99 protein-coding genes and 2 tRNA genes are annotated in these 109,826 nt (G+C 64.1%); 45 read left to right on the forward strand and 56 right to left on the reverse strand.

Features of this window, described 5'->3' with window-relative positions; genetic code table 11:
• Positions 1-264: 264 nt before the first annotated feature.
• The 15 genes from IE083_RS04210 to IE083_RS04280 all read right to left on the reverse strand — a co-directional run bounded on the left by IE083_RS04210 (position 265) and on the right by IE083_RS04280 (position 19,876).
• Positions 265-1,329, reverse strand: a complete 1,065-nt coding sequence (locus IE083_RS04210) for a GTP pyrophosphokinase (protein WP_189352383.1) — start codon at positions 1,327-1,329, stop codon at positions 265-267.
• Positions 1,330-1,385: 56 nt separating this feature from the next.
• Entirely contained in the window at positions 1,386-4,208 is a 2,823-nt protein-coding gene (locus tag IE083_RS04215) for a valine--tRNA ligase (protein ID WP_189352384.1), read from the reverse strand.
• A 272-nt stretch (positions 4,209-4,480) separates the two neighbouring features.
• On the reverse strand, positions 4,481-5,683 hold the full coding sequence (locus tag IE083_RS04220) for an acetyl-CoA C-acyltransferase (protein ID WP_189352385.1): 1,203 nt from the start codon (positions 5,681-5,683) through the stop codon (positions 4,481-4,483).
• 67 nt (positions 5,684-5,750) lie between these two features.
• Entirely contained in the window at positions 5,751-8,126 is a 2,376-nt protein-coding gene (locus IE083_RS04225) for a 3-hydroxyacyl-CoA dehydrogenase/enoyl-CoA hydratase family protein (protein WP_189352386.1), read from the reverse strand.
• 198 nt (positions 8,127-8,324) lie between these two features.
• Positions 8,325-9,710 carry an OmpP1/FadL family transporter gene (locus tag IE083_RS04230; RefSeq protein WP_189352387.1) on the reverse strand — a complete coding sequence of 462 codons (1,386 nt, stop codon included), beginning with the start codon at positions 9,708-9,710 and terminating at the stop codon, positions 8,325-8,327.
• Between the two features lie 155 nt (positions 9,711-9,865).
• Positions 9,866-10,255 carry an acyl-CoA thioesterase gene (locus IE083_RS04235; protein WP_189352388.1) on the reverse strand — a complete coding sequence of 130 codons (390 nt, stop codon included), beginning with the start codon at positions 10,253-10,255 and terminating at the stop codon, positions 9,866-9,868.
• Positions 10,256-10,339: 84 nt separating this feature from the next.
• Positions 10,340-12,793, reverse strand: coding sequence for an acyl-CoA dehydrogenase (locus IE083_RS04240; protein ID WP_189352389.1), 2,454 nt, complete (start codon positions 12,791-12,793; stop codon positions 10,340-10,342).
• 34 nt (positions 12,794-12,827) lie between these two features.
• On the reverse strand, positions 12,828-13,463 hold the full coding sequence (locus IE083_RS04245; RefSeq protein WP_189352475.1) for a TetR/AcrR family transcriptional regulator: 636 nt from the start codon (positions 13,461-13,463) through the stop codon (positions 12,828-12,830).
• A gap of 191 nt (positions 13,464-13,654) precedes the next feature.
• Positions 13,655-14,836 (reverse strand): O-succinylhomoserine sulfhydrylase, encoded by a 1,182-nt coding sequence (locus IE083_RS04250; protein ID WP_189352390.1) that lies wholly within the window; start codon positions 14,834-14,836, stop codon positions 13,655-13,657.
• Positions 14,837-14,925: 89 nt separating this feature from the next.
• Positions 14,926-16,470 carry an amidophosphoribosyltransferase gene (purF, locus tag IE083_RS04255; RefSeq protein ID WP_189352391.1) on the reverse strand — a complete coding sequence of 515 codons (1,545 nt, stop codon included), beginning with the start codon at positions 16,468-16,470 and terminating at the stop codon, positions 14,926-14,928.
• A gap of 72 nt (positions 16,471-16,542) precedes the next feature.
• Positions 16,543-17,034, reverse strand: coding sequence for a CvpA family protein (locus IE083_RS04260; protein WP_229799599.1), 492 nt, complete (start codon positions 17,032-17,034; stop codon positions 16,543-16,545).
• Positions 17,031-17,768, reverse strand: a complete 738-nt coding sequence (locus IE083_RS04265) for an SPOR domain-containing protein (RefSeq protein ID WP_189352392.1) — start codon at positions 17,766-17,768, stop codon at positions 17,031-17,033. The genes IE083_RS04260 and IE083_RS04265 overlap by 4 nt, the downstream gene beginning before the upstream one ends.
• Before the next feature lie 9 nt (positions 17,769-17,777).
• The gene (gene folC, locus IE083_RS04270; RefSeq protein WP_189352393.1) at positions 17,778-19,046 is read right to left on the reverse strand and encodes a bifunctional tetrahydrofolate synthase/dihydrofolate synthase; all 1,269 of its coding nucleotides are present in this window, start codon (positions 19,044-19,046) and stop codon (positions 17,778-17,780) included.
• Positions 19,047-19,052: 6 nt separating this feature from the next.
• Entirely contained in the window at positions 19,053-19,502 is a 450-nt protein-coding gene (locus IE083_RS04275; protein WP_189352394.1) for a protein YgfX, read from the reverse strand.
• An 11-nt stretch (positions 19,503-19,513) separates the two neighbouring features.
• Positions 19,514-19,876: a hypothetical protein gene (locus tag IE083_RS04280; protein WP_189352395.1), complete on the reverse strand. Its 363-nt coding sequence runs from the start codon at positions 19,874-19,876 to the stop codon at positions 19,514-19,516.
• Between the two features lie 144 nt (positions 19,877-20,020).
• On the opposite strand from IE083_RS04280, the gene IE083_RS04285 reads away from it, so the two are divergent.
• From IE083_RS04285 to IE083_RS04325, 9 genes are all read left to right on the forward strand, one after another.
• A complete protein-coding gene (locus IE083_RS04285) occupies positions 20,021-21,937 on the forward strand; it encodes an ATP-binding cassette domain-containing protein (protein ID WP_189352396.1) in 1,917 nt (638 codons plus the stop codon).
• Positions 21,934-22,443, forward strand: a complete 510-nt coding sequence (locus tag IE083_RS04290) for a C40 family peptidase (protein WP_189352397.1) — start codon at positions 21,934-21,936, stop codon at positions 22,441-22,443. Before IE083_RS04285 ends, IE083_RS04290 begins: the two co-directional genes overlap by 4 nt.
• A gap of 5 nt (positions 22,444-22,448) precedes the next feature.
• The gene (locus tag IE083_RS04295; protein WP_189352398.1) at positions 22,449-23,021 is read left to right on the forward strand and encodes a hypothetical protein; all 573 of its coding nucleotides are present in this window, start codon (positions 22,449-22,451) and stop codon (positions 23,019-23,021) included.
• A 134-nt stretch (positions 23,022-23,155) separates the two neighbouring features.
• Positions 23,156-23,707, forward strand: a complete 552-nt coding sequence (locus tag IE083_RS04300) for a TRAP transporter small permease subunit (protein ID WP_189352399.1) — start codon at positions 23,156-23,158, stop codon at positions 23,705-23,707.
• Positions 23,704-25,194, forward strand: a complete 1,491-nt coding sequence (locus IE083_RS04305; RefSeq protein WP_189352400.1) for a TRAP transporter large permease — start codon at positions 23,704-23,706, stop codon at positions 25,192-25,194. Before IE083_RS04300 ends, IE083_RS04305 begins: the two co-directional genes overlap by 4 nt.
• 129 nt (positions 25,195-25,323) lie before the next feature.
• Complete coding sequence (locus IE083_RS04310) at positions 25,324-26,412, forward strand: TRAP transporter substrate-binding protein (RefSeq protein WP_189352401.1); 1,089 nt, start codon at positions 25,324-25,326, stop codon at positions 26,410-26,412.
• Positions 26,413-26,571: 159 nt separating this feature from the next.
• Positions 26,572-30,006: a DNA polymerase III subunit alpha gene (dnaE, locus tag IE083_RS04315; protein ID WP_189352402.1), complete on the forward strand. Its 3,435-nt coding sequence runs from the start codon at positions 26,572-26,574 to the stop codon at positions 30,004-30,006.
• A gap of 243 nt (positions 30,007-30,249) precedes the next feature.
• On the forward strand, positions 30,250-30,987 hold the full coding sequence (locus IE083_RS04320; protein WP_189352403.1) for a peptidylprolyl isomerase: 738 nt from the start codon (positions 30,250-30,252) through the stop codon (positions 30,985-30,987).
• Between the two features lie 396 nt (positions 30,988-31,383).
• Positions 31,384-31,641 (forward strand): acyl-CoA-binding protein, encoded by a 258-nt coding sequence (locus IE083_RS04325; RefSeq protein WP_189352404.1) that lies wholly within the window; start codon positions 31,384-31,386, stop codon positions 31,639-31,641.
• 73 nt (positions 31,642-31,714) lie between these two features.
• Here IE083_RS04325 and IE083_RS04330 read toward each other — a convergent pair whose 3' ends face one another.
• Positions 31,715-32,188: an Lrp/AsnC family transcriptional regulator gene (locus tag IE083_RS04330; RefSeq protein ID WP_189352405.1), complete on the reverse strand. Its 474-nt coding sequence runs from the start codon at positions 32,186-32,188 to the stop codon at positions 31,715-31,717.
• 465 nt (positions 32,189-32,653) lie between these two features.
• On the opposite strand from IE083_RS04330, the gene IE083_RS15995 reads away from it, so the two are divergent.
• From IE083_RS15995 to IE083_RS04345, 3 genes are all read left to right on the forward strand, one after another.
• Positions 32,654-33,178, forward strand: coding sequence for a methylated-DNA--[protein]-cysteine S-methyltransferase (locus IE083_RS15995; protein ID WP_189352406.1), 525 nt, complete (start codon positions 32,654-32,656; stop codon positions 33,176-33,178).
• Positions 33,179-33,302: 124 nt separating this feature from the next.
• The gene (locus IE083_RS04340) at positions 33,303-33,659 is read left to right on the forward strand and encodes a YMGG-like glycine zipper-containing protein (RefSeq protein ID WP_189352407.1); all 357 of its coding nucleotides are present in this window, start codon (positions 33,303-33,305) and stop codon (positions 33,657-33,659) included.
• A 191-nt stretch (positions 33,660-33,850) separates the two neighbouring features.
• Positions 33,851-34,264 carry a cytidine deaminase gene (locus tag IE083_RS04345; RefSeq protein WP_189352408.1) on the forward strand — a complete coding sequence of 138 codons (414 nt, stop codon included), beginning with the start codon at positions 33,851-33,853 and terminating at the stop codon, positions 34,262-34,264.
• Positions 34,265-34,317: 53 nt separating this feature from the next.
• On the opposite strand, the gene tilS is transcribed toward IE083_RS04345, so the two are convergent.
• Together tilS and IE083_RS04355 are read right to left on the reverse strand one after the other, a co-directional pair.
• Positions 34,318-35,664 carry a tRNA lysidine(34) synthetase TilS gene (gene tilS, locus IE083_RS04350; RefSeq protein ID WP_189352409.1) on the reverse strand — a complete coding sequence of 449 codons (1,347 nt, stop codon included), beginning with the start codon at positions 35,662-35,664 and terminating at the stop codon, positions 34,318-34,320.
• Positions 35,636-36,601 carry an acetyl-CoA carboxylase carboxyltransferase subunit alpha gene (locus IE083_RS04355; RefSeq protein WP_189352410.1) on the reverse strand — a complete coding sequence of 322 codons (966 nt, stop codon included), beginning with the start codon at positions 36,599-36,601 and terminating at the stop codon, positions 35,636-35,638. The genes tilS and IE083_RS04355 overlap by 29 nt, the downstream gene beginning before the upstream one ends.
• 217 nt (positions 36,602-36,818) lie before the next feature.
• Here IE083_RS04355 and IE083_RS04360 point away from each other — a divergent pair.
• Both IE083_RS04360 and IE083_RS04365 read left to right on the forward strand, forming a co-directional pair.
• Positions 36,819-36,894 (forward strand) — tRNA-Val (locus IE083_RS04360).
• Between the two features lie 5 nt (positions 36,895-36,899).
• Positions 36,900-36,976 (forward strand) — tRNA-Asp (locus IE083_RS04365).
• A gap of 86 nt (positions 36,977-37,062) precedes the next feature.
• On the opposite strand, the gene IE083_RS04370 is transcribed toward IE083_RS04365, so the two are convergent.
• Entirely contained in the window at positions 37,063-37,605 is a 543-nt protein-coding gene (locus IE083_RS04370) for a MarR family winged helix-turn-helix transcriptional regulator (RefSeq protein WP_229799605.1), read from the reverse strand.
• Between IE083_RS04370 and IE083_RS04375 the strand changes: the two genes are divergently transcribed.
• On the forward strand, positions 37,604-38,734 hold the full coding sequence (locus IE083_RS04375) for a YbdK family carboxylate-amine ligase (RefSeq protein ID WP_189352411.1): 1,131 nt from the start codon (positions 37,604-37,606) through the stop codon (positions 38,732-38,734). The two genes, IE083_RS04370 and IE083_RS04375, sit on opposite strands and share 2 nt — an antisense overlap.
• 37 nt (positions 38,735-38,771) lie before the next feature.
• Here the strand turns inward: IE083_RS04375 and IE083_RS04380 are convergent, their stop codons facing one another.
• The 3 genes from IE083_RS04380 to IE083_RS04390 form a co-directional block, all read right to left on the reverse strand.
• Positions 38,772-39,122 (reverse strand): VanZ family protein, encoded by a 351-nt coding sequence (locus IE083_RS04380; RefSeq protein WP_229799600.1) that lies wholly within the window; start codon positions 39,120-39,122, stop codon positions 38,772-38,774.
• A gap of 92 nt (positions 39,123-39,214) precedes the next feature.
• Positions 39,215-40,165, reverse strand: a complete 951-nt coding sequence (locus IE083_RS04385) for a GMP reductase (protein WP_189352412.1) — start codon at positions 40,163-40,165, stop codon at positions 39,215-39,217.
• A 205-nt stretch (positions 40,166-40,370) separates the two neighbouring features.
• The gene (locus IE083_RS04390) at positions 40,371-40,994 is read right to left on the reverse strand and encodes a nucleotide-binding protein (protein WP_189352413.1); all 624 of its coding nucleotides are present in this window, start codon (positions 40,992-40,994) and stop codon (positions 40,371-40,373) included.
• A gap of 124 nt (positions 40,995-41,118) precedes the next feature.
• On the opposite strand from IE083_RS04390, the gene IE083_RS04395 reads away from it, so the two are divergent.
• Positions 41,119-41,781 carry an HAD family hydrolase gene (locus tag IE083_RS04395; protein ID WP_189352414.1) on the forward strand — a complete coding sequence of 221 codons (663 nt, stop codon included), beginning with the start codon at positions 41,119-41,121 and terminating at the stop codon, positions 41,779-41,781.
• A gap of 140 nt (positions 41,782-41,921) precedes the next feature.
• On the opposite strand, the gene IE083_RS04400 is transcribed toward IE083_RS04395, so the two are convergent.
• Positions 41,922-42,857: a DHH family phosphoesterase gene (locus IE083_RS04400; RefSeq protein ID WP_189352415.1), complete on the reverse strand. Its 936-nt coding sequence runs from the start codon at positions 42,855-42,857 to the stop codon at positions 41,922-41,924.
• Positions 42,858-43,180: 323 nt separating this feature from the next.
• Between IE083_RS04400 and IE083_RS04405 the strand changes: the two genes are divergently transcribed.
• From IE083_RS04405 to IE083_RS04420, 4 genes are read left to right on the forward strand one after another with little or no spacing between them, the layout of a single operon-like run.
• Positions 43,181-43,483: a YciI family protein gene (locus IE083_RS04405; RefSeq protein ID WP_189352416.1), complete on the forward strand. Its 303-nt coding sequence runs from the start codon at positions 43,181-43,183 to the stop codon at positions 43,481-43,483.
• Entirely contained in the window at positions 43,480-43,743 is a 264-nt protein-coding gene (locus tag IE083_RS04410; RefSeq protein WP_189352417.1) for a BolA family protein, read from the forward strand. Before IE083_RS04405 ends, IE083_RS04410 begins: the two co-directional genes overlap by 4 nt.
• A 10-nt stretch (positions 43,744-43,753) precedes the next feature.
• Positions 43,754-44,545, forward strand: a complete 792-nt coding sequence (locus tag IE083_RS04415) for a peptidylprolyl isomerase (RefSeq protein ID WP_189352418.1) — start codon at positions 43,754-43,756, stop codon at positions 44,543-44,545.
• A gap of 15 nt (positions 44,546-44,560) precedes the next feature.
• Positions 44,561-45,337, forward strand: a complete 777-nt coding sequence (locus tag IE083_RS04420; protein WP_189352419.1) for a peptidylprolyl isomerase — start codon at positions 44,561-44,563, stop codon at positions 45,335-45,337.
• Between the two features lie 69 nt (positions 45,338-45,406).
• Here the strand turns inward: IE083_RS04420 and IE083_RS04425 are convergent, their stop codons facing one another.
• A complete protein-coding gene (locus IE083_RS04425; RefSeq protein WP_189352420.1) occupies positions 45,407-46,189 on the reverse strand; it encodes an enoyl-CoA hydratase in 783 nt (260 codons plus the stop codon).
• A gap of 295 nt (positions 46,190-46,484) precedes the next feature.
• On the opposite strand from IE083_RS04425, the gene IE083_RS04430 reads away from it, so the two are divergent.
• The gene (locus IE083_RS04430) at positions 46,485-47,156 is read left to right on the forward strand and encodes a sulfite exporter TauE/SafE family protein (protein ID WP_189352421.1); all 672 of its coding nucleotides are present in this window, start codon (positions 46,485-46,487) and stop codon (positions 47,154-47,156) included.
• Here IE083_RS04430 and IE083_RS04435 read toward each other — a convergent pair.
• From IE083_RS04435 to IE083_RS04460, 6 genes are read right to left on the reverse strand one after another with little or no spacing between them, the layout of a single operon-like run.
• Entirely contained in the window at positions 47,140-48,027 is an 888-nt protein-coding gene (locus IE083_RS04435) for a metal ABC transporter solute-binding protein, Zn/Mn family (protein ID WP_229799601.1), read from the reverse strand. The genes IE083_RS04430 and IE083_RS04435 overlap by 17 nt on opposite strands.
• 25 nt (positions 48,028-48,052) lie before the next feature.
• Complete coding sequence (locus IE083_RS04440) at positions 48,053-48,877, reverse strand: metal ABC transporter permease (RefSeq protein WP_047966538.1); 825 nt, start codon at positions 48,875-48,877, stop codon at positions 48,053-48,055.
• Positions 48,878-48,927: 50 nt separating this feature from the next.
• On the reverse strand, positions 48,928-49,668 hold the full coding sequence (locus IE083_RS04445) for a metal ABC transporter ATP-binding protein (protein WP_189352422.1): 741 nt from the start codon (positions 49,666-49,668) through the stop codon (positions 48,928-48,930).
• Complete coding sequence (locus tag IE083_RS04450) at positions 49,665-49,883, reverse strand: hypothetical protein (protein WP_189352423.1); 219 nt, start codon at positions 49,881-49,883, stop codon at positions 49,665-49,667. The genes IE083_RS04445 and IE083_RS04450 overlap by 4 nt, the downstream gene beginning before the upstream one ends.
• Before the next feature lie 5 nt (positions 49,884-49,888).
• On the reverse strand, positions 49,889-50,839 hold the full coding sequence (locus IE083_RS04455; protein WP_189352424.1) for a CobW family GTP-binding protein: 951 nt from the start codon (positions 50,837-50,839) through the stop codon (positions 49,889-49,891).
• Positions 50,827-51,261 (reverse strand): Fur family transcriptional regulator, encoded by a 435-nt coding sequence (locus tag IE083_RS04460; RefSeq protein WP_189352425.1) that lies wholly within the window; start codon positions 51,259-51,261, stop codon positions 50,827-50,829. The genes IE083_RS04455 and IE083_RS04460 overlap by 13 nt, the downstream gene beginning before the upstream one ends.
• A 164-nt stretch (positions 51,262-51,425) precedes the next feature.
• Between IE083_RS04460 and IE083_RS04465 the strand changes: the two genes are divergently transcribed.
• Both IE083_RS04465 and IE083_RS04470 read left to right on the forward strand, forming a co-directional pair.
• Positions 51,426-51,857 carry a c-type cytochrome gene (locus tag IE083_RS04465; protein WP_189352426.1) on the forward strand — a complete coding sequence of 144 codons (432 nt, stop codon included), beginning with the start codon at positions 51,426-51,428 and terminating at the stop codon, positions 51,855-51,857.
• Positions 51,858-51,950: 93 nt separating this feature from the next.
• On the forward strand, positions 51,951-52,379 hold the full coding sequence (locus tag IE083_RS04470) for a c-type cytochrome (RefSeq protein WP_229799602.1): 429 nt from the start codon (positions 51,951-51,953) through the stop codon (positions 52,377-52,379).
• Between the two features lie 67 nt (positions 52,380-52,446).
• On the opposite strand, the gene IE083_RS04475 is transcribed toward IE083_RS04470, so the two are convergent.
• Positions 52,447-53,127: a cytochrome b/b6 domain-containing protein gene (locus IE083_RS04475; protein ID WP_189352427.1), complete on the reverse strand. Its 681-nt coding sequence runs from the start codon at positions 53,125-53,127 to the stop codon at positions 52,447-52,449.
• Between the two features lie 196 nt (positions 53,128-53,323).
• Here IE083_RS04475 and tyrS point away from each other — a divergent pair, with 196 nt between their 5' ends.
• Positions 53,324-54,598, forward strand: a complete 1,275-nt coding sequence (gene tyrS, locus IE083_RS04480; protein WP_189352428.1) for a tyrosine--tRNA ligase — start codon at positions 53,324-53,326, stop codon at positions 54,596-54,598.
• A gap of 181 nt (positions 54,599-54,779) precedes the next feature.
• Here tyrS and IE083_RS04485 read toward each other — a convergent pair whose 3' ends face one another.
• The 5 genes from IE083_RS04485 to IE083_RS04505 all read right to left on the reverse strand — a co-directional run bounded on the left by IE083_RS04485 (position 54,780) and on the right by IE083_RS04505 (position 58,714).
• Positions 54,780-55,427 carry a hypothetical protein gene (locus IE083_RS04485; protein ID WP_189352429.1) on the reverse strand — a complete coding sequence of 216 codons (648 nt, stop codon included), beginning with the start codon at positions 55,425-55,427 and terminating at the stop codon, positions 54,780-54,782.
• A gap of 234 nt (positions 55,428-55,661) precedes the next feature.
• A complete protein-coding gene (lipA, locus tag IE083_RS04490) occupies positions 55,662-56,609 on the reverse strand; it encodes a lipoyl synthase (protein ID WP_189352430.1) in 948 nt (315 codons plus the stop codon).
• Positions 56,606-57,229, reverse strand: coding sequence for a lipoyl(octanoyl) transferase LipB (gene lipB / locus IE083_RS04495; protein ID WP_189352431.1), 624 nt, complete (start codon positions 57,227-57,229; stop codon positions 56,606-56,608). Before lipB ends, lipA begins: the two co-directional genes overlap by 4 nt.
• A 3-nt stretch (positions 57,230-57,232) precedes the next feature.
• Entirely contained in the window at positions 57,233-57,502 is a 270-nt protein-coding gene (locus IE083_RS04500) for an HP0495 family protein (RefSeq protein ID WP_189352432.1), read from the reverse strand.
• A gap of 69 nt (positions 57,503-57,571) precedes the next feature.
• The gene (locus IE083_RS04505; protein WP_189352433.1) at positions 57,572-58,714 is read right to left on the reverse strand and encodes a D-alanyl-D-alanine carboxypeptidase family protein; all 1,143 of its coding nucleotides are present in this window, start codon (positions 58,712-58,714) and stop codon (positions 57,572-57,574) included.
• Positions 58,715-58,950: 236 nt separating this feature from the next.
• On the opposite strand from IE083_RS04505, the gene ilvA reads away from it, so the two are divergent.
• Entirely contained in the window at positions 58,951-60,480 is a 1,530-nt protein-coding gene (gene ilvA / locus IE083_RS04510) for a threonine ammonia-lyase, biosynthetic (protein WP_189352434.1), read from the forward strand.
• 72 nt (positions 60,481-60,552) lie between these two features.
• Entirely contained in the window at positions 60,553-61,203 is a 651-nt protein-coding gene (locus IE083_RS04515; RefSeq protein WP_189352435.1) for an HAD family hydrolase, read from the forward strand.
• A gap of 78 nt (positions 61,204-61,281) precedes the next feature.
• Here IE083_RS04515 and IE083_RS04520 read toward each other — a convergent pair whose 3' ends face one another.
• The 6 genes from IE083_RS04520 to IE083_RS04545 form a co-directional block, all read right to left on the reverse strand.
• Positions 61,282-61,782, reverse strand: coding sequence for a hypothetical protein (locus IE083_RS04520; RefSeq protein WP_189352436.1), 501 nt, complete (start codon positions 61,780-61,782; stop codon positions 61,282-61,284).
• A 2-nt stretch (positions 61,783-61,784) separates the two neighbouring features.
• Entirely contained in the window at positions 61,785-62,921 is a 1,137-nt protein-coding gene (locus IE083_RS04525; protein WP_189352437.1) for a DUF1513 domain-containing protein, read from the reverse strand.
• A 257-nt stretch (positions 62,922-63,178) separates the two neighbouring features.
• The gene (locus IE083_RS04530) at positions 63,179-64,675 is read right to left on the reverse strand and encodes a CoA-acylating methylmalonate-semialdehyde dehydrogenase (RefSeq protein ID WP_189352438.1); all 1,497 of its coding nucleotides are present in this window, start codon (positions 64,673-64,675) and stop codon (positions 63,179-63,181) included.
• A gap of 92 nt (positions 64,676-64,767) precedes the next feature.
• Positions 64,768-65,565, reverse strand: coding sequence for a 5-deoxy-glucuronate isomerase (iolB, locus tag IE083_RS04535; protein ID WP_189352439.1), 798 nt, complete (start codon positions 65,563-65,565; stop codon positions 64,768-64,770).
• Entirely contained in the window at positions 65,562-66,476 is a 915-nt protein-coding gene (iolE, locus tag IE083_RS04540; RefSeq protein WP_189352440.1) for a myo-inosose-2 dehydratase, read from the reverse strand. Before iolE ends, iolB begins: the two co-directional genes overlap by 4 nt.
• Before the next feature lie 41 nt (positions 66,477-66,517).
• Entirely contained in the window at positions 66,518-68,461 is a 1,944-nt protein-coding gene (locus tag IE083_RS04545; RefSeq protein ID WP_189352441.1) for a bifunctional 5-dehydro-2-deoxygluconokinase/5-dehydro-2-deoxyphosphogluconate aldolase, read from the reverse strand.
• Between the two features lie 258 nt (positions 68,462-68,719).
• On the opposite strand from IE083_RS04545, the gene IE083_RS04550 reads away from it, so the two are divergent.
• Entirely contained in the window at positions 68,720-69,556 is an 837-nt protein-coding gene (locus IE083_RS04550) for a MurR/RpiR family transcriptional regulator (protein WP_229799603.1), read from the forward strand.
• On the opposite strand, the gene IE083_RS04555 is transcribed toward IE083_RS04550, so the two are convergent.
• From IE083_RS04555 to IE083_RS04580, 6 genes are all read right to left on the reverse strand, one after another.
• Positions 69,486-70,400, reverse strand: coding sequence for a DMT family transporter (locus IE083_RS04555; RefSeq protein ID WP_189352443.1), 915 nt, complete (start codon positions 70,398-70,400; stop codon positions 69,486-69,488). The genes IE083_RS04550 and IE083_RS04555 overlap by 71 nt on opposite strands.
• Before the next feature lie 112 nt (positions 70,401-70,512).
• Positions 70,513-71,538, reverse strand: a complete 1,026-nt coding sequence (locus tag IE083_RS04560; RefSeq protein ID WP_189352444.1) for an ABC transporter permease — start codon at positions 71,536-71,538, stop codon at positions 70,513-70,515.
• A gap of 79 nt (positions 71,539-71,617) precedes the next feature.
• Positions 71,618-73,165, reverse strand: coding sequence for a sugar ABC transporter ATP-binding protein (locus IE083_RS04565; protein WP_189352445.1), 1,548 nt, complete (start codon positions 73,163-73,165; stop codon positions 71,618-71,620).
• A 58-nt stretch (positions 73,166-73,223) separates the two neighbouring features.
• The gene (locus tag IE083_RS04570; protein ID WP_189352446.1) at positions 73,224-74,162 is read right to left on the reverse strand and encodes a sugar ABC transporter substrate-binding protein; all 939 of its coding nucleotides are present in this window, start codon (positions 74,160-74,162) and stop codon (positions 73,224-73,226) included.
• Positions 74,163-74,503: 341 nt separating this feature from the next.
• Positions 74,504-76,360: a 3D-(3,5/4)-trihydroxycyclohexane-1,2-dione acylhydrolase (decyclizing) gene (iolD, locus tag IE083_RS04575; RefSeq protein ID WP_229799604.1), complete on the reverse strand. Its 1,857-nt coding sequence runs from the start codon at positions 76,358-76,360 to the stop codon at positions 74,504-74,506.
• A gap of 162 nt (positions 76,361-76,522) precedes the next feature.
• The gene (locus IE083_RS04580) at positions 76,523-77,575 is read right to left on the reverse strand and encodes a LacI family DNA-binding transcriptional regulator (protein ID WP_189352448.1); all 1,053 of its coding nucleotides are present in this window, start codon (positions 77,573-77,575) and stop codon (positions 76,523-76,525) included.
• A gap of 217 nt (positions 77,576-77,792) precedes the next feature.
• Between IE083_RS04580 and IE083_RS04585 the strand changes: the two genes are divergently transcribed.
• The 5 genes from IE083_RS04585 to IE083_RS04605 all read left to right on the forward strand — a co-directional run bounded on the left by IE083_RS04585 (position 77,793) and on the right by IE083_RS04605 (position 83,133).
• On the forward strand, positions 77,793-78,692 hold the full coding sequence (locus IE083_RS04585; RefSeq protein WP_189352449.1) for a sugar phosphate isomerase/epimerase family protein: 900 nt from the start codon (positions 77,793-77,795) through the stop codon (positions 78,690-78,692).
• 153 nt (positions 78,693-78,845) lie between these two features.
• On the forward strand, positions 78,846-79,664 hold the full coding sequence (locus IE083_RS04590; RefSeq protein WP_189352450.1) for a TIM barrel protein: 819 nt from the start codon (positions 78,846-78,848) through the stop codon (positions 79,662-79,664).
• Positions 79,665-79,753: 89 nt separating this feature from the next.
• The gene (gene iolG / locus IE083_RS04595) at positions 79,754-80,767 is read left to right on the forward strand and encodes a bifunctional inositol 2-dehydrogenase/D-chiro-inositol 1-dehydrogenase (protein ID WP_189352451.1); all 1,014 of its coding nucleotides are present in this window, start codon (positions 79,754-79,756) and stop codon (positions 80,765-80,767) included.
• Between the two features lie 224 nt (positions 80,768-80,991).
• Positions 80,992-81,978, forward strand: coding sequence for an inositol 2-dehydrogenase (gene iolG, locus IE083_RS04600; protein ID WP_189352452.1), 987 nt, complete (start codon positions 80,992-80,994; stop codon positions 81,976-81,978).
• A 141-nt stretch (positions 81,979-82,119) separates the two neighbouring features.
• Complete coding sequence (locus tag IE083_RS04605; RefSeq protein WP_189352453.1) at positions 82,120-83,133, forward strand: Gfo/Idh/MocA family oxidoreductase; 1,014 nt, start codon at positions 82,120-82,122, stop codon at positions 83,131-83,133.
• Positions 83,134-83,205: 72 nt separating this feature from the next.
• On the opposite strand, the gene IE083_RS04610 is transcribed toward IE083_RS04605, so the two are convergent.
• The 5 genes from IE083_RS04610 to IE083_RS04630 are packed head-to-tail and all read right to left on the reverse strand — an operon-like array spanning position 83,206 to position 88,509.
• Positions 83,206-83,490, reverse strand: a complete 285-nt coding sequence (locus IE083_RS04610) for a DUF2218 domain-containing protein (protein ID WP_189352454.1) — start codon at positions 83,488-83,490, stop codon at positions 83,206-83,208.
• Positions 83,487-84,284 (reverse strand): ABC transporter ATP-binding protein, encoded by a 798-nt coding sequence (locus tag IE083_RS04615; RefSeq protein WP_189352455.1) that lies wholly within the window; start codon positions 84,282-84,284, stop codon positions 83,487-83,489. Before IE083_RS04615 ends, IE083_RS04610 begins: the two co-directional genes overlap by 4 nt.
• Positions 84,281-85,345, reverse strand: a complete 1,065-nt coding sequence (locus IE083_RS04620) for a FecCD family ABC transporter permease (protein WP_189352456.1) — start codon at positions 85,343-85,345, stop codon at positions 84,281-84,283. Before IE083_RS04620 ends, IE083_RS04615 begins: the two co-directional genes overlap by 4 nt.
• On the reverse strand, positions 85,342-86,451 hold the full coding sequence (locus IE083_RS04625) for an ABC transporter substrate-binding protein (protein WP_189352457.1): 1,110 nt from the start codon (positions 86,449-86,451) through the stop codon (positions 85,342-85,344). Before IE083_RS04625 ends, IE083_RS04620 begins: the two co-directional genes overlap by 4 nt.
• A 60-nt stretch (positions 86,452-86,511) precedes the next feature.
• The gene (locus IE083_RS04630; protein WP_189352458.1) at positions 86,512-88,509 is read right to left on the reverse strand and encodes a TonB-dependent receptor domain-containing protein; all 1,998 of its coding nucleotides are present in this window, start codon (positions 88,507-88,509) and stop codon (positions 86,512-86,514) included.
• Positions 88,510-88,727: 218 nt separating this feature from the next.
• Here IE083_RS04630 and IE083_RS04635 point away from each other — a divergent pair, with 218 nt between their 5' ends.
• Complete coding sequence (locus IE083_RS04635; RefSeq protein WP_189352459.1) at positions 88,728-89,618, forward strand: helix-turn-helix domain-containing protein; 891 nt, start codon at positions 88,728-88,730, stop codon at positions 89,616-89,618.
• Between the two features lie 7 nt (positions 89,619-89,625).
• Here the strand turns inward: IE083_RS04635 and IE083_RS04640 are convergent, their stop codons facing one another.
• Positions 89,626-90,540 carry a LysR family transcriptional regulator gene (locus tag IE083_RS04640; protein WP_189352460.1) on the reverse strand — a complete coding sequence of 305 codons (915 nt, stop codon included), beginning with the start codon at positions 90,538-90,540 and terminating at the stop codon, positions 89,626-89,628.
• Positions 90,541-90,910: 370 nt separating this feature from the next.
• On the opposite strand from IE083_RS04640, the gene aptA reads away from it, so the two are divergent.
• Both aptA and IE083_RS04650 read left to right on the forward strand, forming a co-directional pair.
• Positions 90,911-92,251, forward strand: coding sequence for an omega-aminotransferase AptA (gene aptA / locus IE083_RS04645; RefSeq protein WP_189352461.1), 1,341 nt, complete (start codon positions 90,911-90,913; stop codon positions 92,249-92,251).
• A 68-nt stretch (positions 92,252-92,319) separates the two neighbouring features.
• On the forward strand, positions 92,320-93,813 hold the full coding sequence (locus IE083_RS04650) for a CoA-acylating methylmalonate-semialdehyde dehydrogenase (protein WP_189352462.1): 1,494 nt from the start codon (positions 92,320-92,322) through the stop codon (positions 93,811-93,813).
• 129 nt (positions 93,814-93,942) lie between these two features.
• Here the strand turns inward: IE083_RS04650 and IE083_RS04655 are convergent, their stop codons facing one another.
• Positions 93,943-94,635, reverse strand: a complete 693-nt coding sequence (locus IE083_RS04655; protein ID WP_189352463.1) for a TetR/AcrR family transcriptional regulator — start codon at positions 94,633-94,635, stop codon at positions 93,943-93,945.
• A 167-nt stretch (positions 94,636-94,802) separates the two neighbouring features.
• Here IE083_RS04655 and IE083_RS04660 point away from each other — a divergent pair, with 167 nt between their 5' ends.
• From IE083_RS04660 to IE083_RS04680, 5 genes are all read left to right on the forward strand, one after another.
• Positions 94,803-96,722, forward strand: a complete 1,920-nt coding sequence (locus IE083_RS04660; RefSeq protein ID WP_189352464.1) for an amidohydrolase — start codon at positions 94,803-94,805, stop codon at positions 96,720-96,722.
• An 80-nt stretch (positions 96,723-96,802) separates the two neighbouring features.
• A complete protein-coding gene (locus IE083_RS04665; protein WP_189352465.1) occupies positions 96,803-97,888 on the forward strand; it encodes a polyamine ABC transporter substrate-binding protein in 1,086 nt (361 codons plus the stop codon).
• Between the two features lie 506 nt (positions 97,889-98,394).
• Positions 98,395-99,798, forward strand: coding sequence for an NAD(P)/FAD-dependent oxidoreductase (locus tag IE083_RS04670; protein WP_189352466.1), 1,404 nt, complete (start codon positions 98,395-98,397; stop codon positions 99,796-99,798).
• Positions 99,799-99,862: 64 nt separating this feature from the next.
• Positions 99,863-100,237 carry a cupin domain-containing protein gene (locus tag IE083_RS04675; protein WP_189352467.1) on the forward strand — a complete coding sequence of 125 codons (375 nt, stop codon included), beginning with the start codon at positions 99,863-99,865 and terminating at the stop codon, positions 100,235-100,237.
• Positions 100,238-100,284: 47 nt separating this feature from the next.
• Positions 100,285-101,763: an aldehyde dehydrogenase family protein gene (locus IE083_RS04680; RefSeq protein WP_189352468.1), complete on the forward strand. Its 1,479-nt coding sequence runs from the start codon at positions 100,285-100,287 to the stop codon at positions 101,761-101,763.
• A gap of 337 nt (positions 101,764-102,100) precedes the next feature.
• On the opposite strand, the gene IE083_RS04685 is transcribed toward IE083_RS04680, so the two are convergent.
• Positions 102,101-102,961, reverse strand: a complete 861-nt coding sequence (locus IE083_RS04685; RefSeq protein ID WP_189352469.1) for a MurR/RpiR family transcriptional regulator — start codon at positions 102,959-102,961, stop codon at positions 102,101-102,103.
• A gap of 176 nt (positions 102,962-103,137) precedes the next feature.
• On the opposite strand from IE083_RS04685, the gene IE083_RS04690 reads away from it, so the two are divergent.
• From IE083_RS04690 to eat, 5 genes are all read left to right on the forward strand, one after another.
• Positions 103,138-104,505 carry a glutamine synthetase family protein gene (locus IE083_RS04690; protein ID WP_189352470.1) on the forward strand — a complete coding sequence of 456 codons (1,368 nt, stop codon included), beginning with the start codon at positions 103,138-103,140 and terminating at the stop codon, positions 104,503-104,505.
• Position 104,506: 1 nt separating this feature from the next.
• A complete protein-coding gene (locus IE083_RS04695) occupies positions 104,507-105,892 on the forward strand; it encodes an aldehyde dehydrogenase family protein (RefSeq protein ID WP_189352471.1) in 1,386 nt (461 codons plus the stop codon).
• A gap of 118 nt (positions 105,893-106,010) precedes the next feature.
• Positions 106,011-107,177, forward strand: coding sequence for an iron-containing alcohol dehydrogenase (locus tag IE083_RS04700; RefSeq protein ID WP_189352472.1), 1,167 nt, complete (start codon positions 106,011-106,013; stop codon positions 107,175-107,177).
• Positions 107,170-107,871 carry a gamma-glutamyl-gamma-aminobutyrate hydrolase family protein gene (locus IE083_RS04705; protein WP_189352473.1) on the forward strand — a complete coding sequence of 234 codons (702 nt, stop codon included), beginning with the start codon at positions 107,170-107,172 and terminating at the stop codon, positions 107,869-107,871. Before IE083_RS04700 ends, IE083_RS04705 begins: the two co-directional genes overlap by 8 nt.
• 157 nt (positions 107,872-108,028) lie before the next feature.
• On the forward strand, positions 108,029-109,462 hold the full coding sequence (gene eat / locus IE083_RS04710; RefSeq protein WP_189352474.1) for an ethanolamine permease: 1,434 nt from the start codon (positions 108,029-108,031) through the stop codon (positions 109,460-109,462).
• Positions 109,463-109,826 lie beyond the last annotated feature (364 nt).

Below are 109,826 nucleotides of genomic sequence, written 5' to 3' on the forward strand. Positions count from 1 at the left end.
GTCACTGAATTGATTTACCTATTGACTGTTGCACTTACTTTTTGAACTCGCGCTCTCTTTTTGGCGAAGCAAAAGAAAGTAAGCCGCCGCCGCGCGGAAAGCGGCATTTAAATAATCTGCGCAGCGGCACTACAAACAAAACATAATTGGCCGAAATACCATAGTGACATACGGTCAACCTTGAGGTTACGCAGTAAACGTTGGGCCTCATTTCATTCAGTCCAACCTACGAACTGCAAAATCAAACCCAGTAAAGTAATCCAACTATCCAGCCGCAGCCACAGAAATTATTTCTTTAAAATCAACAACATCCTCTTCTGACCAGTGAGACTCCATATAATACTCACCAATACCCGACTCACCGTCAGAGTCATATATTTTCAACAAATGTAAAGCCTGAATAGAAGCACCATCATTCCAATTAAGTTTCTTATTGCTTCGTGCCAAATTCCATTCATCAAAACCTTTAATCAACCTAAGTACTCTTTTTTTATTGATAACAACATCAGCCAATAAATCTCCAAAATTCTGAAATCCCATATGTATAACCTTGCTCACCAAAAGTCCGACATACTCACTCGGCTCATGTTTATCAATGCTCAACCCCAACTCGTTGACAATTTCTTTTTCAACCTCAAGTAATTTTTTCTCAAGAAACAACTGCATTGATTCATTATCAATAGGAATATTGTCCAGCAACTCAGAATCTTTCATTCGGATACTATCCCGATATGAATTAACACCATTCTTCAGCAACACAAATGACTCATCCACATCCTCCAATATCGATGCAATTCTAGAAAATTTTCGCCTAAATTGTCGCGGTATTTCATAATCGCTTTTGTAGCCCAAGTCATGCTCAATTTCAGCCCAAACATGCTGCAAAAGAGTTCTAATTTGTAACTCGAATCGTATTCCAACAAAATCCTTATATTCAGCAAGCTGAGCACGATCCGCACTTAGAGAAATGACGTAATGAAGAGACAGATACCCAAATCTATCCGGCTCATGCGCCTTTCTTTTATCAATAGAATTATCTAAATCAACATTGAAATTATCTTCAATTACTTTTGCAACCGAATCAACATCACTTTCATAGTATGTTATCACTCTCAATCCAACAATATCTGTTATATCCTCTACATTTTTATATTTATCTTGCTTTGTTAAAATTTTGCCTGACAAGCTTTTTTCAGACTTAACACGATAACTTGTATTATGAATTGAAATTCCATGAGAATAGACAAGCTCCTTCACTAATGAGTGCATTTTCTCAGCACACCGTTCATAAACAGGCTTTTTGCTCAAATATTCATCTACAATTGTCATATTTAATAGTCCAAAAAAAGGGGACACTGTCCCCTCTTTGATTTAGCCCACTGAAATTAAAGCAGTTTCGCCAACTGCACCTTGATCTTGTCCAGCTTGTCATTCAGCTCCACCAGCTGAGCACGATCCCGCTCCACCAGATGCGCCGGCGCCTTGTCGGTATAACCCGGCTTCTCCAGCTTGGCCGTCAGCTTGGCCAGCTCGGCCTCGACCTTGCCCATTTCCTTGCTCAGGCGTGCGGTTTCCGCTGCCTTGTCCACTTCCACCTTCAGCATCAGGCGGGCGTCGCCGCTGATGGCCACCGGGGAGTCGTCTTCCGGCAGCTTGGCCACGATGCTGCCTTCGGTCAGGCGGGCCAGCAGCTTCAGGTAGGGGATGAACTCGGCGATGGAGGCGTCGGCGGTTTCGATGAACAGCGGGGCCTTCACGGCCGGGCCGATGCCCATTTCACCGCGCAGGTTGCGCACCGCGTTGACCAGGTCCTTGAAGGCGTCCATGCGCGCGTTGGCGGCGGCGTCGATCTTCTCGGGCACGGCCACCGGCCAGGCGGCGACCATGATGGAGTCGGTGTGCTTGGCGTTGGCCAGCGGGGCGACGGTCTGCCACAGCTCTTCGGTGATGAACGGCATCAGCGGATGGGTGAGGCGCAGCGCCACTTCCAGCACGCGCACGATGGTGCGACGGGTGGCGCGTTGCTGCGCCTCGTTGCCGGTCTGCAGCTGCACCTTGGCCAGCTCGACGTACCAGTCGCAGTACTCGTTCCAGATGAACTCGTACACGGTCTGCGCGGCGAGGTCGAAGCGGTAGGTTTCCAGCGCCTCGGTGACGTCCAGCTCGGCCTGTTGCAGGCGGCCGATGATCCACTTGTCGACGAAAGAGAATTCCAGCGGCAGGCTTTCGTCCTGGCCGCAGTCCTTGCCTTCCACGTTCATCATCACGAAGCGGGTGGCGTTCCACAGCTTGTTGCAGAAGTTGCGGTAGCCTTCGGCGCGCTTGAAGTCGAAGTTGACCGAGCGGCCCAGCGTCGCGTAGCTGGCCATGGTGAAACGCAGCGCATCGGTGCCGTAGGCCGGGATGCCGTCCGGGAACAGCTTCTCGGTGGCCTTGGCGATCTGCGGGGCCTTTTCCGGGCGACGCAGGCCGGTGGTGCGCTTGTCGACCAGCGGCGCCAGCGCGATGCCGTCGATCAGGTCGACCGGGTCGATGACGTTGCCTTCCGACTTCGACATCTTCTTGCCTTCGTGGTCGCGCACCATGCCGTGGATGTACACGTCCTTGAACGGCACCTTGCCGGTGAAGTGGGTGGTCATCATGATCATCCGGGCAACCCAGAAGAAGATGATCTCGTAACCGGTGACCAGTACCTGCGATGGTACGAAGGCACGCAGTTCCGGGGTGTCTTCCGGCCAGCCCATGGTGGAGAACGGCACCAGCGCGGAGCTGAACCAGGTGTCGAGCACGTCCTGCTCGCGACGCAGCGTCTTGCCCGGTGCCTTGGCCTGGGCCTCGGCTTCGGTGCGGCCAACGTAGATGTTGCCGTCTTCGTCGTACCAGGCCGGGATCTGGTGGCCCCACCACAGCTGGCGGCTGATGCACCAGTCCTGGATGTTGTTCATCCACTGGTTGTAGGTGTTGACCCAGTTTTCCGGGATGAAGCGCACTTCGCCGGATTCGACGGCGTCGATGGCTTTCTGGGCGATGGATTTGCCGGTGGCGTCGTCGTCGCCGACCTTGCTCATCGCCACGAACCACTGGTCGGTCAACAGCGGCTCGATCACCGAACCTGTACGGTCGCCGCGCGGCACCATCAGCTTGTGCGGCTTGGCTTCCAGCAGCAGACCCTGCGCGGTGAGGTCGGCCAGCATCGCCTTGCGGGCGTCGCTGGTGGACAGACCGGCGTAGGCGGCCGGCAGGTCGATGGTGCCCTGCGCGGTGCCGTCGAAGCCAAAGATCTGCGCCTTGGCGAGGATGGTGGCCTGCAGCGACATCACGTTGATCAGCTGGGTGTCGTGGCGCTTGCCGACCTGGTAGTCGTTGAAATCGTGCGCCGGGGTGATCTTGACGAAGCCGGTGCCGAAGGCGGCATCGACGTAGTCGTCGGCGATCACCGGGATCTGGCGGCCGGTGAGCGGCAGCTCCAGCATCTTGCCCAGCAGGTGCTGATAGCGCTCGTCGGTCGGGTTGATGGCCACGGCCACGTCGCCAAGCAGGGTTTCCGGACGGGTGGTGGCGACGGTCACGAATTCGTCGCTACCGACTACCGGGTACTTGATGTGCCACATGAAGCCGTCTTCTTCCTCGGAGACCACTTCGAGGTCGGAGATGGCGGTGCCCAGTTTCGGGTCCCAGTTGGACAGGCGCTTGCCGCGGTAGATCAGGCCCTGTTCGAACAGGCGCACGAATACTTCGGTGACGGTATCGGCGCGCACGTCGTCCATGGTGAAGTATTCACGGTCCCAGTCCACCGAGCAGCCGACGCGGCGCATCTGGCTGGTGATGGTGCCGCCGGACTGTTCTTTCCACTCCCACACCTTGCTGGTGAACGCGTCGCGGCCGAGGTCGTGGCGGTTAATGCCCTGCTCGGCCAGCTGGCGCTCGACCACGATCTGGGTGGCGATACCGGCGTGGTCGGTGCCCGGAATCCACACCGTGTTGTCGCCCTTCATGCGGTAGTAGCGCGTCAGGCCATCCATGATGGTCTGGTTGAAGGCGTGGCCCATGTGCAGAGTGCCGGTCACGTTGGGCGGCGGCAGCTGGATGCAGAAGGCGGGTTTGCTGGTGTCCATGTGCGGCTTGAAGTAGCCGGACTGTTCCCATTGATCGTACCAGCGACGTTCGATGTCGCCCGGCTCGTAGCTTTTGGCAAGTTCAGTGGTCATGGTGTGAATTCGGTCTTTATCGATGCAGAAAAATGTCGTCGATTATAAACCGAATCGGCTACAGCGTCGTCAGCATCCGTTATCGCGGCTAGGTGACAATCAAACGGCAAGCGCCAGCCAACGACCAGCGCTAGCAGGCCATGCAGCACGCCGGACATGTGGGCGCAGCGAGGCACTGGCGACTATCGCCACCCACGCGACCATGAAAAATGCCCCGCCAGGGGCGGGGCATTCGCGGCGGTCTGCGGCCAACGTTGGCCGCAACGCTACGCTTACAGCACTTCGATGATGCCGGCGGCACCCATGCCGGTACCGATGCACATCGTCACCATACCGTAGCCCTGCATGCCGGCATTGCGCATGCCGTGCACCAGCGTGGCGGTACGGATGGCGCCGGTGGCGCCCAGCGGGTGGCCCAGCGCGATGGCGCCGCCGTGCGGGTTGACCAAGTTCAGGTCCAGCTCCAGGTCACGTGCCACCGCCAGACCCTGCGCAGCGAAGGCTTCGTTCAGCTCGATCCACTTCAGCTGCTCCTGGGTGATGCCGGCGTTGCGGCAGGCTTCCGGAATCGCTTCCTTCGGGCCGATACCCATGATTTCCGGCGGCACGCCCTTCACCGCGAAGGTCACGTAGCGGGCCAGCGGCGTCAGGTTGAACTGCTTCAGGATCTTCTCGGACACCAGGATCACGGCACCGGCGCCGTCGGACATCTGCGACGAGTTGCCGGCGGTGACGCTGCCCTTGGCATCGAACACCGTCTTCAGCTTGGCGAGGCCTTCCAGCGTGGTCTCGCGGCGCGGGCCTTCGTCGGTGTCCAGCACGCGGGTGGTGCTGACCACTTCACCGGTTTCCAGGTTCGGCGTGCGGTAGGTCACTTCCAGCGGCGTGATCTCGCTCTTGAACTTGCCGCCGTCGATGGCGGCGATGGCGCGGCGGTGCGACTCGACCGCGAACGCGTCCTGGTCTTCACGCGACACATTCCACTGCTGCGCCACCTTCTCGGCGGTCAGGCCCATGCCGTAGGCGATGGCGTAGTTCTCGTCCTTGGCGAAGATCGCCGGGTTCAGCGACACCTTGTTGCCCATCATCGGCACCATGGACATCGATTCGGAACCGGCGGCGATCACCACGTCGGCCTCGCCCAGGCGGATGCGGTCGGCGGCCATCTGCACCGCGTTGATGCCGGAGGAGCAGTAGCGGTTGATGGTGATGCCGCTGACGGTGTTCGGCAGCCCGGCCAGCAGCACGCCGATACGCGCCATGTTCAGGCCCTGCTCCGCCTCGGGGAAGGCGCAGCCGACCACGCAGTCGGAAATCAGTTTCGGGTCCAGCGTCGGCACCTGTGCCAGCGCGCCGCTGATCACGTGCGCCAGCATGTCGTCCGGACGCACGTTGCGCATCATGCCGCGCGGCGCCTTGCCTACCGGCGTGCGGGTCACGGCGACGATGTAAGCTTCCTGTACTTGTTTAACCATTTTTTGCAATCTCCTTCAGGCCGGAGCGGCAGCGCGCACGCCACCCTCCGGCCGCTGTTCGGCGGTATCAGTTACGCAGCGGCTTGCCGGTAGTGAGCATGTTGGCGATACGGTCCTGGGTCTTGCTGGACTTGAGCAGGGTCATGAACGCCTTGCGTTCCAGATCCAGAATCCACTGCTCGTTGACCAGCGTGCCCTGCTCCACGTCGCCACCTGTCATCACGTCGGCGATCAGCGCGGCGATGGTGAAGTCGTGCTGGCTGATGAAGTGGCCTTCCAGCATGTTGACCAGCTGACCCTTGATCGAGGCGGCACCGGCGCGGCCGGCCACCGGGAAGCCGGCGACCTTGAGCGGCGGACGGTAGCCGGTTTCATACAGCGCCAGCGCTTGCTGCTTGGCGACGTACAGCAGCTCGTAGGCGTTGAACACCACGCTGTCACTGTTGCGGAAGAAGCCGATTTCCTGCGCCTCGTGCCCGCTGGTGGCGACCTTGGCGGTGGCGATGGCCATGAAGGAGTCCTTCAGTGCCGCCAGCACGTCGCCCTGCGCGTTCTGCGCCGCACGCAGCGCAAATTCCTTACAACCGCCGCCGCCCGGCAGCAGGCCGACACCGACCTCGACCAGACCGACGTAGGATTCCAGCGCGGCCACGACCTTGTCGCAGTGCATCGCGAACTCGCAGCCACCGCCGAACACATAACCCTGCGTGGCAGCGACGGTCGGGATGTGGCTGTAGCGCAGGCGCATCGACGTGGTCTGGAAGCGGCGCACCATGGTGTCGATCGCGTCCCAGTCGCCCATCATGAACGCCGGCAGCATCGACTGCAGGTCGGCGCCGACCGAGAACGGCTCTTCGGTCTGCCAGATCACCAGGCCCTTGAAGCGGGCTTCGGCGATGTCGATGGCGGTGTTGACGCCGTCGATCACATCCGGGCCGATGGCGTGGGCCTTGGACTTGAACGACACCACCAGCACGTCGTCACCGGTGGTGAAGGCGCGCACGCCCTCGTTCTCGAACACGGTCTCGCCGAGCAGGCCGGCGGTTTCGCCCAGCACCTTGGCCGGTGCCAGCTGGCGCTGGTACACGTCCAGCGTGGAGCGGCCGACCAGTTTACCGGCGGTGGCATCGAAGGAGCCATCGGCAAAGTGCACACCGGCACGGTCGGCTTCCAGCGCCCAGGCCGGCAGCGCGGCTGCGGCCAACGTTTTGCCGGCCTTGATGTCTTCATCGATCCAGCCGGCGACCTGCTGCCAGCCGGCAGCCTGCCAGGTCTCGAACGGGCCGACCGTCCAGCCGAAGCCCCAGCGGATGGCGAAGTCGACATCGCGCGCGCAGTTGGCGATGTCGCCGAGATGGTAGGAAATGTAGTGGAACACGTCACGGAAGCAGGCCCACAGGAACTGTGCCTGCGGATGGCTGCTGGCGCGCAGCTGCTTGAACTTCTCGGCCGGGTTCTCGATCTTGAGGATGGCCTTGACCGCGTCGTCACCCTTCTCGCCGGCGCCAACGTACTCGCCCTTGGCAGCGTCGAAGACAAACATCTGCTTGCCTTCCTTCTTGTAGATGCCGCGCTTGGTCTTGGCGCCCAGGCTACCATCGGCGATCAGCTGCTGCAGCCACTGAGGCGACTTGAAGTAGGCGTGCCACGGGTCGTTAGGCAGCGTGTCGTCCATGGTTTTCACCACGTGGGCGAAGGTATCCAGCCCAACCACGTCGGCGGTGCGGAAAGTGGCGGACTTCGGACGACCGAGGCGCGGGCCGGTCAGGTCGTCGACCACGTCGAAGCGGATGCCGAATTTTTCGGCGTTGGCGATGGTGGCCAGCATCGAGAACACGCCGATGCGGTTGGCGACGAAGTTCGGGGTGTCCTTGGCACGGATCACGCCCTTGCCCAGCGTGGTCACCAGGAAGCGTTCCAGGTTGTCCAGCATGGCGGCATCGGAGCCGGTGCATGGGATGATCTCGACCAGGTGCATGTAGCGCGGCGGGTTGAAGAAGTGTACGCCGCAGAAGCGTGGCGCCAGCTCGGCCGGTACGCCGGCGGCCAGCTGGTTGATCGACAGCCCGGAGGTATTGGTCGCGAAGATGGTGTGCTCGCCCAGATGCGGCGCCACCTTGGCGTAGAGGTCGGTTTTCCAGTCCATGCGCTCGGCGATGGCCTCGATCACCAGATCGCACTCTTTCAGCAGGTGCAGGTGGTCTTCGTAGTTGGCCGGCTGGATGTAGTTGACCGCATCCTTGTTGGACAGTGGCGACGGCTTCAGCTTTTTCAGGCCGTCGATGGCTTTCAGTGCGATGCCGTTCTTGTTGCCGTCTTTTGCCGGCAGGTCGAACAGCACGGTCGGCACCTTGGCATTAACCAGATGGGCGGCGATCTGCGCCCCCATCACGCCGGCGCCGAGAACGGCGACCTTGCGTACGATAAACTTGGTCTGAGACATGGTTTCCTCGGTTGTCTTAACGAACAAACATGGTTGCGGCTTCACGGATTATAGATTCCGGGTAAGCCATCCTGCGGGAAAGATCGGCTGAATCACAGTATCTGAATAATGGTTCAGCACTTCCCGAAAAAAACACGGCAACAAGGTCGCCGTGCCTGTTACGGCCAACGTCAAACGTTGGCCGCAAAGCCTCGCGGCTTAGAAACGGTGGTTGTACTGCACACCCAGGATCTGGGCGCTGGATTTGTAGTTGACGGTGCCCTTGGTCTGGCTGGAGACGCAGATAGTCTGCCCCTGAGCCGCGCAGGTGCCGTTCACATTGGCCTTGGCATCCTTGATCTTGATGTAGCTGTAGGCAAAATCGATCGAGGACTGCTTGTTCAGGTCGTACTTGCCACCGAAGGACAACCAGATACGGTCGTTATCCGGGATGGTCGCCAGACGACGGTCATCGTTCGGCACCGGCGACTTGTCATAGGCAATACCGGCGCGCAGCTGCAGCGGCTCGGTGTACTGATAGGAACCACCCAGCGAAAGCTTGTAGGTGTCTTTCCAGGCCGGGGTCAGGTAAGTCGTGTTGCCCTGCCCGGTTTTTGCGTTCCCGTACACCAGCAACGCTTTATCAAAGCGGGAGTGCTTGGTCCAGGTCACATCGGCGAACAGGTTGGTTTTGCTGTTCAGCTTGTGCATGCCGTGCACGGACAAGGCTTCCGGAGTGGTGATATCGACCTTGGCATCTTCACTATCCGCATAACCGGCACCAGCAATGCCTGCCGCTGCACCAGCACCGTAAACGGACGCTACCTTGCTCTTGTCCCATTTGGCAGTGCCGGTCAGGGTGTGTTCCACCTTGGAGCGGTAATTGACACCGACACGGGTACTGTCATTGACGTCCCACAGCCAAGCCAGGTTATATCCGAAACCCCAGTCATCACCCTCGACATCCGCATAGCCATCGGCAGTGCCGTTGCCGACAGGGTTAGGACGTGTAATCAGGTAGCCAAAGTTTGCGTACTGGCGCAGTTTGGCTTCGGCATGCTGGGCAATAACACCGACCGCAACCGAATGCTGGTCATTGAGCTTGAAGGCCACGGTTGGATTGATATCGAGCGTGGTCAGCTCGGTGGCGTTCAGGTTGTAACGCAGTACCGAATCACGCTGATATTCGGTGGAAGAGGCAAACGGCACATAAACACCCAAGCCGACCGTCACCTTGTTGTTCAGTTGGTGTGTCAGGTACATCTGAGGCACCACCACCAGATCGTCTGTGATCTTGCCGCTAGTCGAGCCTTTGACTGTCGAGTTGACCGGTGTTGCCGCCAGCGTCGGATAGGTGGCGCTGGCATCGCTGTATTTGGCATTCGGCGCTACCAGGTTCAATGCACCGGAAAAGTTGGTCCCCTCCAGCTTGGTCATGCCCGCCGCGTTGTAGAAGATAGTGGATGCATTGGCGGCTTCGGCGGCGCTGGCATTGGCGGTGGATTGGGCGCTGACCGACTGGGTACCGAAGTGGTAGCCGGAAGCCATGGCAACAGTGGTTGCACCCATCATCATGACGGACAAGCTGACGTGTTTCAGTTTCATGTGTTATTCCCTCTGTGCATTGTTATTCATGCTGCTCCGAACGTCCGTTTGATTGACGATCCGATCCGATACTACCTAGAGACGAAGCTGTTATCCAGCTTTTTCGAGCATTCGTTCCAAACAATCGTTTCAACGAAACAACACAGCAAATGCACTCAGGAAATGATGCGGGATTTGCCTTCAGCATCAATTGCGACATAGGTGGCAATCACCTCGGTAATCGGCACCACTTCGCCGCCGAGGCGCTCCGCCTCCACCGTTACCTTCAAGGTGACCGATTTCTGCCCGAGCCGGAAACACTCGGCATACAGTGACACCACGTCACCGACATGGATGGGGCTGGTGAGCTGGAAGGCATTGACCGCGACTGTCGTCACCGGCCCCCTGGCCAGCCTTTCGGCGCAGATGGCGCCGGCGGTATCGATCTGGAACATCAGCCAGCCGGCGTGGACGCGACCGTGGGCATTGGTGCTGCGTGGCTCGGCACGCAGGCGCAGCACCGGCTCGTGGCAGATTTCGGGGTGTTGCTGTGGGGATGGGGTCATGTTGTCTCTCTCGGTGGCACTCTGTCGATAGAGTACCATCGACAGAGCCGGACGTTACCGCCCGGCTCCTTATTGTTTAGCCGATCAGAAGATCAGCCGCTGCAGCAGTGTGTCATCATGCTGCCCAAGCTCCATGTCGAAATCATCGACCATGATCACGTCGCGCTTCAGCTTGCGTGCGCGCGTCACGGCGTCGAACTCCTGCTGCGTAATCTGGCCGGACTGCCATGCTTCTGCCAACCGCTCACGCGCGGTGACAGCCTTGAACTTGCCATCGCGACCCAGCTTGCGCAGCTTCTGCTCCACCGGCTCGGTCTCCAGCATCGCGCGCAACGCCGGCTCCAGCACGCCCACCGGATCGGCCTCATCCTTCGACACGAACATGCCGCGGGTCAGCCGGGTACGGGTCGGCCCCAGTTCCATGAGCAGGCGGGCGACCTGAGTACCGGTGCGGTCACTGGCCGGTTTCAGGGTCAGCCCCCACGGGAAGATCACCTTGCGCAGGATTACGGCCAAGGTGCGGCTGGGCAGGTTGGCAAGGAAGCCGTCCATCGCCTGCTGCAAGTCGTACAGCGCATTCTCCACCGCCCACTGCAGCACCGGCAGATCTTCTTTCGGTGCGCCGTCGCGCTCGAAGCGCTTCAGGCAGGCAGAGGCGATATACAGGTTGGACAGCATATCACCCAGGCGCGCCGACAGCTTCTCGCGGAATTTCAGCGAGCCGCCCAGGCTGAACATCGCCATGTCGGACAGCAGCGCAAAGGCGCTGGAGAAACGGGTCAGCTGCTTGTAGTAGGCGGCCACTTCGCCGCCTTTCGGGCTGCCGACCAGCCTGGCGCCGGTCAGGCCCATCCACAGCGAACGGAACACGTTGCTGATCACGAAGTTGATGTGGCCGGTGATGGCCTTGTCGAACTCGGCGGCGTCGTTGCTCATCGCCGCCTTCATCTCGCGCAGCACGAAGGGATGGCAACGGATCGCGCCCTGGCCGTAGATGATCATCGAACGGGTCAGGATGTTGGCGCCTTCCACCGTGATCGCGATCGGGATCGCTTGGTAGGCACGCGCCAGATAGTTGCGCGGCCCCAGCACCACCGCTTTACCGCCGTGGATGTCCATCGCGTCGTTCAGCGTTTTGCGCATGCGCTCGGTGTTGTGATACTTCAGCACCGCGGACAGCACCGACGGCTTCTCGCCGATATCGAGGCCGGTCAAGGCCAGATCCTGCGACGCTTCCATCTGGTAGGTAAAGCCCCCGATGCGCGCCATCGCCTCGTCCACGCCCTCGAACTTGCCGATGGACAGGCCGAACTGGTCACGGATGCGGGCGTAGGCGCCGGTGGTGTAGGACGCCACCTTGCCGGAGGCCACCGACATCGCCGGCAGCGAGATGCAGCGGCCGACCGACAGGCACTCGACCAGCATGCGCCAGCCCTGGCCCGCAAAATCACGACCACCGATGATCCACTCCAGCGGAATGAACACATCGCGGCCCCAGGTCGGGCCGTTCATGAACACGGCACCACCCGGATAGTGGCGGCGGCCGATGCACACGCCGTCATGCTCGGTCGGCACCAGTGCGCAGGTGATGCCGATGTCTTCCTTGTCGCCCAGCAGGTGATCCGGGTCGTACATCTTGAATGCGAGGCCAAGAATGGTGGCCACCGGTGCCAGCGTGATCCAGCGCTTCTCCCAGCTCACGCGCAGGCCGAGCACGTCGTCAAAACGTTGGCCGCTGCGCGGGTCGGTGTAGCTGCCGCGGCACACCACGCCGTAGTCCGGGATGGCGCCGGCGTCGGAGCCGGCGTACGGGCTGGTCAGCGCGAAGCACGGCACCTCGATGCCCTTGGACAGGCGCGGCAGGTAGTAGTCCTTCTGCGCCTCGGTGCCGTAGTGCTGCAGCAGTTCGCCGGGGCCCAGCGAATTGGGCACCATCACCGACACCGCCGCGGTGCCGCCGCGGGTGGCGATCTTGGTGACCACCTTGGCATGCGCGTAGTTGGAGAACTCCAGACCGCCGTACTTCTTCTTGACGATCATGCCGAGGAAGCCATTGTCCTTGATGAACTGCCACACGTCCGGCGGCAGGTCCTTCAGCTCGTGCGTGATTTTCCAGTCGTCGACCATCCTGCATAGCTGTTCGGTCGGACCATCCAGAAACGCCTGCTCTTCGGCAGTCAGTTTCGGGTCCGGGAAGGACAGCAGGCGCTTCCAGTCCGGCTTGCCGGAGAACAGGTCGCGATCCCACCACACGGTACCGGCGTTGATCGCTTCCTGCTCGGTCTGCGACATGGCAGGGGTGATTTTCTTGAAGATGGTGAACACCGGACTGGTGAACACGGCACGGCGCAGCGGCACGATGTTGAGCACGGCAGCGATCACGCCGGCCACGCCCCAGACCCCGACGGGGACCTGGCAGCCCCAGACTGGCTGCAGGCTGGCAAGCCAGCCCGCGATTACGACAGTCCACGCCAGAACGGGAGCGCGGAAATACGCGAGCGCCCCGAGCAGCAGGATCAGAACAATAGCAGATGTCATTATGGTTACCCTCGTGTTGACCTCGTGGAGTCAATCAGACGGGCGCCGTCAACCCCGCTACGACGAAAGGCACCAGGTGCTTGACGACCATGTCCGGGTCACGGGCGGAAACCACCTGACTGCGGACAAAGATCTTCAGCACATCATTACCGGCGAAGGCATTGAACATCACGCCAAAGGCAAAATGCATGCGCCAGGCAATATCTTCGGTTTCAAACTGCGGCAAAGCTGCCTGGAAGGCACTGCTATAGCGCTGTACAAACACGCTGTACTGCTGGTTCAGTGCCTCGCGCAGCAGGCGGTGGTTTTCCACCAGCGTGCGCGACATCAAGCGGACAAACAGCGCCCCGCCCTTGGTCGGGTCTTTCGACAACATCAGACAGGGCTTGATGAAAGTCAGTACCAGCGCCTCGGCGGTCAACGCTTGTCCGGATTGTTCCAGCGCATCGAGTTCGGCCAGACAGGCGGCCACAAACGGGCCGATCCTGCGCATGAACACCGATTCGAACAGCGCATCCTTTGAACCGAAGTGGTAGTTCACAGCGGCCAGGTTGACTTCAGCCTGCTGTGTGATCATGCGAAGTGAGGTGGCCTCGAAGCCATGCTCGACAAACAGCCGCTCGGCAACATCGAGAATCCGAGTTGCGGTATCGGGTTTGTTCACTTCCATGTCGTCTTGCACTTTCATCGGATTGAGTAATTGCGTCGCCTTGTCCATCATGATTTTAGAACAAGCGTTTTAAACTTACGTTTTAATTTGATGCCTGTCAAGAAATGCATTCCTGAAGCCTCCCGCGGTAAACACAAGTAAAACGGCAGTCCTTAGTCTAGACTGCCGCTTGATTGAAACAAACGTTTTTATTACAAGCCTCTAGCGAGATCCGCCTTCAGGTCGTCGACGTGCTCCAGGCCGATGGCAAGCCGCAGCAGGCCTTCGCTGATGCCGGCACGTGCCCGCGCTTCCGGCGTGATGCGCGCATGGGTGGTCGATGCCGGATGGGTGATGGTGGTCTTGACATCACCCAGGTTGGCGGTGCGGGAAATGATCTGCACTGCGTCCACCACCCGCCAGGCTGCCTCGCGCCCGCCCGTGATCTCGAACGACACCACCGCCCCGCCGCTGCGCTGCTGCTGTTGCGCCAGCGCAAATTGCGGATGGCTTTCCAGTCCCGGGTAGAACACGCGCGCCACCGACGGCTGTTGCTCCAGCCAGCGTGCCAGTTGCAGCGCATTGGCGGAATGCTTTTCCATACGCAGGTGCAGCGTTTCCAGACCGGACAGCAGCACCCAGGCATTGAAGGCAGCCAGGGTCGGGCCGGCGGTACGCACGTGCAGGTAGATCTGCTCGATCAGCTTGTCGTTGCCGACCACCGCCCCGCCCAGCACCCGGCCGTGGCCGTCGAGGTACTTGGTGGCGGAGTGCACCACCAGATCGGCGCCCAGTTGCAGCGGCTGCTGCAGCGCCGGCGAACAGAAACAGTTGTCGACCACCAGCAGGGCACCGGCTTCATGCGCGATGTCGGCGACGGCGGCGATGTCGGCCAGCTCGGTGAGCGGGTTGGACGGCGTTTCCAGGAAGAACAGCTTGGTATTGGGCTTCACCGCCGCCCGCCACGCCTCAGGATCGGAGGCGTCGACATAGCTGGTCTCGATATTGAACTTGCCGAGAATGCTGTTGAACAGGTTGATGGTGGAGCCGAACAGGCTCTGCGACGACACCACGTGATCACCGGCCTTGAGCAGGGTCAGCATGGTGGCCTGGATCGCGGCCATGCCGCTGGCGGTGGCAATCGCGCGCTCACCGCCTTCCATTGCGGCCAACCTTTGCTGGAAGGCGCTGACGGTCGGATTGGTAAAACGGGAATAGGTGTAGCCTTCGATCTCGCCCATGAACATGGCGGCGGCCTGTGCGGCCGTATCAAAGGTAAAGCTGGAGGTCAGGTGCAGGCTCTGGCTGTGTTCGCGGTATTCGCTGGTTTCGCGGCCGGCGCGGATGGCCAGCGTCTCGGGGTGCAAGGAGGGACAGGTGTCTTCGCGCGACATGGTGGGCTCTCGTACGGCGTATGGCTGAAAGACTTTCAACAATAACAAGGGTTGGCCGCAACAGCCAACCCTTGTCGTTATAAAGAAATTCAGATCAGGTTTTGTTCGGCAACATTCAGGTTGAGATCGACCATCTGGTTGCTGCTGTCTTCCTCTTTCTGCTCGCCTGCCGCCTTGCCCTTCTTGCGCGCCGATTCGATGGCATCCAGATATGCCTCGTTGATGTCGCCGGTGATGTAGCAACCACTGAAGCAGGACGCCTCGAACACGTTCAACTCGCGGTTGATGCCTTTGACCGCCTGCTCCAGCGCTTCCAGCTCCTGGTAGATCACCGCATCGGCGCCGATCTCGGCGGCGATCTGCGCGTCGTTGCGGCCGGTGGCCAGCAGCTCGGCACGGGTCGGCATGTCGATGCCGTACACGTTGGGGAAGCGCACCGCCGGTGCCGCCGAGGCGAAGTACACCTTATTGGCACCGGAGTCGCGCGCCATCTGCACGATTTCCTTGGAGGTGGTGCCGCGCACGATGGAGTCGTCCACCAGCAGCACGTTGCGACCGGCAAACTCCAGCGGCACCGGGTTCAGCTTCTGGCGCACCGACTTCTTGCGCACCGCCTGCCCCGGCATGATGAAGGTACGGCCGATGTAGCGGTTCTTGATGAAGCCTTCACGGTACGGCAGGCCCAGCACGCTGGCCAACTGCATCGCACTCTGGCGGCTGGAATCCGGAATCGGGATCACCACGTCGATGTCGATGTCCGCGTACTGGCGGCGGATTTTTTCGGCCAGCATCTCGCCCATCACCAGGCGCGACTGGTAGACCGACACGCCGTCGATCACCGAATCCGGACGCGCAAAGTACACGTATTCGAACAGGCACGGTGCCAGCTGGGTGTTCTCGGCACAGACGCGCGCCTGCATGTCGCCGTCGAAGGTGACATACACACACTCGCCCGGCTGTACGTCGCGCAGCACCTTGAAGCCGGAGCAATCCAGCGCCACCGATTCGGAGGCGAACATGTATTCGGCCTTGCCGTCGACCTCGGTGGCACCCATCACCATCGGACGGATGCCGTGCGGATCACGGAACGCCACCAGGCCGTAACCGGCGATCATCGCCACTACGGCATAGGCGCCCTTGACGCGGCGATGCACTGCTTCCACCGCCCCGAACACCGCATCTGCGGTCAGCATCGCATTTTCGACGCGGGCGGCAATCTCGTGCGCAAACACATTAAGCAGCACTTCCGAGTCGGAGTTGGTGTTGATATGGCGCAGGTCATTGCGGTACATGTCCTGCTTCAATTCGTCGGTATTGGTCAGGTTGCCGTTGTGCGCCAGCACGATACCGAACGGCGAGTTGACATAGAACGGCTGCGCCTCGGCCAGGCTGGATGCCGAGCCGGCTGTGGGGTAACGCACATGACCAATGCCTGCATTACCGAACAGCGAGCGCATGTTGCGGGTGCGGAACACGTCCCGCACCAGGCCGCTGCCCTTGTGCATGTGAAAGGTCTTGCCATTGGCCGTAACGATCCCGGCTGCGTCCTGACCACGGTGCTGCAACAATTGCAAACCGTCATACAACAGCTGGTTTACGGGTGACTGACCCACCACCCCCAAAATTCCACACATAGCTCATCCCCAGACTACACGAGTAAAAACAAGGGGTGACAGCGGATCGCGCCATCACCCCTCTTGGTACTGCTAAAAAAAGCGCACCGCCTGTGCCAGCGTATCTGGCAGCCACGGCCTGGCTGCTATCGCCACCGCCTCGAACGGCGGCACCAGCAAGGCGTCGCGCCAGAAATTCTGTTGCGGCATGGCACTCATCCCACCCAGCATCACCAGCACCGTGACCAGCAGCAAGCCGCGGGCCAAACCGAACACGACGCCAAGAAAACGGTTGACGCCTCCCAGGCCGACCGCATCGATCAGCGCGGTCAGGGTCACGCGAAACAGCGCCGTTGCCAGCCACGTCAGCAGCAACAGCACAACAAACGCGGCAATCAGCTGCAGGCCCTGGCCGGCTAGCGGCATGAAACCGGCCACTTCCGGGGCGAAACTGCGCGCCACCCAGAAGGCCAGCAGCCACGAACACAGCGACAGCAGCTCGGCGGCCAGGCCGCGGAACAGCGCCACGGTCATGGAACCTAAGATGATGGCAAGAATCAGCCAGTCAAGAGCCGTCAGCATCATTGGGTGACGATAATGCCCGACACGCCGGCACGCTCCAGCTTACGCAACGCGGCATCGGCCTCGGCACGGCTGCCGAACGGGCCGACACGTACCCGCGTCACCTCGCCCTTGCTGGTCTGCACCTTGCTGAAACGGGCAGTAATGCCGACTGCGGACAGGCGTTGCTTCAGCGTGCTGATCTTGTCCGCATCGGACAGCGCGGCCAACTGTACCTGGTATTTTTCGACAGCCGCCGCGCGCAGCGCTTCCGCCTCGCGCCCTTCCAGAATTGCCATCGGGTCCGGTGCCGCCTTCTTCTCCGCGACGACCGGCTCGACTTTCCTGTCGGCCGGCCTCGGTGCCGCCGGTTTCGGCTCGGCCGGCTTCGGTTCAGCCGCTTTCGGCACTGCGGGTGGCATCACCGCTACGACCGGAGCCACGACCTGCGGGCGACTGGCTTCGGCGGCGGGCGGAGGCACCAGCACGCTGTCTTCCGGCGGCAGTGTGGCGAGGATGTCGGTTTCCTGCGGCGCCGAGGCTGTTACCGGCGGCTGCACCACGGGTGCCGGTGTCGGCGCCGAGGTCGGCAGGCCGGAGATCTCGACCTGTTCCGGCTTCATTTCCTGCTCCGGCAGCGCGTCCAGCACATTCCACAGCACGCTGGTGGCTACCAGTACCAGCACGATGGCGCCGACCAGGCGGCGACGCGCCCGCTTGCGCAGCATCAGCAGTTCATCGTGGGCGGAAAGAGACATCTGGCGTCCTCAGGCGTGAGCGGATTTTGCGGCCATCACTTCGGCAACGGCATGGAAGGATCCGAAGACCACGATTCTATCATTTTCCCCTGCCGCCGATAAAGCCGCGCGCCACGCCTCGGCGACGCCGGCAAACGGTTTCACCCTGGCCACGCCCTGCGCATGCAGCTGGCTTGTCAATGCTGCGGCGGTTTGGCCGCGCGGCATATCCAGGCCGCCGACAAACCACTCGTCGAACTCGTCTTTCAGCGCCGTCACCACCGCCGGCAGGTCCTTGTCGGACAGCATCGAGAACACCGCAAAGCGGTTCTGCGCGTAGGCCATGCGCTTCAGGCTGTCGGCCAGCGCGCGGGCGGCGTGCGGATTATGGCCAACGTCGAGAATGACCAGCGGCCGCCCCGGCAGCACCTGGAAACGACCCGGCCAATCGACCTCCAGCAGGCCGCGCTTGATGGCGCCGATGCCGACCGGCAGCAGCGGGCGCAGCCCTTCCAGTGCCGCCAGCGCCGCTGCGGCATTGATCATCTGGTACTCGCCGCGCAGCGCCGGCACCGGCAAGGCGTGGCGGTGCACATCACCCATGTGGAACGACCACTGGTGGTCGAGACGGGTGATGCCGAAATCCTTGCCCACCAGCTTGAGATCGGCGCCAAGGTTGGCCGCATGCTGCAGCAGGCTTTGCGGCGGATTGGGGTCGGCGCAGATCGCCAGCTTGCCGGCGCGGAAGATACCGGCCTTCTCGAAGCCGACCAGCTCACGGGTGTCGCCGAGATAGCTCTGGTGGTCGAGATCGACGCTGACCACCACCGACACTTCCGGCTCGAAGATGTTGACCGCGTCGAGACGGCCGCCGAGGCCGACTTCCAGCACCGCGACATCGACCTGCTCGTCGATGAAGGTGTGCATCGCCGCCAGGGTGCCGAACTCGAAATAGGTCAGCGTGGCATCGCCACGCGCCGCCTCGATGGCGGCAAAGCTTTGCACGATGCGCTCGTCGCTGACCGGCTGCATGTTGATGGCGACACGCTCGTTGTAGCGCAGGATGTGCGGCGAGGAGTAGGTGCCGACCTTGAAGCCGGCACGCTCCAGCATGGTGGACAGCATGGCGCAGACCGAGCCCTTGCCGTTGGTACCGCCGACCAGCACCACTGGAAACGTTGGCCGCAAGCCCATCGCGTCGCGCACCGCGCTGACCCGCGCCAGGCCCATGTCGATGGTGGCGGGGTGGATCGATTCCAGATGGGAAAGCCAGTCGTTCAGGGTGTCAAAACTTGCCATGCTTGATTACATCCGTTCGGTTTCAGGGTTGCCGGCGTCGCGGCACCAGCGCACATAGACGCGCAAGGCGCGATGGGTGTCGGCCGGCACCGCATCCGGCCACACCAGCAGCCGGTGGCGGCGGCCGCTGTCATCGCTCACGCACAGCACCACCAGCAGCGGCAAGGCGATACTGGCCGGCAGCAGGCTGACGCGACAGCTCCGGCCGCCCTGCTGCAGTTGCAGTACGCCGCGCATGTCGACGGCAAAGCCGTCGAAGGTTGGCCGCAGCATGCCGCTCTGGCGCAGCACCTGCCAGGCACAGCCCGCGGCCGCCAGCGACACCAGCAGTGCAAGGTCGCGTTCCAGAAAGGACAGTGCCGCCAGCAGTAACAGCAGCGCCACGCTCACTAGTGCGACGGCGATGCGCGACGGCGCCAGCGTGGCGGCAATGGGGCTGATGCGGCTAGCGTGCATCGCGGCGATGGTCAGTCTTCGTCAATGTCGACCGGGGAGTTCATGATGTCGGCGTCAACGGTGTCCAGCAGTGTGGAGTGCACTTCGACGTCAAACCATTCCCAGAAGGTTTTCAGCGAGCGGTCCTGCGGCCACAGCGCCTCGTCCTCATACCAAGACGACAGCTCGATGCGGAACAGCTTGTCGTACATCTCGTCGATGTGGCTGATCGCCTCTTCCGGCTCGTCGAATTCAGGCAAAAGGATCACCGTGCAGTCGGCACGCAGCGCGTCCAGCGACAGTTCGATCATGTCGTTGTCCGGCACGGCATTCAGCCACGCCAGAAACGGGGCCTTGGGCTTGATAACGGCAACAGAGCGATCAACAAAGTACATGGCAAATCCTTTCGCATTGACCTGCAGCGCAGGTCTTCGGTTGGCGCGCATTGTAACAGCGACCGCCCCCGAGGCGAAGGGCGATGCAGCCACATGCTACAATCCGTGTCATTGCAATAAGAAGACAGCCTCCTGCATACCATTATGGCCCTGATTACCGTAGAAAAAGCCTGCCTCGCCTTTGGTCACCACGCCCTGCTCGACAAAGTGGATTTCTCGCTGGAACCCGGCGAAGTCGTCGGCCTGATCGGCCGCAACGGCGCCGGCAAGTCGTCGCTGCTGAAGGCGATTGCCGGCAGCATCAAGCTCGACGATGGCCGCATCAACCAGCAGGGCGACCTCAAGGTCGCCAACGTACCGCAGGAGCCGCTGTTCAGCGAGGGCCACACCGTGTTCGAGGCGGTGGCCGAGGGGCTGGGCGAATTGCAGCAGCTGCTCACCGACTACCACCACATCACCCAGCAGCTGTCCGATCCTGCGGCCAACCATGAGCAGGTGATGGCGCGCATGACCCACATCCAGCAGGAGCTGGAAGCGCGGGACGGCTGGCAGTTCGACGCGCTGATCAGCACCACACTGTCGCATCTCGACCTCAACCCGGACACACTGGTCAGCGACCTGTCCGGCGGCTGGAAAAAACGCGTGGCGCTTGCCCGTGCCCTGGCCTCGCGCCCGGACGTGCTGCTGCTGGACGAACCGACCAACCACCTCGACATGAGCGCCATCGAGTGGCTGGAAGGGCTGATGAAGAACTTCAGCGGCAGCGTGCTGTTGATCACCCACGACCGCCGCTTCCTCGACAACGTCGCCACCCGCATCATCGAGCTGGATCGCGGCATCCTGCGCAGCTATCCCGGCAGCTTCAGCGCCTATCAGGTGCGCAAGGCGGAAGAACTGGCGATCGAGGAAGAACAGAACCGCCTGTTCGACAAGTTTCACGCGCAGGAAGAGGTGTGGATCCGCAAGGGCATCGAGGCGCGCCGCACCCGCAACGAGGGCCGCGTGCGCCGTCTGGAACAGATCCGCCGCGAACGCGCCTCGCGCCGCGAACGGGTCGGCCAGGTCAACTTCCAGCTCGACGCCGGCGAACGCTCCGGCAAGCTGGTGGCCGAGCTGGAGCACGTCAGCAAGGGTTTTGACGGCAAGCAGCTGATCCGCGACTTCACCACCCGCATCCTGCGCGGTGACAAGATCGGCCTGATCGGCCCCAACGGCGCCGGCAAGACCACGCTGCTGAAGCTGATCCTGGGCGAACTGGAGGCCGACAGCGGCAGCATCAAGCGCGGCACCAAGCTGGAAGTCGCCTACTTCGACCAGTTCCGCACCCAGCTGGACGAAGAGACCAGCGTCGCCGACATCATCAGCCAGGGTAACGACTTCGTCGAAATCGGCGGCCAGAAGAAGCACGTGATGAGCTATCTGGAAGACTTCCTGTTCTCGCCGCAGCGCGCGCGCAGCCCGGTGAAGTCGCTGTCCGGCGGCGAGCGCAACCGCCTGCTGCTGGCGCGCCTGTTCACCCGCCCGGCCAACGTGCTGGTGCTGGACGAACCGACCAACGACCTCGACATCGACACGCTGGAGCTGCTGGAAGAGCTGATCGAGCAGTACAACGGCACCGTGTTCCTGGTCAGCCACGACCGCGCCTTCCTCGACAACGTGGTGACGCAGGTGATCGCCTTCGAGGGCAACGGCAGGCTGGAAGAGTATCCGGGCGGCTACCAGGACTGGCTCGATACCAAGGCACGCATGGCGGCGCTGAAGCAGGAAGCGCCGCGCAAGGAGGCTGCGGCCAACGTCGAGGCCGCCAAGAACGAGCGCGACCGCAGCAACCGCACGCAAAAACTGAGCTTTAATGAAAAGCGCGAGCTGGAACGGCTACCGGCGGAAATCGCGGCACTGGAAGGCGAGCAGGCCGAGCTGAACCAGAAGCTGCTGGACCCGAACGTGTACCGTGACGTGCCGCAGGACGCGCGCCAGTGGCAGGCGCGCATCGAGGAAATCGAACTGCTGCTGCTGGAAAAACTCGAACGCTGGGAAACCCTGGAGAGCAAACAGTCATGACCCGCCGCTGGCCCGCCCTCTTGCTACTCGTCCTGCTGGCGGGCTGCGCCAGCGCTCCCTCGAAAACCGCCGTCAAGTCCAAGCCGCGCCCACCGGCAGCGGCCAACCTGTCGGCGCTCAAGGCCGACGGCGTCAGCCGCGAAATCCTGCTCTACACCCTGAGCCTGCTCGACATCGACTACCAGTTCGGCGGCAGCAACCCGGAGGCCGGCCTCGACTGCAGCGGCATGGTGGCCTACATCTACCAGCACGCCGCCGGTATCAGGCTGCCGCACAATGCGGCGCAGATCGCGGCGCTGGCGCGGCCGATCGGCAACCACCAGCTGCAGGTCGGCGATCTGGTGTTCTTCAACACCATGAACCGGCCGTTCTCGCACATGGGGCTCTATATCGGCGACGGCAAGTTCGTGCACGCGCCGCGCAGCAACAGCGTGATCCGCGTCGACCGGCTGGACAACCGCTACTTCGCCAGCCGCTTCGAGGGTGCGCGCACCCTGTTCGGCTGAACCTGATGCGCACCGCGCCCTGGCGGCAGCGCTGGCAGCAGTGGCAGTCGCTGCGCCCGAAACTGCACCGCGACGGCGCCTCGCTACCGGCCGCACTGCTGTTGGCCAGCCTGCAACGGCAGCTCGACGGTGAGCAACTTCAGGTCATTTCCCTGCAGTTGCAGCCAGAGGAAAGCGTGCTGGAGCTGGATATACAACAGCCGCTGCGTGCCCGCCTGCAATTATTCTTCTACTTCGGCGAGCTCGACTGGCCCAAACGCACCCTGCTGATCCACTACCGGCTGCAGGGCACACCACACGACAACGGCCTGATCCGGCGCGCGCTCGGCGCCCTGCTGCTGACGGCGCTGGACGCCGGCCTCGGCAGCCACCTGCTGCAAAGGTTGGCCGCAGAGCTGGCTTTCCTCGACATCCAGCCACAATACATCGTCGTCCACCTCGACCAACTACCACCGTTTACCCGCTGGCAGGAACAGTCTTTTCCGGGCAAATCCCTCGCCCGCCACCTGCAACTGAAGTCCATCACCACCCCGCCCGGCCACCTGCGCCTGACCCTGGGCTGGCACAGGCAAGGGTAATCCCCTATGTCATGCCGCTTTGCAAGGGCAAATGACTATGCTCTTATAGGCACACACCGCTAGACGGTGGCGGCGTTGGAGAGCGCCGCAAAAGAACAAGGCCACAGAGCCTCACAACACATTAGGAGAAAACAGTGCAATTGCTGCTTGCCTTGTCGCGTCTTATCGACGCGATCAACGCACGCATCGGTCAGGCTGCGTCTTGGCTTGTCCTGGTGGTCGTGCTTATCAGCGCGGGTAACGCTGTGGTGCGCAAACTGTTCAACATCAGTTCGAACGGCTTGCTGGAAATCCAGTGGTACCTGTTTTCTGCCATCTTCCTGCTGGCAGCCGCCTACACCCTGCAAAAGAATGAACACATCCGTATCGACCTGCTGGTCGGCAAGCTGTCCGCGCGCGGCCAGGCCGTGGTCGACATTGTCGGTACCCTGCTGTTCCTGATGCCGGTCTGCTACCTGCTGATCAGCTTCGGGTGGCCGATGTTCCTCGACGCCTGGCATAGCGGCGAGATGTCGTCTGACGCCGGCGGCCTGGTGCGCTGGCCGGTATTCCTGCTGATTCCGACCGGTTTTGTACTGCTGATGGCACAAGGCCTGTCCGAGCTGATCAAGCGCGTTGCCTTCCTGCAGGGCCTGATTCCGAATCCGGCCATCAAGTCTAACGACCCGCACAAGGAGCCGGTATGAGCCTGGATCTGATGGCCCCGATCATGTTCGTGTCGCTGATCTTCTTCCTGCTGATCGGCTACCCGGTTGCCTTTGCCCTGTCCGCCGTCGGCCTGCTGTTCAGCTGGATCGGCATCCACTTCGATCTGTTGCGCCCCGAGCTGTTGCAGGCCCTGCCCAACCAGGTCTACGACATCATGCGCAACGACACGCTGCTGGCGATCCCGTTCTTCACCTTTATGGGGCTGATCCTGGAACGCTCCGGGCTGGCGGAAGACATGCTGGACACCATCGGCCAGCTGTTCGGCACCATGCGCGGCGGCATCGCCTACGCTGTGGTCTTCGTCGGCGCGCTCTTGGCCGCCACCACCGGCGTGGTGGCCGCCTCGGTGATCTCGATGGGGCTGATCTCGCTGCCGATCATGCTGCGCTACGGCTACGACACCCGCATCGCAACCGGCGTGATCGCCGCCTCCGGCACACTGGCACAGATCATTCCGCCGTCGCTGGTGCTGATCGTGCTGGCCGACCAGCTGGGCACCTCGGTCGGCGACATGTACGCCGGCGCCATGCTGCCCGGCCTGCTGCTGTGCGCGTTCTACGCCGTGTTCGTCTTCATGGTGTCGATGGTGAAACCGCAGTGGGTACCGGCGCTGCCTCCGGAGGCCCGCACCCTGCGTGGTGCGGCACTGGGCAAGCGCGTGGTGCTGGTGATGATTCCGCCGCTGCTGCTGATTTTCCTGGTGCTGGGCACCATCTTCCTCGGCATTGCCACCCCGACCGAGGGCGGCGCCATGGGCGCGGTCGGCGCCATCATCCTGGCGATGATGAACCGCCGCCTGGACATCCCGCTGCTGAAGCAGGCGATGGACTCCACCGTCAAGCTGTCCACCTTCGTGGTGTTCATCCTGATCGGCGCCCGCGTGTTCCGCATCGCCTTCCTCGGCGTTGACGGCGACAAGTGGGTCGAGCACCTGCTCACCAGCCTGCCCGGCGGTGCCACCGGCTTCCTGATTGCCGTCAACTTCATGGTGTTCTTCCTGGCCTTCTTCCTCGATTTCTTCGAGATCGCCTTCATCCTGGTGCCGTTGCTGGCGCCGGTGGCTCAGAGCCTGGACATCAACCTGGTATGGTTCGGCGTCATCCTGGCGGTGAACATGCAGACCTCCTTCATGCACCCGCCGTTCGGCTTCGCGCTGTTCTACCTGCGCAGCGTGGCACCGAAGGAAGTGAAGAGCACGCAGATCTACTGGGGCGCAGTACCTTACGTGGTGATGCAGCTGATCATGGTCGGCGCGCTGATCGCCTTCCCGGCGCTGGTCACCGGCTCGCTGCACGCCGAGGTGAAGACCAACGCCGACGATGCGGCATCGATCATGCAGCAGATGGAGGCAACACCGGGCAGCGACCTGCCGCAGGATATCGAAATTCCGACCGGAGAAGCCTCGTCAGCCGAAAGCGACAGCCAGCAGTCAGACGCACTGCTCAAGGAACTGACTGGCCAATAAGCGGCAAGCGAGGCATCATGCCAATGGCAACACGCCTCGCGCCAAACCCGTAACCGCATTACCGATAACATCCTCAGGCGGCATGTATCGCCCGGGACACACAGCAAGCACAACACAAAGGAGATTACGGTGGAAAGACGTTCGTTTCTGAAAAAAGCCGGTGCAGCCGGCCTGGTAGGTGCCGGGGTATCGGCATCGGCACTGGCTGCAGACAGCCCGGCCATCCGCTGGCGTCTGGCATCCAGCTTCCCGAAAAGCCTGGAGACCATCTACGGCGGCGGCGAGCAGCTATCCAAGCGCGTGGCCGAGCTGACCGGCGGCAAGTTCCAGATCCGCGTATTCCCGGGTGGCGAGATCGTGCCGGGTACCCAGGTGCTGGATGCGGTACAAAACGGTACCGTCGAATGTGGCCATACCTGCGGCTATTACTATGTCGGCAAGAACAAGACCTTCGCCTTCGACACCACCATGCCGTTCGGCCTGACCTCGCGCCAGCAGAATGCCTGGCTGTACTACGGTGGCGGCATGAAGTTGCTGCGCGAATTCTACGCCAAGTACAACATCGTCAACTTCCCGGGCGGCAATACCGGTACCCAGATGGGCGGCTGGTTCCGCAAGGAAGTGAAATCGCTGGCCGATCTCAAGGGCCTGAAGATGCGCATTCCGGGCTTCGGCGGCGAGATCATGGCCAAGCTGGGCGCGGTACCGCAAACCCTGGCTGGTGGCGACATCTACCCGGCACTGGAAAAAGGCACCATCGATGCCACCGAGTGGGTCGGCCCCTATGATGACGAGAAGCTCGGCTTCTACAAGGTCGCCAAGCACTACTACTATCCGGGCTTCTGGGAACCCGGTCCCAACATCTCTTTCTACGTTTCCAAGAAAGAATGGGACAAGCTGCCTGCCGAATACAAAGCCGCTTTCGAGGCTGCGGCCGCCGAAGCCAACATCAGCATGCAGGCCGAGTACGATGCCAAAAACCCGGTGGCGCTGGTCAGCCTGCTGCAAAAAGGCACCAAGCTGCACCAGTATCCGGCCGACGTGATGAAAGCCGCACAAAAAACCGCCTTTGAACTGTACGAACAGGAAGCGGCAAGGAATCCGGATTTCAAGAAAATTTACATCGAATGGAAGAAATTCCGCACCCTGCAACACGGCTGGTTCAACCTGGCCGAGAGCAAGATGGAGAACTTCATGTACGCCAACCGCGTCAAGTAAGCCCGCCATCTGTCACGGAAACCGCGCCACGGGCGCGGTTTCTGCCATGCAAAACCACCTTGGTCTCTCCCCGGTGCATGCCAGTGCAGTGGCCCTGCGTTTCCATCATCGCCGGCAACTGGGCATGACGCCCGAGCCCTGCCCCGCTACAATGGCGCGATGAACTCACCGCGCTTTGTCCACCTACGTCTCCACTCCGAATTTTCCATCACCGACGGCATCGTACGCCTTGATGATGCCGTAAAGCGCGCCGTCAAGGACGGCATGCCGGCACTGGGCATGTCCGACCTGATGAACATCTTCGGCATGGTCAAGTTTTACAAGGCCTGCCGCGGCAAGGGCATCAAGCCTATCGTCTCCTGCGACATCTGGCTGGAAAACGAGGACGACCGCGACCAGCCGTACCGGCTGCTGCTGACGGCGAAAAACCGCGAGGGCTACCGCCGCCTGTGCGAGCTGCTGACCCGCGCCTTCACCTATAACCAGTACCGTGGCCGCGCCGAGATCAAGCGCGCCTGGCTGGAAGAAGGCGACAACAGCAACCTGCTGTGCCTGTCCGGCGCCCACCTCGGCGACGTGGGCGTGGCGTTCGCCAACGGCAACGCCGATGAGGCGCGCAGCCGCGCCGAATACTGGATGCGGCTGTTCCCCGGCGCCTTCTATCTGGAACTGCAGCGGCTGGACAACCCGCAGGTGGAAAACATCGTGCAGTCCACCTTGTGGCTGGCCGGCGAGACCGGTCTGCCGGTGGTGGCCACCCATCCCATCCAATTCATGGCCCCGGACGACTTCAAGGCGCACGAGGCCCGGGTGTGCATTGCCGAAGGCTACACCCTGGGCGACAAACGCCGCCCGCGCGACTTCCGCGACTGCCAGTACTTCCTGTCCGGCGATGAGATGGTTGCGCGCTTCGCCGACATCCCCGAAGCGCTGGAAAACACGGTGCAGATCGCCCGCCGCTGCAACATCAACGTGGTGCTGGGCAAAAACTACCTGCCGGACTTCCCCACCCCGGACGGCATGACGCTGAACGACTTCCTGGTATACGAAGCCAAGCGCGGGCTGGATGCGCGGCTGGCGCAGCTGTACCCGGACCCGGCCGAGCGCGAACGCCGCCGCCCGGAATACGACACGCGGCTGAAGTTCGAGTGCGACACCATCATCCAGATGGGCTTCCCCGGCTACTTCCTGATCGTGGCCGACTTCATCCAGTGGGGCAAGGCCAACGGCTGCCCGGTAGGCCCGGGCCGCGGCTCCGGCGCCGGCTCGCTGGTGGCCTACAGCCTCAGCATTACCGACCTCGACCCGCTGAAGTACGCGCTGCTGTTCGAGCGCTTCCTCAACCCGGAGCGGGTATCGATGCCCGACTTCGACGTGGACTTCTGTCAGGAAAACCGCTGGCGCGTGATCGAATACACCCGCCGCAAGTACGGCGAGGAGGCCGTCAGCCAGATCGCCACCTTCGGCACCATGTCGTCCAAGTCGGTGATCCGCGACGTTGGCCGCGTGCTCGACCTGCCGTTCGGCCTGTGCGACAAGCTGTCCAAGCTGATCCCGCTGGAGGCCAACAAGCCCTTGAGCCTCGAAAAGGCGATGGCCGCCGAGCCGCAGATTGCCGAAACCATCGAAAGCGAAGGTGCAGGCGAGCTGATCGAGCTGGCGATGAAGCTGGAAGACCTCACCCGCGGCATCGGCATGCACGCCGGCGGCGTGCTGATTGCCCCCGGCAAGCTCACCGACTTCTGCCCGCTGTACATCGCCAGCGGCGACGGTGCCGCGCCGGTATCGATGTACGACAAGGACGACGTAGAACAAATCGGCCTGGTGAAGTTCGACTTTCTGGGCCTGCGCAACCTCACCATCATCGAGTTGGCGCAGAGGTACATCAAGGATCTGAGCGGCGAAGACGTAGACGTGGCCAAGCTGCCACTCGACGACCAACTGGCGTACAAGGTGTTTGCCAGCGGCAACACCACCGGCGTGTTCCAGTTTGAATCCACCGGTATGAAAAAGATGCTGGTGGAGGCCAAACCCAGCCAGTTCGAGGAAATCATCGCCTTCGTCGCGCTGTACCGCCCCGGCCCGATGGACCTGATCCCGGACTTCATCCAGCGCATGCACGGCGCCAGGTTCGAGTACCTGCATCCGCTGCTGGAGCCGGTGCTGGCACCGACCTACGGCATCATGGTGTACCAGGAGCAGGTGATGCAGGCGGCGCAGGTGTGCGGCGGCTACAGCCTGGGCGGCGCCGACCTGTTGCGCCGCGCCATGGGCAAAAAGAAGGTCGAGGAGATGGTGGCGCAACGCGCCATGTTCGTGAACGGCGCCGCCGGCAAGGGCCTGAGCGAGGAGAAGGCCAACGAGATCTTCGACTACATGGAGAAGTTCGCCGGCTACGGCTTCAACAAGTCGCACGCCGCGGCCTATGCGCTGGTGGCCTACCACACCGCCTGGCTCAAAGCACACCATGCGGCCGCCTACATGGCCGCCACCATGTCTACCGAACTGGACAACACCGACCAGTTGAAGGTGTTCTACGACGACGCCAGTGACAACAAGAACGGCCTTGCCTTCCTGCCACCGGACGTCAACCACGGCTTCTACCGTTTCGTGCCGATGGACCGCAAGCACATCCGCTATGCGCTGGGTGCCATCAAGGGTACCGGCGAAGCCGCGGTCAACCATATCGTCGCGGTGCGCAATGCAGGCGGCAAGTTCAACAGCCTTTTCGACTTCTGCAACCGCACCGACAAGAAGCTGGTGAACAAACGGGTGATCGAGGCACTGATCCGCGCCGGCGCCTTCGACAGCATCGAGCCCAACCGCGCGCTGCTGTTCAACAACGTGGCACTGGCGATGACCGCCGCCGAACAGCAGGCGGCCAACGCCAACCAGGGCGGCCTGTTCGACATGTTCGACGACGGCAGCGCCCCCGGTGTCGACATGGTGGCGTGCAAGCCGTGGCCGGCCGCCATCCAGCTGGCCGAAGAGAAGATCGCCATCGGCTTCTACCTGTCCGGCCACCCGTTCTCGGCCTACGAGAAGGAAGTGCGCGGCTTCATCAAGACCCCGCTGGCACGCCTCGCACCCAAGCGCGAACCACAGCTGCTGGCCGGTTTCGTCACCGGCATCCGCACCAAGGTCGGCAACCGCGGCAAGATGGCCTTCATCACGCTTGACGACGGCAGCGCCAAGCTGGAAGTCAGCCTGTTCGCCGAGGCCTTCGACGCCAACCGCAACAAGCTGAAAGACGATATGGTGCTGGTGGTGGAAGGCAAGGTCAGCGAGGACCGCTTCAGCGGCGGCATGCGCATCATCGCCGACAGCCTGTACGAACTGGGCGAGGCACGCAGCCGCTATGCACGCAGCCTGGCCGTGCGGATGGACCGGCGCCACGACGTGACCACGCTGCGCAACATCCTGACACCGTACCGTAGCGAGGATGCCGGCTGCCCGGTACGCATCAGCTATAACAACGGCCAGGCCTGCGGCGACCTAATGCTGCCGCCGGAATGGGGTGTACGTCTCGATGACGGCCTGTTGCTGACACTGCAGGACTGGCTGGGCGAAGAGACGGTCAGGGTTCTCTGGTAAGCCCGGCATGCGGCCAACGTTGGCCGCATGCCGGCACGTACCCGCTGTGCTAACATGGCGCGCAGTTTTCAGGAACCGCCAGCCTGCACACGGCAGGCATGCGAACCATCCCCCAAGGCTGGCCGCAAACCATGGCAGGAAAACCGGCGGCGCAGGATTGAGATTCCCGCCGTCAGCCCCACCTGCATTGCACTGAATTTTTCAAAACCGGCACCACGCTGCCACCATCAGACAGGACACCTCATGGCCATCATCGTTAACGGCGTTGAAATTACCGACGCAATGGTACAAGCCGAGCTGGAAAACCACACCGACACCCCCAGCCCGCGTGACGCCGCAATCCAGCAACTGGTACTACACCAGTTGCTGCTGCAACAGGCCCGGGAAAGCGGTTTCGACACCGCCAACGAAGGCCAGGCCATTGGCACCCTGCTCGACAAGGAACTGCAATTCGTTCCAGCCGACGAAGCCGCCTGCATCGCCTTCTATGAGGCCAACCCGCAGCAATTCAAGCAAGGCGACAGCGCCCGGGCCAGCCACATCCTGTTCCCGCTGGGTAGCGGCGATGAGCTGTCCGCCACCCTGGCACGCGCCAAGGCAGAAGGTGTACTAGCCGAAGTACAGGCCAACCCGTCGCGCTTTGCCGATCTGGCACGCGAACACTCCACCTGCCCGTCCGGCAAGCAGGGCGGCGACCTCGGCCAGTTCGGCCGTGGCCAGATGGTGCCGGAATTCGAACAGGCAGTATTCGGTACCGACACCGGCCACATCACCCCGCACCTGGTAGAGACCCAGTTCGGCTACCACATCATCCAGGTCAACGCACGCAACGAAGGCGGCCAGCTCGCCTTTGACGACATCAAGGACCGCCTGGGACAGTACCTGAACGAAATGGCCGGCCGTCAGGCAATGCACGACTACCTGACCAAACTGGTCAGCGCCGCCAAGATCGAAGGCTACACCATGCCCGGCCTGAACTAGGGCTTGTTAATACTTGCTTTGTCGCGGCCAACACCCTGGACCGCACCACGCACCCGGCAACCCTGCCGGGTGCGGCTTTTCGGCACTCCCCCCCCTCCCGGCGGCAAACCATACCGCACGATGGCACGGCCACCAGTCCGCAAGACAGGAAAACGAAACCGGCCATCGCCCTGCCCGTCTCAGAGCCTGTTCAAAGTCTTTTTGCAGCCGCAAAAAGACCTTGAACAGGTTCTCAGGCAAAACCATGCCGACACCTGCGATCAAGCCGTTTTCAAACAATCGTTTCATGGTAAATTATGCAGGGCTGGCAACCTGACACAGCTGCCTTGCCGGGCAAACAACACACCAATCAAGCCGGCACGCCATGCGTGCCGGCCACTTTCGCAAGGAGTCAACATGTCCGATCTGAAAACCCAGTTTGAACAAGCACAAAAAGATGTCACCACCCTGGCCGAACGCCCGGACAACCAGACCATGCTGCAGCTGTACTCCCTGTTCAAGCAAGCCACGGCTGGCGATGTCAGCGGCGAACGTCCGGGCATGATGGATTTCATCAACCGCGCCAAGTACGACGCATGGGAAAAACTGAAAGGCCAAAGCAGCGAAGAAGCCATGCAAAACTACGTCAATGTCGTCAAGTCGCTGATGGCCTGACGCAGCTGCCCGCCGACAACCCGACAAGGCCGGCCTGACACCGCACCGTTGCGGCCAGGGTTGGCCGCAACGCTCACACCTGCACCGACGGCACACTCTTCATGCAGCGCAGCGTGAAGTGCGAGCGGCTGTGGCGGATGCCGGAAATCCTGTACAGCTTTTCGCGCAGAAAACGCTCATAGCCGGCAGTGCCATCGACGGCGACCTTGATCAGGTAGTCGTATTCACCCGATACCAGATGCGCCTCCAGCACCTCCGGCAGCGCCGCCAACTCCTCACCGAAACGCGCCAGGGTGTCTTCCTCGTGCGCATTGAGGGTAACCTCGATCATGACCGTATCCGGCAATCCCATCTTCTGCTGGTTGATCAGCGCGACATAGCCCTGGATGTAGCCATCGTTTTCCAGCTGCCGGGTATGGTTCCAGCATGCCGACGGAGACATGCCGACACGCTCGGCCAGCTCGGCATTGCTGAGGCGTGCATTGCGCTGTAACTCGCGCAGAATCTTCCGGTCCTGCGCACTGATGGCGTGATTGTTTTCCGACATTTTCATTTCCGTGAAATATTTTCCAGAAAAATGAAAATAACAAAAATATCCTGCACAAGATAGCACTTTGCGATAGCGCATTAGAAAGCCTGTTCCGCGGTGCACGGGTTACAGTCTGTTCATGGTTCAAACCAGTGCAGCCTGGCAGCTACCAGCCGTCAGCCACGCCGGCAACACCTCCCTGCCGGTACTGCAGACAGGCCGCCCATCCGGCGACAAGCGCCACAAGACGGACACAATCCGCCAGCCGGCGATAACTGGCACCAGCGACCGGGGGCCATGCCCGGGGACAATAAATGCTGCCGGCGCGGAATCTGGCAGCAGGCTGCGGCCAACCTTTCACGCCAAAGGTTGGCCGCATGTCCTTTGGCAAGCGCAGCGGGAAACAATGCCAAGAGCGGCTGGACAAGATGCACCGGCTTGGCGACACTGGCGTCTCATCATCACGCCCTCCGGGAGCCCTCCATGCCACACCACTGCTACGGCATTATCCAAACCCGCTTCGGTACGGTGGTGGCATGGCGAAATACCGCCGGTGCACTGCAGCGGCTGGAATTCCATGTCGAACGGGAGCTGGAACGCGCGGCTGCGCTGGGTATCGTCCGTGACGATGCCGCACTGGCCACGGTCGCCGCGCAGTTGCAGGAATACGAAAACGGCCAGCGCCGCGACTTCAGCGTGCCGCTGGCAGCGGAAGGCACGCCGTTCCAGCAACGGGTATGGGCAGAGCTGCTGCGCATCCCGTTCGGCACCACCATCAGCTACGGCGAGCTGGCACAGCGTATCGGCGCCCCTGGCGCGGCGCGGGCCGTCGGCCGTGCCAACGCCACCAACCCGATCGCACTGATCGTGCCCTGCCATCGCGTGATCGGCGCCAGCGGCAAGCTTACCGGTTATGCCGGAGGCCTGCCGCTGAAGGCGGCGCTGTTGCAATTCGAGCTTGACCACACACCGGCAGCACTGTTTGCCGGGCCCGGCACCGGCCACTGACGACCGCAAGCATCGTCTGCATCGGCCGCCGTCACAAAGCGTCACAGAGTCGATACAAAACCGCCGACCACGGTTTTCTTCTGCTGCTTACACTGCCATCACGTAATGCAACAGGAGAAGCACCATGCGCAAATCACTCATCATGACCGGTCTGACTTTCGTGCTGGCAACGAGTGCCGCCACCGCTCATGCCGGTGATCTTGACCATGTTATCGGTGGCGCCATCGGCGGCGCAGCCGGTGCCGCCATCGGCCAGTCGGTCGGCGGGCACGACGGTGCCGTGGTCGGCGGGGCCATCGGCGCCGCCACCGGCGTGATCCTGACCCGTCCGGTGCGCGAACAGGTAATCGTACGCCCGGCGGCCCGCCCGGTCTACGTTTACGAGCGCGACTACCGCCCGGCCCACTACCACAAGTTCAAGCATCACAAGTTCAAGCATCATCGCCACGATCATGGCCATCGCCGCGACTGGCGCGATTGATCGCCACACACCGCCCGCGTGTTGGCACACCCTGCCCGGACTCCCCCATCGTCCCGGCAGGGTTTTTCTTGTCCGCCGCACGGCCCGCGCCCACCCCCTGATCTCCCCGGCCTGCGGCCAACGTTGGCCGCGCATTGACAAGCGCCGGCGGCAAGAGGACGATCACCTCCCCCTCAACAAAGGATAGTCCGATGACCGACTTCATCGACTGGGACACCCTGGCCCGCGAGGCCCGTGCCGCCGCGCGCCACGCCTATGTGCCGTACAGCCGCTTTGCCGTGGGCGCTGCGATCCTGAGCGCCGACGGCAGGATCGTGCGCGGCTGCAATGTGGAGAATGCCTCCTTCGGCCTGACCAACTGCGCCGAGCGCACCGCCATCTTCAGCGCCCGCGCCGCCGGCATGGAAGCGGTGCTGGCGGTGTGCATCTACACCCCCACCGACGTGCCGACCCCGCCCTGCGGCGCCTGCCGCCAGGTGCTGAACGAGTTCGGCCCCGACATGGCGGTGCGTGCCATCTGCAACGGCCCGGACGTCATCGACACCACGCTGTCGCAGTTGCTGCCGGGCGCCTTCGGCCCGAAAAACCTGAGCGACGCCGGCTGACAAAACAACAGCGCCAGCATCGCTGCTGGCGCTGTGTCATGTGGCGGCAGTGCTCAGTCGCCCGCCGGCCGGCTGACGATCGCCAGCGGCAGCCACTGCGGCCACCAGCCCTCGCCGGCCGCCGCGTGCAGCACCGACACCCCCAGTGACGGCACCGCCAGCAGCTCGCCGGCGTCGTCCTCCAGCAACGGCCAGTCCAGCCGCAGCTGCGGCGGCACGCCGGCCTCCTGGAACACCGTCTTCACCGGCTTGCGGCCAACCTTGAGCGGCAGTTTCTCGCCGCCGGAACGCGGCAGCACGTCCAGCAAGCGGCCCTGCCAGTCGTCCGGCAGGCCGCCCGGCGCGCGGCGCCAGGACAACTCGCCGTGCGGCAAGCGCAGCGTCTCGCCGACGACACAGCACAGCGGCCACGGTTGCGGCGCCACCCGCGGCAAGGCCAGCAGCCGCTGCCGGTAGCGCAGCAGCACCAGCGACTGGTACTCCAGCAAGGGGTGCGTGGCGGGGGCGGCGCTGCGCACCTGGGCCAGCCAGCTGTACAGCGACTCCGGACTCGGCAACGCCAGCCCCAGCTGCGTCAGCCACGCCAGCACCACGTGGCGCTGACGCGCATCCGACAGTGCCAGCAGCGCCGGCAGGTCCAGCTCGCGGCCGCGCTGCACCTGCGCCAGATCCATCGCCGCCAGGGTGTCGACCATCTCGGCGGCGTCGGCCATGCGCTGCGCCAGCCGTGCCAGCTGCCTGTCCAGTGCCGGCGTGCGCTGGCGCAAGCGCCCCATCACCTCGTGGCGCAGGAAATTGCGCAGGTAATGATCGGTATCGGCATTGCTGTCGTCCTCCACCCACTGCAGCTGCCGCGCCGCGGCATAGCTCGCCAGCGCGCTGCGGCCAACCTTGAGCAGGGGGCGCCACAATTGCCGGCCCTGGTGTTCGCGCAGCAGTGGCATCGCTGCCAGCGCCCGCGGCCCGCCGCCGCGCAACACTTGCAGCAGCACCGTTTCGCTCTGGTCGTCGGCGTGATGCGCCAGCGCGATCACGTCGGCGCCACCGTCGGCAAAGGCCTGATAGCGCGCCTTGCGCGCCTCGGCCTCCAGGCTGTCGCCGCCACCGGCCCGCACCGCCACCCGCACCACGCGCAGCGGCACCTGGCGCGCACGGCACCAGTCCTCGCACGCGCGCACCCAGTCATCGGCCTGCGCGCTGAGGCCGTGATGCACGTGCAGTGCCGAAAATGCCGGCCCGCCGCGCTCGTCACGCCAGCGACACAGCAAATCCAGCAGTACCACCGAATCCATGCCGCCCGACAACGCCAGCTCCAAACGACACTGGCCGGACAAAGCGTCCGGCCAGTATTGGATCAGCGTGTCGAGCAGGTCAGGCGGCGTCTTCCTTGAAGCGGCCATAGCTCATCAGTCTGTCAAAGCGGGTTTTCAGCAACTCATCCAGGCCACGGGCGCCGGCTTCTTTCAGCTGCTCCTGCAGCGCGCGCTTCAGTGCCGTCATCATCGCGGCGTGATCGCGGTGGGCGCCGCCCAGCGGCTCGTTCACCACGCGGTCGATCAGGCCCAGCGACTTCAGGCGCGGTGCGGTAATGCCCAGCGCTTCGGCGGCATCACCGGCGCGCTCTGCGGTCTTCCACAGGATGGAAGCGCAGCCTTCCGGCGAGATCACCGAATAGGTGGAGTACTGCAGCATGTTGACGTAGTCGCCGACCGCAATCGCCAGCGCACCACCGGAGCCGCCCTCACCGATCACGGTGACGATGACCGGCACCTTCAGGCGCGCCATCTCGTACAGGTTGCGGCCGATGGCCTCGGACTGGCCGCGCTCTTCAGCGCCGATGCCGGGATAGGCACCAGGGGTGTCGACAAAGGTCATTACCGGCAGGCCGAACTTCTCGGCGGTGCGCATCAGGCGCAGCGCCTTGCGATAGCCTTCCGGACGCGGCATGCCGAAGTTGCGGGCGATCTTTTCCTTGGTGTCGCGGCCCTTCTGGTGACCGATCACCATCACCGGCCGGCCGTTGAAACGCGCCAGACCGCCAACGATGGCCGGGTCGTCAGCAAAGGCGCGATCACCGCGCATTTCCTGGAAGTCGGTAAACAGGCCGTCAATGTAATCCAGCGTGTACGGACGCTGCGGATGCCGCGCCACGATGGCGATCTGGGAAGGTGTCAGTTTGCTGTAGAGCGTCTTGGTGAGCTCCTGGCTTTTTTTCTGCAGGCGGGAAATCTCTTCCGAGATATCCAGCACGGAGTCATCCTGAACAAAACGGAGTTCTTCTATCTTGTTCTCGAGCTCGGCAATCGGTTGCTCAAAATCGAGAAAGGTCGGCTTCATTGATACATTTCCGATTCGGGGTAATCCGGCAATGATAGCATGAGGCCGGAGCGATGAGCACCACCCTGTCCGACAAAATGCAAACGTCCTCAGATGTGTAAAAACGGCTATCCGTTCAAATTTTGCAGCCGCCCCCTTGCAGCCCCGGCCAAGCTGTGCTTTAATTCGCCTCCTCGCTGAACGGCGCAGCAAACATGCGCCACAGCAGACAGCATTCGGGCGTTTAGCTCAGTTGGTAGAGCGTCTGCCTTACAAGCAGAATGTCGGCGGTTCGACTCCGTCAACGCCCACCACGGTTGGAGCGGTAGTTCAGTTGGTTAGAATACCGGCCTGTCACGCCGGGGGTCGCGGGTTCGAGTCCCGTCCGCTCCGCCAACCAGACAAAACCCATTCATGTATGCATGAATGGGTTTTGCTTTTCCGATACCACCCCGCGCCCGTTACGAAGTGGGGCCGCCATCTTACTCGGTAAACGGCAACGGCTTGCCCGCAGCCCGCCGGTCAGCCCCGCCCATTACCGCCAGCAGGTCATCCAGTCCATCTGCCAGTTGCTGCAGCTGACTGCCGCTGAGACGCGCCAGCGCTTCCGGCAACCAGCCACGCGGCGCTACCGCCACCTTGCCGATCAATGCCGCCCCCTGCTCGCTCAACGCCACCTGCACCACCCGCTGATCCTGCTCGCTGCGCATACGCGTCACCAGTCCGGCCGCCACCAGCCGGCTGAGCATATTGCTGAGCGTGGCCGGCTTGATCGCCAGGCGCGCGGCCAACTCTCCGGCACGCAACGGTCCCGCTTCATGCAATTCAGCCAGCACCCAGGCTTGTGCGCCAGAGACGCCCAGTTGCGCCTCGATATTGGCAGAGTGCTGTTGCGCGGAGCGGAAAACGACACGAAAGCGCTGCAGAACATCTAACGCCATCACGGGAACTTTATCGGCCACTGGTAACTCACTGGAACAGGACATTTGTTTTGTGCAAAATAAAATAACAGAGGAGAAGAACATGCTGAACACGGAATACCTGGCCGGTACCGCCGCGACATTGGGCATGGAGCTGGAGATCCAGCTGATCGACAAACAAACGCTCGACCTTGCGCCTCGCGCCGACGCAATATTACATACGCTACAGCAAAGCACAACGGCCAGACACTTCAAACAGGAGGTTACCTGCTCGATGCTGGAGCTAAACAGCAGCATTCATGACAACAGCGCCACACTGGAGGCTGAAATGCTGCAGCTGGGCGCACAACTATGCGCAGCCGCCGCACTGCTGGACGTACGGCCTTGCGGCGGTGGCACCCACCTGTTCCAGGACTGGCGTGAACGCCGGATCTCCGACTTTCCACGCTACCGGCATTTCGCCGAACACTACGGCTATCTGGCACGGCAGTTCACCGTTTTCGGCCAGCATGTGCATGTCGGCTGCCCGGATGGCGATACCGCCATCTGGCTGACGCATGCGCTAAGCTACTACATCCCGCACTTTCTTGCCCTATCCGCCTCCTCTCCCTATCTCCAGGGTGAGGACAGTGGCTTTGCCTCGTCGCGCAGCAATATCGTACGCGCCTTTCCCTGCAGCGGGCACCTGCCGCAATTCGTGCGCAACTGGCAGGAATTCCAGGGCCACGTTGCCGAGCTGGAGCATGCCGGCATTATCAGCAGCCTGAAAGACCTGTACTGGGATATCCGCCCCAAACCGGAGTACGGCACGGTCGAGGTTCGCATTTTCGATACCCCGCTGGACATTCTGCACAGCGTGGCACTGGCGGCACTGGTGCAAACACTGGTGCGCTACTTGCTGGACGAACGGCCACCACAGCCAGGACGTGCCGCACTGTACTGCGTCTATGATTTCAACCGCTTCCAGGCCGCCCGCTTCGGCCTGGAAGCCGACATCCACGACGTACGCAGCGGCAAGCGCATTGCGCTGGCACCCGCCATCCTCGACCTGCTGCAACAGCTGTCTCCCTATGCTTCCGGCCAGCATGCACGGGATTGTCTGGGGCGACTGGCACAGCGCGCCCACCATCGCCACGGCGACTACAGCCTATTGCGCGAACATGCCGCCAATGGCCTTGGCTGCCCCCAGCTCGTTTGCGAGGCGGCCGATCTGTGGCAGCCGGTAGCCGGCTAGCGCCTGCTGCCATATTGCGGCCAACGTTGGCCGCAACCTACCGGCTCTTGCCCCACCGCCACAGGTAAAGGCCGATCAGCACACCGGCCATATCGGCCGCCACGTCGCCCGCCTCCGCGCTGCGGGTCAACGTCAGGCTGCCCTGCGCCAGCTCGGACAGCAGCGCCCAGGCCAGGCACAGCCACAAGGTTGGCCGCAACGGCGGCCGCTGGCGGGCGGCAAGGCTGCGCGCCAGCAGCCACGCCCACACCGCGAACAGCAGCGCGTGGCCCAGCTTGTCGAAATGGGGAATCGCCGACGGTGCACCGGCCGGCTTCAGCAACAACAGGTAAACGGAAAACAGCCACCAGCTGGCGGCGGCCAGGCTGTGACGTAACGGGAGCGACAACACGACCTCACCTTGTTTCAAGCGTGCCGCCCGTCACCGCGCAGCCACAACCGGACCGGCCTGCCGGTTGGGCAGACCGGGCCCTCACCGTCCTAGTGCGCGACGGCGATCATCTGCACCGTGCGCAGCGCGGACAGCTCGCGGCCGCCGGCGTAGCTGACCGACGACTGCAGGTCTTCCTGCAGTTCCTGCAGCAGGCGGCCGATGCTGCCCTTGTACTCGACCAGGATCTTCTTGCCTTCCACGTTCTTGTACTCGCCCTTGTTGAACTGCGAGGCGCTGCCGAAGTATTCCTTGTAATGCTTGCCGTCGATCTCGACGATCTCACCCGCCGATTCGTCGTAGCCGGCAAACAGCGAGCCGGCCATCACCATGCTCGCGCCGCAGGCCAGCGCCTTGGCCACGTCACCGTGCTCGACGATGCCGCCGTCGGCGATCACCGGCACCGACACTGCGGCGGCGCAGTCACGCACTGTGGCCACCATCGGGCGGTGAAAGCCGGTCTTGTTCTTGGTGATGCACACCCGGCCGCCGGCGATGCCGGCCTTGATTGCGTCGCAGCCCCAGTCCTGCAGCTCGCGCGCCGCCTCGGCGGTGGCGATGTTACCGCCGATCAGGAAGCTGGCCGGGAACTCGCGCTTGATGAAGCGGATCATCTGCTCCGCCTTCACACACCAGGCATTGGCGACATCAAGGGTGATGTATTCCGGGCTCAGCCCGGCAGCCTGCAATGCGGCCAGCTGCTGCAATGTATCGTCGTTGACACCGACGCTGATCGAGGCAAACAGACCCTTGGCCTGCATGTCGCGCACGAAACCCACGGCATCGATATTGAAGCGGTGCATGGTGTAGAACCAGTTGCGGCGCGCGAAGTATTCGCAGGTTTCGGCGTCGACCACGCTCTTCATGTTGGCCGCATAGAGCGGCATCGCGAAACGGCGCGGGCCGAACTGCACCGAGGTGTCGCACTCCTTGCGGCTGTCGACGACGGTTTTTTTCGGAACGAGATAGACATCGCCGTAATTGAGTTCGGTGTTGATCATCAGCTGTTACTCCAATTGCATTCGGGAAAGCATTCATAAAATGATGCGGCAGCGCCGTTCCGGATAGCAGTGCCTGTTTCGGGAGCCCCCAAATAAAAAGCGAAAGCCGGGCGGCTTTCGCTTGCAATTTTCCCGCCCTGCGGCGCGAGCGGGCGCAGGGCAAACGGTTCTGACTATACGCGGCGCAAAATCGGGGCGTCAAGCGCTAATTGTCGAGCCAGGACAGGATCGGGCGCCACGCCTCGATATCACGCCGCACCCGCGCCGGCGGCAGATCGAACAGGGTCAGCCCGGCGCCGGCGGCCTGCACGTAGAACTGGGTATCGCGGATCCAGCCCAGCACCGGCACCTGATAGCGTGACAGGAAGCTTTCCAGCTCGCGTGCGGAGCGGGTACGCGGATCGACACGCATGCCGACCACGCCGACGAAGGTCTTCTCCTTGCGCACCGCCTTTTCCGCCAGCAAGGCGTCAAAGAATTCGCTGCTGGCCCACATGTCGAACGGCGACGGCTGGATCGGCACGATGACACGATCGACCTTCTTCACCAGCGCGCGCAACCGCTTGCCGTCCAGCCCGGCCGGGCTGTCAAGGATCACCACCTGGGTGTCCTTCGGCGGCTTGGCCAGGCCCTCGATCATCTGCCAGCCCTGGATCGCCGGCGCCGCTGGCGGACGCTGCGCCAGCCAGTTCAGCGACGACTGCTGCTTGTCGATGTCGCCCAGCATCACCCTGGTCGCCTGCGATGCGTAAAAACCGGCGATATTGGTCGACAGCGTCGACTTGCCGCTGCCGCCCTTGGGGTTTGCCACCAGTATCGAATACGCCATAACACCTTTCGCTGTGTTTGCTTGCCGGTCGCGGCGACGCCACTACCCGCCGGGCATTTTATGATAAAAGACAGCTGACCACGCGGCTTTACCCACCCACCCGCCACACAAGGATAAGCACACCATGCCGTACGACGCCATTTTGCTGGACATGGACGGACTGATGATCGACACCGAGCAGCTCTGTGCCCAGGCCTGGCGCGATGCCGCCAGTGAGCTGGGCACCCGCATCGGCGAGGACACCCTGCACCAACTGGTCGGCCTCAGCCACCAGCACTGCCTGCGCTACCTGCAGCAGCACCCCGAGCTGTCCGCGCACATGCCGACACTGGCGCTGCTGAACCGACAGTACTACCACCAGCAGCTGCAGCACGGCGACATTCCGCTCAAGCCCGGCATCACCGCACTGCTGGACTGGCTGCGGCAGCAGGCGATCCCCTGCGCCGTCGGCACCGCCACCGAGGGGCCGCTGGCACAGCTGAAGCTGCAACGCAGCCAGCTGGCTCCCTACTTCCGGCACGTGGTCAGCGCCAACGACGTCGCCAACAGCAAGCCGGCACCGGACATCTACCTGGCGGCGGCGGCACGGCTGCAGGTGGCGCCGGCACGCTGCATCGTGCTGGAAGACTCGGTACACGGCGCCAGCGCCGCGCTGGCGGCCAACATGCGGGTGATCATCGTGCCGGACATCGTGCAGCCGCCCGCCAGCATGGCAAAACAGGCCCTGGCAGTATGCAAGGACCTGTTTGCCGCGCGGGCACTGCTGCAACAGCTGCGGGACGCTTAGAACCTGCTCTAATGTCTGCTGCGCTTCGGCGATACCGCGTTAAAAACGCCTTCGGAATGCTCATTGACCCCATGTCAACTCCGCTTCCTCAGCCGTTTTCGCCTTGTCTCGCTCTCGCTCGCGAGACTTTGAACAGATTCTTAGCCCTCGTTGGCGTTGATCTGCGCCACCAGCTCGCCCAGCACGCGCTCGGCCTGGTCGTTGTCGACCTGGCAGGTGCCGGCGGCTTCGTGGCCACCGCCGCCGTACTTCAGCATCAGCTCACCGACGCTGGTGCGGTTGCTGCGGTCGAGAATGGACTTGCCGGTGGCAAACACGGTGTTCTGCTGGTTCAGCCCCCACAGCACGTGGATGGAGATGTTGGCCTGCGGGTACAGCGCGTAGATCATGAAGCGGTTGATCGGGTGGATCAGCGTCTCGTTGCGCAGGTCCAGTACCACCACCTTGCCCTCGACGCGGGCGCAGCGCTGGATCTGTTCCTTGGCCGCTGCCTCGTGCTCGAAGTACAGCTCGACGCGCTCGCGCACATCCGGCAGCCGCAGGATCTCGTCGATGGAGTGGTCGCGGCAGTACTTGATCAGGTCCATCATCAGCGCATAGTTGCTGATGCGGAATTCGCGGAAACGACCCAGGCCGGTACGGGCATCCATCAGGAAGTTGAGCAGCACCCAGCCGCTCGGATCAAGGATCTCGCCGCGCGCAAACTGCGCGGCGTCGGCCTTGTCCACCGCCGCCATCATGTCGTCGGCGATCATCGGGAAGCGCTGCTTGCCACCGTAGTAGTCGTACACCACGCGCGCGGCGGACGGTGCCGCGGCGTCGATGATATGGTTCTGCTTGCCGGAGGTGTTGCGCAGGGTTTCGGACAGGTGGTGGTCAAAGGCCAGGTGCGCGGCTTCGACGTATGGCAGGTTGGTGGTGATGTCGCGCTCGGTGATGTCGACCTTGCCGTCCTGCATGTCTTTCGGGTGCACGAATTTGATGTCGTCGATCAGCCCGAGCTCGTTGAGCAACACCGCGCAGACCAGACCATCGAAATCACTGCGCGTCACCAGACGAAACTGTCCTGTTGTCATTTCTGTTTCCCTGCCCTGTTTCCATGAATGATGATTCGATCGGGCCGTCTGCCGCCACGATCAGTGCTGTCGGCAACTGTACCGCAGTCGGCAAGGGCGTGATAGCCCTGCCGGCTTGTCAGCCACTACCCAGCACCGCATAATCCTGACATATTGCTCCGTCCCCGGGCCTTGCCGCTTGAAATCGCGGCCACGGCCGCCATTTCAGCAGACACAGCGCAGTGATTCCGGTGCCGGCCAGTGCAGAACTGCGGCCCGCCTCACCGCCCCCGCAGCAGGTCGGCCGCCGGCCGGACCGCTTTTGAGAGACCAAGAAAGGCACCATGCTGTACGCAATCACAGGCACCGACGCCCCCAATTCCCTCGACAACCGCCTGGCGGCACGGCCGGAACACTTGGCCCGCCTGCAGGCACTGCAGAACGACGGCCGGCTGCTGCTGGCGGGTCCGTTCCCGGCCATCGACAGCAACGATCCCGGCCCGGCCGGCTTCAGCGGCAGCCTGATCGTCGCCGAATTCGACTCGCTGGCCGCAGCCGAGCAATGGGCGAAGGCCGATCCCTATGTCGCCGCCGGCGTCTACGCCAGCGTCAGCGTCAAGCCGTTCCGCAAGGTGCTGCCGGCATGAGCGCCATCATCGAAACCATGCGCCAGCGCCTGGCAGCACTGGCGCCGGAACACCTCGACATCGAGGACGACAGCGCGTCCCATGCCGGCCACGCCGGCGCCAAGAGCGGTGGCCACTACAATGTGCTGATCGTCAGCGCCTGTTTCAGCGGCAAGTCGCGCATCGAGCGGCAACGCATGGTGTACGATGCCCTCGGCGACTTGATGCAGCAGGGCATTCACGCCCTGGCACTCAAAACCCTTACTCCGGACGATCTCTGAAATCCATCCCATGAAGAAATCACTCACTCTCGCGGCCCTGCTGCTGGCTGCCGTCGGCAGCACCCCGAGCCTGGCCGCACCGGTAGCCACCGTCAACGGCAGCGCCATCGACAGCAGCACCCTGGACCAGGCCGTGAAACAGCTCATCGGCAGCAGCAATGGCCAGCTGAAAGACAGCCCGGCGCTGCGCGAAGAAGTGCGCCAGCGCCTGATCAATCGCGAGCTGATCGTGCAGGCTGCCGCCAAGGCCGGCCTCGACAAGAAGCCGGAATTCCAGCAGCAGCTGGCCGAAGCGCGCACCGAATTGCTGCAGCAGGCCTTCTTCCAGCAGCGCCTCAGCACCAGTGCGGTGTCGGACAGCGCGCTGAAGGCGGCCTACCAGCAGTACAGCGCGCGCTTTAACGGCGTGAAGGAAGTCAAAGTCCGCCAGATCATCGTCAACAGCGAAGCCGACGCCAACAGCGTGCTGGCCGAGCTGAAAAAAGGCGCCAAGTTCGAAACCCTGGCCGCCAGCAAGTCCACCCACCAGCCAAGCCGCGAACGCGGTGGCGACCTGGGCTGGGGAAATCTGGCGTCCATGGAACCGCCACTGGCCGCCGCGCTCCAAGCCATTCCCAAAGGCAAGTTCAGCGCCCAGCCGCTGCGCTCCGGCCTCGGCTGGCACCTGTTCAAGGTAGAGGACATCCGCGACGCGAAGCCGCTGCCTTTTGATACCGTCAAGCCGCAGATCGCCCGCGATCTGCAGGACAAAGCGATTAGTGACTCGATCGGCGAATTGCGTCAGAAAGCCAACATTCAATAACCACTGGAAACCCCGATGAACTTCCCTTTGAAAAAAACCCTGATTGCCGTCAGCCTGCTGACCGCCACCGCTTGCGCGTTCGCCACTTCGGTCAATGGCGTTGCCATCAGCCAGCAGCGTATCGATGCCATCACCCGCATGATGGAAGCGCAAGGCCAGAAATCGACGCCGGAAATGGCGCAAATGGTCAAGGATCAGCTGATCACCGCTGAAATCCTGCGTCAGGAAGCCGTGAAGAAGGGCCTGGACAAGTCCGCCGACTACCTCGCCGAAATCGAGAACGCCAAGGCGATGGCACTGGCCAACCGCCTGATCAAGGAACACCTGCGCACCAACCCGGTGACCGACGCCCAGGCCCGTGCCGAGTACGACAAGGTGAAGGCCGAGTTCCCGGAGCGCAAGAGCTTTGACGCCAGCCACATCCTGGTGAAGACCGAAGCCGAAGCCAAGGCCGTGATCGAGGCGCTGAAAAAGGGCAAGCCGTTCGCGCTGCTGGCCAAGGAAAAATCGCTGGATCCGGGTTCCAAGGACAACGGCGGCAGCCTGGGCTGGAACGAGCCGGGCACCTTCGTGGCCCCGTTCTCCGAGGCGATGGTGAAGCTGGCCAAGGGTCAGGTGACCGCCACCCCGGTGAAGACCGATTTCGGCTTCCACGTCATCAAGCTGAACGACGTGAAAGTGGAAGCGGCACCGCCGCTGGAAACCCTGCGTCCGCAGCTGGAGCAGCGTATCCAGTCGCAGCGCGTCGAAGCACTGATCAAGTCGCTGAAGGCCAGCGCCAAGGTTCAGTAACAGGGCACCCTGCCCGAGCATGAAAAAACCGGCTGCTGGCCGGTTTTTTCATGACAGCGCACGCTCGGTTCAGTCATCCCGTTCCACCCAGCCCGGCTCGCGCTTCTCGTTGAAGGCGCGCACGCCTTCCAGCTGTTCCGCACTGCCGATCAGCGCCAGGAACGCCTCTTTTTCTGCTGCCAGCTGTGCGGCCAACGTTTGCGCCGGACTGGCTTCGATCAGCCTTCGTGCGGCACGGATCGCCTGCGGCGACTGCTCACGCACCCGCGCCGCCAGGCTCAGCGCCACGATCTTGGCCAGCCCGCTTTCCACCACCTCTTCCACCAGCCCGATGGCCAGCGCCTTGTCGGCGCTGACGAACTCGCCGCCAAGGATGAGGCGTTTCGCCCACGGCACGCCGACGCGGTCGGTCAGCGCCTTGGTACCGCCGGCACAGGGGATCAGCCCGACACGCGCCTCCGGCAGCCCAAGGCTGGCACCGCGCTCGGCCACGATGTAGTCACAGGCCAGTGCACACTCCAGCCCTCCACCCAACGCGAAGCCGTTCACCGCTGCCACCGTCACGCCGGGATAGTTACGCACCGCGTCAAACGCCAGCGTAAAGGCATCCACCACCTTGCCGGCGGGTGCCGCCGCGTCGTCGCCAAACAGTGCAAGATCGGCACCGGCCGAGAAGTAGCGATCACCGGCACCGGTCAACACCACCGCGCGGATGCCGGCATCGGCCGCCAGCGCACCCATCGCCCCGGCCAGCTCCTGCAACGACTCTATCGTCCACACATTGGCCGGCGGATTGTTGATGGTGACGATGGCCGACTGGCCAAGACGTTCGACAATGATTTTTTGTGTCATGTGGCACTCCTCCGGCCTCGGCAAGACCCAGCTGAAGCGCAATATTCAACAGCGTTATTCACGATGTATACACCGGGGAAATGGCTAATTTTTGAGCATTGGCGCTGTTTTCCAGCTTTAAAAATGGACCAGGTTACTGATATTGCAAGTTTTAGCCGCTCAGACAAGCGGCGGCATAATTTGGTGCCCGACATTCAATAAACAGCATTTACAGATGGCAACCGGTAACAAGTCCCGCGCGTATGCTGGCATGGCTGCTAAACTGGCGGCCATCATTTTGCCCATGTTGTCACCCATGCTGGAAATCAGCCTGCTGTCCCTGTTTCTTGCCGGCCTGCTCGGCGGTGTGCACTGCCTTGGCATGTGCGGCGGCATCGTCACCGCCATTTCGCTGGGCAAGTCGCAAGCGGCGCCGCTGTGGCACCTGTTGTGCTACAACGTTGGCCGCATCAGTAGCTACGTCTGCGCCGGTGCGCTGCTCGGCGGCCTGGCACAGTGGGGGCTGAGCCAGGCGGCGTACCAGCCGTTGCAGACCGCGCTGTTCATCGCGGCCAACCTGCTGCTGATCCTGCTCGGCCTGTACCTGGCCGGCCTGTCCGCCGCCATCACCCGCATCGAGCACCTTGGCCGGCCGCTGTGGCGGTGTCTGCAGCCGCTGACCCGCCGCTACCTGCCGGTGCGCACCGCCCGCCAGGCGCTGCTGGCCGGCGCGATCTGGGGCTGGCTGCCGTGTGGCCTGGTCTACACCGCCAGCATCGCCGCGCTGGCCTCCGGCGGTGCCGGCCAGGGGGCGCTGGTGATGCTGGCCTTCGGTCTCGGCACCCTGCCCAACCTGCTGCTGATGGGGCTGTTTGCCAGCAAGCTGCAGCAGCTGAAACAGCAACGGCCAGTCCGCCTGGTGGCGGGGCTGGCCGTGATGGCACTCGGTAGCTGGCACCTGTGGCTGCTGCTTACATCAACTGGCTGAGCGCGGTCACGTTGCTGCGGAACATTTCCAGATAGCTGCGCGCGCCGGGCTGGCTGGAAAGCGCATCGGAGTACAGCTTGCCGCCGACCTTGACGCCAGCCTCTTTCGCCAACTGGTCAATCAGGCGCCGGTCGGACATGTTCTCGATGAACACCGCCTTCACCTGTTCCTTTTTCACCTGCCGGATCAGCTGCGCCACCGACTTGGCCGAGGCCTCGGCGTCGGTGCTCACCCCTTGCGGCGCCATGAAGCGGATCGCGTAGCGCTGGCCGAGGTAGGCAAAGGCGTCGTGCGAGGTCAGCACCTTGCGCCGCGCCGCCGGCACCGCGGCAAACTGCTTGCCGGCCCAGCTGTCCAGCTCCTGCAGCCGCGCCTTGTAGGCGGCGGCGCGCTCGCGGTAGTACGCGGCACCGGCGGCATCGGCGCGGCTGAGGCCGGCGGCGATATTGTCGACATAACGCAGCACGTGCTGCGGGTTGTGCCAGGCGTGCGGATCGACACGGCCGTGGTCGTGACCGTGCTCATCATGGCCATGTTCGTCATGGCCGTGCTCGTCTTCCGCCACCGCCAGCGGCTTGATGCCGTTAGCGGCGGTCACGGTCACGCCCTTGAAGTTGGCCGACTTGTTCAGGCGGTTGATCCAGCCCTCGAAGCCGAGGCCGTTGACCACGAACACCTTGGCTTCGGCCAGCTTCTTGACGTCGGCCGGCTTGGGCTGGAACACGTGGGCGTCCTGGTCGGCGCCGACCAGCGACACCACGCTGACGCGCTCGCCGCCGACTTCACGGGTGATGTCGGCCATGATGCTGAAGCTGGCGACCACCGGCAGGTTGGCCCACGCCACCAGCGGCGACAACAGCAGGCTGCTCACAATAATTTTCCGTACGTTCACGCGCTCAACTCTCCAAATGACGTTGCCGCAGCAGGCGGGGCAACACGCCGCCCTGCGGGGCAACAAACAGCGAAACGATATAGAACAGGCCGGCCAGCAGGATGATGCACGGCCCGGACGGCAGCTCGACGTGATAGGACAGCAGCAGCCCGCCCATACCCGCCAGCGCGGCGATCAGGAAGGCCGCCAGCAGCATGCCGCCGACGGTGGCCGCCCACAGCCGCGAGCAGATCGCCGGCAGCATCATCAGCCCCACCGACATCAGCGTGCCCAGCGCCTGGAAGCCGGACACCAGGTTCAGCACCACCAGCAGCAGGAACAGCAGGTGCCACACGCTGCCGTGGCCGCCGACCGCGCGCAGGAACACCGGATCGAGGCTTTCCAGCAGCAGCGGGCGATAGATCACCGCCAAGGTCAGCAGCGTCACGCTGGCGACGCTGGCCACCAGCAGCAGCGCGGCGTCGTCCACCGCCAGCACCGAACCAAACAGCAGGTGCATCAGATCGACATTGCTGCCGCTGCTGGACACCAGCAGCACGCCGATGGCCAGCGACAGCAGGTAGAAGGCGGCAAAGCTCGCGTCTTCCTTGATCTCGGTAAAGCGCGTCGCGAGTCCAGCAAAACCGGCCACCAGCACGCCGGCGACAAAACCACCGAGGCTCATCGCCGGCAGGCTCAGGCCGGCGATGAGGAAGCCGACCGCGGCGCCGGGCAGCACCGCGTGGCTCATCGCGTCGCCGACCAGGCTCATGCGCCGCATCACCAGGAACAGGCCGACCGGCGCGCTGCCCAGCGCCAGCGCCAGGCACGCCACCAGCGCGCGGCGCATGAAGGCGAATTCGACAAAGGGTGCCAGCACCCATTGGTACAGGAAATCGATCACTGAGTTACTCCATCCACGCGGCACACCGGGGCATTGGCCGACCAGTGCGCCGCGGTGTCGCTGGCGCGGCGCAGCTTGTCCGCGGTCAGCACCTCGGCAGTGTCGCCCCAGGCGATCACCTCGCGCGCCATCAGCAGCGTCTGCGGGAAGTGCTCGCGCACCTGCTGCTCGTCGTGCAGCACCGCGATCACGGTGCGCCCTTCCGCCTTCCAGCGTTCAACCAGCGCCAGCAGGTCGGCTGTGGTAGCCGCGTCGACAGCGTTGAACGGCTCGTCGAGCAGAATCAGCGGCGCGTCCTGCACCAGGATGCGGGCGAACAGCACGCGCTGGAACTGGCCGCTGGACAGCGCGGCAATCGGGCGGGTGGCGAAGTCTTCCAGACCGACGGTCACCAGCGCGTTCCACGACGCATCGTCATCGTTGCGGCCAACCTTGCCGAACAGGCCGCTGCGCTGCCAGTGGCCGCTGGACACCAGGTCGATCACCGACACCGGCAGCGAACGGTCGATTTCCGACTGCTGCGGCAGATAGGCCAGATCGCGGCGCGCCACGCCGCGCATCAGCACGCGACCGGCATCCGGCTTCAGCGCGCCCATGATGGCTTTCAGCAGGGTGCTCTTGCCGGCGCCGTTGGGGCCGAAGATCGCCGTGGCCTGGCCATCGGCAAAGCTGCCACTGACGTGGTGCACGGCGGGGTGGCGACGGTAGGACACCGTCAGGTTTTCCAGCCGGATCATGCCACCTCCTGCAGTGCCCAGAGCACCAGCAGCCACAGCGCGGCCAGCGGCAGCGCGGCCAGCAGCAGGCGCTGGCCGGCGGACAGCGACAGCAGGCGCCAGCGCGGCAGGTGCGAGGTCTCGCCGGTGGCGTGCGGGTGCGGATGGGAGTGCGCATGTACGGCGCCGTGCGCGTGATCGTGCGCATGGTGCTCGTGCTGACGGGAAGGTGCCATGCCGCTCATGCCCCGTTCCCGCTGCCTGCCGGCAGCACGCAGGCCTGGATGGCGGCTTCCAGCGCGTCGGCATTGATGCGGCTGCCGATCACCTCGAAGCGGCTGTCGCGGCGCCACGCCACCTGGTTGGCCGCCCACTGCCCTTCGGTCCAGTTCAGCCACAGCCAGGTGTCCAGCACGCGGAACACGCCCTTGGCGCGTACCAGACCGTCGACCAGTTGCGGCAGGTTGTCGAACAGGTCGGTCAGTACCTCGCCGGAGAACTCCGCGTCCGGCGCGAAGGTCCAGCCCTGCGACTGCCAGCCAGAGGCGTCGCCCGGTCGTACCGCCGGCCGGTAGCGCGACTTGTTCTGCACCGCGGCATTCAGCCACGCCGGATCGGCGGCACCATCGCTGATCTCGGCGATCAGCGACTTGGGCGGAAACAGCGCGGCGGCCTTGTCGCGGTAGGCGGCCAACGTTGGCGCGTCGGCAAGGTCGCACTTGGTGGCCAGCAGCACGTCGGCAATCATCACCTGGTCGCGGTACAGAGGCTGGCGGAAGTAGTCGTTGTTGGCGAACTGGCGCGGATCGACCAGCGTCATCACCGCACCCACTTCCAGCGCCTTGCCCAATGGCTCGGCACGCAGCTCGTCGATCAGCCCGGCAGCGTGGGCGAGGCCGCTGGCCTCGATGATCAGCCGGTCCGGCTTCTCGCGGCGCAACAGGTTGGCGACGGTAACCGTCATCTGCGGCCCGGCGACGCAGCACAGGCAGCCACCGGCGATCTCGGCCACCGGCAGCTCGCCGTTGTCCAGCACCGCGCCGTCGATGCCGATCTCGCCGAACTCGTTGACGATGATCGCCCATTTTTCATGTTGCGGTCGCTGCGCGATCAGGTGGCGCAGCGTCGTGGTCTTGCCCACCCCGAGAAAGCCGGTGAGCACGTTGACGGTGGTTTTTTTCATACTCGACATGCCTGGCACAGTCCGGTCAGTAATAGGTTTTGTTGCGCGATGGCAAAGCCCTGCGCTGCCGCCTGCTGTCGCAGCGTGTCCAGCGCCGGCGCCGCTTCCAGCTCGTTGACGCTACCGCAGGCGGTGCACACCAGGATCAGCCCTTCGTGGCAGCAGCCGACGTGACTGCACACGATATAACCGTTGAGCGCGTCGACCTTGTGCAGCAGGCCGGCTTCCACCAGGAAATCCAGCGCCCGGTACACCGTCGGCGGGGCGGCGATGCCGCGCTCGCGCTGCAGGTCGGCCAGCACCTGATAGGCCTTGACCACGCCTTCGTGCGCCAGCACCAGCTCCAGCACCTGACGGCGCAGCGCGGTCAGCTTCACGCCCTGCTGCTGACACTGCCGGTCGGCAGCGGCAATAAAGCCTGCTTTATCCATGACAAGTCACCGGGTTCAAGGAATGTGAGGAACAGATAGTAACGATTTTCAAATGTTACTATATAACAGCACCATTAACAACTGTTAACTGCCTGCCGTCTTGACCGCAGCCATGCCGTGGTAAGCTCCCGGCATTGATTGTCCATCCCCAAGGAGTCATGCAGATGAAACCGCTATTGCTTGCCGCTGCGTCCTGTACCGTACTGCTGAACCCGGCTTTTGCCGCCGACCCGGTCGCCCAGCGCCAGGAAATCTTCAAGCAGTACAAGCAAACCGTCGCCACCATGGCCAAGACCGTGAAGGGTGAAACGCCGTACAACAAGAACGAATTCGCCAAGCTGGCCGCGCATCTGGATGCGCTGGCACAGCAGCCGTGGCAGCACTTCCCGGCCGGCAGCGACAAGGGCAAGAGTGAGGCGCGGGCCAAGATATGGAGCAAGCCACAAGACTGGAAGGCCGCCATTGCCCAGCACAAGACCGAGACCGCCAAGCTGAAGCAGACCGCTGCCGGCGGTGACCTCGCCGCGATCAAGGCACAGTTCGGCGCCACCCAGAAAACCTGCAAGACCTGCCACGACAGCTTCCGCAACGATTGAGCCTGGCCCACTGCCACCACGTTCAGCCCCGGACGGGGCTGAACTTTTCTGGCGCGCGGTATCCTAAAGTCCGTCGCCACCCGCATCAAGATCATGAAAAAAATTCTCCTGCTTGCCACCCTCGCCCTCCTTGCCACCACCAGCCAGGCCGGTCCCGGTGAAGACCGCCAGAAAGCCTTCAAACAGGTATTGCGCAGCTTTGAACCGATGGGCGTGATGCTGCGCGGCAGCGGCTATCGCAAGGATGCGTTCATCAGGCACGCCGACGCGCTGAAGGCGGTCGCCGCGGCACCATTCGGCCAGTTCAAGCCGGGCACCATCGACAACGTCAGCCGCGCCAAGCCGGCGATCTGGAGCGAACCGGCAAAATGGAAGGCGGAACAGGACAAGTTCCTGCTTGCGGTTGACCGGCTGCAGCAAACCGCGCGCGGCGGCGACCTCGCCGCCATCCGCCGCGACTACGGCGCCGTGGCCGCCAGCTGCAAGGCCTGTCACGACAGCTTCCGCGGCTCGATGCGCTAAGCCGCCGGAAACAAAAACCGCCAGCCGAATCCATATCCGGCTGGCGGTTTTCCATTTCCGGAGGGGCTCAGGCGGCCACGCTGGCCGCCAGCCACGACACGCCGCCGAACACCAGCAGCGCCGCCAGCAGCAACAATACCGGCGCCAGCCACGGCGGCGCAAAGCGCAAGGGCGCAGCATCAGCCGGCAACGCCTTCATCCCGCTCAGCATCGGGCGCACCAGATCGGTGTTGCGGCCAACCTTGTAGAACGCCACCGCCAGCACGTGCATCACCGCCAGCAGCAGCAGCACGTCGAACCAGTCCTTGTGCCAGCCGGTGACCTGTTCGGCCAGCTCGTCATTGCCCAGCAATGCCTTCAGCGGGCCATCGTAGAGGTAGCTGTTGACGTCGGCGGCAAACAGCCCCAGCCCGGTCTGCAGCAACAGCGCCAGCAGCAGCACCAGCACCATCCAGCCACCCAGCGGGTTATGCCCCGGCTGCGCCGTTACCGGCAGCTGTCCGGCCAGATAGGCGCGGATGCGCGCCGGCCCGGCAAGAAAATTGCCGAAGCGCGCCGTCTGACTGCCGCACAGCCCCCACAGCACGCGGAACAGCAGCAGCGCCAGCATCAGCATGCCAAGGCGCAGATGCCATTCCATCCAGTCGCCGCCCTGCTCCGCACTAAACCACAGCCCGGCAAATACTGCTGCCAGTGTCCAGTGAAACAGCCGTGTCGGCACATCCCACACCTTGATCATCCTGCTCATGTCTGCAGCATCCTTTCCCGTTTGCACTGCCGATAGCCGGGCCCGGCATTGCTCACCCAAGCCAGGCCGCCACCAGAGCGCACGTTACGAAGCGTCATTTTCGGTTAAAATCGCCATCTTTTGTTGCAACGCCAACAGGCGCAATCGTCAACGCGCGGCCCACGGCCCGCGTCCTGCTCATGTGGAGAAGAAATACATGCACCAGTCCAGCCTTATCCAGGAACTGCAAGCTCGCGGCCTGATCGCCCAGCAAACCGACGCGGCGGCACTCGACGAACTGCTGGCTAAGGAAAGTGTGACCTTGTATTGCGGCTTCGACCCGACCGCCGACAGCCTCCACCTCGGCCACCTGGTACCGGTGCTGGTACTGCGCCGCTTCCAGCAGGCCGGCCACCGCCCGATCGCCCTCGTCGGCGGCGCCACCGGCATGATCGGCGACCCGAGCTTCAAGGCCACTGAGCGCAAGCTGAACACCCCGGACGTGATCGCCGGCTGGGTCGACAAGATCCGCGGCCAGGTGTCGCCGTTCCTGAGCTTCGAAGGCGACAACGCCGCGATCATGGCCAACAATTACGACTGGTTTGGCGGCATGGGCGCGCTGGAGTTCCTGCGCGACATCGGCAAGCACTTCTCGGTCAACCAGATGATCAAGAAGGAATCGGTGCAGCAGCGCATCAGCCGCGAAGACCAGGGCATCAGCTACACCGAGTTCAGCTACAGCCTGCTGCAGGGCTACGACTTCACCGAGCTGAACCGCCGCCACGGCTGCAAGCTGCAGATCGGCGGCTCCGACCAGTGGGGCAACATCACCGCCGGCACCGACCTCACCCGCCGCATCAACCAGCAACACGTGTTCGGCCTGACCCTGCCGCTGGTGACCAAGGCCGACGGCACCAAGTTCGGCAAGACCGAAGGTGGTGCCATCTGGCTGGACGCCAGCAAGACCAGCCCGTACGCGTTCTACCAGTTCTGGCTCAATACCGCCGACGCCGACGTGTACAAGTTCCTGCGCTACTTCTCCTTCCTGTCGGTGGCCGAGATCGCCGCCATCGAGGAACAGGACAAGGCCAGCGGCAGCAAGCCGCAAGCGCAGCGCATCCTGGCGGAACAGGTCACCGCGCTGGTACACGGCCAGGACGCCGTGGCCGCAGCGCAGCGCATCAGCGCCAGCCTGTTCTCCGGCAGCCTGCACGAGCTGACCGCGTCCGACTTCGCGCAGCTGGCACAGGACGGCATGCCCAGCCTGCAACTGCCACGCGACAGCAGCGGCCTGATCGACGCACTGGTCGCCGGCGGCCTGGCCAAGTCGAAATCGGAAGCGCGCACCTTCATCCAGAGCGGCGCCGTCAGCGTCAACGGCAACAAGATCGACAGCCTTGAGCACCAGATCGGCGACGGCGAGCGCCTGTTCGGCCAATACAGCCTGCTCAAGCGCGGCAAGAAGCACCACACCCTGCTCTGCTGGCAATAAACACTGCGGCCAACGTTGGCCGCAATGCCGCCGACAGCCATGCCTTTGCATGGCTGTTTTCATTACTGCCAGGCACACCGGGGAAACCAACCATCCGTACCCGTTATCGCCGGCACGACAGCATGGCTGCCGTATCCGCACACGACGGTCAACGCCATGCACTGCCCCAAGGTTGGCCGCATCAGCCAAGGCTGACGCGCAGCTCCCGTTCACCGTCGATCTCTACATCGTGGTAATGCAGCAAGCCCGGCACGCCGGCCGGCAGCGCCTCGTCCAGCGGCCTGCCCTGCAGCAGCGCCAGTGCCGGCCGCACCACCGCTGCCAGCAAGGCCTCGCTGCCGTCCAGCGCCGCCAGCTGCAGCGTATAGGTCCACTCTGCACCGAAGTGGGATTCGCTCTCTTCCCACCACAGCAGGCGGTTGCCGCGGTTTTCCCACGGCTGCCACGCGCTGGCCGGAAAGCCGACAAAGGCGTCGTACTCGAAGGCAAACTCGCAGGCCCAGTGTGCCACGTGCAGCACAGCGCCCGCCGGTGTGCCATCCTGTTGCAACGGCACGCCGTCACCGGCAAGGCTGACCTGGTAATTGAGCCAGCCGCCGATGAATTCCTTCCTTTTCTTGTTGCGCACGATCAGCGGCAGGCTGCTTGCCAGCGCCACCCGCCCCAGCGCCGGCACTTGCTGCACGCTCTCCTCGACACTGCCCAGCTTGTGGCACAGCCTGGCCGCGCCGAGCACCTCGCCCAGCAGCGCATCCAGCTGCTGTTGCAGCGCCTTGGCGTGACGCCATTGTTCGTTACTGATGGCCGCGGCCTGGGCGTCATGGTTCATGCGATGGTGTCCTTGTGTTGCGGAATCGAAAACAACAACGGCGCCCACTGGCGCCGTTATCGGAGGGTTGCGGCCAACCTTAGAGCATCTTCACGATCTCGCGAGCTCACGCGAGACAAGGCGAAAACGGCTGAGGAAGCGGCGTTTATCCAGAAATAAACAAGCATTCCGAAGCCGTTTTTAACGCGGCATCGCCCCCGTTGCGATCAAGTCGCAGCAGATCGTGACAGGCCCTTACACGCCGGCCTCGTGGGCCTGTACGTCAGCGTGATAGCTGGAACGCACCATGGCACCGACGGCGGCGTGCTTGAAGCCCATTTCGTAGGCACGGGTTTCGTACTGCTTGAACACGTCCGGATGCACGTAGCGCAGCACCGGCAGGTGGCCATCGGTCGGTTGCAGGTACTGGCCGATGGTGAGCATGTCGATGTCGTGCGCGCGCATGTCGGCCATCACTTCATACACTTCCTCATCGGTTTCGCCGAGGCCGACCATGATGCCGGACTTGGTACGCACTTCCGGATTGCGTGCCTTGTACTCTTTCAGCAGCGTCAGCGAGTGCTGGTAGTCGGAGCCGGGACGGGCCTGCTTGTACAGACGCGGTGCAGTTTCCAGGTTGTGGTTCATCACGTCCGGCCGTGTGGCGCTGAGGATATCCAGTGCGATGTCGAGGCGACCGCGGAAATCCGGCACCAGCACCTCGATCTGGGTGCCCGGCGACTGCTTGCGCACTTCGCTGATGCAGTCGGCAAAGTGCTGGGCACCGCCGTCGCGCAGGTCGTCGCGGTCCACCGAGGTAATCACCACATACTTGAGCCGCATCGCTGCCACGCTGTCGGCCAGATGCCGGGGTTCGTCCGGATTCAGCGGATTGGGGCGGCCGTGGCCGACATCGCAGAACGGGCAGCGGCGGGTGCAGATGTCGCCCATGATCATGAAGGTGGCTGTGCCCTTGCTGAAGCACTCGCCGATGTTCGGGCAGGTCGCCTCTTCACAGACGGTGTGCAGCTTCTGCTCGCGCAGGATCTGCTTGATTTCGTTGAAACGCTGGCCATTGGGCAGCTTGGCGCGAATCCACTCCGGCTTTTTGAGCTTTTCGTCCAGCGGCACGATCTTGATCGGAATGCGTGCCGTCTTGTCAGCGCCCTTGTGTTTTACGCCAACCTGGTTTTCCAGTTTCATGCTGTCTCCTTCATCACCGTCAGGTGTCGCTCCAGCTGCGGCAGCAGCCGTTCGGCGGCTTGCGCAACGGTCAGCGCAACGCCTTGGTCTTTGATTTGCGTGACCTTGAGGCCGGCATAGCCGCAAGGGTTGATCCAGCTGAACGGCGTCAGGTCCATGTCCACATTCAGGCTCAGCCCGTGGTAGACGGCGCCGTTCTTGATGCGCAGGCCCAGCGACGCGATCTTCTCGCCGCCGACATAGACGCCGGGGGCGTTGACATCGCCATAGGCAGCAATGCCCAGTTCGCCCAGCATGTCGATGATCGCCTGTTCGATGCGGCGCACCAGCTCGCGCACGCCGATGCCCATGCGCTTGAAGTCGATCAGCAGGTAGACCACCAGCTGGCCGGGGCCATGATAGGTGACTTGGCCGCCGCGATCGCACTTCACCACCTCGATGCTGCCGGGCATGATCAGGTGTTCCGGCTTGCCGGCAAGACCGAGGGTGTACACCGGCGGGTGCTCGACGCACCATAGCTCGTCCGGCGTTGCTGGCGTGCGGCTGTCGGTAAAGGCCTGCATGGCCTGCCAGATGGGTGTGTAGTCGGCCAGACCCAGTTGTTTGACGAGGCGGCTCATGGCTTACAGCGCAAACTTGACGAGGGTGTGGCTGGACAGTGCGCGGTAGATGTCGTCCAGCTGTTCGCGCGACATCGCGGTCACGGTGACGGTCAGCGACACGTAACGGCCGCTGGAGCTGTCACGCGCCACGATGTCGGTGATGTCCAGATCCGGTGCGTGCAGGCGCACCACTTCGAAAATGGTGGGGTGGAAATCCGGATGCCGCTCACCCATCACCTTGATCGGGAAGCGGCACGGAAACTCCATCAACTCTTTCTGCTGTTCACTCATTGCTCTGTACTCGAATATTGCGGATGCCAGGATTGGCCGCCACCGGTTGCGGCCAACCTTGCCGGTGTTTTACCAGCCCAGCCACAGCTTGATGCTGTCCCACAGGCGGCTGAAGAAGCCGCCCTCTTCCACCGCCTTCAAGGCCTGCACCGGGCGCTCCAGCAAGACTTTGCCGTCCAGCGACAAGGTCAGCTTGCCGACTTCCTGGCCCTGCCTGATTGGCGCGATCACCGGCTGCAGTGTCTTCATTTCTGCCTTCAGGCGGCTGCTTGCGCCCTTGGCAACGGTGATGTGCACGTCGCGATCAAAACCGATGGCAAGCTCCGAGGCGGCGCCCTTGTACACCGGCAGCTTCGAGACGGCTTGTCCGGCAGTATACAATTTGGGCGTTTCGAAAAACTGCAAGCCGTAGTTGAGCAATTTCGAGCTTTCCACCGCACGTGCCTCCGGGCTGGCAGTGCCGACCACCACCGACAGCACGCGGCGGCCGTCGCGGCGGCTGGAGGCGATCAGATTATAACCGGCGCCCTCGGTGTGGCCGGTCTTCATGCCGTCCACATTCGGATCGCGGTACAGCAGCAGGTTGCGGTTAGGCTGGGCGATGTTGTTATAGGTGAACGACTTGATCGAGTAAGTCGGATAGTACTGCGGGAAATCGCGGATGATCGCCGCCGACAGTGTTGCCAGGTCACGCACCGAGGTAAAGTGCTCGGGGTCCGGCAGGCCGGTGGAATTCTTGAAACTGGTGGCCTTCATGCCCAGGCGTCTGGCCTCGGCAGTCATCATCTGCGCGAACACCTGCTCGCTGCCGGCAATGGCTTCGGCCAGCGTTACGCAGGCATCGTTGCCGGACTGCACGATCATGCCCTTGATCAGGTTGTCGACCGTGACCGGCACTTTCGGGTCGAGGAACATGCGCGAGCCTTCCTGCTTCCAGCCCACCGGCGATACGGTCAGCGTCTGCTCCAGCGTCAGGCGTTTTTCCTTCAGTGCCTTGAAGGTGAGATAGGCCGTCATCAGCTTGGTCAGCGAGGCGGGTTCGACACGCAGGTCCGGGTCACGGGCCGCAATGATCTGGCCACTCTGATAGTCCATCAGGAAATACGCCTTGCCCGCGATTTCCGGGACCGGCGGCACAAAGGCAGTGCTGGCCTGGGCCAGCGTGGAGAGCGACAGGGCGGCGACAAGCAGGGCAGAGGTAATCTTTTTCATCAGCGACAAAACGGGATTTAGGGTGGGTTCAAGGCAAAGCAGGCGGGGATTATACACCCAAGCCCGCGCTTCATTCGCGCCGCGACGCAGGTTTTTCTTTACAAAACAAGCCTGCGCGCCGCGCCGACCGCCGCCGCAATGCAGCAATCTTTGCCTTACGGCGCTTTTCGCTGGCACTTGGTTCCTGTTAATCTGGTGATTCACAAAATAAAGACATCATCCGGACACCGATCACCATGCCGCATCCCAAGGACTATCTAGAACGCATTCTTACTTCCAACGTCTACGACGTGGCCATCGAGAGCCCGCTGGACGTGGCGGCCAACCTTGGCCGCCGCACCGGCAACACCATTCTGCTCAAGCGCGAAGACTTGCAGCCGGTGTTCTCGTTCAAGCTGCGCGGCGCCTACAACAAGATGTCCAAGCTGACGCCGGAACAGCTAGCCCGCGGCGTGATTACCGCCAGCGCCGGCAACCACGCGCAGGGCGTGGCACTGTCGGCGCAGCGCATCGGCTGTGAAGCCACCATCGTGATGCCGGTCACCACCCCGCAGGTGAAGATCGACGGCGTCACCCGCCGTGGCGGCAAGGTGGTACTGGCCGGCGAATCGTTCAGCGATGCCTACCAGCACACTATGAAACTGGTGGCCGAAAACGGCATGACCTACATCCCGCCATTCGACGATCCGGACGTGATCGCCGGCCAGGGCACCATCGGCATGGAGATCCTGCGCCAGCACCCCGGCCCGATCGACGCGGTGTTCGTCGCCATCGGCGGTGGTGGCCTGGCCGCCGGCGTGGCCAGCTACATCAAGCGCCTGAAGCCGGAAATCAAGATCATCGGCGTGCAGCCGGTCGATTCCGACGCCATGAAGCAGTCGATCGAGGCCGGCCACCGCGTCGAACTGAAGGACGTCGGTCTGTTCGCCGACGGCGTGGCGGTAAAGTTGGTGGGCGAGGAAACCTTCCGCATCTGCCGCGAACTGCTGGACGAGATCATGCTGGTCGATACCGACGCCATCTGCGCCGCGATCAAGGACATCTTCGAGGACACCCGCTCCATCACCGAGCCGGCCGGCGCGCTGGCGGTGGCGGCGGTCAAGACCTATATCGAGCGCGAAGGCTGCAGCGGCAAGACCTTTGTCGCCATCAACTGCGGCGCCAACATGAACTTCGACCGCCTGCGCCACGTGTCGGAGCGCTCGGAGCTGGGCGAGCGGCGCGAGGCGGTGATCGCGGTCACCATCCCGGAGAAGCCGGGCAGCTTCAAGAAGTTCTGCAGCGTGGTCGGCAACCGCAACATTACCGAGTTCAACTACCGCTTCGCCGATCCGAGTATCGCCCACGTGTTCGTCGGCGTGCAGATCACCGGGCGTGAGGACGTTGGCCGCATCGTGGCCGACCTGCAGAGCAACGAACTGGACGGGCTGGACCTCACCGACAACGAGCTGGCCAAGCTGCACATCCGCCACTTGGTCGGCGGCCACGCGCCGCAGCTGAAGGACGAGCGCGTGTTCCGCTTCGAGTTCCCGGAGCGTCCGGGCGCACTGATGCGCTTCCTGGAGGCGATGCACACCAACTGGAACATCAGCCTGTTCCACTACCGCAACCACGGCGCCGACTACGCCCGCGTGCTGGTCGGCATCCAGGTGCCCAGCGAGGACAATGCCGCGTTCCAGCAATTCCTCGACAGCCTCGGTTACCCGTGCGTGGAAGAAACCAACAACCCGGCGTACAAGCTGTTCCTCGGCAAGACCGTCCGCTGAACCGCCCCGCCCACCTGCGGCCAACCTTGCCTCAAGATTGGCCGCAAGCCATTACCGGAGATCGCAGCAATCATGATCAAGGCCGTACTGTTTGACCTTGACGGCACCCTGGCCGACACCGCCCGCGACCTGGGCGCCGCCCTCAACCGCCTGCTGGCCGAAGAAGGCCTGCCGCCGCAACCGTACGAAGCGGTGCGCCCGATCGCCAGCCACGGCGCGCGCGGTCTGGTCAGCCTCGGCTTCGGCATCGACAAGAGCCACCCGCGTTTCGAAGAATACCGGTTGCGCTTCCTGGACCTGTACGAGCACAGCTTTGCCGACGAAACGGTGCTGTTCGACGACATCAACGCGCTGCTGCGCGAGATCGACGCCCGCGGCCTGAAGTGGGGCATCGTCACCAACAAGCCGATGCGCTTCACCGACCGGCTGGTGCCGGCACTGCCGTTCGCGGTGACGCCGGCAGTGGTGGTCAGCGGCGATACCGTCGGCGTCGCCAAGCCGGACCCGGCGCCGATGCTGCACGCGGCGCAGCAGATCGACATCGCACCGGAGCATTGTCTTTATGTCGGCGATGCCGAGCGCGACATCCAGGCCGGCCGCGCGGTGGGCATGAAAACGGTGCTGGTCAACTGGGGCTACATCGCCGACAGCGACGACCCGGCCAGCTGGCAGGCCGACATCACCATCGACCAGCCACTGGCACTGCTGCCCCACCTGTCCTGACACAACAAGGTCGCAAGGCCATGACGGCATTGCGGCCAACCTTGCGTGCTCACCACCAGCACCACGCCCTGCCCGCCCTCAGGCTGGCGCCAACGGTGGCAATATCCGGCTGACGCCAAGGGTGCAAAGGACAATGGTTGCCACGAATCCGGCCAGGAACCAGGGGAAAGGCAGAATGCCATAAGCCAGCGGCTTGGCGACCCCCAGGAAGGTGCCGTAAAGCAGGCTGCCACTGGAAATGCCGAACAGCAGGTTGCGCCGCGTCGCCGAAGCACTGCGGGAAGACCTCCGGATTGCATAGGAAGCAGCTGCCCATAGCACAACCAGGCTGACCTTAGTCCACAGCTTGGGATTGTTCAGGTATTCGGCGAGGCTGCTCAGATAGATGCCGGCACCGATCAGGATGGCGCCAGAGATCCAGAGATGGGTCTCGCCCCAGTTGAACACATGCCGCCAGAACGGATGGCTGTTTTCCTCGCCGCGCAAGGCACGGGCAAAATGGAATATCGCCATCATGGCCGCCACGGTAGCCATGACATGGTAGAAAGCGGCCAACACTACAATCAATTTTCCTGTCATGTTCACGCCACCAGTACCCAATGGTTATCGAGCGCCATCGGCTTGGGCCAAGGCAGAAATACCGGCTTGGCCGCAATATGCCAGCGTACCAGTCCGGCCGCCGTTGCCAGCAACACTCCCCCCCCCGGATTGGGACCATGCCAGTCTGCCAGCGCGTAGGACTCCTCCATTTCGACAATAGTCAGCAACTTGTCAGGCTCGCCGGGATGCCAGAGTTTTGCCACGCCACCCTTGTTGCTGGACAGCACAAAACCGCCGTTATAGGCAGCAACGATATCTCCGGCATAGCCGTGGCCGTCGTTGTCGCGGGTTGGCGTGCGCAGCGTATCGCCATCAAAAACCGCCAGGTTGGGCGCCGCAGCACGAAGCTCTGCACTGTCATGCTCCGCCTGCATCGCAATGCCAAGATATGTCTTGTCCGACTCCGGTGAACGGCTCCAGGCCAGATGGCGCAGGCTGAGGCGCTGGTCATCCAGTTTCCACAGGCCCAGCTGACGGCCACTGCGGCCGTCCAGCCTGACCAGCGAGGAGTCCATGCGCTGCAAATCATGTTTCTTGTCTGCCAGCGTGCGCCGCACACCACCATTGGCCACCACCAGATTGCCTGCATCATCAAGTAGCGCCTGGTGCGGTTCGATACCGCCGCTGGCCCATTCGTCCAGCTTTTTCAGGCTGTGACGGTCGCGTACACCGATGCGGCCCTGATCGTTCTTGTAGTCGATCTCGGTGGTGTAAAGGAATTCACTGCCAACGGCGATATGGCCGCTCAGCCGCACGGAGGCCGACTCGGCGCTCACATCAACTTGCTGCAGCACCTTGCCGTTGCCATCGCAGCGCAACAACCAGGTACCAGGACGCAAGCCGTTGACCAGCAAGCCGCCGCCTGCCTCGGGCACCAGCCCGTGCGGCCGCCCCGGCAGCGCCACCTGATAGCGGATATCCAGGGTTTTACGCTCCCAGTCTGCGGCCAGCACCCCGGCATAGTAAGCATCGCCCGTATTGGGGCCGCGCCAGGCGGCACCGATAAGGGTTTTTTGCTGTTCTTGATCGCTGGAGCCTGCTGCAAGAGCGGCATGCGGCAGGATGCCGAGTGCGGCAAGGGAGAGCAGGAAGCGGCGGCGGCTGAGTTCAATATTCATGTCAAAAAGTGGCAAGCCATGCAATGGTTTAGAAAAAAGAACTGTAAATCATTCTCATTGTGATTATCCTTGACAAACATCAAGGATGCCAACCCGCCATTGCGGCTGCGACCATGCCGAACGGGTTATCTGGCGCCCCGCGTCCCTGCCGCAACCGCGCGTTTTACCGTGCCTTTGCCGGCCGGGGCTGGCCGAAAAAAAATAGCCACCCCGCAGGGTGGCAAAAACACAAACGCCTTGGGAGAGTTGCGTCCGTCTTACTTCATGGTGGGCATCGCGAATTCGGCGCCGGCGCGGATGCCGGTCGGCCAGCGGCTGGTGACCGCCTTCATGCGGGTATAGAAGCGCACCCCTTCCGGGCCGTGCATGTGATGGTCGCCGAACAGCGACGCTTTCCAGCCGCCGAAGCTGTGGAACGCCATCGGCACCGGCAGCGGCACGTTGATGCCGACCATGCCGACCTGGATGCGGTGCACGAATTCGCGTGCCGAATCGCCGTCGCGGGTAAAGATGGCGGTGCCGTTGCCGAAGGCGTGGTTGTTGATCATCTGCACCGCCTCGTTGAAGCTGTCGACGCGCACCACGCACAGCACCGGCCCGAAGATTTCTTCCTGGTAGACGACCATGTCGGTGCTGACGTTGTCGAACAGGCAGCCGCCGAGGAAGAAACCGTCCTCGCAGCCCGGCACGGAGAGGCCACGGCCGTCCACCACCAGGCGGGCGCCCTCTTCCACGCCGCGGGCGATATAGCCACTGACCTTGTCGAGATGGGTGCGTGTCACCAGCGGGCCCATTTCCGACTGCGGATCGTTGCCTGGGCCGACTTTCAGAGTCTTGAGGCGAGTCGCCAGTTTTTCCACCAGCGCGTCGGCGACATTGCCGACCGCCACCGCCACCGAGATCGCCATGCAGCGCTCGCCGGCGGAGCCGTAGGCGGCGCCCATCAGCGCGTCCACGGTCTGTTCCAGATCGGCGTCCGGCATCACCACCATGTGGTTCTTGGCGCCGCCCAGTGCCTGCACGCGCTTGCCGTGGCGGGCGCCGGTTTCGTAGATGTACTGCGCGATCGGGGTGGAGCCAACGAAGCTCACCGCCGCCACGTCCGGGTGGGTCAGCAGGCCGTCCACCGCCAGCTTGTCGCCCTGCAGCACGCCGAACACGCCGTCCGGCAGGCCGGCTTCTTTCAGCAGCTCGGCAATCAGCAGCGCCGCCGACGGGTCACGCTCGGACGGCTTCAGGATGAAGCAGTTACCGCAGGCCAGCGCCACCGGGAACATCCACATCGGTACCATGGCCGGGAAGTTGAACGGGGTGATGCCGGCAACCACGCCCAGCGGCTGGCGCATGCTCCAGGCGTCGATGCCGCGGCCAACCTGTTCGGTGTACTCACCCTTCAGCAGCTGCGGAATGCCGCAGGCGAACTCCACCACTTCCAGGCCACGGGCGACCTCACCCAGCGCGTCGGAATGCACCTTGCCATGTTCACTTGAAATGATGGCCGCCAGCTCGTCCTGCCGCGCTTCCAGCAATTCCTTGAACTTGAACATGATGCGGGCGCGGCGATGCGGTGCGGTTTCGCTCCAGGCCGGAAAAGCGGCCTTGGCGGCGGCGACGGCGGCGTTGACATCGGGGCTGTCGGCCAGCAGCACCTCGGCCTGCGCCTGGCCGCTGGCCGGGTTGTACACCGTGCTGGTGCGGCTGCTGTGACCGGCGGTTTGCTGGCCGTTGATGAAGTGGCTGAGAATGCGATTCATGTCGTTGGTCCTCTGCTTGCGGGCAAGACTCTGCCCCGGCAGCCCGGGGCGGGTCTGCCTGTGGTCATGTTCCGGGATCGTGGGCGGTCGGTTTACGGCTTGGCAATGATCCACTCGTGCACCGGATCGTTGCTGAAGCACCATTCGCGCTTCGGCCCGGCCATCACGTTGAGGTAATAGGATTCATAGCCATACGGTACGGATACCGGGTGGTAGCCTTCCGGCACCATCACCACGTCGTGGTCTTCCACCGCCATCGCCTGGTCGATGCGGCGGTCGTCGGTGTACACGCGCTGGAAGGCAAAGCCCTGCGCCGGGTTCAGCCGGTGGTAGTAGGTTTCTTCCAGAATGCTTTCTGCCGGCAGCGCGTCGCGGTCGTGCTTGTGCGGCGGGTAGCTGGACGAGTGGCCGGATGGGGTACGCACCTCCACCACCAAGAGGCCGTCGGCCGGCGCGGTCTGCGGCAGGATGTCGGTGACGTAGCGGGTATTGGCGTCCTTGCCGCGCACGCTGCGCTGCATGCTATCCGGGGTGATCAGCCGTGCCGGATGGTTGCCGGCGGACGGCGCCGAGCAGAACGCCACTTCGGCAGCGCTCTCGGCCGTCACTTCCACCGCCACGCCCGGCGGCGCGTATACCGCGTACGGCGCCATGTCGTCGAACACGCTGTGGCGCTCGCCCAGGTGCGTCCACTGCTGTTCGCCCACCCTGACGCTGGCCTTGCCGGCCAGAATCACCACGCAGCACTCGCGGCCCGGCTGCTGCCACACTTCGCGTTCCTGTGCGGCCAACCTGACGGCACGAAAACCGACATGGGCCCAGCCCGCCGACGCCGGGGTCACCTCCACCAGCGGCTTGCCTGCCTGGTCCGCCTTCACCAGCAGATTCATTGCCGCGCCTCCTGAACGTTGGCCGCAACCAGCGCCTGCAGGGTGTGGAAACCCTTCTGCGCGTATTCGTAGCTTGGCGCGATGGTCGGGTCCTGCTCCGCCTCCACCACCAGCCAGCCCTGGTAGCCGTGCTGCGCCAGACGCGCGAGGATCGGCCCGAACTGGATGTCGCCGTCGCCCGGCACGGTAAAGGCGCCGTTGAGCACCGACTGCAAAAAGCTCCAGCTGCCGTTGCGGGCGCGGCGCAGCACCTCGGCGCGCACGTCCTTGCAGTGCACGTGCACCACGCGGTCGATGTGCTTGTTCAGCTCGGTCAGCGGATCGCCACCGGCAAAGTACATGTGGCCGGTATCGAACAGCAGACCCACCTCCGGACTGGTCAGCGACATCAGTTTGTCCACATCGGCCGGCGTTTCCACGAACGCCCCCATGTGATGGTGGTAGGCCAACTTGATGCCGCGCGAGGCCAGGTGGGCGGCGAACTGGTTCAGTCTGGCCGCATACTGCTGCCAGGCTTCCTCGCTGGTAAAGGTTGGCCGCTTGTACAGCGCGGTGTCGATCTGGCCCTGGATGGAGCCGCCCACCTCGCCATACACCATCACTTGGCAGCCGCTTTCCACCAGCAGACTCAGATGCCCTTCCACCGCGGCGATTTCTTCCTCGGCGGAGCGCTCGGCCAGATAGCCGGAGTACCAACCGGAAACGCATTCCACGCCGTACGGTGCCAGCACCGCCTTCAGCGCGGCGGCGTCGCGCGGAAACTTGTTGCCCAGCTCGAAGCCCTGGTAACCGATCTCGCTGCCTTCGCGCAGGATGGTGTCCAGCGTCGTTTCGCCGCCCAGCGACGGCAGGTCGTCGTTACACCAGGAAATCGGGTTGATACCGATGCGTACCTTGAAAGTGGCAGTCATAGTGTTGTCCGTCTCGTGTCTGTATTGGGGGGGGGGAATGCTCAGCGCCGGCTCTGGCGGCGCTGTGCCTGCCAGATGTCGATCAGCGTTTCAAAATTGTGACGGGCGGCGGCGATCAGGCCGGCATCGTCGATCTCGCCGGACAGCCAGCGCTGCGACGGCTCCTGGAACAGCGTGCGGCCAACCATGAAGCCGCGGCAGCTCCTGGCATCGCGCGCCTGCTCGAAGCCGCGGCGCAGCTCGTCCAGCGGCGCGTTCAGTCCCAGCAACACCACGCCGCGGCAGTACGGGTCGCGCTCCTCCAGCAGTGCATCCACCGCAGACCATTGCCCGGCGCTCATCGACTCCAGCTTCCACCATTCCGGGTAGATGCCCAGGTTGTAGAAGCGCTTCATGGCGCGCAGCACGGTATCCGGTTGCTGCGGCAGTTTCCTGGACGGAATCACTTCCAGCAGCAGTTCGTGGCCGCTGATGCGCGCCATCTCATACACCGCGCGTACCTGTGCTTCCTGCTCCAGGCGATTGCCTGTTTCGTCATCCGGGTGGTACTGCACCAGGCACTTGATGATGTGCTCCTGCGGCCAGAATTCCAGCCGTGCCGCCATGGCGCGGCCGTGGTCGAACTCCAGCGGGTTGGAGCCCGGCAGTTCGATCGGGCGGCCGATCCACCAGCCGCGGCCGGTGGCGGCGTACATGGCGTCCTCACCGTAGCGGTCATCCACCAGGATGCCGATGCGGCCCTGCAGCTGGTTGGCCTCCTCGGTCTGGGCCACCGCCTGCACCAGCAGTTCCTTCAGGCGGGTGATGCGGCCTTCCGGCACCCCGTTGCGGCGCGCCAGCTCAAAAAACTGGTTGCGGTGATCGAAGGCAAACACGCACAGATTGTCCCAGTGCGGGCGCTTGACGCTGACGCGATGCAGGCGGGCCAGCGTGGCATCGTCGCCCGGACGCAACGGCGGCACTGGCAGGCCAAGGAAGTGATCCAGTTCGGCCGGGGTCGGCATCGCTACCGAGCAGCCGTGACGCGACACTACCAGCGCGCCGCAGGCATTGGCGGTGCGGCAGGCATCGGCGTAGTCGCCGCCGCGCAGCCATACCGACAAAAAGCCGGACAGGAAGGCATCGCCGGCGCCCAGCACGTTCATCACTTCCACCTGCGCACCGCTGATGGTGAAAGCGTCGTCGATGTCGGCCGGGATGTCGCCGGTGATCACCGCGCAGCCCAGCGGGCCGCGCTTGACCACCAGCACTGCCTGCGGCGCCAGCTGGCGCACCACTTGCAGGCAGTCCAGCAGCGCCGGCTTGCCGCCGGCGATCAGGAATTCTTCTTCGGTGCCGACGATCAGGTCGAACAGCGGCAGCACCGATTGCAGGTGGCTGCTTACGCCATCGTCGGCAATGAAACGCTGCTCGCCATCGCCGCGGCCGGTGAGGCCCCACAGCACCGGACGGTAGTCGATGTCCAGCACGGTACGCACATTGTGCTTGCGGGCAAAGCCGAGCGCCTTGCGGCTGGCGGCGTTGACCTTCTCGGTGGACAGGTGGGTGCCGGTAATCAGCAGACTCTTGCTGCCGGCGATGAAGGCTTCGTCGATGTCGTCTTCGCACAGCGCCATGTCGGCACAGTTCTCGCGGTAGAACAAGAGCGGAAAGGTGTCGCGATCCTTGATGCCCAGCAGCACCAGACCGGTAAGGCGCTCGCTGTCCAGCTTCACCTGGCTGACATCACAACCTTCACGGGTGAGCGTTTCCAGCAGGAAGCGCCCCATCTGCTCGTCGCCAACCCGCGACAGCATCGCCGACTTCAAGCCCAGACGGGCGGTGCCGAAGGCGATATTGGCCGACGAGCCGCCCAGGTACTTGGCCAGGCTGCTGACATCTTCCAGACGTGCACCCAGCTGGCGGGCGTACAGGTCAACTGCCAGTCGTCCCAGGCAAATCACGTCGAGGTTACGGTCGGGTGCAAAGGATGTCTGGTTTTGCATGGTGTCGATTCCGTTGGTTTCGGGAGGTCAGTGGCACCGGCTCCGGCGTCTGCGCAGGGGTGTCGCCGTTGGCTACTGTCTTGCAACAAGATTAATCCTGCCCCGCCATCAATGCAACTTTTTTTTCGTATTTATTTTCTACTAGAAATTTATTTCTGAAATATTTTTTTCAAAACACCAGCTTTCGTTTTAAGATGTAGCGGTCAACCTACAAGGTCAAAACAGCATATGAGCAACGGAATCACTGCCGATCAACTCATGCAGCGCATTTCCGAAGAGTACGAAGGCCTCAGCAAGCAACTAAAAGTCATCGCCAAGTACATCGAGGAACACCGCACCACACTGGTGCTGGAGCGCATTACCGACATCGCCCAAGCCTGCGAGGTGCAGCCATCCGCCATCGTGCGTTTTGCGCAACGTTTCGGCTTCAGCGGTTTCAGTGACATGCAGGCGCTGTTCCGCGACTCGTTCGCGCCGGTGCAGGGCAACGTCAACAGCTACCAGAAGCGCATCCGCACCGTGATCGCCAGCCAGAACACGCCGCTGTCCAACACCGAGCTGACGCAGAGCTTTCTCTCCGCCTGTCAGCAGGGGCTGGAGGAGCTGAGCCAGTCGCTGGACCCGGCGGCGATCGACGCCGCGGTGGAGCTGCTGTACAAGGCGGAAAACATCTACGTGGTCGGCGTGCGCCGCATGTTCCCGATCGCGTCCTACGTCTGCTACGCGCTGCAGCACACCCAGAAGCGGGTGCACCTGATCTCCGGCCTCGGCGGCATGTACCACGACCAGGTGCGCAGCATCCGCGAAAACGACCTGATGATCGCGATCAGCTTCCAGCCCTACGGCCGCGAGACCCGCTACTGCGCGCGCGTGGCGGCACAGAACAAGGCCAAGCTGCTGGTGATCAGCGACAGCAAGATGAGCCCGCTGGCGCGCAACGCCAGCACCGTGCTGACGGTCAAGGAAGGCACCGCCTTCGCCTTCCGCTCAATGAGCAGCACCATCAGCCTGTGCCAGGCGCTGTTCATTGCCCTGTCTTACCGGCTGGAACTGGTGATTGAAGAGACGCAGGACGCCGGGGCTTATGACGACTGACCAGGATGGCGGCCAGGATCAGGCCGGCGCCTAGCCACTGCTGTCCCGTCATCACCGAACCGAACCACCAGCTGGCCAGCAAAGCCGTCCACACCGGCTCCAGCAGCAGGATGAAGGCGGCACGGGCGATCGGCATCTTGCCCTGCCCCCAGTTCTGCAACAAAAAGCGCAGGCAGGTCGCCAAGAGGATGCTGGCCAGCAGCCAGTACCCGCTGGCCAGCAGCGCCTGCCACGACCACGCCTCACTCAGCACACTCCCCAGCAGACACATCGCCCCCACCATCATGAGCTGCAGCGCGGTAGCCGGCAGCGCCGGCACCCGTGCCATGAAGTGGCTATTGAGGCTGAGACAGGCGGCGGAGCACAGCGCGAACGCCAGGAACAGCCAGTCCGACGCGTGCAGGCCGCCGCCGGCGCGCAGCGACATGCAGGCCATGCCCAGGCCTGCCAGCGCCATCGACAGCCACGCCGCCCGGCTCAGGCGCGTGCCCAGCAGCAGGCGACTGGCAAACGGCGCCAACACCACCCCCATGCTACAGATGAAGGCCGCCACCCCAAGGTTATTGCTGTGCTGCAGCCCCTTGATCCACAGCATCATCGACACCCCGAACAGCAGGCCGCAGCCCAGGGTTGGCCGCAACGCCCGGCGCGGCAGCACGGCGCCGCGCCAGCGGCTCAGCAAGAGCAGCAGCAGGCCGGCCGTGCCGAAGCGCAGCCCCATGAACAGCAGCGGCGGCAGCTGCTGCAACACCTGTTTCGAAAATAGCCAGCCGGTTGCCGCCAGCAACGTCACCAGTAGCAGCACCGCATCCGCCACCGCCTTACCCACCCTTGCCTGATCCAAGAACACTTACCCGCAAAAACCCCGCCGCGGCGGAGAGCACCAATGACAAAGGCCCGGGAAGCCCGGGCCGCGTACAAGGTTGGCCGCAATGCGGCCAACCTTGAAAAAACGATCAGCTGCGACGATGACGCTGACGATACTGGTCGGCCACTACCGCCACCACGATGATCACACCTTTGACGATTTCCTGATAGTAGGCGTCGATGCGCAGGAAGGTGAAGCCAGAGGTCACCACCCCGAGGATCAGCACGCCGATCACGGTGCCGGTGATCTTGCCGAGGCCGCCATTGAGCGAGGTGCCGCCGATCACCGCCGCAGCGATCGCGTCCAGCTCGTACATCATGCCCATGCCGGCCTGGCCGGACACGGCGCGGGCGGAAGTCACCACCCCGGCAAGACCGGACAGCAGTCCGGCCACCGCGTACACCACCACCAGATGCTTGTTGACGTTGATGCCGGACACCCGTGCCGCAGCGCGGTTGGCGCCGATGGCGTAGGTGTACTTGCCGTAGCGGGTGTAGCTGAGGATCACGTGGAACAGCGCCGCCACGCCGAGGAAGATCAGCACCGGCGTCACGCCGCTGCCGATTTCGGCGTAGCTGTCGGACAGCATGCTGATCGGCTCGCCTTCGGTGTACCACTTGGCCAGGCCGCGCGCGGTCACCATCACGCCCAGGGTGGCGATGAACGGCGGGATCGCGGTCTTGGCGATCACGAAGCCGTTGAGCAGGCCACAAGCCAGCCCCACCACCAGGCCGGACAGCAGCGGCACCACCATCGGCAGGTCGGTCAGCGACGGGAACACCGCGCGGCCGAATTCCGAGGTCTGCGCCAGACTGGCCGACACCATGGCGGTGAGCGCCACCACCGAGCCGGATGACAGGTCGATACCGCCCATGATGATGATCTGGGTCACACCGACGGCGATGATGCCGATCACCGACACCTGCAGGATCATCACCAGCAGCCGTTCCTTGTTGGCAAGAAAGCTCTGTCCGACCAGGAACCAGCCCAGGATTTCGAAAATCAGCGCCACACCGAGCAGCACCATGAAAATCCGCGCTTCGGCAGGAACCCTGAATTTGCCCAGCGGCCCTTTGTCGAGCTTGTCGACCGTGCCGATATTCGCGATAGCCATCGTTCCATCCTCCATGTTTGTCTTGTGGCACTGCGTGCAGTGCGTAACTTCTGTTGCCGTTCGCCAGCGCCGGGCGCGCCTAGCGGGCGGCCAGTTGCATGATGCTGACCTGGTCTGCCTCGCTGCGGTCCAGGATGCCAGTCACCCGGCCGCCGTGCATCACCATGATGCGGTCGCTCATGCCCAGCACTTCCGGCAATTCCGACGAGATCATGATCACCGCCACGCCCTGCCCCGCCAGTTTGGAAACCAGGCGGTGGATCTCGGCCTTGGCACCGACGTCGATGCCGCGGGTCGGTTCGTCCAGGATCAGGATGCGCGGGTTGGTCAGCAGCCAGCGGCCGATCAGCACCTTCTGCTGGTTGCCGCCGGACAGGTTCTCCACCCGCTCGTACAACCCCGGTGCCTTCACCCGCAGCGTCGCCGCCATGCTTTCGCACAGCTGGTCAATCGCCTTCTGGCGTACAAAGCCGGCGGTCACATGGTCGTCGTTCAGCACCGCAATCTGCATGTTTTCCAGGATGCTGAGGTTGAGGAAACAGCCGGTGTCCTTGCGGTCTTCGGTGAGGAAGGCCATGCCCTGTGCCATCGCCACCTGCGGCGAATCGACCGCCACCTCCTTGCCGAATACGGTGATGCTGCCGGCGCTGGCCGGGGTCACCCCGAACAGCGTCTCCGCCACATTGCTGCGGCCGGAGCCGATCAGGCCGGCGACGCCGAGAATCTCGCCCTGGCGCACCTCGAAGCTCACGTCGCTGAACACGCCGTCCAGCGTCAGGCCCTGTACCTTCAGCGCCACGCCGCCGATCTCGGCCGCTTCCTTGGGAAACATCTCGGTGACCTCGCGGCCAACCATCATGCGGATGATCTCGTCGCGTTCCAGCCGTTCAGTCTGCATGCAGCCGATGTAGCGGCCGTCGCGGAAGACCGTCACTTCGTCGGCGATCTCCGCCAGCTCGTTCATCTTGTGGGTGATGTAGATGATGCCCTTGCCCGCCGCGCGCAGCTCGCGAATGATGCGGAACAGGTGCAACACCTCGTGTTCGGTCAGCGCCGAGGTCGGCTCGTCCATGATCAGCACGTCGGAGTCGTAGGACACCGCCTTGGCGATCTCCACCATCTGGCGCGCCGAGATGCTCAGGTCGATGATGTTGCTTTCCGGGTCCAGCTCGATGGACAGCTGTTGCAGCAGCTCGCGCGTCATCTGGTTCATGCGGCCGTGATCGACCATGCCCAGACGGTTCAGCGGCTCACGGCGGATCCAGATGTTTTCCGCCACGCTCATGTACGGCATCAGGTTCAGTTCCTGATGGATCATGGCGATGCCGTGTTCCAGCGCATCCAGCGGCGACTTCAGCACGATGTCGCGGCCACGCAGGCGGAACACGCCCTTGTCCGGCGGCTGCACGCCGGCCAGGATTTTCATCAGCGTGGATTTGCCGGCGCCGTTCTCGCCCATCAGCGCGTGCACGGTGCCCGGGCGCAGACGGAAGGAGGCATTGTCCAGCGCCACCACACCCGGAAACGTCTTGCGCACGCCTTCCACTTCGATCAGCAGGGACGCTTCCGGCTGCGGTGTGGCAGCGGCTCCGGCAGCGACAACTTTCTCTGGAGCTAAACTCAGCATGACTCGTGTTCCTTGGCAGCGCCGCGGCGGGTCCCCCCCGCCGCGGCAACACAGACAATCAGTTACGCGCTTCGTAGGACTTCAGGTTGGCCGGGGTCACCAGCTCGAACGGGATGTAGTTCATTGGGGGCATTTTCTCGCCGCGGCCAAGCTTCAGCGCGGTGTCGATGGCGCCGCGGCCCTGGCCGGCGGCATTCTGGAACACGGTCACCTTCAGCTCGCCCGCTTTCATCGCGGTCAGCGCATCGCGGGTGGCATCCACGCCGGCGACGATGGTGCCGTTCAGGCGCTTGGCGGATTTCAGCGCCTGGATGGCACCCAGCGCCATCTCGTCGTTGTTGGACACCACCGCGTCGAATTTCACGCCGGCGCTGAGCCAGTTCATCATCAGGTCGCGGCCTTCGGTGCGCGACCACTTGGCGGTCTGCTTCTCCACGATCTTGATGCCCTTGCACGCCGGGGAGGCGATCACGTCTTCCACGTCCTTGGTGCGCATGCGCGCAGCCTGGTTGGACAGGTCACCCATCATCACCACGATGTTGCCCTTGCCGTTCATCTGGCGGCACACCTCTTTCATCTGCAGGGTGCCGGACTCCACCTCGTTGGAACCGACGAACGCCACCTTGGCCGGCAGCACGCGGTCGGCCGGCAGGCGGTTCACATACACCAGCGGGATGCCGGCCGCCGACACCATCTTGGTGATTTTCGGGGTCACTTCGGTATCCACCACGTTCACCACGATGGCATCCACGCGCTGGGCGATGAAGTTCTGAACCTGGGAGATCTGGCGACCGATGTCGTTCTGCGCATCTTCGAACTGGACGCTGACATCCTTCTGGCTGCCGGCATGGGCCTTCATGCTGTTGCGCACAACGGTCAGGAAGTTGTCGTCGAAGGCCGACATGGTGACGCCGATCTTGGCGGCAGAGGCCGGCATGGCGGCGGTGGCCAGTGCAACGAATACGGCAGAACCAGCAAGCTTGGTAATACGTTTCATCGGTGTGTCTCCTGTGTTTTTGATTTGCTACCGGGCCGGTGATTGCCGTACCGGCGGCAGGCAAGCCCGGCAGCGTCTTCGGCAAACCCGCATTGCCAAATCCGTATTGCTACGATAAGTGCTGCCGCCAACAATTGCAAATAAAATTTCACATAAAAATTCAAGTAGAAATTTATTTCTACAAAGTAGCCACACCCGGCCGCGTACGCGCCACCCCGGCAAACACTTGCGGCCAACCTTGTGCCGCAAGGTTGGCCGCAACAAAAAAGAGGGCCGCCCATCGCCGGGCGGCCCTGTTCCGGGGCAAGACGACCGTCGGCTGCCGACGGTCGGGCGCACACTCAGACGCGCTGCTGCCGCACTGCCTGCTCGTAGCGGTCGCGTGCCGCGTTCACCTCGCTGCGCTCCGACACCTGCGGAATGCCCACCTGCCACCAGCTGCCGCCTTCCGGCGTGCACTGCGGGCCGTCCACCTGCAGGCTGATCAGATAGCTCTTCGTCGATGCACGCGCACGCTGCATCGCCGCTTCCAGCTCCGCCACCGTGCGCACCGTTTCCGCCGCCGCGCCCAGCGAGCGGGCGTTCATTTCGAAATCGATGCTCGGCGCGCCGTCCGGCCCGGTCAGGCAGTGCTCGTACATATTGTTGAACTGCGCGCCGCCGCAGGCCTGCTGCAGACGGTTGATGCAGGCGTAGCCGGCGTTGTCCAGCAGCACCACGATGATCTTGTGCCCCAGCATCACCGAGGTGGCCAGCTCGTTGTTGAGCATCATGTAGCTGCCGTCGCCCACCATCACGATCACCTCGCGCTCGGGCTGCGCCATCTTGGCGCCCAGCCCGCCGGCCACTTCGTAACCCATGCAGGAGTAGCCGTATTCCATGTGGTAACCACCGGGACGGCTGGTGCGCCACAGCTTGTGCAGCTCGGCCGGCAAGGTACCCGCCGCGCACACCACGATATCGTTGGCGGTGGAATCGGCCGCCGAGGCCTGCACCGCGCCGATGGCTTCGGCGTAGGTCGGCAGCGCGGCACGCGGGCTGACCACGATTTCCGCCACCTGGCGACGCCAGGCGTCGCACAGCCGCCGCGCCTGCGTGTCCCACGCCGCCTCGCTGTGCCAGTCACCCAGCGCGGCAGAGAGTGCCGTCAGGCCGGCCGTGGCGTCAGCCTGGATGCTGCAGCCGCCCCACTTGATGGCATCAAAAGTATTGACGTTGATCGACAGCAGTTTGGCCTGCGCGTACAGCGTGTGCGAGCCGGTGGTGAAATCCTGCAGCCGGGTGCCGACCGCCAGCACCACGTCGGCGTCCTGTGCCAGCGCGTTGGCCGCCGGCGAGCCGGTGACGCCGATGGAACCGGCCAGCAGCGGGTGATCCCACGCCAGCGCACCCTTGCCGCCGTGGGTCTCACCCACCGGAATACCGTGCCTGTCGACAAACTGGCGCAGCGCGGCTACCCCGCCCTGGCTGTACAGCACGCCGCCGCCGGTGACGATCAGCGGCCGCTTGGCGTTTTTCAGGATCGCGGCCAGTTCCGCCACTTCGGCGGCCTCGGCCGGCGGCTGGCGGAAGCGGATGGTACGTTCGTTAAAGAACGATTCCGGCCAGTCATGCGCCAGCGCCTGCACGTCCTGCGGCAGCGCCAGCGTCACCGGGCCGCACAGCGCCGGGTCGGTGAGGTAGGCAATGGCACGCGGCAGCGCGGTCAGCAGCTGCTCCGGTACCACGATGCGGTCGAAATAGCGCGACACCGGGCGCAGGGTGTCGGCGGCGGAGACGCCGCCGTCGTGGAAGTCTTCCACCTGCTGCAGCACCGGGTCCGGTGCGCGGGTGATGAAGATGTCGCCCGGCAACAGCAGCATCGGCAGGCGGTTGACGTGCGCGGTGGCCGCGGCGGTCACCAGGTTGTTGCAGCCGGGGCCGATCGAGGTGGTCACCGCCATCATGCGGCGGCGGAAGTGCGCCTTGGCATAGGCAGCGGCAGCCAGCGCCATGCCCTGCTCGTTGTGGGCGCGGAAGGTGGGCAGCGCATCGCGCATCGCGTACAGCGCCTCGCCGAGACCCGCCACGTTGCCGTGGCCGAAAATCGCCCACACCCCGCCAAAAAGCTGCTCACGCGTGCCGTCTTCGGCCACCACATACTGCGCGGCCAGATAGCGCACCAGCGCCTGGGCCACCGTCAAGCGTACTGTCTTCACCTTTGTCTCCTTGTCCATGCGGCCTGCCGTGGGCCGTTACGCCGCCGTCAGCGTGCGGCTACCTGCTCACGATATAGGAACGGCGCCTTTTTGCAAAATATTTTCTTAAATTTAAATTGATAGAAATTAATTTCGCAACGTCGATTGCGCCTATGTCAGCCATCAGCCCAGATACGGCTGCTGCCCCATGTTCTCCGGCAGATACAGCCGGAACTCGCCAGCCAGCGAGACGGAGGCATCCGCCGGCGCCATCTCCAGCGCAGCCAGCACATGCTGCAGCGCGCGGATGGCCTGCGTGTCCGGGTCCTGATCGATCACCACATCCAGCAGCCCCTGCTGCATATACAGACGGTGGTCGTCGGAAATCTCGTGCGTCACCCAGCACACCTTGTCCAGCGCGAAGCGGCGCAGCGCGGCCTCGATGCCGGGCGAGCCGGCCCCGGTATTGTAGATACCGGCGATCACGTCGCCGCGCTGGAAGGCCTGGCTCACCGCCCAGTAGCACTTGTCCGGGTCGTCGTGGGTTTCGCTGCTGCGGGCATCGCATTCCAGCTCGGGAAACTGCGCTGCCAGCACATCGCGGCAACCGCTGCTGCGCTCGATATGGCCACGGTAGTCGCGGCGGCTACTCAACAGCAGGATGCGGCCAACCTTGCGGCACAGCCGCCCCAGCAGATAGCCGGCAGTGCGGCCGGCGGCGTAGTTGTCGATGCCGACATAACAGGCGCCCGCCACCTCGTCCACCCGTGTCACCACCAGCGCGATGTGCTCGCCACGCGCGCGCGCCTGCTGCAGCGCCGCCCGCACCGCCGGCGTATCCGGCGCCGCCACGATCAGCGCCTGGCGCTGATGACGGCGCTGGGTGATGGCGCGCAGCAGCGCCGCCTCGTCCTGATCCGGCGTCCACAGCCGGTGCACCACCAGCCGCTTGTCCAGCATCGCCACCCCGCGCTGCAGCGCCTGATTGAGGCGCAGGAAGAATGGCGAGCGGTTGTCCGGCAACACGATGTCGATGTGGATCAGCCCGTGGCGGGTGTCCGGCAACAGCCGCGGCACGCCCAGCTGCCGCGCCGCCGCCACCACTTGCGCCCGCGCCCGCGCCGACACGCTGCCGCGCTCGTTCAGCACCCGGTCCACGGTGGCGACGCTGACACCGGCCAATGCCGCAATCTCGACAAAACGCGCGGTTTTCTTGCGGCGAGGGGAACTGTCCATCTATGGCTCCGTAACGGTAACAGCTGGCCGGCAGCAGTGCGGCACAGCCGGGCGGCGGCGTCAGCATCATCCTGCCGCGCTGGCCGTCAGCTTAATCCCATATTGACGATTTATCGTCAACAACAGTGCTGCCATTTCTGTTGACGACCTCTAGATTTAGCCAACACCAGCCCCCGACACAGGGTGCGGCCAACACTAAAAACCGGAGGAGATCATCATGAAACTTGCACTCGACCCCTACATGCACCGCCACCTCAGCCTGCCGGCGCTGGTGCAGAAAACCGCCGAGCTGGGCTATGACCAGATCGAGCTGTCGCCCCGTGCCGACTTCCTCGACTGGTGGGTGATGCCGCGCGCCCACTCCGGCCGCATCGCCGAGTTCAAGCGCGCGCTGCGCGAGCATGGTGTTGGTCTGGCCACCCTGCAGCCGATGTATCGCTGGGCCAGCCCGGTCGAGGACGAGCGCCAGTGGGCGCTGAAGTGCTGGAAGAAGGCCATTGAAGTGGCGGTGGAAATGGACTGCCGGTTGATGATTTCCGAATTCGGCCGTGGCGCCTCGCCGGAGCGTTCGGTCGGCCAGGGCGCCGGCGCCAACACCCGCGAAATGTGCGAGGCCGCCTGGTGGCGTTCGATGGAAGAGCTGGTGCCGATATTCGAACGCGAAGGCATCACCCTGTCGGTGGAGCCGCACCCGGAAGACTGGGTGGAGACGCTGGCCCCGGCGCTGGACATCGTGCGCGTGCTCGGTTCGGCCAACGTCAAGCTGTCCTACATCGCCCCGCACACCTTCTATTACGGCGACGACATGGCCGCCATGCTGCGCGAGGCCGCCCCGGTGCTGGCGCATGTGCGCGTGGCCGACACCTTCAACCACAAGGCCAGCTCGCAGCTGCGCTACATCGTCAACCCGCCGGGTTCCAGCCATATCCGCGTGCACCAGCACCTGGACATCGGCCAGGGCGAGATCGACTGGGAGGTGTTTTTCGCCACCCTGGCCGACATCGGCTTCGACGGCGTGCTGTCGTCCTGCGTGTTCGCCTGGGAAGAACGCGCCGACGAATCCTCCCGCTTCATGCGCCAGGAGATCCAGCGCTACCTCGACAAGTACCAGCGCTAAGGCACCACTCACAACCCCCCTGATGCTGCGTTGCGCCGCCTTGCCTCAGCCATTGCATTAGGTTTTGTGAGCAGTGCTCTGTTTTTCTGCCTCCCCGCGCCTGCCGCGGGGCGGGCCCCGCTTTGCCTAAAAAACCAGAAGGAGACATCAACCATGAGCCGCATCGACTTTGCCATCAACCGCATCAGCGCACCGCGCCTGTCGTTCCACGACTACCTGGCCATGTGCCAGCGCCTGGGCGTGTCCACCATCGAGATCCGCAACGACCTGAACGGCGTGGAGATCAGCGACGGCACCAGTCCGGCCGCCATCCGCGACGCCGCGCAGGCCGCCAATATCCGCATCCGCTCCATCAACGCGCTGTACCCGTTCGATGTGTTTGATGCCGACCTGCAGGCGCGTGCGGTGAAACTGGCCGCCTACGCCCGCGACTGCGGCGCCGAGGCGCTGGTGATGTGCCCGCTGAACAGCTGGGAAGACAAGCGCAGCGCCAGCGAGCGTTACCGCGACCTGGTAAACGCGCTGCAGCAGCTGCGCCCGATTCTGGACGACCACGGCATCAGCGGCCTGGTGGAGCCGCTGGGCTTCGAGGAGTGCTCGCTGCGCCGCAAGTCCGACGCGGTGAAAGCGATTTTCGATGCCGCCGGCGAGCACCACTACCAGCTGGTGCACGACACCTTCCACCACCACCTGTCCGGTGAAGACATTTTCTACCCCGAGCTGACCGGCCTGGTGCACATCTCCGGGGTGGAATCGACAGCACTGGCCGACAACCAGATGCGCGACGGCCACCGCGTGCTGGTGGGCGATGCCGACCGCCTGGGCAACCTGCGCCAGCTGGCCATTCTGCTGCAGCGCGGCTACGACGGCGTGGTGTCGTTCGAGCCGTTTGCCGCCGAGATCATGGAAGCCAGCGACAGCGAAGCCCTGCTGCGCAGCAGCATGGACTACATCCGCCACTCGCTGAGCTGAACCGCAACCGCACAAGGTTGGCCGCAAGCCCTGCGGCCAACCTTGACCCAACCGCAACAACACCAGCAACTACATAGAGAGAACAGATCATGACCTTGCAAATCGGCGTCATCGGCACCGGTGCCATCGGCCAGGACCACATCCGCAGAATCACCCAGGCGCTGTCCGGCGCCCGCGTGGTGGCGGTGAACGACATCAACCCGCAACAGGCGCGCGACACCGTGGCACGCTACCAGCTGGACGCCATCGTGCACACCGATGCCCACGCGCTGGTGGCCGATCCGGCAGTACAGGCGCTGCTGGTTACCTCCTGGGGCCCGACGCACGAGGAATTCGTGCTGGCCGCCATCGCCAAGGGCAAGCCGGTGTTCTGCGAGAAGCCGCTGGCGGTGACCGCCGAAGGCTGCCGCCGCATCGTCGATGCCGAGATCGCCCACGGCAAACGCCTGGTGCAGGTCGGTTTCATGCGTCCGTACGACGCCGGCTACCGCGCGCTGAAAGACGTGATCACCAGCGGCAGCATCGGCGCGCCGCTGATGCTGCACTGCGCGCACCGCAACCCGAGCGTGGGCGACAGCTACACCACGCCAATGGCGATCACCGACACCCTGATCCATGAGCTGGACGTGCTTCGCTGGCTGCTGGACGACGACTACGTGTCCGCCCAGGTGGTGTTCCCGCGCAAGACCAGCCACGCCAGCTCGCACCTGGCAGACCCGCAGATCGTGCTGCTGGAAACCAGCCGCGGTGTGCGCATCGACGTGGAAATCTTCGTCAACTGCCAGTACGGCTACGACATCCAGTGCTCGGTAGTGGGTGAAAGCGGCGTGGCCAACCTGCCGGAGCCGGCCAGCGTGCTACTGCGCAGCGAAGCGCGGCTGGGCACCACCATCCTCACCGACTGGAAACAGCGCTTCATCGACGCCTACGACGTGGAGCTGCAGGGCTTCATCAACGGCATCCGCGACGGTGCGCTGACCGGCCCGTCTGCCTGGGACGGCTACGCCGCCGCTGTAGCCGCTGATGCCTGCGTCAAGGCACAGGAAACGCGTCAGGTCGAAGCCATCAGCATGGGTGAACGCCCGGCGTTCTACCCGCGCTAAGCGAAAACACAGCCGCCGGCTGCCGCACGACCCCTGTCAGGGTGGCGGCAGCCGGTGCGCTGTTGCGTAGCAGGCACAATAAACAGCTGGTCAAATTTTTCTATTAAATTACTATTTGAGAAATTTATTTCTAAACATATACTGCGCTGACAACACAGGCCCACCCGCAACGGGTGTCAGCGCAGAATGGTCTGCGCGAGGCTGATAATCCCCCGGAGACCACCATGATCGACGTAGCCCTGTTCGGCGCTGGCCGTATCGGCAAGATTCACGCGGCCAACCTGTTTGCGCACCAAGGCGTGCGCCTGAAATACGTGGTGGACACCCACGCACCGTCCGCCGCCGCACTGGCCGAACAATACGGCGCCAGCGTCACCGACACCGATACCGCGCTGAATGACGCCAGCGTCGGCGCCGTGGTGATTGCCAGCAGCACCGACACCCATGCCGAGCTGATCCTGCGCGCCGCCGCCGCCGGCAAGGCCATCTTCTGCGAAAAACCGGTCGATCTCGACCTGGCCCGCGCCCGCGACTGCGCCGCCGCGGTGGCTGCGGCCAAGGTGCCGTGCCTGATCGGCTTCCAGCGCCGCTACGACCCGACCTTTGCCGCGGTGAAGGCGCGCATCGACGCCGGCGAGATCGGCAGCCCGGAAATGCTGATCGTCACCAGCCGCGACCCGGGCGCCCCGCCGGTGGACTACATCAAGCGCTCCGGCGGCATCTTCAAGGACATGCTGATTCACGACTTCGACATCTGCCGCTGGATTCTGGCCGATGAAGTGGTAAGCGTGCACGCCAGCGCCAGCGTGCTGACCGACCCGGCCATCGCCGACGCCGGCGATGCCGACTGCACCGCGGTGACCCTGCGCACCAGGAGCGGCCGCCTGTGCCAGATCAACACCACCCGCCGCGCCGCCTACGGCTACGACCAGCGCTTCGAGGTGCAGGGCAGCCTCGGCATGCTGCAGGCCGGCAACCACCGTCCGACCGAAGTCACCGCCTACAGCAGCAAGCAGGTGGCCACCGACCTGCCGGAGCACTTCTTCCTGGAACGCTACCAGGCCGCCTACGCCGGCGAGATGGCGCACTTCTTCCGCGTCATTACCCAGGGCGAGACGCCGCGCACCACGGTGCAGGACGGCGTGAAGGCACTGGAGCTGGCCGACGCCGCCACCCGCTCGTGGCAGGAAGGCCGCATCATCGCCCTGTAAATCATTGCCAAACCTGCTTGCAACCTCAGCCAAACCCGGGACTGCCGCGTGACAGCGGCCTGCATCGCCGCTGAAGGACGATAGGAGCGGCAGCCCCGGTTTTATCGCAAGCAGGATTGGCGCCCAAATAAGGACCTCCCCGTGAGCACAGTACGTATCGCCATCGTCGGCCTCGGCCGTCTCGGCCGCCGCCATGCGGCCAACCTGCAACAAACCCACCATGCCGAGCTGACCGCCGCCTGCAGCCCGGTGGCCGAGGAGCGCGACTGGGCCGCCACCGCCCTGCCCGGCGTGGCGCTGTATGCCGACTACGCCGAGGTGCTGGCCAATGCGGACGTCGATGCCGTGTTCCTGGTCACCCCTACCTCGCTGCACGCGGAACAGATCATCACCGCGCTCAAGGCCGGCAAGCACGTGTTCTGCGAAAAGCCGCTGGCGCTGAACGTGGAAGACTGCCTGGCGGTGGAAGCAGAAGCCGCGCGCCACCCGCAGCTGAAGGTGATGATCGGCTTCGTGCGCCGCTTCGACGCCAGCTACCGCGACGCCGCCGCCAAGCTGGCCGCCGGCAGCGTCGGCCGCCCCTACCTGCTGCGCTCGCAAACCTGCGACCGCAACGACGAGAGCGGCTTCTTCGTGCATTTCTCTGCCAGCAGCGGCGGCATTTTCATGGATTGCAGCATCCACGACATCGACTTGGCGCGCTGGCTGCTGGGCAATCCGCAACCGAAACGGGTGTGGGCCACCGGCACCAATGCGCGGCACCCGGCGCTGGCCGAGCATCAGGACGTGGACAACGGCGTGGCGATGTGCGAGTTCGAGGGCGGCCAGCTGGCCTGCTTCTACGCCTCGCGCACCCAGGCGCACGGCCACGAGACGCTGACCGAGATCTTCGCCAGCGCAGGCCGCCTCAGCGTGGGCGCCAACCCGCGTGCCAACCGGGTGGAGATCAGCGACACGCACGGCGTGCGCAACGAGTGCGTGCAGGACTTCTACCAGCGCTTTGCCGACGCTTTCGTCACCGAGGCGCAGGTGTTCGTCGACACCATTCGCGACAACCGCCCGTCGCCGGTGACCCTGGCCGACGCACGCGAGGCTACCCGTATCGGCCTCGCCATCACCCAGGCCTTCCGCAGCGGCGAGGCGGTCAGCCTGTAAGCACGCTGGCACGCAAAACGCCCGCCAGAGTTGACCCCGGCGGGCGTTTTGCGTGCAGCGACAGCCTCGGCCTCAGTCCGGCTGCCACACGATCTGCAGCGGCGCCTGCCGCGTCATCAGCGCCAGGTGGCTGTCCAGCACAGCCATCACCTGTTGCACCTGCGCCAGGCTGTCGCCGCTGCTGCGCAGACGCAGCCCGTCCGCGCCGCTTTCCAGCACACAGCTGCCGTAAGGGAAACAGACTTGCCCGCGCTGCGCGTCGAATTCCACCGGCACCTTGCGGGCAAAGTGCTTGCACAGCTTGAACAGGTAGGTGCCGGCGTGCGGTGTGGCCACCAATGCGTGGTAGTGAATCATGACGGTAATGCCTCCGGATGGGATTCGGGGAGCAACTGATCGACGATCAGCTGCGGACGCCCTTGCGAGCAGGGTTCGATACGGGCGGCGATGCCATACACCCGCCGCAGCAATGCCGCATCCAGCACCGCGTCCGGTGCGCCGTCCGCCTGCAGGCGGCCGCCGGCCAGCACCAGCACCCGGTCGCAGGCGCGCAGTGCAAGGTTGAGGTCGTGCAGCGCGATGACGCCGATCGCGCCGCGCTGGCGCACGTCCTCGCCGACCGCACCCAGCACCGCCAGCTGCCAGCGCAGGTCCAGCGCGCTGGTCGGCTCGTCCAGTAGCAGCAGCCGCGGCTGGCGTGCCAGTACCTGCGCCAGCGCCACCATCTGGCGCTGGCCGCCGGACAGGGTGTCCAGCCGCTGCATGGCCAGATCCAGCAGCCCCAGCCGGCGCAGCACGGCGTCGATGCGCGCCTCCGCCTCGCGCCGGCCGACACCATTGGCCAGCAGCCCGCCCAGCAACAGTTCGTAAGGCGACAGCCCCACGCTCTGCGGCAGGCTTTGCGGCAGCAGCGCCACCTGCCGGCTGCGCTGGCGCAGCGGCAGCGCAGGCAGCGAGGCGCCGTCCAGCAGCAGCTGGCCGCCGGACGGCAGCAGGCCGGCCAGCGCGTGGATCAGGGTGGATTTGCCGGCGCCGTTGGGGCCGACCAGCGCGGTGAGGCTGCCTGCGGCCAACGGTGCGGCCAGGCTGACATCCTCGACGATGCGGCGCCGCTGGCGCTGCACGGTGAGCGAGGTGATCTGCAGGCTCATGCGGCGGCCCTCCGTCCCAGAATCAGCAGCATGAAGGCCGGCACCCCGACCAGCGCGGTAACGATGCCGATGGGCACAATCAGCCCCGGGATCAGCGACTTGCTGGCAATGGAGGCCAGCGACAGCATCAGCGCGCCGCACAGCGTGCTAGCCGGCAGGAAGTAGCGATGCTGCTCTCCCACCAGCAGGCGGGCGATGTGCGGCCCGACCAGGCCGACAAAACCGATGGTGCCGACAAAGCACAGCGCCACCGCGGTCAGCAGGCTGACTTCCACCAGGCAGGCACGGCGCACGCGCGCCACGTCCACGCCCAGGCTTTCCGCCTGCGCCTCGCCGCTGCGCAGCAGGGTCAGCGCCCAGGCACGACGCATCGCCAGGCAAAAGCACAGCAGCAGGGTCACCGCCACCAGTAGCACGTTGTGCCAGTCCGCCCGCCCCAGGCTGCCCATGCTCCAGAACACGATCTGCTCCAGCGCATTGCTGTCGGCCAGAAAGTGCATCAGCGACACCAGCGCCTCCAGCGCAAACATCAGGGCGATGCCGAACAGCACCAGCGAGTGGCTGCCGCCGCCGTGCCAGCGCAGCAGCAACAGGATCAGCGCGGTGGACAGCAGCGCCGCCAGAAAGGCACACGCCGGTATCAGCAGCTCGGCCGGCAGCCACGGCAGCGCCGGCACGAACACGATGGCCATGGCGGCGCCCAGCGTGGCCGCTGCCGCCAGCCCCAGCGTGAACGGGCTGGCCAGCGGGTTGTTCAGCACCGTCTGCATCTGCGCACCGGCAAGGCCCAGCGCGGCGCCGACGACCAGCGCCATGCAGGTGTACGGCAGGCGCACGTCGAACAGGATCACCCGGTCGGCGACCTCCAGCGAGTCCGGAGCCAGCAAGCCCTGCACGATGTCTTGCAGCGGCAGGCCGGACGGGCCGGTAGCGATGTCCCACAGCAGGCTCAGGCCCAGCGCGGCCCCCAGCAACAGCAGCACGGCGGCGCGGCGCAGGTTGGCCCGGTGGTAGCGTTGCGCCAGCGACAGCGGCGCATCCAGAGCAAGGGTCGTACTCATAGTTGCGTCCAGTAAGTGCCGTTGAGCGCAACCGGCTGGAAGCGCTGGTAGAAGCGCCTGAGGGTGTCCTCCGGCTGCAGGTCGGCCATTTCCTGTGGGTACAGCCACTTGGCCATCGCCTGCAGGCCGATGATGTTCTGGGCGGAGTAGTTGTAGTGGTGCCAGATGGCGAAGGCACGCTTGCCGGCTACCGCCTTCAGTTGTGGAAAGCCGGGGCGGTTCAGCACCTTGCGCAGGCTGGCACGGGCGGTGGCGGCGTCAATGCCGCTGCCCAGCGCGATGGTGGGCACGCCGCCGGCCACGCTGGCCGGATTGCCGATGGCGGTGCCGATATAGACTTCTGGCTGTGTCTTGAGCAGGAACTCCAGGTTGACGGTGCCATGTATGCCCGGCACCAGCTCGCCGGCAATATTGTGTCCGCCGGCGGCGTCCAGCAGCCGGCCGATCATGCCGTGGGTGATGGTTTCGCAGCATTCGCGGCTCAGCCCGACACGGCTTTCCAGAAATACCGTCGGCTGGCGGCGCGTCAGTTTCAGGCGCTGGCGCACCTTGTCCATTTCGGCCCGGTAGAAGGCGATGAACTCGGCCGCCTCCTGCTTGCGGTCCAGCGCCTGCCCCAGCACCTCGATGCTGCGCACCGTGTGCAGCAGCGGATCGCGGGTAAAGTCGACATAGATCACGGTGATGCCGGCATTCTGCAAGCGCTTCAGCGTGGCATGGTCGTTAACATCGGGACCGTGGCCGCCAAGGCTGAAAATCGCGAGGTCCGGCTTCAGCGCGATGGCCTGCTCCACACTGAAGGTGGCGGCGCTGGTCTTGCCCAGGCGCACCACCTTTGCCAGCGCCGGAAAGCGCTGGCGGTACTGCGCGTAGCCGGCCGGGTCCAGCTGCTCGAAATCGCCGAGCATGCCCACCACCCGCTGCGGCAATTGCTGTTTCTCCAGGATGGCGAGAGAGGTCAGCATGCGCCCCTCGCCAAGAATGATGCGGCCAACCTTGGCCGGCAGGGTCACCTGGCGACCGGCCAGATCGGTGACGCTGGCCGCCAGCGTCACCGTGGAAAACAGCAGGCCCAGTGCCAGGCCGATCCCTTTCAGATAGTTCATTGCAGCTCCAATAGCCGGGCCCCGGCACAGGCCGGGGCACAAGTTCGGTCAGATCAAGAATCAGAAGCGGTAGGTCGCCTGCACGCGCACGTCACGACCGGCCTCCGGGTAGCCCAGCACGCGCTGCTGGTAGGCCTGGTAGGCGTAGGTAGTGTGATCGTAGTAGTGCTTGTTCAGCAGGTTTTTCACTGCCAGGTTGAGGGTCAGCGTGTCCTTGTGCAGCGGCCGCCAGTTGATGTAGATGTCGTGGATGCCGTAGCCCTGCTTGGTACGGCTGACACCCTCGGCAGCACCGACCGGGCGATAGGCCAGCGACTCGACAAAGCGGCCGCTCCAACCCAGATCCATGTTGTAGGCCGGCAGGTCATAGCTGGCGTGCAGCACCCAGGTGCGTCCGCTGCTGGAGCCCAGCCCCAGGTCGCCATCGTGGAACGGCTTGTCGTTCAGGCGCGGCTTGCTGTGCGCGACCGACAGCCCGGTGGTCAGCGCACCGCTGCGGTACTCGGCGCCCAGCTCGTAGCCCTTGATGCGCGCGTCGCCCGCGTTGTCGCGGCAGCCGGCCGGCACCCCGGCGCAGGTCATCGAGGTGATGAAGTTCTTGATGTCCTGCCGGTAAACATTGCCCGACAGGCTGAAGCCGCCCTGCTCGAAACGGAAGCCCAGCTCGCTGTTGCTGGCCTTTTCCGGATCGATGTCGCGGGCGTTCTTCCAGCGCGCGATATCCAGCATGAACGCCTCTTTCGGGCTGACCCCGCGCAGCGCGCGCGAGTGGCCGGCGGTCAGCTTCAGGCTGTCCAGCAACTGCCAGCTGATGCCGGCACTGGGGCTGAAGCCGCTGCTGTTGTAGGTCTGCTGGTGGTTGTCGGTGTACTCGTAGTCGTCGAAGCGCACGCCGGCCGACACGGTGACCGGATCGAAATCGAGCAGGCTCTCGACATAGCCGCCCATCACACCCAGGCTCTCCTTCCCGGTGCCGGTCAGGCCGTAGGGGTTGCGGATATTGCGCGCCGCGGTGTCTTCCTCGCGCCAGTTGAGGCCGTATTTCAGCACATGCGCGCCAAGGTAGCTGCGCAGGCCGACATCCATGCCGGTGGTGGTGATCTCCTCGCCGTAGTTGCGGCCAACCTTGTTGGTGCGTTCCGACTCCACCACCGACCGGTAGACGGTGGCGTCGATCTTGTCGACCACGCCCAGCTTGCCGCCCTGGTAGCGCAGCGTGGCGGTGTCGCGCGCCAGGCGCTGCGGAATCGGGTCGTTGGGCAGCTGCGGATGGGCGAACTCCGGCATCATGTTGGCGCGCGCGTTGCGGATGCCCTCGTCGTTGCTGTGCTGGTAGGAGGCGCTGATGCGATGCTCCGGCGACAATGCAAAGCCGAACTTGGCCAGCAGGTTCTGCTGCTCGGTCGCCGAGTTGGCCACCAGCTGGCCGTCACCGCTCTTGTAGTTCTGTGTCTCCAGCAGGCTGCCCGACACCAGGCCGTCGAAACGCTCGTCCAGCTGCCCGGCCACGGTGGCCATGCTGCGCCAGCCCTTGTTGCTGGACCAGCCGCCGGTCAGCGACATGGCAAAATCGCGGCCATCGCGCAGCATGTCACGCGCATCAATGGTCTCCAGCCGGATGGCACCGCCCAGCGCCCCCGGACCGGCACTGGCCGCAGCGGTGCCCTTCTCCACTTCCACCGTCTTCAGCAGCTGCGGGTCGATCACCAGCGCGCTCTGGTGGTGATAAACCTTGCCGTTGATCTGCGCACCGTCGACGCTGAGGTTCAGCATCGACTCTTCCATGCCGCGGATGTACACCTTCTGCGCGATCGCATTGCCGCCGCCGCCGACGCTGATCTCGCTGTCCTTGCGGTAGATATCGCCCAGGTCGCGCGCCTGGCTGTCGGCCAGCTCGTCCTGGCGGATGGTCTTGTCCAGCGTCGGCGTTTTGGCGCTCACCACGACATTGGGCAACCGGCCAACGCCATCTTCGGCAAGGGCGGCATGGCTCCAGCCGACAAGCAACATGGCACCGAGCAGCGGCAGCCGGAACGGAGGGGGAAGAATATGGGTCATGAAAAGCCTATCCTGTGCAAAAGAATGCCGGCACAATGAAGCAAACCGGCTTGTTATCAATAATCATTCTCAAATATAATTTTTCCATATTTTTTCAGCCCCGTCCTTTGCTCGCCAAAACAAAAGCTTTGCACCAAGGACATCCGACAGGACTCCCCCGCATGCACACCGGGCACAGCAAAGCAGCAGCCCGCGCTGAACACGCACCAAAACCCGACATGATGAACTCCTGCGAACCCATAACGCCGGCCACCAGAATACGGGGCCGCTTTGTCAGCGAAACCCTGCGCACCGGCCTGTCGCTGCACTGCACCCAGATCGACATCCTGCAGGCCATACATACCCGCAGCAGTGCCGAGCCCGGCCTGCGCCTGATCCTGATGCTGGAAGGAAAGCTGGAAGCACATGTTGGCAGGCAGCGCCTGTCACTGGATGCCAGCCGCCAGCCGCAAGGCGTACTGCTGTCCATTGCCGAAACCGAACAACTGCAGCGGGACATCCCACAACCGATGCAGCAGCGCCAGGTAGTCATTGCCGTCAACCAGCAATGGTTTGAAGAAGGCGGCTTCAGCAATCTTGGCGATGCCAGCACTACGCTGGACTTGTGCCGGCAACATCTGGCAGTACGCCCGTTGCAAGTCACTACCGCGCTGGGCCGTCTTGCCGGGCAGCTGCTGCACCCGGCACAGCGCCCGCCGCATCTGCAGCGGCTGTTCCAGGAGTGCCATTCCGTAGAATTATTGATGGAGGCACTGGGACAGCTGCAAAGAAGCAACGGCAACCCCGGGCTCAAGCCGGCAGAACACCGGCGCGCGGAACGCCTGCGACAACTGCTGGACAGCGGCAGTGCCGATAGCTGGTCGCTGGCGGACATGGCACGGGAAATGGGCAGCAACCCTACGACCCTGCAACGGCAATTCCGGACCCTGCACGGCTGCAGCATTTTTGATTACCTGCGCCAGCAGCGCCTGGCGCGCGCACACCAGCTGCTGCTGCAGGGAGCCAGCGTGACCGAAGCCGCCCTGCAGGCCAGCTACGGCAGTCCGGCCAACTTTGCCACCGCCTTCCGGCGCCAGTACGGCGTCTGCCCGCGCAGCCTGCGCCGGTAGCCCGATATCACCCGGCGGCAGCCAGGGCTGTCAGGAACGTCTCCAGCACCAGATTGGGCCGTCGCCCCTTGCGCGTCACCACCGTCAGCGGCACCTGGTAGTGCAGCTGCTGCGGGCGGATGGCGCGCAGCTTGCCCTGCGCCACCCAGCTGGCGGCAAAGTGGTCCGGCAGGTAGCCGATGTAGCGACCGGTGAGGATCAGGAAGGCGATGCCCTCGCGATCGGAAGCAGTCGCGCAGCCGTCCAGCGCCTGCTGGCTCTGCTGCGCCTCCGGCGGCAGGCGAAAGCCCGGTATCACCGCCGGCGCGGCGGCGATGTCGGCATCGCCGATATCGGCATCGGCGCGCCAGAACAGCGGGTGGCCCTGGCTGCAGTACAGCAGCGAGTCCTCCTCGTACAGCGGGATGTAATCCAGCCCGGCCAGCGGGCTGACCAGCGGCACCACGCCGACGTGCAGCTGGCCGTCCAGCACTTTCAGCTCGATGTCGCTGGGCGTCATCATGCCGATATTGATGCGCACCCCCGGCCCCTGTTCGCTCAGCACGCGCAGCGACTGGGTGATGCGCATGCGCGACTGCGTCACCAGGCTGTTGACGATGCCGATGTTCAGCTCGCCACGCAGCTGCTGGTGCAGTTGGTTCACCTGGCTGCGGAAGCCTTCGATGGCCGCCAGCAGGCTCTGGCTGGCGTGCAGCACCTCGCGCCCTTCGTCGGTCAGCGCAAAACCGGCGCGCCCACGCTGGCACAGGCGGATGCCAAGACGCTTTTCCAGATCGCCCATGTGCAGGCTGATGGCGGAGCGGCTGATGCCGAGCACGCTCTCCGCCGCCGAGAAGCCGCCACACTCGGCCACGGTCTTGAACAGGCGCAGCAGGCGGATATCGAAATCGCTGACCTGGCCCAGGGATGTCTTCTTGCTCATGGTTTAACAAACACTCAACTTAACGTGAGAAAGATGTGATTTAACTCACATTTAATCCTGGTGCAAGCTATGAGCCTGTTCATGATCTTTTGGCGGCTGCGCTGGCACGGCAAATGGTCAGATGCTAGGCGGACGGCGCCGGCCTTAGTCGTTCTAAGGCCAAGCCGACCAACAACGCAGATGGCCATTTGCCGTGCTAGCCCTACGGGGCCGGTTTCTGCCGGCGCATCGCGGTGTCGATCGCCCCTGGCAGTGAATGACACTGCGGCGGGGCGCTCTCCTGGCGCTGCATCCGGCAGAAAACGGCCGCAGCCGTAAAAAGACCATGAACAGGCTCAATCATCAACACAGCGCTCACAGGGGCCACGTCATGAACAACTGCAACGACCAATTTGCCGTCAGCGATCTGAATCTCGATGCCCAGTGGATGCCGTTTTCGGCCAACCGCGCGTTCAAGCGTGATCCGCGCATCATCGTGGGCGCCGACGGCAACTACTTCATCGACGACAAGGGTCGCCGCATCTTCGACAGCCTGTCCGGCCTGTGGACCTGCGGCGCCGGCCACAACCGTCCGGAAATCCAGGAAGCGGTAGCCCGCCAGCTGGGTACCCTGGACTATGCGCCGGGCTTCCAGTACGGCCACCCGCTGGCCTTCCGCCTGGCCGACAGGATCGCCGGCCTGATGCCGGACGGCCTCAACCGCGTACTGTTCACCGGCTCCGGCTCCGAATGCGCCGATACCGCAGTGAAGATGGCCAAGGCCTACTGGCGCCTGAAGGGCCAGCCGAGCAAGACCCGCTTCATCGGCCGCGCCCGCGGCTACCACGGCGTCAACATCGCCGGCACCGCACTGGGCGGCATCGGCGGCAACCGCAAGATGTACGGCCAGCTGATGGATGCCGACCACCTGCCGCACACCCTGCAGCCAGGGCTGGCGTTCACCAAGGGCATGGCCGAGACCGGCGGGGTGGAGCTGGCCAACGAGCTGCTGAAGCTGATCGAGCTGCACGACGCCTCCAACATCGCCGCGGTGATCGTGGAGCCGATGTCCGGTTCCGCCGGCGTGATCGTGCCGCCGCAGGGCTACCTGCAGCGCCTGCGCGAGATCTGCAGCCAGCACGGCATCCTGCTGATTTTCGACGAGGTGATCACCGCCTTCGGCCGCATGGGCAAGTGGACCGGTGCCGACTACTTCGGCGTCACCCCGGACATCATCAATACCGCCAAGCAGGTGACCAACGGCGCCATTCCGCTGGGCGCGGTGATCGCCTCCAGCGAGATCTACAACACCTTCATGCAGCAGGGCACGCCCGAGCACATGATCGAGTTCACCCACGGCTACACCTACTCCGGCCACCCGGTGGCCTGCGCCGCCGGCCTCGCCACGCTGGAGCTGCTGCAGCGCGACCAGCTGATCGAGCAGTCCGCCGCGCTGGCGCCGGTGTTCGAAGAAAAGCTGCATGCCCTGCGCGGCAGCAAGCACGTGGTGGACATCCGCAACTGCGGCCTGGCCGGCGCCCTGCAGTTGGCCGCCCGCGACGGCGACGCCGCCATCCGCCCGTACGAGGCCGGCATCAGACTGTGGCAGGCCGGCTTCTACGTGCGCTTCGGCGGCGACACGCTGCAGTTCGGACCGACCTTCGACACCACTGCGCAGCAGCTGGACACGCTGTTCGACGCCGTCGGCGACGTGCTGAACCGGCTCGCCTGACCGACACCCGCCGCACGCCCGGTGCGTGCGGCCAACCTTTACCTGATTGCATCGATAGAGAACACACCATGACCACCGTAAACCACCTGATCAACGGCGAACTCAGTGCCGGCGGCAGCCGTCACGCCCCGGTTTTCAACCCGTCCACCGGCGAGGCCATCGCCCGGGTTGCCCTGGCCGACGTCGCCACCGTGCAACAGGCCATCGCCGCCGCCAAGGCTGCCTTTCCCGCCTGGCGCAACACTCCGCCTGCCAAGCGTGCACAGGTGATGTTCCGCTTCAAGCAGCTCTTGGAGCAGAACAAGGAACGCATCGTCCAGCTGATCAGCCAGGAGCACGGCAAGACCGTCGAGGACGCCACCGGCGAGCTGCAGCGCGGCATCGAGAACATCGAGTACGCCTGCGGCGTGCCGGAACTGCTCAAGGGCGAATACAACCGCAACGTCGGCCCCAACATCGACGCCTGGAGCGACTTCCAGCCGCTGGGCGTGGTGGCCGGCATCACGCCGTTCAACTTCCCGGCCATGGTGCCGCTGTGGATGTACCCGCTGGCCATCGCCTGCGGCAACGCCTTCATCCTCAAGCCGTCTGAGCGCGACCCCAGCTCCACGCTGCTGATTGCCCAGCTGCTGCAGGAAGCCGGCCTGCCCAAGGGCGTGCTGAACGTGGTGCACGGCGACAAGGAAGCGGTGGATGCGCTGATCGCGGCACCGGAAGTGAAGGCGCTGAGCTTTGTCGGCTCCACCCCGATCGCCGAATACATCTACGCCGAGGGTACCCGCCGCGGCAAGCGCGTGCAGGCGCTGGGCGGCGCCAAGAACCACGCCGTGCTGATGCCGGACGCCGACCTGGACAATGCGGTGAACGCGCTGATGGGCGCCGCCTACGGCTCCTGCGGCGAGCGCTGCATGGCGATCTCGGTCGCGGTGTGCGTCGGCGACCAGGTAGCCGACGCGCTGATCGCCAGGCTCACCCCGCAGATCAAGGCACTGAAGATCGGTGCCGGCACCAACTGCGGCCTGGACATGGGCCCGCTGGTCACCGCCGCCGCCCGCGACAAGGTGGTGGGCTACATCGCCGACGGCGTGGCGGCAGGCGCCGAACTGGTGGTCGATGGCCGCGGCTACAGCGTGGCCGGCTTTGATAACGGCTACTTCCTTGGCGGCACCCTGTTCGACCGCGTCACCCCGGCCATGCGCATCTACCAGGAAGAAATCTTCGGCCCGGTGCTGTGCGTGGTGCGCGTGAACAGCCTGGAAGATGCCATCGCGCTGATCAACGCCCACGAATACGGCAACGGCACCTGCATCTTCACCCGCGACGGCGAGTCCGCACGCCTGTTCGCCGACGAGATCGAAGTCGGCATGGTCGGCATCAACGTGCCGCTGCCTGTGCCGGTGGCCTACCACAGCTTCGGCGGCTGGAAGCGTTCGCTGTTCGGCGACCTGCACGCCTACGGCCCGGACGGCGTGCGCTTCTACACCCGTCGCAAGGCCATCACCCAACGTTGGCCGCAACGCGCCAGCCACGAGGCATCGCAGTTCGCTTTCCCGAGCTTGTAGGGTTTGTTGACGCTTGTTCCGCGATGGGCGGAACAAGCACCAATCACCCGGATGCCAAATCGCCAGACGGCCATAAAGAGCGGCCCGGTAGCCGTGCAAGCCAGGAGCGCTCTGGCTGCGGCCGCCCGGTTACGACCGGGAAGTCGGCACGATGCAATACATTGGAGGCTGGCCGTCCGGCCACACCCGCACCGGGTCGGGCTCGGCGATCGCCCGTTGCAGCAGCCACAGCAGCCATTGCCGGTGCAGCTGCCACAACCCGTGACCGGCAGCGCCGCTTTCCTTGGCGTACTGCTTGCCGGTATCGCTCATGCGGTAAAAGTACAGCGCCAGCGCCGCCAGTTCAGCCTGCGGCCAACGGCAGCCGTAGTACTGCAGCCGCTCGCTCCAGTACGCCACCTGCCGTGCCTCGTGCCGGGCTTCCAGCTCGGCCAGCGCCGGCACCAGATCCATCACCTGCCATAGCGGCCCATAGCCGCCAAACTGCTCATCCAGCGCATCCAGCGCCGCATCCACCGCATCCAGCAGTGCCGGCAGCGGCAGATCCTGCTGCCGCAACTCCTCTTTTGCCTGGTTCACCGCCTCCAGCCAGCCGCTGGCCAGCCGGCAGATGATGGCTTCCTTGTTGGGAAACAGGTGATACAGCGATTTGATGCCCACACCAGCGCGGGCGGCGATGGCATTGGTGTTCAGCGCCGGGTAGCCGTGCTCGGCCAGCAGGGCCAGCGTGGCCTGTTCGATCTTGCGCATGGCATCCTGGCTGCGTTGCTGGCGCGGGGTGCGCCGCATGCTGAAATCGGTAGGGAGGGTTCTATCGGTCATGGTGTCCGGCTATGTAATGCTCGCCGCCACTGTAGTGGCAGCGCTGTGGTATGGCAACGACAGTATTTGATCACATTTGCAGTAATTACTGAATTACTTCAAATGAACTGTGCTAAGGTCTGCCCATAATTTGCAGTAAAAACTGCAATAAAACAAAGGAGACAACTATGGCACACAGCAATATCCGGCAGCCGCAGCTACTGCTGCTGGCAGGCACATTGGCGTTGGCCGCCAGCGCCAGTCAGGCTGCCGGCACGGTATACCTGAACGGCAAGGTGTATACCCAGGATGCCCGCCGTAGCGTGGTGCAGGCTTTCGTGGTGGAGCAGGATGGCAAGTTCGGCCGTGTCGGCAACAATGCCGAGCTGTCCGGCCTGCGGCAGCAGGGTTATGCCGTGGTGGACCTGCACGGGCGCATGGTGCTGCCGGGGCTGCACGATAACCACATCCACGCGCTGGGCACGGTGCCGCTGGACATGTGCGACCTGGACGGCAAGCCGGTGAACCTGGACCAGTTGGCGAATAAGGTGCGCGGCTGTGTGCCGAAATACGCGCCGCAGCCTGGCGACTGGCTGGTGGTGAACCAGTGGTCGCCATATGACGGCAATACCCCGACCAAGCGCTTCAAGACCGTGCGCGCGGCGCTGGATGTCGCCGCACCGGACCGGCCGGTGGCACTGATGGGGGTGGATGGCCATGCCGCCGCCTACAACAGCCGCGCGCTGGCGCTGGCCCGCGACAAGGACGGCAATACCGTGGGCTACAACGCCGCCACGCTGGGCAAGGACGGCGCACTGGCCAGCCAGGCACCGTATGTCGACCTTAATACCGGGGTGATCCGCGAAGGCGCGCGCGAGGCGGTTCCGGTACCGGATACCGGCCTGCTGTCGGCCAGCAGCGACAAGGCTGCGGCGCTGTACGACGCCATCCTGCCGCGAGTATCACGGCTGCTGGCCAGCAGCGGCATTACCGGCATCCAGGATGCCTGCGCCAGCGACTTCGTGCGTCAGCGCTATCTGGGCATGCAGCAGCGCGGCCTGCTGCACATGCGCGTTACCGCCGCCACCTGCTTCCATCAGGACGACTACGGCGGCAAGCTGGACATTCCCGTCCATCTGGCCAAGGCCGAGGCGGTACGCGCGCAGCTTGCGGCCAACCCGCTGATCAAGGCCGACACAGTGAAAGTGTTTGTGGATGGCACGCTGGAAGGCGACCCGTTCACCGAACCGCCCTTCCTGCCCAATGCCGGCATGCTGCACAACTTCCAGCTGCCACACATCCACTACGACGCCGCCCGCGACCAGGGCAAGGTCACCGCCGACAGCCAGGACAGCGGCCAGAACGGCACGGTGAATTTCAAGCATGACGCACTGCTGGACTACGCCACCGCGCTGGACAAGGCCGGCTTCGGCATCCACCTGCACAGCATTGGCGACCGCAGCACGCGCTGGGCGCTGGACGCCTTGCAGGCAGCGCGGCAGCGCAACGGCAACAGCGGCATCCCGCACACCATCGCCCACCTGCAGATGGTGCACCCGGACGACCAGCAGCGCCTCGGCGAACTGGGTGTCTACCTTACTTTCACCTATGCGTGGATGAACCCGCAGCTGACCTACGACATGCTGGTGACGCCGTTCCTGCAGGCTGGCCGCAAGGGGCAGGACCTGGCTGCCATGGTGTATGCCCCCAAAGGTTATGCCACCAGCGCGGTATACCCGGTGGAAAGCAGCCGCCGTGCCGGTGCGGTACTGGCTGCCGGCAGCGATGCGCCAGTAGATAGCCGCGACCCGCGGCCGTTCACCAATATCGCCGCCGCGCTTACCCGTGTGGCCGACGGCAAGCCCTACTACAACGCCGCACAGCACACCTCGCTGGACGAAATCCTGGCCGCCTACACCATCAACGGCGCGCGGGCGGTGCGGCAGGGCGGCATCACCGGCTCCATCGAAAGCGGCAAGTCGGCCGACTTCATCGTGCTGGATCGCAACCTGTACCAGCTGGTGCAGGCCGGCAAGCCGCAGCGCATCGCCGATACCCGGGTCGAGCTGACCGTATTCCGGGGCCAGCCGGTATACCGCCGCCGCTAGGGCGCGAGTTTGCCGCACTGTTTTTCTTCCCGACCAGGGCCCCGCCCCGGCGGCGGGGTGTCCGCTACAGGAGCAACAACATGAACAAGACATGGCTGGCGGCGCTGGGCTGCGCCGTACTGCTACCACTGGCGCAGGCCGGTGGCAGACTCAACATCTACAACTGGTCGGATTACATCGCACCGGACACGATACCGGCATTCCAGAAAGCCACCGGCATCAAGGTGCGCTACGACGTGTACGACAGCAACGAAACGCTGAAAGGCAAGCTGCTTACCGGCAATACCGGCTATGACCTGGTAGTGCCCACCCACAACACCCTGGGCACCGGCATCAAGGCCGGCATGTTCCTGCCGCTGGACCGCAGCCGCATTCCGAACTGGAAACACCTGGACCCGGCGCTGCTCAAGCTGATGGACGGCTTCGACCCGGGCAACCGCTACGGCGTGCCGTACTTCTGGGGCATCAACACCCTGGGCATCAACGTGGACAAGGTGCAGAAGGCACTGGGCGGCAAGCTGCCGGACAACCCGTGGGATATGGTGTTCAAGCCAGAGGTGGTGTCCAGGCTCAAGGGCTGCGGTGTCAGCGTATTCGATTCACCCAGCGAATTCTTCAGTGCCGCACTGCACTATTACGGCAAGGACCCGAACAGCGAAAACCTGGCCGACTATCAGGCCATCATGCCGGCGCTGCAGAAGCTGCGGCCGTACTACACGCTGTTCTCGTCCTCCAGCTATATCAACGAGCTGGCCGGCGGCAGCCTGTGCGTGGCAATGGGCTTTTCCGGCGATCTCAACATGGCGCGCCGCCGTGCGCAGGAAAGCCGCAACGGTGTGAACGTGCGCGTACTGCTGCCGAAAAACGGGCTGGAAGTGTGGCTGGATGTACTGGCAATCCCGAAAGATGCGGCCAACGTGGCCGAGGCACACGCCTTCATCAACGCCATGCTGGAGCCGCAAACGGCGGCCAGGAACGCCAATGCGGTGAGTTACCCGCCGGGGGTGCCGGCAGCGCGTGCCTTCATGAAACCGGAGCTGGTGACCGACCGTACCGTGTTCCCCGGCAGTGATGACCTGAAGAACAGCTTTGTCGCCAGAACACTGAAACCGGCCACGATGCAGGGCTACACCCGGCTGTGGCAGCGCTTCCGCACCGGCCGCTAAGCACATTGCTCACGATCTCGCACGCTCACGCAGGACAAGGCGAAATGGCCGGGGAAGCGGAGTCTGCAAATAGTGGATTAGGGCCTGTTAACACTTGTTTTATCGCAGCGGCCAGTTTTGCCCGGATGCAGCGCGCGAAAAACGGCCCGCCGCAGGGTTATTCCCTGCCAGGGCCGTTTGACAAAGCGATGCGCCGGGCAAAACCGGCCCCGAAGGGCAGGCTGGATAAGCCATCAACTGCTGCGTTGTCGGGTTTGCACTTGGAATAACCAGGCGCGGCACCCTCCGCCTTGCATTTGAAGGCTTCTCCAGCCTGCGCTGCGACAAAACAAGTGTTAACAGGCCCTAGCATTCCGCAGCCGTTTTCAACATCATGCCGCCCCGTCGGAGTGCGTCGCAGCAGAGCGTGAACAGGCTCCAGCTGCCGCATGATTTATCCATGCGGCCAACCTTGCCATCCGCAAGTCCCGTATCCGCAACCGAACCACCCATCAGGGATAGCAGCCATGTCGCAAACCGTGTTCGAACGCCACACCACCGCTCCGGGCGTAATCCAGACGGCTTTGGCCGGCAGCATCAACCAGCCGTTCTGGATGGACGACGTCGCTACGCGGCGCGTCGAGTATCCGCCACTGCGCGAACACACGGTCGCCGACCTCGCCATCGTCGGCGGCGGCTTCCTGGGGCTGTGGACCGCGATCCTCGCCAAGGAGCGCGACCCGTCCCGCAGCGTGCTGCTGCTGGAGGGGCGGCGCGTCGGCTGGGCGGCGTCCGGCCGCAACGGCGGCTTCTGCGAGGCCAGCATCACCCACGGCGAGGACAACGGCCGTTCGCGCTGGCCGGAGGAATGCGAGCGGCTGGATGCGCTGGGCATGCAGAACCTGGACGAGATCGCGGCGACGATCGCGCGTTACGCCATCGACTGCGACTTCGAGCGCAGCGGCGTGCTGACCGTGGCCGTCGAGCCGTACCAGGTGGCCCAGCTGCACGGCGACGGCTGCCTGTCCGCCGCGGCGATCCGCGCCGAGGTGGACTCGCCCACCTTCCTCGCCGGGCACTGGGACCGCGCCGGCTGCGCGATGCTGCACCCGGGCAAGCTGGCGCTGGAACTGGCGCGCATCGCGGTCGGGCTGGGCGTGCGCATCTGCGAGCACTCGGCGGTGACCGCGCTGCAGCCCGGCGCCGACGGCGTGCGCCTCGCCACCGCGCACGGCAGCGTCCGCGCCGCGCGGGTGGTGCTGGCGACCAATGCCTTCCCGTCGCTGCTCAAGCGCTACCGCTGGCACACCATCCCGGTCTACGACTACGTGCTGATGACCGAGCCCCTGAGCGCGGCGCAGCTGGCGTCCGTCGGCTGGCGCAACCGGCAGGGCATCGCCGACATGGGCAACCAGTTCCACTACTACCGCATCACGCGCGACAACCGCATCCTGTTCGGCGGCTACGACGCCGTCTATAACTTCGGCGGCAAGGTACGCGGCGAATACGACGACCGGCCGGCATCGTTCGCACGGCTGGCCGGCCACTTCTTCACCACCTTCCCGCAGCTGGAAGGGCTGCGCTTCAGCCACCGCTGGGGCGGCGCCATCGACACCTCGACCCGCTTCTGCGCCTTCTTCGGCACGGCGCACGGCGGCCGCGTCGCCTACGCCGCCGGCTTCACCGGACTGGGCGTCGGCGCCACCCGCTTTGCCGGCAACGTGCTGCTGGACAGGCTCGAAGGCCTGGATACCGAGCGCACCCGCTTGCGCATGGTGCGCGAGACGCCGCCGCCGTTCCCGCCCGAGCCCTTGGCCTGGCTGGCGGTGCAGTCCACGCGCTGGGCGCTGAACCGCGCCGACCACAACCACGGCAAGCGCAACCTGCTGCTGCGCACGCTGGACGCGCTGGGGCTGGGCTTCGATTCCTGAGCCAGGTTGGCCGCATCCGCGCATGCGGCCAACCTGGCCCGTCCACATAACCAGGACCTCATACATGAACCATCCCTTCGCCCTGCTGGCCAACCACTGCGTGGCGGCCAGCCAACTGGCACTCGACTACCAGCCGCTGCCGCCGGAGAAAATCGTGACGGGCGCGCCCCGCGTCGGCACCGCCGAGCTGGGCCGGCTCGGCGACTGCTGCCTCGGCGTCTGGGAGCTGACGCCCTCGGTCAGCACCGACGTGGAGGCCGACGAGTTCTTCATCGTGCTTTCCGGCGCCGCCACGGTCACCTTTGCCGACGGCACGCCATCATTGCAGCTGCACGCCGGCAGCGTCGGCCGCCTGCGCGCCGGCACCGCCACCACCTGGACCGTCACCGAGACGCTGCGCAAGGTCTACGTCATCCTCGACGCCGACGGCGCCGCATAGCGCGCCATCACAAGCTTGGCCGCAGCACACCACCACAGGAGCAAAACATGGACATCAAGCACAACTACATCGACGGCCACTGGCAGGCGGCGCTGGGCGGCACGACGCGCGAGGTCATCAACCCCGCCAATGGCGAGCTGATCGGCATCGTCACCGACAGCAAACAGGAAGACACGCGGGCGGCGATCGCCGCCGCCAGGGCCGCGTTCTACGAGCGGGGCGACTGGCAGCGCATGGCCGGCCCGAAACGCGCCGACCTGCTGCTGCGCGTCGCCGCCGCCATCGAGGCACGCGCCGACGAGCTGGCGCGGCTCGACACGCTGGACAACGGCAAGCCGCTGCGCGAGGCGCGCTGCGACGTGGACGACGCCGTCGCCTGCTTCCGCTACTACGCCGGGCTGATCACCAAGCCGCAGGGCGGGGTGTACGAGGTCGGCGACGGCTTCGGTCCGATGCACGCCTACGCGATGCACGAGCCGATCGGCGTCTGCGCGCTGATCACGCCGTGGAACTACCCGCTGCTGATGGCGACCTGGAAGCTCGCGCCGGCGCTGGCGGCCGGCAACTGCGTGGTGTTCAAGCCCAGCGAGCTGACGCCGCTGTCGGCCGTCGCGCTGTTCGAGATCTTCGACGCGGTCGGCCTGCCGCCCGGCACTGCCAACCTGGTGCTGGGCAACGGCCCGGACGCCGGCTACGAGCTGGCGCAAAGCCACGACGTGGACATGATCACCTTCACCGGCAGCACCCGCACCGGGCAGGCGATCGCCAGCGCCGCCGTCGGCAACCTGAAGAAGGTTGGCCTGGAGCTGGGCGGCAAGTCGCCCAACATCGTCTTCGCCGACGCCGACCTCGAAGGCGCGGTGGAGTGGGCGATGATAGGCGTGTTCTTCAACCAGGGCGAAGTGTGCTCGGCCGGCTCGCGCCTGCTGATCGAGGAGAGCATCAAGGACCGCTTCGTCGCGCGGCTGGCCGAGCGCGCCAACGCGATGACCATCGGCAACGGTCTCGCCGACCCGGACATGGGCGCCATCGTCTCCGCGGCGCAGCTGGGCAAGATCCTCGGCCACATCGCGCGCGCCAAGGCGCAGGGCGCGCGGCTGGTATGCGGCGGCGAGCGCTACACCGAGGGCGAGTGCGGCAAGGGCTACTTCGTGCGGCCAACCATCTTCGACGGCTGCCACCGCGACATGGACATCGTCCGCGAGGAGGTCTTCGGCCCGGTGCTCGCGGTGCAGACCTTCCGCACCGAGGCCGAGGCGATCGCCATGGCCAACGACACGCCCTACGGCCTGGCCGGCGGCGTGTTCACTACAGACGGCGCCCGCGCGCTGCGCGTGGTCCGGGAAATCCGCGCCGGCGTCACCTGGATCAACTGCTACAACCCGACGTTCAACGAGGCGCCGTGGGGCGGCTACAAGATGAGCGGCTACGGCCGCGACCTGGGCGTCAACGGCCTGCAGGAATACCAGCAGATCAAGCAGATCAACATCAACCTGCAGCCGGGCACGGTCGGCTGGTATCAGTAAGAGCCGGGGCCTGCCAGCGCTGAACTTAATCATTACGCAGGCTGGCAACACCGGCGGCACCGGATTCGGGCCTGTTAATCCTAAAAACCTCCATTAGCCACGAAAGAACACGAAAGAAATCAACGTGATAGCAGACGCGAGCGATGCACCTGACGGGTGTGCCGGCTCCAGACGGCAACCATTTGAATTTTCGTGTTTTTTCGTGGCAAGAACTGCGGGGTTTAGGTTAATACTTGTGCGATAAAACAAGTATTAACGGGCCCTGAAGGCGTAACCGGGAGAAGCCGTGTGCGCCCCCTGGCTTCGAGATCAGGCTACAGATCCGGGCGCGCTATGGCTACGCCCCACCCTCGCCCAGCGCCGCCCGCATCTGCTCCAGCTCCTGCAGCCGGTCGTGAATATCGCCCCAGTGCCGCGTATTCACCGCGGCGATCAGCGCATCGATCAGCATCAACAGCGGCGTATTGGCATCCCAGCCGGCCGGGCCGGCGGTATGGGCAGCCAGGGTGTATTTGGCGCAGCGCGACACCGGCGACAGCCACTGGTCGGTGAACAGCACCACCTGCACCTTGCGCTGCGCCGCCATTTCCGCCACGCGCTGCGCGTCCTGCCAATAGCGGCGGATATCGAACACCACCAGCACGTCGTGCTTGTCCATGTCCACCAGATGATCGGCCCAGCTGGCCGGCAGCGCCCGCAGCAGCGTCACCTGCGAGCGCACCACCTTCAGGTGATGCGCCAGATACGCCGCCAGCGGCTCGGTCAGCCGCCCGCCCAGCAGCCAGATACGGCGCTTGGGGTCGGCCAGCAGCGCGACGGCGCCGTCGAATTCCGATGGGCTGACGTTGGCCGCAGTCTGCTGCATCAGCTCGGTCTGGCGGCGCACGAAGGTGGCGAGGAAATCGGTGCCCGCCGCCTCGCTGGCGGCCTCGCGCCGCACCAGCGGCGACTGCAGCCGCGCCTCCAGCTCGCTGCGCAATGCGGCCTGGAACGCGGTGTAGCTGTCGAAACCCAGCTTGCCCACCAGCCGCAACACCGTCGGCCCGCTCACTTCCACCCGCGCCGCCAGCTGGGCAATGGTCTCCAGCCCGGCCACCGGGTAGTTGGCCAGCAGCACGCGCGCGATCTTGCGTTCGGTGGGCGTCAGCTTGTCCATTTCCGAGCGCAACAATTCTGCAACAGAGCGGTTTTGTCCCATTGGCAGTCCTCTTTTCCAGCATTGGCGGTACTTGTCGACAGTTTGGCCGATGGCACGCCGGCAGGCAACGTAATTTTTATTACATTTTTCATCTTGCAATCTGTTTTTCTAACGTCTACTACTATGCACAGAGGGCAACAAAACCGCCCCGGACGTCAGCAAAGTGAGAGGAAAACATGGAAGCGCACAAGGTAAGAACCGCAGACGATCTGCGCACGCTCATCCAGCAGCGTGATCTGAAGCAGATCAAGGTCGGGCTGTACGATATCGACGGCGTGATGGCCGGCAAGTATATGTCGCGCGACAAGTTTCTGTCCGCGCTGGACGGCGGCTTCGGCTTCTGCGACGTAGTGTTTGGCTGGGATGTGGGCGACAAGCTGTACGACAACACCAAGCTCACCGGCTGGCAGCGCGGCTATGCCGACGCCCAGGTGCGGGTGATTCCGGAAAGCTGCCGCGAGCTGCCGCTGGAAGACAATATGATCCTGCTGCAGGGCGAGGTGGTGGGCCGGCTGGAAGGGTTGTGTCCGCGCGGCCTGCTGCGCCGGGTGCTGCAGCGTGCGGCCAACATGGGCGTCACCCCGATGGCCGGCATCGAATATGAATTTCTGGTCGCCGACGAAAGCAACGAGTCGCTGCTGGGCCGCAGCTACCAGGACATCAGGCCGCTGGGGCGCGGCGCCTTCGGCTACTCGGTGCTGCGCAATTCGGTGAACACCGAGTTCTATCACGGCCTGATCCAGCTGTGCGAAGCGATGAACATGCCGCTGGAAGGCTTCCACGAGGAAACCGGTCCCGGCCAGCTGGAAGCGGCACTGGGCGTGGACGGCGCACTGCGCGCCGCCGACAACGCCGCACTGTTCAAGACCTTCGCCAAGGTGCTGGCACAGAAGCAGGGCCGCACCTGCAGCTTCATGGCCAAGTGGCATCAGGAATACTCCGGCCAGGGCGGCCACATCCATATCTCGCTGAAGAACGCCGCCGGCGACAACATATTCCACGACGCCAGCCAGCCCGGCAACATCAGCCGCACCATGCGCCATTTCATCGGCGGCCTGCAACTGTTGATGCCGCAGATCACCAGCCTGGCGGCACCCACCATCAACAGCTTCCGCCGTCTGGTGCCCGGCTACTGGGCGCCGACCACCGCGCTGTGGGGCATCGACAACCGCACCGTGTCGCTGCGCGCCATTCCCGGCAGCAACAAGTCGCAGCGGGTGGAATACCGGTTGCCCGGCGCCGACTGCAACCCCTACCTGGCGCTGGCCAGCGCGCTGGCCGCCGGCCTGCACGGCATCGAGCACGAGATCGAGCCGGACGAAGCGATTACCGGCAACGGCTACCTGCTGGATGTTCCACCGGAGCGCCGCCTGCCGCGCTCGCTGTGGGAAGCGGCACAGACGCTGAAGCAGTCCGTGGTGATGCGCGACTGGCTGGGCGACGACTTCGTCGACCACTTCGCCGCCACCCGCGAGTGGGAGGAACGCGAGTTCCAGCGCCACGTAACCGATTGGGAATTGAACCGTTACTTCGAGATCATCTGACATGAGCCAGCACTTTTCCGTTATTTCCCCTGTCGACGGCAGCGAACTGCTGCAACGCAGCTACCACGACGCCGCCACCGTGCGCGCCACGCTGGATGCGGCCAACCATGCCGGCCGCAGCTGGCGCCAAGTCAGCCTGACCGAACGCAAACTGATGGTTGGCCGCGCGGTGGACGAACTGGTCGCCCGCCGCGAGCGCATCGCCGAGGCCATCACCCGCCAGATCGGCCGCCCGATCAGCCAGTCGCCGGGCGAAGTGCGCGGCCTGGAAGAGCGCGCTCGCACCATGATCGAGCTGGCCGAGCAGGGCCTGGCCGACGTGCGCCCGGCGCCCAAGGCCGGTTTCGAGCGCTTCCTGCGCCGCGAGCCGCTGGGCACCGTGCTGGTGCTGGCGCCGTGGAACTACCCCTTCCTCACCGCCATCAACACCATCGTGCCGGCGCTGGTGGCCGGCAACACCGTAATCCTGAAGCACTCCAGCCAGACCCCGCTGGTCGCCGAGCTGTTCGACGAAGCGTTCAAGGCTGCCGGGCTGCCGGCCGGCGTGTTCCAGATCCTGCACCTGGACCACGCCGCCACGCTGCAGCTGGTGGCCAGCGAAGGCATCGACTTCGTCGCCTTCACCGGCTCGGTGGAAGGCGGCCGCACGGTACAGCACGCCGCCGCCGGCCGCTTCATCGGCGTCGGCCTGGAGCTGGGCGGCAAGGACCCGGCCTACGTGTGCGACGACGCCGACCTGCCGGCCGCCATCGAAAACCTGGTGGACGGCGCCTTCTTCAACTCCGGGCAGTCCTGCTGCGGCATAGAGCGCATCTACGTGCACCACCGCCACTACGACGACTTCGTCGCCGGCTTCGTCGAGCTCACCAAGGCCTACCGCTTCGGCAACCCGCTGGACCCGCACACCAACCTCGGGCCCATGGTGCGCGCCGGCGCCGCCGCCTTCGTGCGCGATCAGATCGCCGAGGCGTTGCAACAAGGCGCGCGCGCGCTGATCCCGGCCGGTCACTTCGCCGCCGACGCGCCGGGCACCGCGTATCTCGCGCCGCAGGTGCTGGTGAACGTCGACCACGGCATGCGGGTGATGCGCGAGGAGAGCTTCGGCCCGGTGATAGGCATCATGGCGGTGGACGGCGACGAAGAGGCGCTGCGGCTGATGAACGACAGCCACTACGGCCTCTCCGCGTCGATCTGGACCGCCGACCGCGACGCGGCGATCCGGCTGGGCGAGCGGCTGGAGACCGGCACCGTGTTCCAGAACCGCTGCGACTACCTGGACCCGACTCTGGCGTGGACCGGGGTGAAAGACACCGGCCGCGGCGTGTCGCTATCGGTACTGGGCTACAGCCAGCTCACCCGCGTCAAATCCTTCCACCTGAAAGACTGAAAACCATGTTCATCACAGAAAGCACAGACAACTGCAAGCACATGCCGCCCGTCCGTCGCGACCATGCCGTTTCCGTGTTTTCCGTGGGTTCTGTGGCAAAAAATAGAGGACAAACCACATGCAACTGAAAGGCAACTGGAACTACCCCACCGCCATCCGCTTCGGCGCCGGCCGCGCCAGCGAACTGCCGGCCATGTGCGCCGAGCTGGGCATCAAGCGCCCGCTGCTGGTTACCGATTCCGGCCTGGCCCGCCTGCCGCTGGTCGGACGGCTGCTGGACTACCTGCACAGCGCCGGCCTTGCGGCCAACGTGTTCAGCGACCTGCGCCCCAACCCGGTGGGCCGTGACGTGGATGCCGGCGTGGCCGCCTACAAGGCCGGCGGCCATGACGGTGTGATCGCAGTCGGCGGCGGCAGCGCACTGGACGTGGGCAAGGCCATCGCGCTGATGGTGGGCCAGGACCGCCCGCTGTGGGACTTCGAGGACGTGGGCGACAACTGGACCCGCGTCAACGTGGCCGGCGTGGCGCCTACCATCGCGGTGCCCACCACCGCCGGCACCGGCTCCGAGGTTGGCCGCGCCTCGCTGATCATCGACGAAAACGGCCACCGCAAGGTCATCATCTTCCACCCGTCGATGCTGCCCAAGCTGGTGCTGGCCGACCCGGAACTCACCTGCGGCCTGCCGCGCCACCTTACCGCTGCCACCGGCATCGACGCCTTCGTGCACAACCTGGAAGCGTTCTGTTCGCCGTTCTACCACCCGATCGCCCAGGGCGTGGCGCTGGAAGGCATGAAGCTGGTGCACGACTGGCTCCCGGCAGCCTGCGACAACGGCAACAACGTGGAAGCGCGCTCGCACATGTTGGCCGCATCGATCATGGGCGCCACTGCCTTCCAGAAGGGTCTCGGCGGCGTGCATGCGCTGGCGCACCCGATCGGCGCGCACTTCGACACCCACCACGGCCTGGCCAATGCCATCCTGCTGCCCTATGTGCTGGTGAAAAACCGCCCGGCCATCGAGCAGCGCATCGTGGCCGCCGCCCGCTACATCGGCCTGGCCGATGCCAGCTTCGACGGCTTCCTCGGCTGGATCCTGCAGCTGCGCGCCAAGCTGGGCATCGCCCACAGTCTGGCCGAGATCGGCATCAGCAGCGAGCACGCGGCGCTGATAGGCCGTGACGCCAAGCAGGACCCGAGCGACGGCGGCAACCCGCTGCCGCTATCCGCCGATGACTATGCGGCCATCTTCCTGGCCGCCTGCGAGGGCAATGTCCATGGCTAAACCCGTGATTGGTCTGACCACCTACCCGCCCGGCCCCGGCCACGGCCCGCACACGCCGGAACTGTACGTGCAGGCGGTGGTGCGTGCCGGCGGCGCGCCGGTGCTGCTGCCGCATGTCGGCGCCGACATGGTGGATGCCTGGCTGTCGCGCCTGGACGGCGTGGTGCTGATCGGCGGCGGCGATATCGAGCCGGCGCGCTACGACGGCGGCGACCACCCCACCATCTACAACCTCAATCCGGCGCGCGACGACACCGAGCTGGCGCTGACCCGCGCGGTGCTGGCCAGCAAGTTGCCGACGCTGGCGATCTGCCGCGGCCTGCAGCTGGTAAACACCGTGCTCGGCGGCAGCCTGCACCTGCACCTGCCGGACGTGGTGGGCGAAGACACCCTGCACCGCGCCCCGCCGCGCGACCCGGTGCCGCACGCCATCCGCGTGGCCGCCGGCAGCTGCCTGGCCGGGCTGCTCGGCGAGCACAGCGAGTCGGCATCCTGGCATCACCAGGCCATAGCCCAGCTGGGCGAAGGCCTGCTGCCGGTGGCGTGGGCGCCGGACGGGGTGATCGAAGCGGTGGAGCTGCAGGGCAACCCGCAGCTGACCGCGGTGCAGTGGCACCCGGAAATCACCGCCGCGGACGACGCGCGCCAGCAGGCGCTGTTCGACCACCTAGTACGTCTGGCCGCCGGCCGCTGAAACCGGGCACGCCGGCGACATCGCGGAGCGCCACCGGCGCAAGGTTGGCCGCAAGCGTAGCACCCGTACCGGGCACGCCGCCACAGAGCGGCGACCGGTACGGCGCCGGGCGGCATACCGCCGTACCGGCAAACACGACACAACAAAGGAGACAATCATGCAGAAACAGAAGGTCGTACGGGAGCTGAAGTCCAGCCTCAAGACCATACACCTGTGGGGGATCGCCGTCGGACTGGTGATCTCCGGTGAGTACTTCGGCTGGAGCTACGGCTGGGCCAGCGCCGGCACGCTGGGGTTTCTGGTGACCTCGCTGCTGATCGCCGCGATGTACACCACCTTCATCTTCAGCTACACCGAGCTGACCACCTCGATACCGCACGCCGGCGGCCCGTTTGCCTATGCGCGGCGTGCCTTCGGCCCCACCGGCGGCTTCATTGCCGGCGCGGCCACGCTGATCGAGTTCGTGTTCGCGCCACCGGCCATCGCGCTGGCCATCGGTGCCTATCTGGGGGTGCAGTTCCCGGGGCTGGACCCGAAAGTGGCGGCGGTGGGCGCCTACCTGGTGTTCATGGCATTGAACATCCTGGGGGTGCAGCTGGCGGCCAACTTCGAGTTGTTCGTCACCGTGCTGGCCATCGGCGAGCTGCTGGTATTCATGGGCGTGGTCAGCCCTGGCTTCTCGCTGGCCAACTTCACCGCCAACGGCTGGGCTGGCGGCAGCGAGCTGAACCACACCGCGCTGCTGGGTATCCTGGGGGCGATTCCGTTTGCCATCTGGTTCTTCCTGGCGATCGAAGGCGCCGCCATGGCGGCAGAGGAAGCGGAAGACCCGCGCCGCACCATCCCGAAAGCCTATATCGGCGGCATTCTCACCCTTACCGTGCTGGCCATCGGCGTGATGATCATGGCCGGCGGCGTGGGCGACTGGCGCCTGCTGGCCAACATCAACGACCCGCTGCCGCAGGCGATGAAAGCCGTGGTCGGCGAAAACAGCGGCTGGATGCACATGCTGGTGTGGATCGGCCTGTTCGGCCTGATTGCCAGCTTCCACGGCATCATCATGGGCTACTCGCGGCAGATCTTCGCACTCGCGCGCGCCGGCTACATGCCGACCGTGTTTGCCCGCGTGCACCCGCGCTTCAAGACCCCGCACCTTGCCATCATCCTGGGCGGCATCATCGGCATCGCCGCCATCTTCAGCGACGAATGGATCAAGCTCGGCGGCCAGACGCTGACAGCCAACATCATCACCATGTCGGTATTCGGTGCGCTGGTGATGTACATCATGTCGATGCTCAGCCTGCTGCGCTTGCGCCGTACCGAGCCCAAGCTGGATCGCCCGTTCCGTGCCCCGGTCTATCCGCTGTTCCCGTGCATTGCACTAGCCATCGCCACGCTATCGCTGCTGACCATGGCCTGGCTGAACCAGCTGGTATTCGCACTGTTCGTGGCAGCCATGGCGGCCGGCTACATATACTTCCTGGCCACCAAGCATCTGCGAGATGCCGCACCGCAGGACGACATGCTCGAGGGCCAGAGCTGCGAAGATGAACTGCCACTAAACCTGTCGCTGCTGCCGGGGAAGGATTGAATGCAGCCAACGATATACCGTGTTAACGGACACAGACTGCTGACGAGGCTCCCAAATTATCGGTAATGCCGTTCACTCAAAGAGCTGCAAGAAACGGAGCAGATCTGGCACGGAAATGTCGCAAAGCCGGTTTGTGACAGTTTCAGAGACCTAGAAAACACAAAACCCCTGATCCAATTTTTCAATTGAATCAGGGGTTTTTATGTGGTTGCGGGAGCAGGATTTGAACCTACGGCCTTCGGGTTATGAGGCCAAATAATCTGCCGTACGTTACATGCCACCAAGTTCAAACCAAACAGCCTCGGCGAATTCAGGGAGTAAGTGCAACGGCGGGCAGGTCTGGAGGATGGGGGTGAGATGAGGT

Origin of the sequence: Vogesella fluminis (assembly GCF_014652335.1) — a bacterium.
Classification (GTDB): Bacteria; Pseudomonadota; Gammaproteobacteria; order Burkholderiales; family Chromobacteriaceae; genus Vogesella; species Vogesella fluminis.

Coding starts and splice junctions, on each gene's coding strand:
- IE083_RS04430 (WP_189352421.1), top strand. CDS start 46,485: ATGCTGGAAATCAGCCTGCTGTCCCTGTTTCTTGCCGGCCTGCTCGGC.
- IE083_RS04405 (WP_189352416.1), top strand. CDS start 43,181: ATGCTGTACGCAATCACAGGCACCGACGCCCCCAATTCCCTCGACAAC.
- IE083_RS04340 (WP_189352407.1), top strand. CDS start 33,303: ATGCGCAAATCACTCATCATGACCGGTCTGACTTTCGTGCTGGCAACG.
- IE083_RS04655 (WP_189352463.1), bottom strand. CDS start 94,635: ATGACCGATAGAACCCTCCCTACCGATTTCAGCATGCGGCGCACCCCG.
- IE083_RS04615 (WP_189352455.1), bottom strand. CDS start 84,284: ATGAGCCTGCAGATCACCTCGCTCACCGTGCAGCGCCAGCGGCGCCGC.
- iolE (WP_189352440.1), bottom strand. CDS start 66,476: ATGACTGCCACTTTCAAGGTACGCATCGGTATCAACCCGATTTCCTGG.
- IE083_RS04585 (WP_189352449.1), top strand. CDS start 77,793: ATGAAACTTGCACTCGACCCCTACATGCACCGCCACCTCAGCCTGCCG.
- IE083_RS15995 (WP_189352406.1), top strand. CDS start 32,654: ATGCCACACCACTGCTACGGCATTATCCAAACCCGCTTCGGTACGGTG.
- IE083_RS04285 (WP_189352396.1), top strand. CDS start 20,021: ATGGCCCTGATTACCGTAGAAAAAGCCTGCCTCGCCTTTGGTCACCAC.
- IE083_RS04515 (WP_189352435.1), top strand. CDS start 60,553: ATGATCAAGGCCGTACTGTTTGACCTTGACGGCACCCTGGCCGACACC.
- IE083_RS04225 (WP_189352386.1), bottom strand. CDS start 8,126: ATGTCTCAGACCAAGTTTATCGTACGCAAGGTCGCCGTTCTCGGCGCC.
- IE083_RS04260 (WP_229799599.1), bottom strand. CDS start 17,034: ATGATGCTGACGGCTCTTGACTGGCTGATTCTTGCCATCATCTTAGGT.
- iolG (WP_189352452.1), top strand. CDS start 80,992: ATGATCGACGTAGCCCTGTTCGGCGCTGGCCGTATCGGCAAGATTCAC.
- folC (WP_189352393.1), bottom strand. CDS start 19,046: ATGGCAAGTTTTGACACCCTGAACGACTGGCTTTCCCATCTGGAATCG.
- IE083_RS04210 (WP_189352383.1), bottom strand. CDS start 1,329: ATGACAATTGTAGATGAATATTTGAGCAAAAAGCCTGTTTATGAACGG.
- IE083_RS04325 (WP_189352404.1), top strand. CDS start 31,384: ATGTCCGATCTGAAAACCCAGTTTGAACAAGCACAAAAAGATGTCACC.
- IE083_RS04620 (WP_189352456.1), bottom strand. CDS start 85,345: ATGAGTACGACCCTTGCTCTGGATGCGCCGCTGTCGCTGGCGCAACGC.
- IE083_RS04275 (WP_189352394.1), bottom strand. CDS start 19,502: ATGCACGCTAGCCGCATCAGCCCCATTGCCGCCACGCTGGCGCCGTCG.
- IE083_RS04295 (WP_189352398.1), top strand. CDS start 22,449: ATGCGCACCGCGCCCTGGCGGCAGCGCTGGCAGCAGTGGCAGTCGCTG.
- IE083_RS04505 (WP_189352433.1), bottom strand. CDS start 58,714: ATGAAAAAGATTACCTCTGCCCTGCTTGTCGCCGCCCTGTCGCTCTCC.
- IE083_RS04245 (WP_189352475.1), bottom strand. CDS start 13,463: ATGGAAGTGAACAAACCCGATACCGCAACTCGGATTCTCGATGTTGCC.
- IE083_RS04485 (WP_189352429.1), bottom strand. CDS start 55,427: ATGAACCATGACGCCCAGGCCGCGGCCATCAGTAACGAACAATGGCGT.
- IE083_RS04650 (WP_189352462.1), top strand. CDS start 92,320: ATGACCACCGTAAACCACCTGATCAACGGCGAACTCAGTGCCGGCGGC.
- IE083_RS04390 (WP_189352413.1), bottom strand. CDS start 40,994: ATGGCGTATTCGATACTGGTGGCAAACCCCAAGGGCGGCAGCGGCAAG.
- IE083_RS04375 (WP_189352411.1), top strand. CDS start 37,604: ATGCTGAACACGGAATACCTGGCCGGTACCGCCGCGACATTGGGCATG.
- IE083_RS04445 (WP_189352422.1), bottom strand. CDS start 49,668: ATGATCCGGCTGGAAAACCTGACGGTGTCCTACCGTCGCCACCCCGCC.
- IE083_RS04610 (WP_189352454.1), bottom strand. CDS start 83,490: ATGATTCACTACCACGCATTGGTGGCCACACCGCACGCCGGCACCTAC.
- IE083_RS04250 (WP_189352390.1), bottom strand. CDS start 14,836: ATGTCGCGCGAAGACACCTGTCCCTCCTTGCACCCCGAGACGCTGGCC.
- IE083_RS04565 (WP_189352445.1), bottom strand. CDS start 73,165: ATGCTGAGTTTAGCTCCAGAGAAAGTTGTCGCTGCCGGAGCCGCTGCC.
- aptA (WP_189352461.1), top strand. CDS start 90,911: ATGAACAACTGCAACGACCAATTTGCCGTCAGCGATCTGAATCTCGAT.
- IE083_RS04460 (WP_189352425.1), bottom strand. CDS start 51,261: ATGGATAAAGCAGGCTTTATTGCCGCTGCCGACCGGCAGTGTCAGCAG.
- IE083_RS04385 (WP_189352412.1), bottom strand. CDS start 40,165: ATGATCAACACCGAACTCAATTACGGCGATGTCTATCTCGTTCCGAAA.
- IE083_RS04695 (WP_189352471.1), top strand. CDS start 104,507: ATGAGCCAGCACTTTTCCGTTATTTCCCCTGTCGACGGCAGCGAACTG.
- IE083_RS04570 (WP_189352446.1), bottom strand. CDS start 74,162: ATGAAACGTATTACCAAGCTTGCTGGTTCTGCCGTATTCGTTGCACTG.
- tyrS (WP_189352428.1), top strand. CDS start 53,324: ATGCACCAGTCCAGCCTTATCCAGGAACTGCAAGCTCGCGGCCTGATC.
- IE083_RS04640 (WP_189352460.1), bottom strand. CDS start 90,540: ATGAGCAAGAAGACATCCCTGGGCCAGGTCAGCGATTTCGATATCCGC.
- IE083_RS04440 (WP_047966538.1), bottom strand. CDS start 48,877: ATGCGCCGCGCGCTGGTGGCGTGCCTGGCGCTGGCGCTGGGCAGCGCG.
- IE083_RS04425 (WP_189352420.1), bottom strand. CDS start 46,189: ATGACACAAAAAATCATTGTCGAACGTCTTGGCCAGTCGGCCATCGTC.
- IE083_RS04665 (WP_189352465.1), top strand. CDS start 96,803: ATGAACAAGACATGGCTGGCGGCGCTGGGCTGCGCCGTACTGCTACCA.
- lipB (WP_189352431.1), bottom strand. CDS start 57,229: ATGAGCCGCCTCGTCAAACAACTGGGTCTGGCCGACTACACACCCATC.
- IE083_RS04660 (WP_189352464.1), top strand. CDS start 94,803: ATGGCACACAGCAATATCCGGCAGCCGCAGCTACTGCTGCTGGCAGGC.
- IE083_RS04545 (WP_189352441.1), bottom strand. CDS start 68,461: ATGCAAAACCAGACATCCTTTGCACCCGACCGTAACCTCGACGTGATT.
- purF (WP_189352391.1), bottom strand. CDS start 16,470: ATGTGTGGAATTTTGGGGGTGGTGGGTCAGTCACCCGTAAACCAGCTG.
- IE083_RS04560 (WP_189352444.1), bottom strand. CDS start 71,538: ATGGCTATCGCGAATATCGGCACGGTCGACAAGCTCGACAAAGGGCCG.
- IE083_RS04410 (WP_189352417.1), top strand. CDS start 43,480: ATGAGCGCCATCATCGAAACCATGCGCCAGCGCCTGGCAGCACTGGCG.
- IE083_RS04705 (WP_189352473.1), top strand. CDS start 107,170: ATGGCTAAACCCGTGATTGGTCTGACCACCTACCCGCCCGGCCCCGGC.
- iolB (WP_189352439.1), bottom strand. CDS start 65,565: ATGAATCTGCTGGTGAAGGCGGACCAGGCAGGCAAGCCGCTGGTGGAG.
- IE083_RS04345 (WP_189352408.1), top strand. CDS start 33,851: ATGACCGACTTCATCGACTGGGACACCCTGGCCCGCGAGGCCCGTGCC.
- IE083_RS04580 (WP_189352448.1), bottom strand. CDS start 77,575: ATGGACAGTTCCCCTCGCCGCAAGAAAACCGCGCGTTTTGTCGAGATT.
- tilS (WP_189352409.1), bottom strand. CDS start 35,664: ATGGCCGCTTCAAGGAAGACGCCGCCTGACCTGCTCGACACGCTGATC.
- IE083_RS04680 (WP_189352468.1), top strand. CDS start 100,285: ATGGACATCAAGCACAACTACATCGACGGCCACTGGCAGGCGGCGCTG.
- IE083_RS04305 (WP_189352400.1), top strand. CDS start 23,704: ATGAGCCTGGATCTGATGGCCCCGATCATGTTCGTGTCGCTGATCTTC.
- IE083_RS04670 (WP_189352466.1), top strand. CDS start 98,395: ATGTCGCAAACCGTGTTCGAACGCCACACCACCGCTCCGGGCGTAATC.
- IE083_RS04235 (WP_189352388.1), bottom strand. CDS start 10,255: ATGACCCCATCCCCACAGCAACACCCCGAAATCTGCCACGAGCCGGTG.
- IE083_RS04530 (WP_189352438.1), bottom strand. CDS start 64,675: ATGAATCGCATTCTCAGCCACTTCATCAACGGCCAGCAAACCGCCGGT.
- dnaE (WP_189352402.1), top strand. CDS start 26,572: ATGAACTCACCGCGCTTTGTCCACCTACGTCTCCACTCCGAATTTTCC.
- ilvA (WP_189352434.1), top strand. CDS start 58,951: ATGCCGCATCCCAAGGACTATCTAGAACGCATTCTTACTTCCAACGTC.
- iolG (WP_189352451.1), top strand. CDS start 79,754: ATGACCTTGCAAATCGGCGTCATCGGCACCGGTGCCATCGGCCAGGAC.
- IE083_RS04265 (WP_189352392.1), bottom strand. CDS start 17,768: ATGTCTCTTTCCGCCCACGATGAACTGCTGATGCTGCGCAAGCGGGCG.
- IE083_RS04415 (WP_189352418.1), top strand. CDS start 43,754: ATGAAGAAATCACTCACTCTCGCGGCCCTGCTGCTGGCTGCCGTCGGC.
- IE083_RS04230 (WP_189352387.1), bottom strand. CDS start 9,710: ATGAAACTGAAACACGTCAGCTTGTCCGTCATGATGATGGGTGCAACC.
- IE083_RS04455 (WP_189352424.1), bottom strand. CDS start 50,839: ATGTCGAGTATGAAAAAAACCACCGTCAACGTGCTCACCGGCTTTCTC.
- IE083_RS04635 (WP_189352459.1), top strand. CDS start 88,728: ATGATGAACTCCTGCGAACCCATAACGCCGGCCACCAGAATACGGGGC.
- IE083_RS04675 (WP_189352467.1), top strand. CDS start 99,863: ATGAACCATCCCTTCGCCCTGCTGGCCAACCACTGCGTGGCGGCCAGC.
- IE083_RS04525 (WP_189352437.1), bottom strand. CDS start 62,921: ATGAATATTGAACTCAGCCGCCGCCGCTTCCTGCTCTCCCTTGCCGCA.
- IE083_RS04550 (WP_229799603.1), top strand. CDS start 68,720: ATGCAGCGCATTTCCGAAGAGTACGAAGGCCTCAGCAAGCAACTAAAA.
- IE083_RS04220 (WP_189352385.1), bottom strand. CDS start 5,683: ATGGTTAAACAAGTACAGGAAGCTTACATCGTCGCCGTGACCCGCACG.
- IE083_RS04240 (WP_189352389.1), bottom strand. CDS start 12,793: ATGACATCTGCTATTGTTCTGATCCTGCTGCTCGGGGCGCTCGCGTAT.
- IE083_RS04685 (WP_189352469.1), bottom strand. CDS start 102,961: ATGGGACAAAACCGCTCTGTTGCAGAATTGTTGCGCTCGGAAATGGAC.
- IE083_RS04450 (WP_189352423.1), bottom strand. CDS start 49,883: ATGGCACCTTCCCGTCAGCACGAGCACCATGCGCACGATCACGCGCAC.
- IE083_RS04420 (WP_189352419.1), top strand. CDS start 44,561: ATGAACTTCCCTTTGAAAAAAACCCTGATTGCCGTCAGCCTGCTGACC.
- IE083_RS04590 (WP_189352450.1), top strand. CDS start 78,846: ATGAGCCGCATCGACTTTGCCATCAACCGCATCAGCGCACCGCGCCTG.
- IE083_RS04465 (WP_189352426.1), top strand. CDS start 51,426: ATGAAACCGCTATTGCTTGCCGCTGCGTCCTGTACCGTACTGCTGAAC.
- IE083_RS04625 (WP_189352457.1), bottom strand. CDS start 86,451: ATGAACTATCTGAAAGGGATCGGCCTGGCACTGGGCCTGCTGTTTTCC.
- IE083_RS04400 (WP_189352415.1), bottom strand. CDS start 42,857: ATGACAACAGGACAGTTTCGTCTGGTGACGCGCAGTGATTTCGATGGT.
- IE083_RS04370 (WP_229799605.1), bottom strand. CDS start 37,605: ATGTTCTTCTCCTCTGTTATTTTATTTTGCACAAAACAAATGTCCTGT.
- IE083_RS04500 (WP_189352432.1), bottom strand. CDS start 57,502: ATGAGTGAACAGCAGAAAGAGTTGATGGAGTTTCCGTGCCGCTTCCCG.
- IE083_RS04395 (WP_189352414.1), top strand. CDS start 41,119: ATGCCGTACGACGCCATTTTGCTGGACATGGACGGACTGATGATCGAC.
- eat (WP_189352474.1), top strand. CDS start 108,029: ATGCAGAAACAGAAGGTCGTACGGGAGCTGAAGTCCAGCCTCAAGACC.
- IE083_RS04280 (WP_189352395.1), bottom strand. CDS start 19,876: ATGTACTTTGTTGATCGCTCTGTTGCCGTTATCAAGCCCAAGGCCCCG.
- IE083_RS04470 (WP_229799602.1), top strand. CDS start 51,951: ATGAAAAAAATTCTCCTGCTTGCCACCCTCGCCCTCCTTGCCACCACC.
- IE083_RS04475 (WP_189352427.1), bottom strand. CDS start 53,127: ATGAGCAGGATGATCAAGGTGTGGGATGTGCCGACACGGCTGTTTCAC.
- IE083_RS04355 (WP_189352410.1), bottom strand. CDS start 36,601: ATGAAGCCGACCTTTCTCGATTTTGAGCAACCGATTGCCGAGCTCGAG.
- IE083_RS04630 (WP_189352458.1), bottom strand. CDS start 88,509: ATGACCCATATTCTTCCCCCTCCGTTCCGGCTGCCGCTGCTCGGTGCC.
- IE083_RS04520 (WP_189352436.1), bottom strand. CDS start 61,782: ATGACAGGAAAATTGATTGTAGTGTTGGCCGCTTTCTACCATGTCATG.
- IE083_RS04215 (WP_189352384.1), bottom strand. CDS start 4,208: ATGACCACTGAACTTGCCAAAAGCTACGAGCCGGGCGACATCGAACGT.
- lipA (WP_189352430.1), bottom strand. CDS start 56,609: ATGAAACTGGAAAACCAGGTTGGCGTAAAACACAAGGGCGCTGACAAG.
- IE083_RS04700 (WP_189352472.1), top strand. CDS start 106,011: ATGCAACTGAAAGGCAACTGGAACTACCCCACCGCCATCCGCTTCGGC.
- IE083_RS04320 (WP_189352403.1), top strand. CDS start 30,250: ATGGCCATCATCGTTAACGGCGTTGAAATTACCGACGCAATGGTACAA.
- IE083_RS04690 (WP_189352470.1), top strand. CDS start 103,138: ATGGAAGCGCACAAGGTAAGAACCGCAGACGATCTGCGCACGCTCATC.
- IE083_RS04330 (WP_189352405.1), bottom strand. CDS start 32,188: ATGTCGGAAAACAATCACGCCATCAGTGCGCAGGACCGGAAGATTCTG.
- IE083_RS04290 (WP_189352397.1), top strand. CDS start 21,934: ATGACCCGCCGCTGGCCCGCCCTCTTGCTACTCGTCCTGCTGGCGGGC.